The 87,799-nt window shown below is 71.5% G+C and carries 73 protein-coding genes and 1 riboswitch (1 of these 74 running past the window's edge); of the genes, 53 read left to right on the top strand and 20 right to left on the bottom strand.

Features of this window, described 5'->3' with window-relative positions:
* On the top strand, nt 1-457 hold a 457-nt coding region (locus BLR49_RS08170), incomplete at its 5' end, for an L-ribulose-5-phosphate 4-epimerase (RefSeq protein ID WP_176765750.1).
* A 111-nt stretch (nt 458-568) separates the two neighbouring features.
* Here the strand turns inward: BLR49_RS08170 and BLR49_RS08165 are convergent.
* The 5 genes from BLR49_RS08165 to BLR49_RS08145 form a co-directional block, all read right to left on the bottom strand.
* Nucleotides 569-1,960, bottom strand: coding sequence for an MFS transporter (locus BLR49_RS08165; RefSeq protein WP_092536186.1), 1,392 nt, complete (start codon nt 1,958-1,960; stop codon nt 569-571).
* A gap of 90 nt (nt 1,961-2,050) precedes the next feature.
* Nucleotides 2,051-2,998 carry a sugar kinase gene (locus BLR49_RS08160; protein WP_092536183.1) on the bottom strand — a complete coding sequence of 316 codons (948 nt, stop codon included), beginning with the start codon at nt 2,996-2,998 and terminating at the stop codon, nt 2,051-2,053.
* A gap of 154 nt (nt 2,999-3,152) precedes the next feature.
* Nucleotides 3,153-4,037 (bottom strand): L-ribulose-5-phosphate 3-epimerase, encoded by an 885-nt coding sequence (locus BLR49_RS08155; RefSeq protein WP_092536180.1) that lies wholly within the window; start codon nt 4,035-4,037, stop codon nt 3,153-3,155.
* Entirely contained in the window at nt 4,034-4,702 is a 669-nt protein-coding gene (locus BLR49_RS08150) for a 3-dehydro-L-gulonate-6-phosphate decarboxylase (RefSeq protein WP_092536177.1), read from the bottom strand. Before BLR49_RS08150 ends, BLR49_RS08155 begins: the two co-directional genes overlap by 4 nt.
* A 15-nt stretch (nt 4,703-4,717) precedes the next feature.
* On the bottom strand, nt 4,718-5,710 hold the full coding sequence (locus BLR49_RS08145; protein WP_092536174.1) for a phosphotriesterase family protein: 993 nt from the start codon (nt 5,708-5,710) through the stop codon (nt 4,718-4,720).
* 252 nt (nt 5,711-5,962) lie between these two features.
* Here BLR49_RS08145 and BLR49_RS08140 point away from each other — a divergent pair, with 252 nt between their 5' ends.
* From BLR49_RS08140 to BLR49_RS08035, 22 genes are all read left to right on the top strand, one after another.
* On the top strand, nt 5,963-6,919 hold the full coding sequence (locus BLR49_RS08140) for a sugar-binding transcriptional regulator (RefSeq protein ID WP_092536171.1): 957 nt from the start codon (nt 5,963-5,965) through the stop codon (nt 6,917-6,919).
* Nucleotides 6,920-6,968: 49 nt separating this feature from the next.
* Nucleotides 6,969-7,337 (top strand): nuclear transport factor 2 family protein, encoded by a 369-nt coding sequence (locus tag BLR49_RS08135; protein ID WP_092536168.1) that lies wholly within the window; start codon nt 6,969-6,971, stop codon nt 7,335-7,337.
* 60 nt (nt 7,338-7,397) lie between these two features.
* Nucleotides 7,398-8,288 (top strand): SDR family oxidoreductase, encoded by an 891-nt coding sequence (locus tag BLR49_RS08130; RefSeq protein ID WP_092536165.1) that lies wholly within the window; start codon nt 7,398-7,400, stop codon nt 8,286-8,288.
* 445 nt (nt 8,289-8,733) lie between these two features.
* Complete coding sequence (gene pyrR / locus BLR49_RS08125) at nt 8,734-9,318, top strand: bifunctional pyr operon transcriptional regulator/uracil phosphoribosyltransferase PyrR (protein WP_092536162.1); 585 nt, start codon at nt 8,734-8,736, stop codon at nt 9,316-9,318.
* On the top strand, nt 9,315-10,319 hold the full coding sequence (locus tag BLR49_RS08120) for an aspartate carbamoyltransferase catalytic subunit (protein ID WP_092536159.1): 1,005 nt from the start codon (nt 9,315-9,317) through the stop codon (nt 10,317-10,319). The genes pyrR and BLR49_RS08120 overlap by 4 nt, the downstream gene beginning before the upstream one ends.
* Nucleotides 10,316-11,653: a dihydroorotase gene (locus BLR49_RS08115; protein WP_092536156.1), complete on the top strand. Its 1,338-nt coding sequence runs from the start codon at nt 10,316-10,318 to the stop codon at nt 11,651-11,653. Before BLR49_RS08120 ends, BLR49_RS08115 begins: the two co-directional genes overlap by 4 nt.
* Before the next feature lie 119 nt (nt 11,654-11,772).
* On the top strand, nt 11,773-12,969 hold the full coding sequence (carA, locus tag BLR49_RS08110) for a glutamine-hydrolyzing carbamoyl-phosphate synthase small subunit (protein ID WP_245690560.1): 1,197 nt from the start codon (nt 11,773-11,775) through the stop codon (nt 12,967-12,969).
* Entirely contained in the window at nt 12,969-16,304 is a 3,336-nt protein-coding gene (gene carB / locus BLR49_RS08105) for a carbamoyl-phosphate synthase large subunit (protein ID WP_092536150.1), read from the top strand. The genes carA and carB overlap by 1 nt, the downstream gene beginning before the upstream one ends.
* The gene (pyrF, locus tag BLR49_RS08100) at nt 16,301-17,197 is read left to right on the top strand and encodes an orotidine-5'-phosphate decarboxylase (RefSeq protein ID WP_092536147.1); all 897 of its coding nucleotides are present in this window, start codon (nt 16,301-16,303) and stop codon (nt 17,195-17,197) included. Before carB ends, pyrF begins: the two co-directional genes overlap by 4 nt.
* A gap of 100 nt (nt 17,198-17,297) precedes the next feature.
* Nucleotides 17,298-17,609, top strand: a complete 312-nt coding sequence (gene mihF / locus BLR49_RS08095) for an integration host factor, actinobacterial type (protein WP_092536144.1) — start codon at nt 17,298-17,300, stop codon at nt 17,607-17,609.
* A 28-nt stretch (nt 17,610-17,637) separates the two neighbouring features.
* Nucleotides 17,638-18,213, top strand: a complete 576-nt coding sequence (gene gmk / locus BLR49_RS08090) for a guanylate kinase (RefSeq protein WP_092536141.1) — start codon at nt 17,638-17,640, stop codon at nt 18,211-18,213.
* A 97-nt stretch (nt 18,214-18,310) separates the two neighbouring features.
* A complete protein-coding gene (gene rpoZ / locus BLR49_RS08085) occupies nt 18,311-18,712 on the top strand; it encodes a DNA-directed RNA polymerase subunit omega (protein ID WP_092536138.1) in 402 nt (133 codons plus the stop codon).
* A gap of 25 nt (nt 18,713-18,737) precedes the next feature.
* On the top strand, nt 18,738-20,069 hold the full coding sequence (gene coaBC / locus BLR49_RS08080) for a bifunctional phosphopantothenoylcysteine decarboxylase/phosphopantothenate--cysteine ligase CoaBC (RefSeq protein ID WP_092536136.1): 1,332 nt from the start codon (nt 18,738-18,740) through the stop codon (nt 20,067-20,069).
* A gap of 67 nt (nt 20,070-20,136) precedes the next feature.
* The gene (metK, locus tag BLR49_RS08075; protein ID WP_176765817.1) at nt 20,137-21,339 is read left to right on the top strand and encodes a methionine adenosyltransferase; all 1,203 of its coding nucleotides are present in this window, start codon (nt 20,137-20,139) and stop codon (nt 21,337-21,339) included.
* Between the two features lie 24 nt (nt 21,340-21,363).
* On the top strand, nt 21,364-23,445 hold the full coding sequence (locus tag BLR49_RS08070; RefSeq protein WP_176765816.1) for a primosomal protein N' family DNA-binding protein: 2,082 nt from the start codon (nt 21,364-21,366) through the stop codon (nt 23,443-23,445).
* A gap of 33 nt (nt 23,446-23,478) precedes the next feature.
* Complete coding sequence (locus BLR49_RS08065) at nt 23,479-24,144, top strand: HAD family hydrolase (RefSeq protein WP_092536130.1); 666 nt, start codon at nt 23,479-23,481, stop codon at nt 24,142-24,144.
* Between the two features lie 4 nt (nt 24,145-24,148).
* Entirely contained in the window at nt 24,149-25,102 is a 954-nt protein-coding gene (gene fmt / locus BLR49_RS08060) for a methionyl-tRNA formyltransferase (RefSeq protein ID WP_092536127.1), read from the top strand.
* 8 nt (nt 25,103-25,110) lie between these two features.
* The gene (locus BLR49_RS08055) at nt 25,111-26,595 is read left to right on the top strand and encodes an RsmB/NOP family class I SAM-dependent RNA methyltransferase (RefSeq protein ID WP_245690554.1); all 1,485 of its coding nucleotides are present in this window, start codon (nt 25,111-25,113) and stop codon (nt 26,593-26,595) included.
* A 23-nt stretch (nt 26,596-26,618) separates the two neighbouring features.
* Nucleotides 26,619-27,284, top strand: coding sequence for a ribulose-phosphate 3-epimerase (gene rpe, locus BLR49_RS08050; protein ID WP_092536120.1), 666 nt, complete (start codon nt 26,619-26,621; stop codon nt 27,282-27,284).
* Between the two features lie 278 nt (nt 27,285-27,562).
* Nucleotides 27,563-29,425, top strand: a complete 1,863-nt coding sequence (locus BLR49_RS08045; protein ID WP_092536117.1) for an acetyl/propionyl/methylcrotonyl-CoA carboxylase subunit alpha — start codon at nt 27,563-27,565, stop codon at nt 29,423-29,425.
* A gap of 2 nt (nt 29,426-29,427) precedes the next feature.
* Entirely contained in the window at nt 29,428-31,041 is a 1,614-nt protein-coding gene (locus tag BLR49_RS08040) for an acyl-CoA carboxylase subunit beta (RefSeq protein ID WP_092536115.1), read from the top strand.
* A gap of 62 nt (nt 31,042-31,103) precedes the next feature.
* On the top strand, nt 31,104-40,601 hold the full coding sequence (locus tag BLR49_RS08035; RefSeq protein ID WP_092536227.1) for a type I polyketide synthase: 9,498 nt from the start codon (nt 31,104-31,106) through the stop codon (nt 40,599-40,601).
* Between the two features lie 141 nt (nt 40,602-40,742).
* On the opposite strand, the gene BLR49_RS08030 is transcribed toward BLR49_RS08035, so the two are convergent.
* Complete coding sequence (locus BLR49_RS08030; protein WP_092536112.1) at nt 40,743-41,351, bottom strand: TetR/AcrR family transcriptional regulator; 609 nt, start codon at nt 41,349-41,351, stop codon at nt 40,743-40,745.
* A gap of 90 nt (nt 41,352-41,441) precedes the next feature.
* Here BLR49_RS08030 and BLR49_RS08025 point away from each other — a divergent pair, with 90 nt between their 5' ends.
* From BLR49_RS08025 to BLR49_RS07970, 12 genes are all read left to right on the top strand, one after another.
* A complete protein-coding gene (locus BLR49_RS08025) occupies nt 41,442-42,128 on the top strand; it encodes a GAP family protein (protein WP_092536109.1) in 687 nt (228 codons plus the stop codon).
* Between the two features lie 372 nt (nt 42,129-42,500).
* Nucleotides 42,501-42,764 (top strand): type II toxin-antitoxin system Phd/YefM family antitoxin, encoded by a 264-nt coding sequence (locus tag BLR49_RS08020; RefSeq protein ID WP_092536106.1) that lies wholly within the window; start codon nt 42,501-42,503, stop codon nt 42,762-42,764.
* Between the two features lie 11 nt (nt 42,765-42,775).
* Nucleotides 42,776-43,036: a Txe/YoeB family addiction module toxin gene (locus BLR49_RS08015; protein ID WP_092536103.1), complete on the top strand. Its 261-nt coding sequence runs from the start codon at nt 42,776-42,778 to the stop codon at nt 43,034-43,036.
* On the top strand, nt 43,026-43,538 hold the full coding sequence (acpS, locus tag BLR49_RS08010; RefSeq protein ID WP_092536100.1) for a holo-ACP synthase AcpS: 513 nt from the start codon (nt 43,026-43,028) through the stop codon (nt 43,536-43,538). Before BLR49_RS08015 ends, acpS begins: the two co-directional genes overlap by 11 nt.
* Nucleotides 43,539-43,638: 100 nt before the next feature.
* Nucleotides 43,639-44,643, top strand: a complete 1,005-nt coding sequence (gene dhaK, locus BLR49_RS08005) for a dihydroxyacetone kinase subunit DhaK (RefSeq protein WP_092536097.1) — start codon at nt 43,639-43,641, stop codon at nt 44,641-44,643.
* A gap of 4 nt (nt 44,644-44,647) precedes the next feature.
* Complete coding sequence (dhaL, locus tag BLR49_RS08000) at nt 44,648-45,334, top strand: dihydroxyacetone kinase subunit DhaL (protein WP_245690553.1); 687 nt, start codon at nt 44,648-44,650, stop codon at nt 45,332-45,334.
* Nucleotides 45,331-45,750, top strand: a complete 420-nt coding sequence (dhaM, locus tag BLR49_RS07995) for a dihydroxyacetone kinase phosphoryl donor subunit DhaM (RefSeq protein ID WP_092536091.1) — start codon at nt 45,331-45,333, stop codon at nt 45,748-45,750. Before dhaL ends, dhaM begins: the two co-directional genes overlap by 4 nt.
* A 7-nt stretch (nt 45,751-45,757) precedes the next feature.
* Nucleotides 45,758-47,239, top strand: a complete 1,482-nt coding sequence (putP, locus tag BLR49_RS07990) for a sodium/proline symporter PutP (protein ID WP_092536088.1) — start codon at nt 45,758-45,760, stop codon at nt 47,237-47,239.
* An 89-nt stretch (nt 47,240-47,328) separates the two neighbouring features.
* Nucleotides 47,329-48,753 (top strand): AmmeMemoRadiSam system protein B, encoded by a 1,425-nt coding sequence (amrB, locus tag BLR49_RS13680; RefSeq protein WP_092536224.1) that lies wholly within the window; start codon nt 47,329-47,331, stop codon nt 48,751-48,753.
* Complete coding sequence (amrS, locus tag BLR49_RS07980) at nt 48,750-49,892, top strand: AmmeMemoRadiSam system radical SAM enzyme (RefSeq protein WP_092536085.1); 1,143 nt, start codon at nt 48,750-48,752, stop codon at nt 49,890-49,892. The genes amrB and amrS overlap by 4 nt, the downstream gene beginning before the upstream one ends.
* A 220-nt stretch (nt 49,893-50,112) precedes the next feature.
* A riboswitch (FMN riboswitch) is annotated at nt 50,113-50,253 on the top strand.
* A 159-nt stretch (nt 50,254-50,412) separates the two neighbouring features.
* Complete coding sequence (locus BLR49_RS07975) at nt 50,413-51,267, top strand: ABC transporter permease (protein ID WP_092536082.1); 855 nt, start codon at nt 50,413-50,415, stop codon at nt 51,265-51,267.
* A gap of 50 nt (nt 51,268-51,317) precedes the next feature.
* Complete coding sequence (locus tag BLR49_RS07970; RefSeq protein WP_092536079.1) at nt 51,318-52,355, top strand: ABC transporter substrate-binding protein; 1,038 nt, start codon at nt 51,318-51,320, stop codon at nt 52,353-52,355.
* 45 nt (nt 52,356-52,400) lie between these two features.
* Here BLR49_RS07970 and hisG read toward each other — a convergent pair whose 3' ends face one another.
* From hisG to BLR49_RS07955, 3 genes are all read right to left on the bottom strand, one after another.
* Entirely contained in the window at nt 52,401-53,246 is an 846-nt protein-coding gene (hisG, locus tag BLR49_RS07965) for an ATP phosphoribosyltransferase (protein WP_092536076.1), read from the bottom strand.
* A 78-nt stretch (nt 53,247-53,324) separates the two neighbouring features.
* A complete protein-coding gene (locus tag BLR49_RS07960; protein ID WP_092536221.1) occupies nt 53,325-53,588 on the bottom strand; it encodes a phosphoribosyl-ATP diphosphatase in 264 nt (87 codons plus the stop codon).
* Between the two features lie 43 nt (nt 53,589-53,631).
* Nucleotides 53,632-54,834, bottom strand: coding sequence for a DUF3866 family protein (locus BLR49_RS07955; RefSeq protein ID WP_092536073.1), 1,203 nt, complete (start codon nt 54,832-54,834; stop codon nt 53,632-53,634).
* 67 nt (nt 54,835-54,901) lie between these two features.
* Here BLR49_RS07955 and BLR49_RS07950 point away from each other — a divergent pair, with 67 nt between their 5' ends.
* From BLR49_RS07950 to BLR49_RS07920, 7 genes are all read left to right on the top strand, one after another.
* Complete coding sequence (locus BLR49_RS07950; protein WP_092536218.1) at nt 54,902-55,963, top strand: helix-turn-helix transcriptional regulator; 1,062 nt, start codon at nt 54,902-54,904, stop codon at nt 55,961-55,963.
* A 1-nt stretch (nt 55,964) separates the two neighbouring features.
* Complete coding sequence (locus tag BLR49_RS07945; protein WP_092536070.1) at nt 55,965-56,927, top strand: helix-turn-helix transcriptional regulator; 963 nt, start codon at nt 55,965-55,967, stop codon at nt 56,925-56,927.
* Nucleotides 56,928-57,034: 107 nt separating this feature from the next.
* The gene (tatA, locus tag BLR49_RS07940) at nt 57,035-57,349 is read left to right on the top strand and encodes a Sec-independent protein translocase subunit TatA (RefSeq protein WP_092536067.1); all 315 of its coding nucleotides are present in this window, start codon (nt 57,035-57,037) and stop codon (nt 57,347-57,349) included.
* A 135-nt stretch (nt 57,350-57,484) separates the two neighbouring features.
* On the top strand, nt 57,485-58,321 hold the full coding sequence (gene tatC / locus BLR49_RS07935) for a twin-arginine translocase subunit TatC (protein WP_425425762.1): 837 nt from the start codon (nt 57,485-57,487) through the stop codon (nt 58,319-58,321).
* 62 nt (nt 58,322-58,383) lie between these two features.
* Nucleotides 58,384-61,293 carry a DEAD/DEAH box helicase gene (locus tag BLR49_RS07930; protein ID WP_092536061.1) on the top strand — a complete coding sequence of 970 codons (2,910 nt, stop codon included), beginning with the start codon at nt 58,384-58,386 and terminating at the stop codon, nt 61,291-61,293.
* Entirely contained in the window at nt 61,290-62,864 is a 1,575-nt protein-coding gene (gene lnt / locus BLR49_RS07925) for an apolipoprotein N-acyltransferase (protein WP_092536056.1), read from the top strand. The genes BLR49_RS07930 and lnt overlap by 4 nt, the downstream gene beginning before the upstream one ends.
* A gap of 38 nt (nt 62,865-62,902) precedes the next feature.
* Entirely contained in the window at nt 62,903-63,703 is an 801-nt protein-coding gene (locus tag BLR49_RS07920; RefSeq protein ID WP_092536053.1) for a polyprenol monophosphomannose synthase, read from the top strand.
* On the opposite strand, the gene BLR49_RS07915 is transcribed toward BLR49_RS07920, so the two are convergent.
* Nucleotides 63,685-64,038 (bottom strand): RNA polymerase-binding protein RbpA, encoded by a 354-nt coding sequence (locus tag BLR49_RS07915; protein WP_092536050.1) that lies wholly within the window; start codon nt 64,036-64,038, stop codon nt 63,685-63,687. The two genes, BLR49_RS07920 and BLR49_RS07915, sit on opposite strands and share 19 nt — an antisense overlap.
* Nucleotides 64,039-64,200: 162 nt before the next feature.
* Here BLR49_RS07915 and BLR49_RS07910 point away from each other — a divergent pair, with 162 nt between their 5' ends.
* The 5 genes from BLR49_RS07910 (at nt 64,201) to BLR49_RS07890 (ending at nt 69,383) form a co-directional block, all read left to right on the top strand.
* Nucleotides 64,201-65,325, top strand: coding sequence for a 6-phosphofructokinase (locus BLR49_RS07910; RefSeq protein ID WP_092536047.1), 1,125 nt, complete (start codon nt 64,201-64,203; stop codon nt 65,323-65,325).
* A gap of 390 nt (nt 65,326-65,715) precedes the next feature.
* Nucleotides 65,716-65,910, top strand: a complete 195-nt coding sequence (locus BLR49_RS07905) for a helix-turn-helix domain-containing protein (RefSeq protein WP_218121330.1) — start codon at nt 65,716-65,718, stop codon at nt 65,908-65,910.
* Nucleotides 65,911-66,185: 275 nt separating this feature from the next.
* Nucleotides 66,186-67,316, top strand: coding sequence for an FtsX-like permease family protein (locus BLR49_RS07900; RefSeq protein ID WP_092536044.1), 1,131 nt, complete (start codon nt 66,186-66,188; stop codon nt 67,314-67,316).
* Complete coding sequence (locus BLR49_RS07895; RefSeq protein WP_245690552.1) at nt 67,313-68,032, top strand: ABC transporter ATP-binding protein; 720 nt, start codon at nt 67,313-67,315, stop codon at nt 68,030-68,032. Before BLR49_RS07900 ends, BLR49_RS07895 begins: the two co-directional genes overlap by 4 nt.
* A 346-nt stretch (nt 68,033-68,378) precedes the next feature.
* On the top strand, nt 68,379-69,383 hold the full coding sequence (locus tag BLR49_RS07890; protein WP_092536038.1) for a LacI family DNA-binding transcriptional regulator: 1,005 nt from the start codon (nt 68,379-68,381) through the stop codon (nt 69,381-69,383).
* A 131-nt stretch (nt 69,384-69,514) separates the two neighbouring features.
* On the opposite strand, the gene BLR49_RS07885 is transcribed toward BLR49_RS07890, so the two are convergent.
* From BLR49_RS07885 to BLR49_RS07870, 4 genes are all read right to left on the bottom strand, one after another.
* Complete coding sequence (locus tag BLR49_RS07885) at nt 69,515-71,521, bottom strand: sucrose-specific PTS transporter subunit IIBC (protein ID WP_176760814.1); 2,007 nt, start codon at nt 71,519-71,521, stop codon at nt 69,515-69,517.
* Nucleotides 71,522-71,735: 214 nt separating this feature from the next.
* A complete protein-coding gene (locus BLR49_RS07880; RefSeq protein WP_092536032.1) occupies nt 71,736-73,265 on the bottom strand; it encodes a glycoside hydrolase family 32 protein in 1,530 nt (509 codons plus the stop codon).
* Between the two features lie 72 nt (nt 73,266-73,337).
* Nucleotides 73,338-73,574, bottom strand: a complete 237-nt coding sequence (locus tag BLR49_RS07875; RefSeq protein ID WP_092536029.1) for a hypothetical protein — start codon at nt 73,572-73,574, stop codon at nt 73,338-73,340.
* Nucleotides 73,571-74,797 carry an inorganic phosphate transporter gene (locus BLR49_RS07870; RefSeq protein ID WP_092536024.1) on the bottom strand — a complete coding sequence of 409 codons (1,227 nt, stop codon included), beginning with the start codon at nt 74,795-74,797 and terminating at the stop codon, nt 73,571-73,573. Before BLR49_RS07870 ends, BLR49_RS07875 begins: the two co-directional genes overlap by 4 nt.
* 302 nt (nt 74,798-75,099) lie before the next feature.
* On the opposite strand from BLR49_RS07870, the gene BLR49_RS07865 reads away from it, so the two are divergent.
* The gene (locus BLR49_RS07865) at nt 75,100-76,695 is read left to right on the top strand and encodes an Hsp70 family protein (RefSeq protein WP_092536021.1); all 1,596 of its coding nucleotides are present in this window, start codon (nt 75,100-75,102) and stop codon (nt 76,693-76,695) included.
* Nucleotides 76,696-76,824: 129 nt separating this feature from the next.
* On the opposite strand, the gene BLR49_RS07860 is transcribed toward BLR49_RS07865, so the two are convergent.
* From BLR49_RS07860 to gndA, 6 genes are all read right to left on the bottom strand, one after another.
* A complete protein-coding gene (locus tag BLR49_RS07860; RefSeq protein ID WP_092536018.1) occupies nt 76,825-77,784 on the bottom strand; it encodes an aldo/keto reductase in 960 nt (319 codons plus the stop codon).
* Between the two features lie 19 nt (nt 77,785-77,803).
* Nucleotides 77,804-78,322, bottom strand: a complete 519-nt coding sequence (locus BLR49_RS07855) for a MerR family transcriptional regulator (protein WP_092536211.1) — start codon at nt 78,320-78,322, stop codon at nt 77,804-77,806.
* A gap of 328 nt (nt 78,323-78,650) precedes the next feature.
* Entirely contained in the window at nt 78,651-79,118 is a 468-nt protein-coding gene (locus BLR49_RS07850) for a DUF151 domain-containing protein (protein ID WP_092536207.1), read from the bottom strand.
* Nucleotides 79,119-79,211: 93 nt separating this feature from the next.
* Entirely contained in the window at nt 79,212-79,853 is a 642-nt protein-coding gene (ftsR, locus tag BLR49_RS07845) for a transcriptional regulator FtsR (RefSeq protein WP_092536015.1), read from the bottom strand.
* A 92-nt stretch (nt 79,854-79,945) separates the two neighbouring features.
* Complete coding sequence (locus tag BLR49_RS07840; protein ID WP_092536012.1) at nt 79,946-80,392, bottom strand: FHA domain-containing protein; 447 nt, start codon at nt 80,390-80,392, stop codon at nt 79,946-79,948.
* 128 nt (nt 80,393-80,520) lie between these two features.
* Complete coding sequence (gndA, locus tag BLR49_RS07835; protein WP_092536009.1) at nt 80,521-82,014, bottom strand: NADP-dependent phosphogluconate dehydrogenase; 1,494 nt, start codon at nt 82,012-82,014, stop codon at nt 80,521-80,523.
* A gap of 413 nt (nt 82,015-82,427) precedes the next feature.
* Between gndA and zwf the strand changes: the two genes are divergently transcribed.
* The 5 genes in view from zwf to BLR49_RS07810 are tightly spaced (at most 48 nt apart) and all read left to right on the top strand, a layout consistent with a single transcriptional unit that may run on beyond the window.
* Entirely contained in the window at nt 82,428-83,948 is a 1,521-nt protein-coding gene (gene zwf, locus BLR49_RS07830) for a glucose-6-phosphate dehydrogenase (RefSeq protein ID WP_281241808.1), read from the top strand.
* A complete protein-coding gene (locus tag BLR49_RS07825) occupies nt 83,945-84,955 on the top strand; it encodes a glucose-6-phosphate dehydrogenase assembly protein OpcA (protein WP_092536003.1) in 1,011 nt (336 codons plus the stop codon). Before zwf ends, BLR49_RS07825 begins: the two co-directional genes overlap by 4 nt.
* Nucleotides 84,952-85,821 carry a 6-phosphogluconolactonase gene (pgl, locus tag BLR49_RS07820; protein ID WP_092536000.1) on the top strand — a complete coding sequence of 290 codons (870 nt, stop codon included), beginning with the start codon at nt 84,952-84,954 and terminating at the stop codon, nt 85,819-85,821. Before BLR49_RS07825 ends, pgl begins: the two co-directional genes overlap by 4 nt.
* A 48-nt stretch (nt 85,822-85,869) precedes the next feature.
* Complete coding sequence (locus tag BLR49_RS07815; protein WP_092535997.1) at nt 85,870-86,793, top strand: aldo/keto reductase; 924 nt, start codon at nt 85,870-85,872, stop codon at nt 86,791-86,793.
* A gap of 21 nt (nt 86,794-86,814) precedes the next feature.
* Nucleotides 86,815-87,799, top strand: partial view of an HNH endonuclease family protein gene (locus BLR49_RS07810; RefSeq protein ID WP_092535994.1) — the 5' portion only. Its footprint extends 83 nt past the window's final position; the window shows 985 of its 1,068 coding nt (coding positions 1-985); its start codon is at nt 86,815-86,817; its stop codon lies beyond the right edge, outside the window.

The following is an 87,799-nucleotide window of genomic DNA, read 5'->3' as shown; positions in this document are numbered from 1 at the left end:
GACGCCGGAGGGCTTGGTGCCGTCGTCGGATACGGCGGCGCATGCGTATGTGTATCGGCATATGGATGGTGTGGGTGGGGTGGTGCATACGCATTCGACGTATGCGACGGCTTGGGCGGCGCGGCGGGAGCCGGTGCCGTGTGTTTTGACGATGATGGCTGATGAGTTTGGGGGTGAGATTCCGGTGGGTCCGTTTGCGTTGATTGGGGATGACTCGATTGGGCGGGGGATTGTTGAGACGTTTTCGGGGTCGCGGTCGCCGGCGGTGTTGATGGCGAATCATGGTCCGTTCGCGGTTGGTCGGGATGCGCGGGCTGCGGTGAAGGCTGCGGCGATGTGTGAGGAGGTGGCGCGTACGGTGCATATCGCCCGTCAGGGGGGCCAGTTGGTGCCGATCGAGCAGGAGCTGATCGATCGCCTGAACGACCGCTACCAGAACGTCTACGGCCAACACTGACAGTCTCGCGCAGGCGTTCACGCGTCGGCCGTCAGTAGCCAATACGTCGTCGCCCCCGGATCCGATGATCCGGGGGCGACGACGTTGTTGCGGGACGTGCGCTGCCGAAGGCTAGATGTCCTCCAGCGAGGCCCCCTTGGTCTCCCGGGCGAACAGGTAGACAACCCCGCCCAGGAAGAGCAGCACCGCGAAGATGACGAAGGGTACGAACACCACTTCATGACTCAACTCGGCCGAGCCCACCAGCGCTCCCACGAAGTACGGCCCCACCACCTTGGCGATAGCACCGATCCCGTAGCCCAGGCCCAGACCGGTGGAGCGGGCCTCGGTGGGGAACTGCTCGCCGCCGAAGGCATTGAGGATGCCGAAGGCTCCGTCGCCGAACATCATCACAATGAAGATGCCGGCGAAGAACACGTACCCGGCATTGCCGATCTCATCGCCGGTGACCATCCGGGTGGAGAAGGCGGCGATAAGCGCGCCGATCGCGCCGATCATGCCGCAGCCGAACATCGTCCAGCGGCGCCCGATCTTGTCCGAGATCCAGGCCGAACCCAGGCGGCCCAGCAGGTCGCCCAGCGAGACGAACATGAACAGGGTGGCCACGGTGCCGGCCTCGAACTTGAAGGACTGCCCCAGCAGCGTTTGCCCCCAGGACTGCACGGTAAAGGACCCCAGGATGAAGCAGAAGGAGCCGACCGCGACCACCAGCAGCTGCTTGGGGTACTTGGAGAAGATCACCGCGTAGGAGGCGGAGGACTTCTGGGGCAGCTCGGGCAGGTCGGCGACCTGCTCCACCGGGATCTCCATGGCCCAGGCGTAGGCCTCCTTGGCCTCGCGCTCGCGCCCGCGGGACTGCAGGAAGCGGGGGGACTCGGGGATGACCCGGGCCCAGGCGAGCAGAATGATGGGGATACAGCCGACGGCGATCAGGCCGCGCCATCCCAGGGGGCCGCCGAGGTACTTGGTGACCAGCCCGCCCAGGAAGATGCCCGCGGGAATGAACACGCTCGTGAGCCCGGAGAGCAGGCCCCGCTGCTTGGCGGGCACGAACTCCTGGACGAAGGGCACCGAGGTGATGTTCAGGCCGCCGACGCCGAAGCCCACGCCGGTGCGCAGGATGGTCAGCAGGATCCAGCCGTTGACCGGGGTGAAGGCGGAGCCTGCCGTGAAGACCACCAGGACGACGATGCACCAGACGAAGGCGTGCTTGCGGCCGAACACGTCCGCCAGCCGCCCCCAGGTGATCGAGCCCAGGACCGTACCGAGTCCGGCCCCCGCCAGGATCACGCCCGACTGGAAGCCGGTCAGATTCCAGCCGGGTGTCTCAATGAGGAGATTGATGATGAAGCCGATGAGGAACATGTCGAAGAACTCCGACACGTTGCCCACGATCGCCATGCCGATCAGGGACTTCTGGTGTCCGGTGAGGCGATGATTATCGATTTGTTCAGGGGCGGTCTTCCCCTGCGGCGCGGTAGGCGCCGTTGCCTGTGTAGTCATATCTGATCCGATCAGCTTGATGGAAGAAGTGTGTGGATGCCGGGCCCGGCGCCGAGCGATGACAAGCGCCCAGACGCCGGGCCGCCCGTGTCAGCGGACGATGTCCGAGCCCTGGAGAACCTGCAGCTCGCCGGCGCGCACGTGAGTCAGGTCCCCGTGGTGCGTCAGCGCGATCTGGGCGACCTTCGTGCCCATCTCGATGCCCTTCTCGACGTCGTCGTCGAGCCAGCCGTGCAGGGTGCCGGCCACGAAGGAGTCGCCCGCGCCCGGCCGGTCGATCACCGGCACGGAGTGGATCTCGAAGGCCCGGTCCTTCTCGGGCGTCGACAGGTAGGTGCCGGCGCGGCCGTCCGTGGAGACCACCGTGGGCACGCCCATCTCCTCCCGCAGGGCGCGGCAGGCCGCGACCCCCGGCTTGTCGATGCCGAAGACGACCCGGGCGTCGGTGCGCGAGCAGAACAGGATCGAGGACTTGCGGGCGATCGGCTCCAGGGTCTTACGGGCCTGCTCGCCGCTCCACAGCAGGGAGCGGAAGTTGACGTCCAGGGCCACGTCCACGCCCCGCTCGACGGCGGCGTCGGCAAAGTAGCGCACCACCCGGGCGGTCTCCTGGGTAAGGGCGGCGGTGATGCCGGTCAGGAACACGACGCGGGTGTCCAGCAGGGCGTCCCAGTCGAACTCCTCCGGCGTGATGGTGCGGAAGGGCGTGTGCAGGCGGTCGTAGGTGACCTTGCCCGGCAGCGGGAACTCGCCCGGCTCCAGGAAGTACAGGGCCACCCGGCCCTCCTCCGTCATCACCGTGTGGCGAATGTCCACGCCGACGGCGGAGTACTCCAGCGCGATGCGGTCGGCCAGCTCGCCCTTGGGCAGTTTGGAGGCCCAGGCGGTGGAGCGGCCCAGCTGGCTGAGCAGGCCGGCGACATTGGCCTCGGAGCCGGCGGCGGTCATGCGCAGGGAGCGGGCCGTGGCAAGCCGCTCTCCGCGTTCGCAGGTGAGGCGGATCTGCCCCTCACCAATGGTGGTCAGGTCGTACGTCATTGTTCGGATCCTTCTGGTTGGCTGTGTATGGCCGCGTGCGCGGCGTTACGGCTGCCTTTCTGGCTGCAGTCGCAGGTGTTCTCGAAGTTGGTCAGGGAGCGGCGGTTGCCGCGTGGTGCGGCTCTCGAGGCGAGAGGCGCGACAGGGCGCTTCTTCAAGGATGCTGGATGGCGATGCCGGCGCCGGCGGCCTTCGCCTCAATGAATTGGCGGGCGGCGATGCAGCGCGCCACGGAGTCGGGGGCGTCGTCATTCCACATCTCGATCATGAGTCTGCCGGTCCAGTGCTGAGCGGCCAGCAGCTGAAAGGACAGGTCCCAGTCGACGATGCCGGTGCCCATCTCCACCCGCCTCGGCTCGCCGCGGCGCACGTCCTTGGCGTGCATCGCCACCATGTGCCCGCGGCCGGCCTCCAGCTCGACCGCCGGATCGAGCCCCTGCTCGGCGATGTTGCCGAGGTCGGGGTAGACCTGCAGGTAGGGGGAGCCGACGGCGTCGACGAACTCCATGGCCTTGCGAATGGAGGTGACGTCGGTGCCGTCGACGTTCTCGATGCCCATCACCACCCCCAGGCGGGAGGCCAGCGGGACGGCGTCCGCCAGGAGCTCGCCGTACCAGCGCTCCGCGTCCGGGTGCGGGTCCTCGTAGTAGGCGTAGTAGCCCGCCACCTGTATCACCGGGGCGCCGAGCTCGTGGCACAGCTCCAGGCCGCGGGCCATGACCTCGCGGGCCCGCCGCCGCACCTCGGGATCCGCCGAGCCCGGACCGATGCGCCGGTGCACCGACAGGCACACCCCGCCGATGCTGGTGCCGACCGACTCGGCGGCCTCGCGCACCATGCGGCACTGGCGCGGCCCCCATTGAAGGCGGGCCTCGCGCTGCGGGGACTCGTCCACGGACAGGTCCAGGAAGGAGTAGCCGGACTGTGGCACCTGGGCGAGGAAGCTCGCCCAGTCGTCGGGGGTGGCCAGTGGGTTGCCGACCAGGGCCTTCTCGTAGATGCCCAGGCGGATCCCGTCGTCGAGGGAGGTCACGCTCATGACCACACCTCGTCAATCGCATCCCGCATTGAGGATGCGGCGGCGGCCGGGTCGTCGGCGGCGACGATCGAGCGTCCGGCGATCACGATGCCCACCTTCCGGCCCGCGAAGGCCGGCAGGTCCTTGACACCGATGCCGCCGGTGACGGTGACGGTGAAGCCCATGCCCGCCAGCTCGTCCACCCGGTCCATGTCCTGAGCCTTCCAGGACAGGTCCCCGGCGGCCTCGCGGTCACGGGAGCGCTTGACGATGACGTGCTGCACGCCGGCGGCGCGCCAGGCGCGGGCCCGCTCGGGGTCGTACCACTCGTCGGCCAGCTCCACCTGCACCTCGCCGTCGAACTCGGCGGCGACCTTGCAGACCTGCTCGATTGTGGTCATGGAGGCGCCGGCCACGCAGGAGACCAGGTCCGCGCCGGCCTCGAAGGCCAGGCGGGCGATCTTGGCGCCGGCCTCCGCGATGCGCACGTCGGCGAGGATCTGCTTGTCGGGGAACAGGGCGCGGATGTTGCGCACCGCGTGGTAGCCCTCGCACAGGATCAGGATGGTGCCGCACTCGATGATGTCGACGTAGGGCGCCGCCTGCTGCAGGGGACCGAGCGCACTGGGCTGGTCCAGGGTATCCAGGGCGATCTGGAGCCTGGGGGCGTTGCGGGGTTCGCTCATCTCGACTCGCCCCGCTCAGCCGGCCAGGGGCTCGAAGGCGAAGAACGTGGCGGCGTTGTTCACCAGCAGGTCCTGAACGTAGTCGGGGTCGAAGCCCTCGTCGTCGATCAGGCGCGGGCAGAAGACGGCCGGGTCGTAGTCGACGCCGGAGACCGAGCCGTAGGCCTTCTGGTAGGAGGCCTTGCCGGAGTCGGTGCCGAGCAGGATCTGCTTGCCGTAGCCCTTCTCGCCGAGCACCTTGATGAGGTTCACCCGGGCGTTGTCCGGCACGTACTTGATGCGGTTGGTGCCGTCCAGCTCCACGTAGGCCCCCAGCTTGGTGATCTGCTCCTGGATCCACGGGTCCCAGTTGCGCTGGATGTGGCCGATGGCGATCTTCTCCGGGGCGACGCCCTGCTCGATCAGGAAGCGGGCCTGCTCGGGGCCGCAGGTGCCGGCGGTGACGTGGGTGTTGACGGGGGCGCCGGTCTCCTTGGAGGCGATGGCGACGGCCTTGCCGGTCTTGACCTCCCAGTCGGTGATCTTGCCGTAGGCGGTGGCCCACTTGATGACGCCGGCGCGCACGTCGGTGCGCTTGACCAGCGGGCCCATGTAGTCGCCCGCGTCCACGCCCTCGACGATGTCGGCGATCAGCAGGTCGGCGATCTCGTTGACCGTGTACTGGTTGACCCAGGACTGGCGCCACTCGAGGTAGACCTTCTGCTGGTGGAAGCCGGTGGCCTGGATCACCTGCAGGTCGGGGACCCGGTCCACCACCCGCTTGAGCTTGAGCACCCCCCGGCCGGAGGAGGCCGGGCACATGTCCACGACGGTGGCACTGGGGGCGAAGCGCTTGGAGGCCTCGACGAAGTAGCCGGCCTCCTCGACCGCCTTGTCCTCGTCGTCCAGGAGGTGGTCGGGGTCGATGTAGACCTCGCCCGCGCCGACGCGGATGAGGTGGTCGTGGGCGTTGACGACGCCGAGGGTGGCCGGGTCGACGTCGCCGTGGATGGTGCGGACGATTGCCATGGGGGTTCTCCTTCGAACGGATGAGCGATATGCACACCGGGCGGCATCTGGGCCGGTGGGAGCCGGCTGAAACCGGTATCCGTCACCGGCCCGCACCGCCGCGGCAGTTTCACGCTAGGGAGTGACGACGTCGTCCCCAAGGGGGCGTACTGCACGTTCGTGCACACTTACCCCAGAGTAGACGGTGCTCACAATCGACTTGTCTAGGTCAATTCACAGGAAACTCTCGCGCGTCGAGCGTAGGATGCAAATATGTGCGCGAACCTGGATCGAGAGCATGCGCGGCTGCTGCTGGACATCGCCCACCTGTACTGGGACCGGGACCTGAGTCAGGAGGAGATCGCCGAGCGCCTGGGCTACTCGCGCTCCACGGTCTCACGCAAGCTGACCGAGGCGCGGCGGGTGGGGATCGTGCAGGTGCGGGTCGCCCACCCGATCGAGCGCCTGATGGCGCTGGAGGAGGAGCTCACCTCGGCCTTCGGCCTCAAGCAGGCGCGGGTCACCGAGGTCTCCCGCCCGGTCCCGCCCGGAGTAACGGCCGACATCGCCCGGACCGCGGCCGAACTGCTGGTGGAGCACTGCGGACCGCGGTCGGTGATCGCGGTGTCCAACGGGCGGGCCGTGGCCGCCGTCGTGCACCACATGCCCGAGCGCACCTGGCCCGCCACAACGGTGGTGGCAATGATCGGCTCGGCGGGGGAGTCCTGCGACCTCGGCGACGGCGGCGACGTGTGCCGCAACCTGGCCATGCGGCTCGGAGGGCGATACCGGTCGCTGACCGTGCCGCTGGTCTTCGACTCCTTGAGCCTGGCACGCGCCGTGCGTAGGGAGGATCAGGTCGCCACGACGCTGGAGCTGGCCGCCCGCAGTGACGTAGCCCTGACGGGCATCGGCGCGGTGGGGGAGTCCACCAGCCCGTTGCTGCGCAAGTGGATGACGCCGCAGGTGGTGCGCGAGTGCCGCCGGCGAGGCGCGGTTGCACACCTGTGCGGGCACCACCTGGACGCCAACGGGCGGCACGTGCCCACGGCGCTGTGCGAGCGCACCCTGTGCATGGAGCCCGAGCGGCTCAAGGAGATCCCCTTCGTGGTGGGCGTGGCCGCGGGGGAGGACAAGGTGGCCGCCATCCGTGCGGCCCTGCGCGGCGGCTTCCTCTCCGCGCTGGTGACCGACGAGGTCACCGCCCGCGCGGTGCTTGAGGCGAATTGACCACCGGGGACGAAGGCAATCCGCCGTTTGCCACCCATACAGTGGCCATATGAGCGCACTGACTGACTATATCGACGCCTGGGTGGCGCACGATGTTGATCGTATTGCCGCTGCGGTCACATCGGACTGCGTGATCATTGAGTGCTACGGCCCGGTTTACCGGGGTCGCAACTGGGTGCGCCGTTGGGCGTCGGAGTGGTTCGCCGCGGGAGGGGCCGTGCACCGGTGGGAGGTTACCGATCACTTCACCACCGGTGACAGGGAGGCAGCTCAGTGGACCTTCGAGTGCACCTGGGACGGCAGACGCAGCGCCTTCGAGGGCGCGTCTATCGCCCGATCCGTAAACGGACAGATCGTAGAACTTCGCGAGTACCAGACCACCTCGCCGCTGTACGACTGGCGCGGGGCCTGGCGCTGATACACCCGGCTCGGCGAGTTACTTGCGCCGGTCCCTGGGGGACTGGAGTAGACAGGTGCCATGAGCGCTCCCGCCCCCGTCTCAACATCCGCCACTGGTTCCAGTTCTGCTCGCCCGCTCACCATCGCCGTCACTGGCGCCACCGGCAAGGTCGGCGGCCGCGTCGCCGAGCTGCTGCACGACGCCGGCCTGCGTCAGCGCCTCCTCGTGCGTAACCCGGCCAAGGCTCCCACCTGGGCCGATGACGTCGCCGTCGCCCCGTATGGCCAGGCCGACGCCGCCGTGCGCGCCCTGGAGGGCGCCGACCTCCTGTTCATGGTCTCCGCCGCCGAGAGTGCCGACCGCCTCGAGCAGCACCAGACCTTCATCGACGCAGCTGCCGCCGCCGGGGTGCGGCACGTGGTCTACACCAGCTTCCTCGCCGCAGCCCCCGACGCCGCCTTCACCCTGGCCCGCACCCACTGGACCACCGAGGAGCACCTGCGCAGGTCCGGCATGGCTTTCACCTTCCTGCGCGACTCCTTCTACGCCGACTTCATCCCCGACCTGGCCGTCGACGGCGTCATCGCCGGGCCTGCCGGCTCCGGGCGTGTCGGCGCGGTCGCCCGCTCCGACGTCGCTCGCAGCGCTGCCGCCATCCTCACCGCCTCTGCGGCCGGCGGGGACCACCACGCGGGCGCCACCTACGAGCTCACCGGCCCTGAGGCCTTCAGCCTGGCCGAGGCGGCCGCCACCATCACCGCCGTCACCGGGCGTCCCACCGTCTACCGCGACCAGAGCCTGGAGGAGGCGTATGCCTCCCGCCGCAGCTACGACGTGCCCGACTGGCAACTGGAGGCCTGGGTGTCCACGTACACAGCCATCGCCACCGGCGTCCTCGCCACCGTCACCGACGACGTCCGTGCACTCACCGGGCGTACGCCGCTCACGCTGGCGGAGGTGCTCCGCTGAGGTCGAGCCGTCGGCACTGGCTCAGGGGTAGGAGTTCCGGCAGTGAGGAAGGTGCCGCGACGCCGATCCACCTCACCGATTGTTCGGACAGGCCCCACAGCGCGAGCAACCCGCCTTGCAGGCCCACGACCGCGAATGGTCACGGGTGCGAGCCCGACGCCACGAACACGAGTTCCCGTCATGATCACGTGTTCTTGGAGGTCTGCACGGCTCTTGACCGTGTAAACCGCCAAAACGCGTGTATCGGAGGGAAACTCGTGTGTGTGACCAACCTGCCCGCCACTTCTACCGATCTGGGAACGTGACTTCTACCGATCTCGGCGGGGGGAGTGCGGGGCTCACCGGGTGGACGCCGGCCGCGCAGGCCGAGGCGCTGCGCTAACATCGCCCCCGAACGACATCCTTGAAGCCCGTCCAGTGAGGCGGAGAAGGAGGTCCACGCACCGTGGCCGCAGCACAGTCCACCGGGAAGCAGATCCTCGGCGCCGCCGAGATCCAGCGCTCCCTCGTCCGAATCGCCCACGAGATCCTGGAGCGCAATCGCGGCAGCAGCGGTCTGGTGCTCCTCGGCATCCCCTCCGGAGGAGTCCCACTGGCACACCGGCTGGCCGCCGCCCTGGAGGTCGCCGCCAAGGAGTCCGGCGAGCCCGCCGGCGCCCCGCCGGTCGGCACCCTGGACATCACCATGTACCGCGACGACCTGGGCCGCCACCCCATCCGCGTGCCCCAGCCCACCCGCATCCCGGGGGAGAGCCTGGAGGGTCGCACCGTCATCCTGGTGGACGACGTGCTCTACTCCGGCCGCACCATCCGCGCCGCCCTGGACGCCCTGGGCGCCATCGGCCGCGCCGACGCCGTACAGCTGGCCGTCCTGGTGGATCGTGGCCACCGCGAGCTGCCCATCCGCGCCGACTACGTGGGCAAGAACCTGCCCACCTCGCGCAGCGAGAAGGTGGTCGTCTCCCTGACCGAGCTCGGCGCCGACGCCGACGCCGTCACCATCGTCGACGCCGAGGAGGCCACCCGATGAAGCACCTGCTGTCCGCCAAGGACCTGTCCCGTGACGAGGCGGTAATGATCCTGGACACCGCCGAGGCCATGGCCGCCACCCAGCGCCACGCCGTCAAGAAGCTCCCCACCCTGCGCGGCAAGACCGTGGTGAACCTCTTCTTCGAGGACTCCACCCGCACCCGGCTGTCCTTCGAGGCCGCCGCCAAGCGGCTGAGCGCCGATGTCATCAACTTCTCCGCCAAGGGCTCCTCGGTCTCCAAGGGGGAGTCCCTGAAGGACACCGCGCAGACCATCATGGCCATGGGCGCCGACGCCGTGGTGGTGCGCCACTCCGCGTGCGGCGCCGCCCACCTGCTGGCCCACGCCGGCTGGATCGACGTGCCCGTGCTCAACGCCGGCGACGGCACCCACCAGCACCCCACCCAGGCGCTGCTGGACGCCATGACCCTGCGCCGCTGGTACACCCCCGGCGGGCCGGACGTCGGCCCCGCCCGCGCCGGGGACGGCAGCCCCGCCCCACAGGGCCGCGACCTGGAGGGCGCCCGGGTGATCATCGTCGGCGACGTACTGCACTCCCGGGTGGCCCGCTCCAACGTGGACCTGCTGACCACCCTGGGCGCGCGCGTCACCCTGGTCGCCCCACCCACCCTGCTGCCGGTGGGCATGGAGGACTGGCCCTGCGAGGTCGCCTACGACTTCGACGCCGCCATCGCCGCCGTCCAGCCCGACGCGGTGATGATGCTGCGCGTGCAGCGCGAGCGCATGAGCGCCGCCGGCGGCGGCTACTTCCCCAGCCCCGGGGAGTACTCCCGCGGCTACGGGCTCGGGGCGGTGCGGCGAGCCGCCATGCCCGAGCACGCCATCGTCATGCACCCCGGACCCATGAACCGCGGCCTGGAGATCACCGCCGACGCCGCCGACGACCCGCGCTCACGCGTGGTGGAACAGGTCGGCAACGGGGTCTCCGTGCGCATGGCCGCCCTCTACCTGCTCCTCGCCGACGAAGGGAACCAGCTGTGACCGCCCACCTGCTCACCGGGGTCCGCCCCTACGGCGAGGACGCCACCGACGTCCTCATCGTCGACGAGACCATCGCCGCCATCGGCCCCGACGCCGCCGCCCAGGCCCCGGCCGAAGTCACCCGCCACGACGACCTGGCCGGCCTGGTGCTGCTGCCCGGGCTCGTGGACATTCACACCCACCTGCGCCAGCCCGGCGGCGAGAGCGCAGAGACCGTTTACACCGGCACCCGCGCCGCCGCCGTCGGCGGCTACACCGCCGTGTTCGCCATGGCCAACACCACCCCCGTGCAGGACAACGCCGGCGTGGTCGAGCAGGTGCTGCGCCTGGGCAATGAGGCCGGCTGGGTGGACGTCCACCCGGTCGGCGCCGTCTCGGAGGGGCTTAAGGGCGAGCACCTGTCCCAGATGGGCGCCATGGCGCACAGCGCCGCCCGGGTGCGCGTGTTCTCCGACGACGGGCACTGCGTGTCCGACCCGGTGCTCATGCGCCGCGCCCTGGAGTACGCCAAGTCCTTCGACGGCGTCATCGCCCAGCACTCCCAGGACCCGCGCCTGACGGAGGGCTCCCAGATGCACGAGGGCCGCGTCTCCGCCGAGCTCGGCCTGGCCGGCTGGCCCGCCGTCGCCGAGGAGTCGATCATCGCCCGCGACGTCCTGCTCGCCGGGCACGTCGGCTCCCGCCTGCACGTGTGCCACCTGTCCACCGCCGGCAGCGTGGAGATCATCCGCTGGGCCAAGGCCCGCGGCATCGACGTCACCGCCGAGGCCACCCCCCACCACCTGCTGCTGACCGACGAGAGGGCCCGCACCTACTCGCCCCTGTACAAGGTCAACCCGCCCCTACGGACCGCCGCCGACGTAGAGGCGGTGCGGGAGGCGCTCGCCGACGGCACCATCGATGTGGTCGGCACCGACCACGCCCCCCACCCGCGCGAGGCCAAGGACTGCGAGTGGCAGGCCGGCGCCTTCGGCATGACCGGCCTGGAGACAGCCCTGCCGATCGTCATCGCCACCATGGTCGAGCCCGGCCGCATGACCTGGCGGGACGTCGCCCGCGTCCTGTCCGAGGCGCCCGCCCGCATCGGCCGCCTGAGCGACCAGGGTCGGCCACTGGCCGTCGGGGAGAGCGCCAACCTGGCGGTGGTCGACCCGGACGTGCGCCGCGTGGTCGATCCCGCCGCCCAGTGGACCCGCTCCACCAACACCCCCTACGCCGGCATGGAACTGCCCGGACAGGTGATGGCAACTTTCCTGCACGGCCGCCCCACCGTACTTGCGGGCCTTCCCGTCGAGCAGAACGTCGAGGACACCGACAAGAAGGAGCACGCATGAGCGCCCCCAGCCCCACGGCCCCGGCCGCCTACGGCGGCTTCACCAGCCCTGCCCTGCCCGCGGGAGCGCCGAGCGAGCGCACCCCGGCACTGCTGGTCCTGGAGGACGGCTACACGCTGATGGGCCGCTCCTACGGCGCCACCGGCTCCACCGTCGCCGAGATCGTCTTCAACACCGGCATGACCGGCTACCAGGAGACCCTCACCGACCCCTCCTACCACCGGCAGATCGTGGTGATGACCTCCCCACACATCGGCAACACGGGAGTCAACGACGAGGACGGCGAGTCCGACCGCATCTGGGTGGCGGGCTTCGTGGTGCGCGACCCCGCCCGCCGCGCCTCCTCCTGGCGGGCCCGCCGTGAGCTGGAGTCCGAGCTGGCCACCCACGGGGTGGTCGGCATCTGCGACATCGACACGCGCGCCCTCACCCGTCACCTGCGGGAGCGGGGCGCCATGCGCGCCGGGATCTTCTCCGGCAGCGCCCTGCCCGACGGCGTCGGCGAGCCCCCGCGTTCCGCGGCCTCCCAGGCGGCCCTGGCAGCCTGCCTGGACGCCGTACGCGCCGAGCCGGCGATGGCGGGGCAGGCGCTCGCCGCCGAGGTGACCACCACCGAGGCCTATGTGGTCGAGCCCAGCGGCCACTTCGCGGGCAAGGAGCCCGTCGCCGTCGTGGCCGCCATCGACCTGGGCATCAAGGCCCGCACCCCCTGGCAGCTGGCCGAGCGGGGCGTGCGCGTGCACGTGCTGCCCCAGTCCACCAACCTGGATGAGGTGCTCGCCCTGCACCCCGACGGCGTCTTCTTCTCCAACGGTCCCGGCGACCCCGGCACGGCCGACGCCGAGGTGGAGCTGCTGCGCGGCGTCCTGGACGCCCGCATCCCCTTCTTCGGCATCTGCCTGGGCAACCAGATCTTCGGCCGCGCACTGGGGTACGGCACCTACAAGCTCGGCTACGGGCACCGCGGCGTGAACCAGCCGGTGCTGGACCGGGCCACCGGCCGGGTCGAGATCACCTCCCACAACCACGGCTTCGCCGTCGACGCCCCCGTGGACGGCCCCAGCACGGCGCCCTTCGACTCCGGGCGCTACGGGCGCGTCGAAGTCAGCTACCTGGGGCTGAACGACGGCGTGGTCGAGGGCCTGCGCGCCCTGGACCTGCCGGCCTTCTCCGTCCAGTTCCACCCCGAGGCCGCCGCCGGCCCGCACGACGGCGAGCACCTGTTCGACCGCTTCATCCGCATGATGCACGAGCACCGCGTCGCCTCCGCCGAAACCGACTCCGCCCCCACCGCAACCCCCGAGGAGAACGCCTGATGCCCCGCCGTACCGACATCTCCTCCGTCCTGGTCATCGGCTCCGGCCCCATCGTCATCGGTCAGGCCTGCGAGTTCGACTACTCCGGCACCCAGGCCTGCCGGGTGCTGCGCGCCGAGGGCATTCGCGTCATCCTGGTCAACTCCAACCCGGCGACCATCATGACCGACCCGGACATGGCCGACGCCACCTACGTCGAGCCCATTACTCCCGAAGTGGTCGAGGCGATCATCGCCAAGGAGCGCCCGGACGCACTCCTGCCCACCCTCGGCGGGCAGACCGCCCTGAACACCGCCATGAGCCTGGTGGAGGCGGGGGTGCTGGACAGGTACGGCGTGGAGCTCATCGGCGCCCGTGCCGAGGCCATCAATGCCGGTGAGGACCGCGATGAGTTCAAGCGGGTGGTTGAGCGCTGCGGCGCCGAGGTGGCCCGCAGCGTCATCGCCCACACCATGGCCGAGTGCCATGCGGGCGTCGAGGCTCTCGGCGGCTACCCCGTGGTGGTGCGCCCCTCCTTCACCATGGGCGGGCTCGGCTCCGGCTTCGCCTACAACGCCGAGGACCTCGAGCGCATCGCCGGGCAGGGCCTGGCCGACTCCCGCACCACCGAGGTGCTCCTGGAGGAGTCCATCCTAGGCTGGAAGGAGATCGAGCTGGAGGTCATGCGCGACCGGGTCGACAACTGCGTGATGGTCTGCTCCATCGAGAACGTCGATCCGGTGGGCGTGCACACCGGAGACTCAATCACCATCGCCCCGGCCCTGACCCTCACCGACCGGGAGCTGCAGAACCTGCGCGACATCGCCATTGCCGTCATCCGTGAGGTGGGTGTGGACACCGGCGGCTGCAACATCCAGTTCGCGGTGCACCCGAATACCGGGCGCGTCATCGTCATCGAGATGAACCCGCGCGTGTCCCGCTCCTCGGCCCTGGCCTCCAAGGCCACCGGCTTCCCGATCGCCAAGATCGCCGCCCGCCTGGCCATCGGCTACACCCTCGATGAGATCCCCAACGACATCACCGGCTCCACCCCCGCCTCCTTCGAGCCGGCCGTCGACTACGTGGTGGTAAAGGTGCCGCGCTTCGCCTTCGAGAAGTTCCGCGGCGCCGACCCGACGCTCACCACCACGATGAAGTCGGTCGGCGAGGCCATGGCCCTGGGCCGCTGCTACACCGAGGCCCTGCAGAAGGCCATGCGCTCCATCGACAAGTCCGGCTCCGTGTTCCACTGGGACGGGCCGGCCCCGACACCGGAGCAGCTGCCTGACCTGGTCGAATCACTGCGCACCCCCACCGAGCACCGCCTGGTCGACCTGCAGCAGGCCATCCGCGGCGGCGCCACCCTGGAGCAGCTGTTCGACGCCACCGCGATCGACCCGTGGTTCCTGGACCAGATGTTCCTGCTGCAGGAGATCGCCGAGGCCGTCCAGGCGGCCCCCGCACTGACCGCCGAGCTGCTTCGGCGCGCCAAGCGGCACGGCTTCTCCGACGCCCAGATCGCCTCCCTGCGCGGGATCGGCGAGGACACGGTCCGCCAGGTGCGCCACGCCTTCGGCCTGCGCCCGGTCTACAAGACGGTGGATACCTGTGCCGCCGAGTTCGCCGCCGACACCCCCTACCTGTACTCCACCTACGAACGGGAGACCGAGGTCGCCCCCCGCGAGCGGGAGGCCGTCATCATCCTGGGAGCGGGCCCCAACCGGATCGGCCAGGGCATCGAGTTCGACTACTCCTGCGTGCACGCCACGATGGCCCTGTCCGAGCGCTACGACACGGTCATGGTGAACTGCAACCCGGAGACCGTGTCCACCGACTACGACATCTCCGACCGGCTGTACTTCGAGCCCCTGACCTTCGAGGACGTGATGGAGGTCTACGAGGCGGAGCTGGCGGCCGGCCCGGTGGCGGGCATGATCGTCCAGCTCGGCGGGCAGACGCCCCTGTCCCTGGCCGCCCGGCTCAAGGCCGCGGGTGTGCCCATCCTGGGCACCACCCCGGAGGCCATCGACGCCGCCGAGGACCGGGAGGTGTTCGGCGTCGTCCTGGAGCGGGCCGGGCTGCCGGCCCCGGCGCACGGCACCACCCTGAGCGACGAGCAGACCCTCGCCGTCGCCGCCGATATCGGCTTCCCGGTGCTGGTCCGCCCCAGCTACGTGCTGGGCGGGCGCGGCATGGAGATCGTCTACGACCGCGACGGCCTGGTCGACTACCTCGCCCGCGCCTCCGCAGAGGCCGGCGGCGCCTACGCCAACGGCCCGCTGCTGATCGACCGCTTCCTCGACGACGCCATCGAGATCGACGTCGACGCCCTCTACGACGGCACCGAACTGTTCCTGGGCGGCGTCATGGAGCACATCGAGGAGGCCGGTATCCACTCTGGCGACTCCGCCTGCGTGCTGCCGCCCATGACCCTGTCCGACACGGAGATCGCCCGCATCCGCCGCTCCACCGAGGCCATTGCCGCCGGGGTGGGCGTGCGCGGGCTGATCAACATCCAGTACGCGCTGGTCTCCGACACCCTGTACGTCATTGAGGCCAACCCGCGCGCCTCGCGCACCGTGCCCTTCGTCTCCAAGGCGACCGGGGTGCAGCTGGCCAAGGCGGCCGCCCTGCTCATGGCCGGCGAGAGCATTGCCGGCCTGAAGGCCTCCGGGCACCTGCCGGCCCACGACGCCTCCGTCACTGATGCGCTGGACCCCATCGCCGTGAAGGAGGCGGTGCTGCCCTTCAAGCGGTTCCGCACGCCCTCCGGGCGGGTGGTGGACACCGTGCTCGGCCCGGAGATGCGCTCCACCGGCGAGGTCATGGGCTACGACGTCGACTTCCCAAGGGCCTTCGCCAAGTCTCAGGCCGGCGCCTACGGCGGGCTGCCCAGCGAGGGCGCCTTGTTCGTGTCCGTCGCCGACCGCGACAAGCGCGCCATCGTGCTGCCCGTCGCCCGCCTGGCGGAACTGGGGTTCACTATCTACGCCACCGCCGGCACCGCCCAGGTGCTGCGGCGCAACGGCATCCCCGCCACCCCGGTCCGCAAGGTCAGCGAGGGCCGGGGCGCTCACGGCGAGCAGACGATCGTCGGGCTGATCGAGTCCGGTGCTATCGACATGGTCATCAACACCCCCAAGGGTCAGGGGGCCCGTGCCGACGGCTACTCGATCCGTGCCGCCACTACCGGCGCCGACAAGCCGATCATCACCACTGTGCAGGAGCTGCAGGCCGCCGTGCAGGCGCTGGAGGCGCAGCTGGCCGCCCCGATGCGAGTGCGCAGTCTGCAACAGCACGACGCCGACCGGCGCTCCCGCCGCAGTGCCGCCGCCTCCGAGGAGGCCTTCGCATGAGCCCCGCTCCGGCGCGCGAGGACAGCTCCCACCGGGTGGATCCACCCTTCGGGGCACGCCTGGCGGCAGCCATGGACACCCACGGCCCGCTGTGCGTGGGCATCGACCCGCATGCGGCCCTCCTGGACGCCTGGGGCCTGCCGGACACGGCAGCCGGGCTGCGGGAGTTCTCCCTGCGCGTGGTCGACGCGCTGGGAGGACGGGTGGCGGGCGTCAAGCCCCAGTCCGCCTTCTTCGAGCGCCACGGCTCCGCCGGCGTCGCCGTGTTGGAGGAGACGCTGGCGGCCCTGCGCCAGGCGGGCACGCTCGCGATCCTGGACGTCAAGCGCGGAGACATCGGCTCCACCATGGATGGCTACGCCCAGGCCTACCTGGCCGACGGCGCCCCACTGGCAGCCGACGCCATCACCGTCTCCCCGTACCTGGGCTATGGCTCACTGCTGCCGGCGCTGGAACTGGCCGCGGACACCGGCCGGGGCGTGTTCGTGCTGGCACTGACCTCCAACCCGGAGGGGGCGGGCGTGCAGCACGCCCGCGGCCCGGCCGGGCGGGCGGTCGCCGCCGACATCGTCGCCGGGGCGGCTGCCTCCAATGCAGCCGCCCGCGCCGCGGGCGAGCTCGGCAGCGTCGGGCTGGTCGTCGGCGCCACCGTCGGCGCGGCCGTGGACGCCCTGGGCATTGACCTGCTGGCGGCCAATGCCCCCCTGCTGGCTCCCGGCGTGGGGGCGCAGGGGGCCGGGGCGGCCGAGTTGCAGAAGGTGTTCGGTCCCGCACGCGGCAACGTGCTCGCCTCCACCTCCCGCGGCGTGCTGCAAGCGGGCCCCGGCGCCGCGGATCTGCGGGAGGCCGCCGACCGGGCCGTCGCCCAGGCCACTGCCGCCCTGCGTCCCTGACGGGCTCTCACCCCGGCGCGCCACGCGGGGCGTGCGCACGGGCCCCGGCGGGGCATAACCTGGCCACGGCAGATGTCCCTACTGCCGATGGAGGCATATCATGGCGATCCCTGAACTCAGTCCCAGGCAACGGGCAGATGCGCTGTGCAAGGCGGCAGCCGCCCGAGACCGGCGCGCCCGGGCCAAGGCCCAGCTCAAACGCGGCGCCCTGACCGTCTCCGGCCTGCTGGAGGCCGCCCAGAGCGACGAGGCACTGGCCAAGATGCGGGCGCTGGACCTGCTGCGGTCCTTGCCGCGCGTGGGCAGCGTGGGCGCGCGGGCCGTGCTGGAGGAGGTCGGCATTGCCGCCAGCCGACGGGTGCGGGGGCTAGGCCCCCGGCAGCGCGCCGAGCTCGTGCGTCGCTTCGGCTGAGCCGCAGGTCACGGGGCATTATGTCCCCATGACCGCAGCCCAGGTGCCGCCCGCCCGCCTCACCGTGATCGCCGGGCCGACCGCCGTGGGGAAGGGCACCCTCGTCGCCGAGCTGCGACGCCGCCACCCCGACCTGTTCGTATCCGTCTCGGCAACCACGCGCGCGCCCCGCCCCGGTGAGCGCGACGGCGTCCACTACCACTTCGTCTCCGACGCCGAGTTCGACCGGCTGGTCGAGGCCGGAGACATGCTGGAGTGGGCGCTCGTGCACGGCACGCATCGCTACGGCACCCCCCGGCGTCCCGTGCAGGAGCAACTGGATGCCGGCCGCCCGGCCCTGCTTGAGATCGACCTGGCGGGTGCGCGCCAGGTGCGCGCCGCCATGCCCGACGCCCAGCTGGTCTTCATCGCGCCGCCCAGCTGGGAGGAACTGGTCTCCCGGCTGCTGGGGCGCGGCACCGAGTCGGACGCCGAGCGCACCCGCCGCCTGGCCACTGCTCGAGTGGAGCTCGACGCCGCAGACGAGTTCGACCGCGTCATCGTCAACGACTCCGTGGCACGTGCCACGGATGAGCTGGAAGACGTGCTCGGCCTGAGCCGCTAGACTCGGGTGCTTGCAGTGCGGTGGCGCCAGCGCGCGCCCGCACCCTGCCAGACCATCACCGCGAATCAGGTAGCAGAACACATTGGGAGACAAGCACATGCTCGGAACCTCCGCCGACCCCGAGGGAATCACCAACCCTCCCATTGACGACCTCCTGGAGAAGGTCGACTCCAAGTACGGGCTGGTGGTGGAGGCCGCCAAGCGCGCCCGGCAGATCAACAGCTACATCCAGCAGCTGGAGGACAACCAGTTCGAGTACTTCGGCCCCCTGGTGGAGGCCGACACCGAGGAGAAGGCCCTGAGCATCGCCCTGCGCGAGGTCGCCGAGGGCAAGCTCCAGGTCATCCCCGGGGATGAGGCCCGCGCCCGCCGCGCCGAGGCCGAGGAGGCCCGCCGCGCCGCCGAGGCCGACATGTTCTCCGACATCTCCCTGGACACTCCGCTGGACCTCGGCGACCAGGGCGAGTCCGCCACCGGCCTGGACGACATCCAGTTCTGATGGTCCAGCGCCTGTACGAGCCGTCGTGAACACTGACAGCACCCGTGCCCGGGACGCGCGCGCGTCCCGGGCACGTCGCATCGTCGTGGGCGTATCCGGTTCCATCGCCGCCTACAAGGCGCCCTCCGTGATCCGGCTGCTGCGCGCGGCCGGGCACGAGGTGCGCACCGTGCCCACGGCGGCTGCCCTGCGCTTCATCGGCGCTCCCGCACTGGCCGCAGTCACCGGCTCCCCGGTTCAGAGCGGGGTCTTCGACGACGCCGCCGCCGTGGCGCACGTGGACGTGGGGGAGTGGGCCGAGCTGGTCCTGGTGGCGCCCGCCTCCGCGGACCTGCTGGCCCGGGCCGCCGCCGGCCGGGCCGATGACCTGCTGACCGCGACGCTGCTGACCACTACGGCGCCCGTGGTGATGGCGCCGGCGATGCACACCCAGATGTGGAACCACCCGGCCACCCGCGCGAACGTGGCCACGCTGCGCCGTCGCGGGGTGGCCATCATCGATCCGGACAGTGGCCCGCTCACCGGATCCGGTTACGGGTCCGGGCGTCTGCCCGCGCCTGAGAAGATCGTGGCCCGCGCGCTGGCCGTGCTCGACTCCGCCGAGGTGAGCGACCACCGCGACCTGGTGGGCCGCCACGTCGTCGTCTCCGCGGGAGGCACCCGCGAGCCACTCGACCCCGTGCGCTATCTCGGAAATCGCTCCTCCGGCCGGCAGGGCGCAGCCATCGCCCGCGCCGCCGCCGCTCGCGGCGCGCGCGTGACCCTGGTGTCCGCGCACGTAGACGCCCAGGTGCTCGCCGACCTGCCGCCCCGGATCGAGGTCGTGCCCGTCACCACCGCCCTCGACCTGCGCGCCGCAGTACGCGCGGCCGCGACGGACGCCGACGCCGTAGTCATGGCCGCCGCCGTAGCCGACTTCCGCCCCGCCACCGTCGCGGCCGCCAAGCTTAAGAAGCACCCGCTCGCCCCGTCCGACGCACAGGGCGGGCCGGATGGATCCACCGGCCCCGTCATCGCCCTGGTGGAGAACCCGGATGTGCTGGCCGAGCTCGTCACCGACCCGCCGCGCACGGACGGCGGACGCACCCTGGTGGTCGGCTTCGCCGCCGAGACCGGTGACGCCGACGGCGACGTGCTGGACCACGGCGCCGCCAAGGCTCGGCGCAAGGGCGCCGACCTGCTGGCGGTCAACGCCGTCGGCCGCTCCCAGGGGTTCGGGGATGTGCCCAACGCCGTCGTGGTGCTGGACGCGGGCGGGCGCGAGGTCACCCGTGCCAGTGGCTCCAAGCAGGAGGTCGCCGACGCCCTGGTGGAGCTGATTGCAGACAGACTCGAGGCACTCCCGGATCGGCAGTAAGGCTTGCCACATGTGCCGGCACCGGGCCGAAGCGGATTGTGCAGGTGTCCGCCGGTACCCTTGGGGGGTGAGTTCCCGCCTACGTCCGTTCACGTCCGAGTCCGTCACCGAGGGGCACCCGGACAAGATCTGCGACCGAGTGTCCGACGCCATCCTCGACGCCATCCTCACGCAAGACCCTGCCGCGCATGTCGCGGTGGAGACCATGGTCACCACCGGCCTCGTACACGTCGCCGGTGAGGTGACCACCAGCGCCTATGTGGAGATCCCCGACATCGTCCGTCGCGAGATCGTCTCCATCGGCTACACCTCGTCCGAGGTGTGCTTCGACGGCGCCTCCTGCGGGGTGTCGATCTCGATCGGCCAGCAGTCCCCGGACATCGCCGCCGGCGTGGACAAGGCCCTGGAGGTACGCGACGACGGCTCCGACCTGGACCCGCTGGACTTCCAGGGCGCGGGCGACCAGGGGCTCATGTTCGGCTACGCCTGCACGGACACCGCGGAGCTCATGCCGCTGCCCATTCACCTGGCGCACCGCCTGGCGGAGCGCCTGGCCCGGGTGCGCAAGCTGGGCATCGTCGAGGGCCTACGTCCCGACGGCAAGACCCAGGTCACCATTGGCTACGACGGCGACAAGCCCGTGTCGCTTTCCGGGGTGGTCGTCTCCACGCAGCACGACCCCGACCGCACCCGGCCGTGGCTCACCGACGCGATCACTCGGGAGGTAATCCGCCCGGTGCTCGAGGCGGAGGAGGACAAGGGGCTGAGGCTGGCCGTCGCCGACGCCGAGATCCTGATCAACCCCTCCGGGCAGTTCGTGATCGGCGGCCCCGCCGGCGATGCCGGCCTGACCGGACGCAAGATCATTGTGGACACCTACGGGGGCATGGCCCGTCACGGCGGCGGCGCCTTCTCCGGCAAGGATCCCTCCAAGGTCGACCGCTCCGGCACCTACGCCATGCGCTGGGTGGCCAAGAACGTGGTTGCCGCCGGGCTGGCCGACCGCTGCGAGGTGCAGATCGCCTACGCGATCGGCTCCGCCCGCCCGGTGGGTCTGTACGTGGAGACCTTCGGCACCGAGAAGGTACCCGTGGAGCGGATCAGCGCCGCCATCAGCACGGTCTTCGACCTGCGCCCGGCCGCGATCGTGCGCGACCTGGACCTACTGCGTCCGATCTACCGGAGCACCAGCGCCTACGGTCACTTCGGCCGGCCGGGCTTCACCTGGGAGAGCACCGACCGGGCGGCGGCGCTGCGCGAGGCCTGCTGACGGCGCCGGGTGGGGGAGGAGGTCATGGTGTCGGCGGCCGCCGCCCCGGGGGCAGCTCCCGAACAGGGTGTACTGCTTGACGCCCCCACGACCTCCGCGCGCCGGGTCGACGGCCCGGGCGTGGCGCAGCCCGTTGCGCGGATCCTGCTGGAGACCGCGGTACCGCACCTGGACCGGCTCTTCGACTACCTGGTGCCGCCCGAGCTCGATGTCGCCGCGGCCGTAGGCACCCGTGTGGTCGTCCGCTTCGGCGGCCAGGATCTGCACGGATGGATCTGGGAACGCGCGGACACCACCACCCACCCCGGTCGGCTGGCCTCCATTCGCCGGGTCGTCTCAGACCTGCCGGTGCTCACCCCGCAGACCATGCGTCTGGTCGAGGCGGTAGCCGCCCGCACCGCCGGGGTGCGCTCCGACGTCGTCCGGCTGGCCGTGCCCGCCCGCCACGCCACCACCGAGCGCGAGGAGCGCGACCGGCCCGCCTCGGCGGTACCGCGCTGGTCGCCCCCGCCGGCGGACGCCTGGGCGACCTACGACGGCGGTCCCGGCTTCTTGGACCGGCTCGCCGCCGGCGAGGCGCCGCGCGCGGTTTGGACCGCTCTGCCGGGGCGTCCCGGCCTGGTGCCGCACTGGACCCGTCTGGTCGCCGACGCCGCCCGGGCCGCCCTGGCCGGTGGGCGCGGCGTGCTCGTCGTCGTTGCCACCACCGAGCGTGCGGAGGCTGTTGCCGCCGAGCTGACCACCGCCCTGGACGGGGAGGGCGTGGCGGTTCTCTCCGCCGAGCACGGTCCCGCCCGCCGTTACCGGGCGTTCCTGCGGGCGCTGACCGGCCGCACCCGGGTCGTGGTGGGCACCAGAGCCGCCGCCTTCGCCCCCGTGCGCAACCTGGGCCTGGCCGTCATCTGGGACGACGGCGATGACCGGCTCGACGAGCCCCACGCCCCCTACATCCACGCTCGCACCGTACTGGCCCTGCGCAGCGGCCTGGCCGGGACCGGCCTGCTGATCGCCGGCTACACCCGTTCCGTTGAGGCGCAGGCGTACGTGGAGCAGGGCTGGGCCACCGAGCTGAGCGCCCGCCGTGAAACCGTGCGCGCCGCGACCGCGCGAGTGCAGGTGCCCGGAGCCCCGGAGCTCGAGGCGGAGGGGCCCTCCGGCGGCGCCCGCATTCCCTCCCTGGCTCACCGCGCCGTGCGCGCGGCCCTGAAGCGCGGCCCCGTGCTGGTGCAGGTGCCGCGAGGCGGTTACGCACCACTGGTGGCCTGCGCCCGCTGCCGCGCCGTCGCCCGCTGCACGGCCTGCTCCGGTCCGCTCGCCATGGGGCGGGAGGGAGCCGTCACCTGCCGCTGGTGCGCCCGTACGGTCGCCAACTGGATCTGCTCGGAGTGCGGGTGCCCGCGGCTGCGCATGGTGCAGGTGGGTACTACCCGCACGGCGGAGGAACTCGGGCGGGCCTTCCCCGGCGTTCCGGTCGTCGCCTCCGGGGCGCGGGAGGACCACGGCGTCATCACCACCGTCGACGCCCGCCCCCGGCTGGTGGTCGCCACGCCGGGGGCGGAGCCCGAGGCCGACGGCGGTTACTGGGCGGTGCTGCTGCTGGACGGGGCCGCCCTGTCCGCTCGCGCCGAACTGGGCGCGGCCAGCGAGGCCCTGCGCCACTGGACCAACGCCGCCGTCCTCGCCCACCCGGACGCGCGGGTGATCCTCCTGGGCGGCCCCAATCCGGTGGTGGCGCAGGCGCTGGTGCGCTGGGACCACGCGGGCTTCGCCCGCCGTGAGCTGACCGAGCGGGCCGAACTGCACCTGCCGCCGGCCTGGCGGGCCGCCCGCGTCGACGGGCCGCGCCCCCGCCTGGAGGACCTGTTCCAGCGAGCCCGGACGGCCGACTTCGAAGTGCTCGGTCCCGTCGCCGTCCCCCGACAGGCCGCAGGTTCGCCCAGCGCTCCTGCAGCACCCGCGGAGCCGAAGGCCATGCGCGGGCTCATCCGGGCGCCCCTGGGCAGGGGCCGCGAGCTGGCCGCCTTCCTGCGCCTACAGCTGCGGGACGGCTCCGTGCGCCGGGAGGAACCCGTGCGCGTCGAGCTCGATCCGACCGTTCTGTGGTAGAAACCCGGGACGCGCTGTGGTAGAGGTCAGGTCATGAGTTCCGCCCCACATCCCTGCACCGGTGCCGTCGCCGACGGCATCGACGCCGTCGTATTCGACTACGGCAATGTCATCTACACCTGGGAGGCGGTCGGCGCGGTCGCCGGCCGCGTAAAGCTCGCGGCCTGGCAGGAGTTCGTGGAACAGGGCGATTTCCCCCGTTGGAACGCCATGCTGGATGCCGGCGTGCCCCTGGAGCAGATCCTCGACGCGCTGGCCGCCGCCCACCCCGACCGCCCCGACTGGCCCCGCATCCTGCGCACCTACTGGGACCACTTCATCGACACCAAGACCGGCCCCGTACCCGGCACTGCCGCCATCATTGAGGCGCTGGCGGACGCCGGCGTGCCCCTGTACGCCTTGACCAACTTCAACGACGTGCTGTTCGCGGCCACTCGCCACCTCTCACCCCTGCTGGAGCGCTTCGGCGGCATCGTGGTCTCCGGGCGGGAGCACCTGGTCAAGCCCGATCCCGCCATCTACCGTCTGCTGCTGGACCGCTACCACCTGTGCGCCGAGCACACCCTGTTCATTGACGACTCGCCGGTGAACGTGGATGCCGCTCGGGCCGTGGGCATGCGCGCCCACCGCTTCACCGGTGCCGGGATGCTGCGCGCCGTCCTGATTGAGCAGGGCCTGCTGCCCGCGCCCCTAGACTGACCCCATGCGTGTTCTCTTCGCCGGAACCCCCGAGACGGCCCTGCCCGCGCTGCGGGCGCTGATCGCGGCGCCCGAGCACGAGGTGGTCGGAGTGCTGACCCGGGCAGACGCCCGCCGCGGCCGCGGCCGCACCCTGCACCCCTCGCCGGTGGCCGCCGCCGCCCGTGCAGCCGGGCTGGAGGTGCACACCCCGGCCACCCTCCGCGACGAGGACACCCAGGCGTGGGTGCGTGGTCTGCATGCCGACGTCGCCGTCGTCGTCGCCTACGGTCGGCTCGTGCCCACCGAGCTGCTGGACGTGCCCGCGCACGGTTGGATCAACCTGCACTTCTCCCTGCTGCCGGCCTGGCGCGGCGCCGCCCCCGTGCAGCGGGCCCTGATCGCCGGAGACACCGTCACCGGAGCCAGCGTGTTCCGCCTCGAGGAGGGGCTGGACACCGGACCCGTCTACGCCCGCATCACCGAGCCCATTCGTCCCGACGACACGGCCGGCGAGCTGCTCGCCCGCCTGGCCGACGCCGGCGCCCCCCTGCTCCTGGACGTCCTGTCCGGCCTGCAGTCCGCAGCCGTGGTCCCGCAGGCGCAGGACGCCGCACGGGCCACCCACGCCCCGGTGCTGACGCCCGCCGACGGGCGCATCGACTTCCGCGACAGCGCCGTGGACATCGACCGCCGCATCCGCGGCGTCACCCCGGCCCCGGGCGCCCACACCACCTACCAGGGCACCCGGCTGCGCCTGGGTCCGGTAACGCCCCTCCCGGAGGTCACCGACCTGGCGCCCGGCGCCCTGCATGCCACCAAGCACGAGGTGCGCGTCGGCACCGGGCGGGGCGCGGTCCGCCTGGGCCGAGTGGCACCCGCCGGCAAGCACTGGATGGACGCCGACGCCTGGGCGCGCGGTGCCCGTCCGGCGGCAGGCACGGTGCTCGGACAGGCAGCAGAGGACACCAACGAATGAGAGACGAGATGACCCTCCCGGACCACCCCGCCCCCTCCCCGGACACCGGGCCGGACCGCCGCCGCCCCGCCCGCGCCTCCGCTCCGGACGTCGACCCCGCCCGCCTGGCCTGTCTGCACACCCTGACCAAGGTGCGGGAGGACGACGCCTACGCCAACCTGGTGCTGCCGACCATCCTCGACCAGGCGCGCCTGGGACGGCGCGACGCCGGCTTCGCCACCGCGCTCACCTACGGCACCCTGCGTCTGCAAGGCCGCTACGACGCCATCATCGCCGAGTGCATCGACCGGCCGCTGCCGCAGGTCGACGCCGTCGTCCTGGACGTGCTGCGGCTCGGCGCCCACCAGTTGCTGGCCATGCGCGTGCCCACGCACGCCGCCGTGTCCACCACCGTCGACCTGGCCGCCTACAGCGCCGGGCGCGGCGCCTCCGGCTTCGTGAACGCCGTGATGCGCCGCATCAGCGAGCACGACCTGGAGGACTGGCTCGCCCGGCTGCGCGCGGACGCCTCCGACACCACCGCCGCCCTGGCGCGCGCGCAGTCGCACCCCGCCTGGGTGGTCAAGGCCCTGCGCCAGGCGCTGAAGGTCAACGGGCGGGACGCCGACGGGGAGCTGGAGGCGCTGCTGGAGGCGGACAACACCGACCCGCAGGTCACCCTGTGCGCCCGCCCCGGACTGATCACCGTGGACGAGCTGTCCGCGCAGGTCCGGGCGGCCACCGGCGAGGAACCCCGGCCCGGCCGCTTGAGCCCGTATGCGCTGGTCCTGTCCGGCGGCGACCCCGGACGCATCGAGGCCGTGCGCGACTCCCGCGCCGGCGTCGAGGACGAGGCCAGCCAGCTCGTGGCCCTCATGCTCGCCCAGGCGCCGCTGGAGGGCCACGACGAGCGCTGGCTCGATCTGTGCGCCGGGCCCGGCGGCAAGGCGGCCCTGCTGGGGGCGCTGGCCGCCGACCGCGGCGCCACGCTGGTGGCCAACGAGGTCGCCGTCCACCGCGCCCGGCTGGTGGAGGCCGCCGTGCGCGCCCTGCCCGACGGCGTCGTCACCGTGCGCGCCGAGGACGGCCGCAAGGTCGGATCGCAGGAGCCCGGAGCCTACGACCGCATCCTGGTGGACGCCCCCTGCTCCGGCCTGGGCTCCTTGCGACGACGCCCCGAGGCCCGCTGGCGCCGCACGCCCCAGGACGTGGCCGCGCTGGCCGAGCTGCAGCGGGAACTGCTCGCCGGCGCGGCCGCAGCGGCGCGGCCCGGCGGCTTGATCGCCTATGTCACCTGCTCGCCCCATGTACTGGAGACGAGCCTGGTGGTGCGCGACGTGACCCGGCAGCTGGCCCGCGCAGGCATCGAGCTGGAGCCGCTGCACGCCGGCCGCCTGGCCGCCGACCTGGCCCCGCAGGCACCGGCCGGCGCCGATCGGCAGATGCTGCAGACCTGGCCGCACCTGGACGACTCCGACGCCATGTTCTGTGCGCTGCTGCGGCGTACCGTGTAACCACCCTCGAGAAGGAGCCCTCCGTGCCACAGCCGGCCATCCACCCCTCCATCCTCAACGCCGATCAGGCCCACCTCGCCGCCGAGTTGGAGCGCGTGCGCACCGCGGATGGCCTGCACGTGGACATCATGGACAACCACTTCGTCCCCAACCAGTTCGGCGGCCCCAGCCTGGTGCAGGCAGTGCTCGCCCACACCTCGCTGCCGGTCGACGCCCACCTGATGGTCACCGACGCCGACCGCTGGGCGCCCGCGTACGCGGAGGCCGGCTGTGCCATTGTCACCAGTCACCTGGAGGCCACCGCCGCGCCGTTCCGCCTGGCGAGGCAGCTGCGCCGCCTCGGCGCCGGCGTTGGTTTCGCACTGCGACCGGCCACGCCACTGACCGCCGTGGAGCCACTGCTGACGGAGATCGATCTGCTGCTGCTGATGACCGTCGAGCCCGGGTTCGGAGGACAGTCCTTCCTGGACCCGATGCTGGACAAGATCGCGGCTGCCCGCCGCCTGGTGGGGGAGCGGGGCCAGGAGCTGCGTATCCAGATCGATGGCGGGGTCACCGAGCAGACCATCGTGCGTGCCGCCGAGGCCGGGGCGGATGTGTTCGTCGCCGGCTCCGCCGTCTATCGGGCCGACGACGCCGTCGCCGCGATCGCCACGCTGCGGGAGCGCGCCGCCGTCCACCGCCACTGAGCCGGCGGCCGGGGGCGGCGCGCGACGACATGCCGAGCCGGCCCCGTGATACCGCCGACACTCCGGCAGGCATATTCAAGGTAACGGACACGATTTGTGGTGTTTCCACAATAGGCTTGCGATGAAGGGTGGCCGTATCGTTGCGGTGCGGCGGGAATCGCGCGTCTCATCCCATTGGGTACCCCAAAGGACTTGTAGGCAAACGCGAGTCATGCCTGTTCGAGACCAGTTCCCGGACGGGTCCGCCTCCACCGACCATCCACCCCAGGAGCCGCCCAGTGAGCGCTGACGCGAGCCACGACTGTCCTCCCAATCGCATCCTGATCGCCAACCGCGGTGAGATCGCCCTGCGCGTGGCACGCACCGTCAGAGATCTCGGCGGCACGTCGATCCTGCCGTACACGCCGGAGGATCTGATGAGCCCGGCGGCGGAGTTCGTCGATGAGGCCTACGCCCTGCCCGAGGGCTCCGGCTACACCGACGCCGCCGCCATCCTCGACCTCGCCCACCGCACCGGCGCCGAGGCGATTCACCCCGGTTACGGCTTCCTGGCCGAGGACGCCGACTTCGCCCAGGCGGTCGGAGACGCCGGCATCACCTGGGTGGGCCCCTCGCCGTCGGCCATGCGCACCCTGGGGGACAAGCTCAGCGCCCGCGCCGCCGCGGTGGCCGCCGGCGTCGATCCCGTACCCGGCATCACCGACTCGGTCACCGATCCGGAGTCAGTGGTCGCCTTCGCGGCCGTCCACGGCTACCCGGTCGCCCTCAAGCGGACCGACGGCGGCGGCGGGCGGGGCATCACCGTGCTGGAGGACGATGCCGCCGTCCGCGCCACCCCCGCCTTCGACTCCGCGGCCGGCGTCGGCACGCTCATTCTGGAGAAGTACGTAACCGCCGCCCGCCACGTGGAGACCCAGTGCGCGCGCGACGCCCACGGCGCCTTCGCCGTGGTCTCGACCCGCGACTGCACCCTGCAGCGCCGCAACCAGAAGCTCCTGGAGGAGGCCCCCGCACCCTACCTGCCCGACGCCGTTCAGGAACGGCTGCACGAGGCCTCCCGGCGGCTGCTCGAGGCCGTCGACTACGTAGGCGTGGCCACCTGCGAGTTCCTGCTGACGCCCGCCGGTGAGCTGTGGTTCCTGGAGGTCAACCCGCGCCTGCAGGTCGAGCACTGCGTCTCCGAGGAGGTCACCGGCGTCGACTTGGTCGAGACGCAGCTGCGCATCGCCGCCGGCGGGCGGCTCGGCCCCGTCCCCGCCCCCCGCGGCCACTCCCTGGAACTGCGCATCACCTGTGAGGACCCCGCGCAGGGGCTCGCCCCCTCCACCGGCACCATCACCAGGCTGCGCTGGCCCGCCGGCCCCGGCATCCGCATCGACTCCGGCGTGGTTGAGGGAGACACCGTCACCCCCGCCTTCGATCCCATGCTCGCCAAGATCGTGGTCACCGGAGCCGACCGCGACCAGGCCATCCGCCGGGCGCGCCGCGCCTTGAGGGAGACCGTCGTCGAGGGCGTGACCGTGTGCACCTCCCTGCACGCCCATGTGCTGGGCCGGGAGGAGTTCACCCGGCCCGACGCCGACTCCCGGCTGAGCGTGACCACCCGTTGGCTTGAGGACGCGGTGCTGCCGGACCTGGCCGCCCCCGCCGTCGGCACCGGGGCAGCCGCGGGCGAGCCCCTGCCGGATAGCCACCGCACCCGCTCCACCTACGTGGTCGAGATCAACGGCCATCGCCTGCAAGTCACCGTGCCCGACGGCATCCTCGGCGGTCACAGCCGGCGCCTGGGCGGGAGCTACCCCGGCGGCTCCCACCTGGCCCAGCAGCCGCTGCGCGGACGGGGCTCGGGCCGTGGCCGCTCCGCCGCCAGCGGCAGCGCCCAGGGCGGAGACCCGGGTGCCATCGCCGCCCCCATGCAGGCGATCGTCACCCGCATCTGCGTCTCCCCGGGGCAGCGTGTGCGCGCCGGCGACCTGCTGGTGGTGCTGGAGTCCATGAAGATGGAGAACTACGTGCACGCCCCGGCGGACGCCACCGTCGCCGACATCCCCGTCAGCGCCGGCCGCACCGTCTCCGCGGGCGAGATTCTGGTCCGCATGCGGGACATCCGCGACGACTCCCAGCCCCAGCAGGAGGCCTGACCATGACCGAAGCCACCGCGACCTCCGCCGCCGCGAGCGCAGCCACCATGGCCACCTCGCCGGCGACCACCGCCTTCCGCGAGCGCATCGCCCGCGTCGACGCCGAGGCCGAGGAACGGGCCGCCGCGCGCCAGCACGCCAAGGGCAAGCACACCGCCCGCGAGCGCATCGACATGCTGCTGGACGCCGACAGCTTCCTGGAGATCGGCCGCTACTCGGGCTCCGGGGCCGGCGAGCGGGCCCGCCCCTCCGGCGTGGTCACCGGCTTCGGCCAGATCGGCGGCCGCCAGGTGGCCGTCTACTCCCAGGACTTCTCCGTGTCCGGCGGCGCCCTGGGCAGGGTGGAGGGCGACAAGATCGTCCGGCTGCTGGACGATGCCCTGCGCCTGTCCATCCCGGTGATCGGACTGATCGACTCCGGCGGCGCCAAGATCCAGGAGGGCGTGGCCGCCCTGCGCCAGTACGGCCGCATCTTCAACCGCACCTGCGCCGCCTCCGGGCTGGTGCCCCAGATCAGCGTGATCATGGGCCCGTGCGCCGGCGGTGCCGTCTACAGCCCCGCGCTGACCGACTTCGTGATCGCCACCCGCGAGGCCTCCCACATGTTCGTGACCGGCCCCGATGTGGTGCGCGCGGTCACCGGTGAGCGCATCAGCGCCGAGGAGCTGGGCGGGGCCGACATCCACGGCTCGGTCAGCGGAGTGGTCCACTACGTGGCCGAGGACGAGGAGGACGCCCTGGACCAGGTGCGCACGCTGCTGGCCTACCTGCCGTCCTCCTCCGAGCAGGAGGCCCCCCGCTACGCCTACGAGGATGCCGACCGGGCCGCGGACCGGGACGCCGCAACCGAGGTCGGCACCCTGGTGCCCGCCTCGCCCCGCCAGCCCTACGACGTGACCGCCGTGGTCACCGCGCTCGTGGACCACGGGGAGCTGGTGCAGGTGCAGGAGGACTTCGCCGCCAACGTCGTGGTCGGCTTCGCCTGCTTCGAGGGGCGCCCCGTCGGTGTGGTCGCCAACCAGCCGCTGGTCGACGCCGGCACCCTGGACGTGGACGCCTCCGAGAAGCTGGCCCGCTTCGTGCGCTTCTGCGACGCCTTCGGCCTGCCCGTGGTCACCTTCGTGGATGTGCCCGGCTACCGGCCCGGCGCCGAGCAGGAGCACGCCGGCATCATCCGCCGCGGCGCCAAGGTCATCAACGCCTACGCCTCGGCCACCGTCCCGCTGGTGACCGTGGTGCTGCGCAAGGCCTACGGCGGCGCCTACATCGTGATGGGCTCCAAGGCCATCGGCGCCGACCTGAACTTCTGCTGGCCCGGCGCCGAGATCGCCGTCCTCGGAGCCCAGGGCGCGGTGGGCATCATCCACCGCCGCGACCTGCGCAAGGTGCGCGAGGAGTCCGGTGAGCAGGCCGCCGCGGCCGAGCAGCAGCGCCTGGTCGAGGAGTACACCGACACCGTCATCAACCCCGACAAGGCAGTCGCCATCGGGGAGATCGACGCCGTCATCGCCCCCGAGGACACGCGCACCGTCATCGTTGACTCCCTGGCCGCCCTGGCGGACAAGCGCGACGGACGCCGCGCCCCCGCCAAGAAGCACGACAACGGCCCGCTATGACCATCAGCCCGACCAGCCCGACCCCAAAGACCACCCCGATCGACCCGACAACCGAGGACCGCATGACCACTCAGCCAAGCACCCCCGAAACCATCGCCGAGCGGCTTAACGCGGGCGAGCCCTACGTACTCGCCTTCGGCGGACAGGCGACCCCCTGGCGCAGCACCCTGGAGGAGCTGGCCGGCCTGGACCGCGACCTAGCCGCGGAGCTGGCCGCCGTCGACGCCGCCGTCGCCGACCGCCTGGCCCCGGTCGCCACCGACCTGCTGACCGTGACGCCGCGCGGGGCGCGGTTCTTCACCGACGCCGGCGCCCCGGTGGCCCCGGCCCCGCAGGGAACCGCCGGAGCCGCCGACACCGCCGACGTGTCCGTGCCCGGCATCCTGTTCGCCCAGCACGCAGCCCTGGCCTGCCTGCCCGGCTCCGGCATCGACCCGGCCGGCGAGCATGCCCCGGGCGCCGTCATCGGCCACTCCCAGGGCGTGCTCGGCGTCGCCCTGCTGGATGCCCTGCACCGGGCCCGCAGCGACGGCGGCGAGGCGGTCACCGACGCGGTGGTGCAGGTGCACGCCATCGCCCGCCTGATCGGCGCCGCCGCGGCGCGCACCACCGGCCGACTCGACCTGGGCACCGTGGGGGAGACCACCCCTATGCTCTCGGTGCGCGGGGTCACGCGCGACGTGCTCGACGGCGTGCTGGCTCAGGTGCCGGGCTCGGAGCGGATCGCCGTCGGCGTGGTCAACGGGCGTCAGGCACACATCCTGTCCGGCCGCCCCGGCGACCTGGAGCGGGTCATCACCGCCCTGGAGGCCGCCGCCCGCCGCAGCGCGCGCGACCGCAAGGAGCGGCGCCGCGGAGGCGCCGTGCTGAACCCGATCACCGAGTTCCTGACCACCTCGGTCCCCTTCCACACGCCGCTGCTGGCCGGCGCCGTCGACGACGTGGTGGCCTGGGCCGAGCGCGCCGGGCTGGACGCCGAGCTCGCCCGCGACCTGGCCGTCGCCGTGCTCATCGACCCGGTCGACTGGCCCGCGATCGTCGCCTCCGCCCTCGGGGAGGGGGAGTCCGCCCGCCGGCTGATCCTCGACGTCGGCCCGGGCGCCGTGCTGTCCCGCCTGACCGAGCCGGTGGTCGCCGGCACCGGCACCACGGTGGTGCCCGCGGGCACCGCTAGCCGCATCGACGACCTGGACCGGCCCGGCGCCGCCCCCGCCCCCACCGTGGACCGGGCTCGCTTCGCGCCCCGTCTGACCCAGCTGCCCGACGGGCGCATCACCCTCGACACCGCCTTCACCCGCCTGACCGGCCGCTCCGCCATCCTGCTGGCGGGCATGACGCCCACCACCGTGGACCCGGAGATCGTCGCCGCCGCCGCGAACGCCGGCTACTGGGCGGAGCTGGCCGGTGGCGGCCAGACCACCGCGAAGGTGCTGGCCGACAACCTGGCCGGCCTGGAGCAGGCCCTGGAGCCGGGGCGCACCGCCGCCTTCAACGCCATGTTCATGGACCGCTACCTGTGGAACCTGCACCTGGGCTCCCAGCGGCTGCTGTCCAAGGCGCGCGCCGCCGGCACCCCCGTGGACGGCGTGGTCATCTCCGCCGGCATCCCCGAGCTGGACGAGGCCGTCTCCCTGATCACCCGCCTGCGCGCCGAGGGCTTCCCCTACGTCGCCTTCAAGCCCGGCACCGTCGACCAGATCCGCCAGGTCATCGCCATCGCCAGGGCCGTCCCCGACGTGCCCGTGATCATGCAGATCGAGGACGGCCACGCCGGCGGCCACCACTCGTGGGAGGACCTGGACACCATGCTCCTGGCCACCTACGACGCCATCCGCGCCGTGGACAACCTGGTGCTGTGCGTCGGCGGCGGCATCGGCGCCCCCGAGCGGGCCGCCGACTACATCACCGGGCGCTGGGCGCTGGCCTACGGCACCGCGGCCGCGCCGGTGGACGGCGTCTGCGTGGGCACCGCCGCCATGACCTGCCTGGAGGCCAAGACCAACGAGGACGTCAAGCAGCTGCTGGTGGACACCCCCGGCATCGACCCCGCCCACGAGGGCGGCTGGGTCGCCTCCGGCGCCTCCGCCGGCGGCATGACCTCGGGCCTGTCCCACCTGCGCGCCGACCTGTACGAGATCGACAACTCCTCGGCCCGTGCCTCCCGACTCATCCAGGAGCTCGCCGGCGACGACGCCGCCATGACGGCGCGCCGCGAGGAGATGATCGCCGCCCTTGCCAAGACCGCCAAGCCCTACTTCGGCGACGTCGAGGAGATGAGCTACCTGGAGTGGGCGACCCGGTACGCGCAGCTGTGCGTGGCCCCGCACGACGGGCGCGCCGCCACCCGCGAGGACTGGGCGGACGAGGGCTGGTACGACCGCTTCCTGGACCTGCTGCACCGCGTCGAGGCGCGCCTGAGCGACGCCGACCACGGTGAGATCCCCACCCTGTTCGCCGGCGAGGACGACGTCCTGGACGCCGACGCCGCCCTCGCCGCCCTGGCCGAGCGCTACCCGCAGTCCGCCACCACCCGGGTGGAGCCGGCGGACGCCGCCTGGTTCGTCGACCTGTGCCGCAAGCACCCCAAGCCGGTTCCCTTCGTGCCCGTGCTCGACGCCGACATCCTGCGCTGGTGGGGCACCGACTCCCTGTGGCAGTCACAGGACCCCCGCTACACCGCCGACCAGGTGCGTATCATCCCCGGCCCGGTCTCCGTGGCCGGCATCACCACCATCAACGAGCCGGTCGGCCACCTGCTGGGCCGTTTCGAGTCCGCCGTCATCGAGGCGCTGGAGGCCGACGGCACCCCGGCCGCCCCAGCCGCCGGGCGCATCGGCACCACCCTCACCGCCGAGGCCCGTCCCGTGGCCGACGCCACCGAACTGGTGCGCGCCACCCCCCACGTGCTGTGGAACGGGCACCTGACCGTCAACCCCGCCCGCGTGCTGGCCGACGACGCCTACCGGGTGGTGGCCCGCCCCGACGTCGCCGCGGACGCCTACGACTTGGACATCCACCTCGATACCCATTGGGACGACACCCCCGGTGGCGAGGCGATTCACGCCGTGCGCCGGCTGGTGGTGCCCCTGCGGCTGGCACGCGCCTGGGACGGGGCCGCCCCCTTCGTGGACCCGGGCCGGATCAGCGAGACCATGAACGACCTGTTGCGCAACACCGCGGGCGTCGGCGCCGTGTCCGTCACCGGCGACCTGGTCGACCACCTGCCCGAGGTAATGGCCCCGGAGGCGGGCGCCACGGATGCCCTGGGGCGCCCGGCCGACCAGCCCTTCGGGACCGTGCACGCCCGCTTCACGCTGGCCGACACCCTGGGCGCCGACCACGCCGCGGTCACCGCGGACGCCCTGCCCACCACGCTGGCCGCTGCACCGCTCGTCCCCGACGCCCTGCTCGGCCCGTGCTGGCCGGTGGTCTACGCCGCCCTGGGCAGCGTCGTCGAGGACGGCATGCCGCTGATCGAGGGCCTGCTCGGCGCCGTGCACCTCGACCACACCATCGATCTGCGCCGCCCGCTGGCCGACCTGGCTCGTGACGCCGGCCCCGACTGCGTCATTCAGGCCGACGGCTGGGTCGCGGCTCTGGAGGAGTCCAGCGCCGGACGGGTGGTCGACGTGCGCCTGCAGCTGACCGACGCCGCCGACGGCAGCCTGATCGCCCTCATGCGCGAGCGCTTCGCCATCCGCGGCCGCGCCTCCGGCACCGCCGTGCCCAGCGCCCCCGAGGCCGCCGGCGGCACCGGCCGGGCCACCGCGCCCGCCGCCCGCCGCCTGCTGCGCCGCATCACCGTCAGCGCCCCCAGCGACATGACCGCCTTCGCCCGCGTCACCGGCGACTTCAACCCGATCCACACCAGCTACCACGCCGCGAAGGTGGCCGGCATGAACGCCCCGCTCGTGCACGGCATGTGGCTGTCGGCCACCGCCCAGCAGGCGGCCGCCGCCACCGGCACCGACGGCACCCACCACGTGCTCGCGGGCTGGACCTACACCATGCTCGGCCCGGTGGAGCTGAACGACCGGGTGCAGATCAGCGTCGAGCGCACCGGCCTGGTGGTCGGCGGCGGCCAGGTCCTGGAGGTCACCTGCCGCGTGGGCGATGAGGTGGTCTCCCGCGGCACCGCCGTCACCGAGCCGGAGCCGACCGCCTACGTCTACCCCGGCCAGGGCATCCAGGCCCGCGGCATGGGCCTGGACGAGATGCGCACTTCCAGGGCCGCCCGTGCGGTCTGGGAGCGGGCCGACGCCCACACCCGCGCCGAACTGGGCTTCTCCGTGATCGCGCTGGTGCGGGACAACCCCACCGAGATGACGGCCCGCGGCGTGACCTACCGGCACCCGGACGGCCTGCTCAACCTCACCCAGTTCACCCAGGTGGCCCTGGCCACCGTCGCCATGGCCACCACCGCCCGCCTCGCCGAGGCCGGAGCCCTGGTGGAGTCTGCCGCCTTCGCCGGCCACTCCCTGGGCGAGTACACGGCCCTGAGCGCCTACGGGCGGGTGATGTCCGTGGAGACCACGATCTCGATCGTCTTCCAGCGCGGCTCGACCATGCACTCACTGGTGCCGCGCGACGACACCGGCGCCTCCAACTACCGGATGGGCGCCCTGCGTCCCAACCAGGCGGGCATCTCCGCCGCCGAGGTGGAGGACTACATCCGCGGGGTCTCCGAGGCCTCCGGGGAGTTCCTGCAGATCGTCAACTACAACCTCGCCGGTGTGCAGTACGCCGTCGCGGGCACCATCAAGGGCCTGGAGGCGCTGGCCGCCGACGCCCGCGCCAAGGCCGCGGCCCGGGGCGGGAAGAACCCCTTCATGTACGTCCCCGGGATCGACGTGCCCTTCCACTCCGAGGTGCTGCGCCCCGGTGTGCCGGAGTTCCGCGAGCGGCTGCTCGCACTGATCCCCACGGACCTGGATGTGGAACGCCTCGTGGGTCGCTACGTGCCCAACCTGGTGGCCCGTCCCTTCGCGCTCACGCAGGACTTCGCCCGCGCCATCCTGGAGGTGGTCCCCTCCGAGCCGGTGCGCGAGATCGTGGACGACTGGGAGCAGTGGGCCTCACGGCCCGGTGACCTCGGCCGTCAGCTGCTGGTGGAGCTGCTGGCCTGGCAGTTCGCCTCCCCGGTGCGGTGGATCGAGACACAGGATGTGCTGCTGTCCGCCCCCGAGCAGGGCGGGCTGGGCGTGGAGCACATCGTCGAGGTGGGCCTGGCCGCCTCCCCGACGCTGGCCAACCTCGCCTCCCGCACGCTGGCGCTGCCCCAGCACGCCGGCCGCCACGTGGTGGTGCACAACGCCCGCCGCGACGAGGCCCGCGTACTGGCCACCGACACCGACCCGGCCGCCGGGATCGAGGAGGAGGCCGCGGCGCAGACCACCGTCGAGGTCTCCGAGCCGACCACGTCCGCGCCGTCCGCGCCCACCCCCGCTGCCGCGGTGGAGGCCGCGCCCGCCGAGGCGGCGCCGGCGGCGGTGTCTGCTCCGGCAGCCTCCGGCCCGGTCGCGGACCTGCCCTTCGGCGCGACCGACGCCCTGACGGTGCTGCTGGCGCACGCCGCCCGCATCCGCCCGGAGCAGATCGCTCCCACCGACACCACCGAGACGCTCACCAACGGCGTGTCCTCGCGCCGCAACCAGCTGCTCATGGACCTGGGCACCGAGCTGCAGCTGGCCAGCATCGACGGCGCCGCCGACGCCGATATGAGCACCCTGGCCGGCATCGTCGCCAAGGGAGCCCCCGGCTACAAGCCCTTCGGTCCGGTGCTGGCAGACGCCACCCGCACCGGCCTGGGCCGTATCCTCGGCCCCTCCGGGGTCCGTGCCGGCCGCATCGCCGACCGGGTCACGGGCACCTGGGGCCTGGGCGACGGCTGGGTCTCCCACGTGACCGCCGAGATCTTCCTGGGCACCCGTGAGGGATCCTCCATGCGCGGCGAGGACCTGGCCTCGCTCGGCTCCGCCGAGCCGCTCACCAGTGCGGGCGCGGTGGACGCACTCATCGACGCCGCCGTGCAGGCGGTCGCCGGCGCCCACGGGGTGACCGTGTCCATGCCGAGCGCCGGTGGCGGGGCCGGGGCGGTGGTCGACTCCGCGGCCCTGGATGCCTTCGCCGCGCAGGTCACCGGCGCCGACGGCGTGCTCGCCACCACCGCGCGCACGCTCCTGGACGCCTTGGGCCTGGCCGACAAGGCCGGCGTGCCGGCCGACGCCGGCGACGAGGCGACCGCCACCCGCGCCGCCGTCGCCGCCATCGACGCCGAGCTGGGCACCGGCTGGGTCAAGTCCGTGACCCCCGCCTTCTCCGCCGAGCGCGCCGTCCTCATTGACGACCGGTGGGCCTCCGCCCGCGACGACCTGGCCCGCCTGGGCAACGGCGAGACGGACCTCGAGACGGCCGCCGCGCTGCTGGAGCCGCAGCGCTTCACCGGCCTGGGCACCGCGGTGGCCGACCAGGCCGCCTGGTGGGGGCGGCAGCTGCGGGCCGCCGCGGCCGCCGAGGGTGCCGCAGACCTGACCCGTCGGGCCGAGATCGCCGAGGCCATTGCCGCGGCCGCGGCCCAGGCGCCGGTCGCCGGCGCGGACTCGGTCCGCTGGGCGGACGACGTCGCCGTGGTCACCGGGGTGGCCCCCGGGTCCATCGCCGCGGCCGTCGTCGGCGAGCTGCTGGCCGGCGGGGCCACCGTGGTGGCCACCAGCTCCCGGCTCACCCACGAGCGGCTGGCCTTCGCCACTGGCCTGTACCGCGAGCACGCCTCCGCCGGCGCCCGCCTGTGGATGGTGCCCGCCAACCTGGCCTCCTACCGGGACGTGGACGCCCTGGCCGACTGGATCGGCAACGACCAGGTGGTCACCTCCGGTGGCTCCACCAAGCTGGTCAAGGAGGCGCTGGTCCCGACGCTGCTGTTCCCCTTCGCGGCCCCGCGCGTGGTCGGCACCCTCGCCGACGCCGGCCCGGCCGCCGAGTCCCAGACCCGGCTGCTGCTGTGGAGCGTGGAGCGCACCATCGCCGCGCTGGCCGCCATCGGCACCGACACGCATGTGGACCACCGTCTGCACGTGGTCCTGCCGGGCTCGCCCAACCGCGGCACCTTCGGCGGCGACGGCGCCTACGGCGAGGTCAAGTCCGCACTGGACGCCGTGGTGAACCGGTGGCGCGCGGAGAAGAACTGGTCCGGGCGCGTCACCCTCGCCCACCCGCGCATCGGGTGGGTGCGGGGCACCGGCCTGATGGGCGGCAACGACCCGCTGGTGCAGGCCGTTGAGGCCGCCGGCGTGCGCACCTGGTCCACCCAGGAGATCGCCGTGGAGCTGGTGGAGCTGTGCACCGCGCCGGTGCGCGAGCGCGCCGCCGACGCCCCCGTGTCCGCGGACCTGACCGGCGGGCTCGGCGACGACGTGGACCTGGTGGCCCTGCGCGAGAGCGCCCGGGCCGCGGCCCCCGCGCCGCAGCCGGAGCCCGAGCCGCAGGCGACTGTCAAGGCCCTGCCCACCCCGCAGGTGCCCACGCAGCCCACCGCCCCCGACTGGGGAGAGGTGGACGCCGACCTGGACGACCTGGTCGTGGTGGTGTCCACCGGTGAGGTCTCCACCTGGGGCTCGGGCCGTACCCGCCGCGAGGCGGAACTGGGCATGACCGCGGGCGACGACGTCGAGCTGACCGCCGCCGGCGTCCTGGAGCTCGCCTGGGGCATGGGCCTGCTGACCTGGCAGGACAGCCCCAAGGCCGGCTGGTACGACACCGAAGGGGAGTTCGTCGACGAGTCCGACATCTACACCCGCTACCGCGACGAGGTCGTGGCCCGCTGCGGCATCCGCGAGTTCGTCGACGACGGTGTGATCGCCACCGAGGGGCCGGAGGAGGTCGCGGTCTACCTCGACCACGACATCACCCTGACCGTGGCCGACGAGGCCACTGCCCGCACCATCGAGGTCACCGACCCCGAGCACACGCTGGTGGCCCCGGAGTTGGCCGACGGCGCGCCCACGGGGGAGTGGACCGTCACCCGCCTGGCCGGCTCGCTGGCCCGGGTGCCGCGCCGCGCCACGCTCTCGCGCACGGTCGGCGGCCAGTTCCCGGTCGACTTCGACCCGGAGCGCTGGGGCATCCCCGCCTCCATGGTGCAGGGCATGGACACCATCGCCTCCTGGAACCTGGTCACCGCGGTGGACGCCTTCCTGTCTGCCGGATTCTCCCCGGCCGAGCTGCTGGCGGCGGTGCACCCCTCCGACGTGGCCTCCACGCAGGGCACCGGATTCGGCGGCATGGAGTCCATGCGCAAGATGTTCGTGGGCCGCTTCCTCGGCGAGGAGCGTCCCAGCGACATCCTGCAGGAGGCCCTGCCCAACGTGGTGGCGGCGCACGTGATGCAGTCCTACGTCGGCGGCTACGGCTCCATGGTGCAGCCGGTATCGGCCTGCGCCACCGCCGCCGTGTCCATCGAGGAGGGCTGGGACAAGATCGCCCTGGGCAAGGCCGACGTGGTGGTGGCCGGCGCCATCGACGACATCTCCATCGAGTCGGTGGTCGGCTTCGGCAACATGAACGCCACCGCCGAGGCGGAGGCCATGTACGCCAAGGGCATCTCCGCCCGCCACTTCTCCCGCGCCAACGACCGCCGCCGCGGCGGCTTCGTGGAGGCCGAGGGCGGCGGCACGGTGATCCTGGCGCGCGGCTCCGTGGCGGCCCGCCTGGGCCTGCCGGTGGCCGGCGTGATCGGATTCGTCTCCTCCTACGCCGACGGCGCCCACACCTCCATCCCCGCCCCCGGGCTGGGAGCGCTCGGTGCGGGACGCGGCGGCAAGGACTCCCGCCTGGCCAAGGCCCTGGCAAGGCTGGGCGTGGAGGCCGACGACATCGCCGTGGTCTCCAAGCACGACACCTCCACCGGTGCCAACGACCCCAACGAGTCGGAGCTGCACACCCGCCTGGCCCGTGCCCTCGGGCGCAGCGAGGGCAACCCCCTGGTGGCCGTCTCCCAGAAGACGATCACCGGGCACGCCAAGGGCGGTGCCGCGCTGTTCCAGGTGGCCGGGCTGGCCGAGATCCTGGCCACCGGCATCGCGCCGGGCAACGCCAGCCTGGACGTGGTGGACGCGCCGCTGGAGAAGGACGCCTTCTGGGTGTGGCCGCGCACCGCGATCCGCCTGGCGGGCCGCGGCGGTGCGGGCGGCCGGGTGCCGGGCGCAGGCCCGGTGCGCGCCGGCCTGCTGACCAGCCTCGGCTTCGGGCACGTGTCCGGCCTGATCGCCCTGGTGCACCCCGGTGCCTTCGAGGCGGCCCTGCGGGCGCAGGGCGGCCAGGAGGCCGTGGACGCCTGGGTGGCCTCCGCCAACCGACGCCTGGCCGCGGGCACGCGTCGCCGCCGTGCCGGCATGATCGGGCGGGCGCCGTTGTTCGAGCAGATCGACGGCCGGCGCCTGGGCGAGGAGCGCAAGGGCCGCGACCCGCACGAGGTCGAGGCGGCCATGCTGCTGGATCCGCAGGCCCGGCTCGGCGCCGACGGCGTCTACCACACTGGGGAGGCCACCGGTCGGCACGCCTGAGTCCCTCGGGCGCGATCCGGCTTCTTACGCAGCGCCTGTGCGGCGGCTCCCCTCCGGGGAGCCGCCGCACAGGCGTAGTCACGGCAACGGGCACAGGGGAGGGGCCGACCGTCTTCCGGTCCGTCCCCGGTCGGCAGGCGCTCAGCAGACGATGTGCGCCAGGCCGTGCCGCAGATCCTGGGAGATATTTCCCCGCTCGGCTTCGGGCGCGTTGAGGTGGTCGATCGTCAGCCCGTTGACGAGGGCGGTGACCAGACGCGCCCCCGTGGATGGGGAGACTCCCGGACGCAGGTGACCGGAGTCCCGTACGACCTCCAGTGCCGACTCGAGCCGGCTGCGGAAGAGGACGATCGCCTCCCAGTAGAGCTCAGCGAGCCAGGGTCGGGTGGAGGCTGCCGCGCCGTAGGCAACCCAGAGTGAGGCGTCCTCCCGGCGCACATCCGCCGTGGGCAGGAGCTCGCTGAGGGCGAGGTGCAGGGCCTCCAGCGGATCGTCGGTGGAAGACAGTGACAGGACCCGCTCGTTCTGTCGCTGGACTGAGCGGATGAAGGCGTTGGTGAGAAGGGCCTGGCGGGTTCGTGCGTGGTACTGGACCGTCCCGGGCGCCAGGCGGGACTGAGCCGCCACGGTGCGCACGCTGACGCGGTCAAAGCCGTCACGGGCGATGACCGTGATCGTCGCGTCCGCGATCGCGGCCTCGGTGGCCGAGAAGCCCCTAGTGAAAGGCGAGACTGAGCCGGTCGTAGGCATGCGTACCTCCTGACGTGGACATCCTCACCATAGTCGTCGTACGATCGTACGACGATAGGCCCGCACGCCGATGTTTACGAAGGGACGCTCATGGGGGATCTTCTCGCTCTCGTCGGGCTGGCGCTCCTGGACTCGACGAGCCTAGGGACGCTGGTAATCCCTCTCGGCCTGGTCGTACGACGCCGCCGCGTCGATCCCGGGCCCATGAGCGTCTACTTCCTGACCGTGTGCACCGTCTACGCTGCGCTCGGCCTGGCGCTGATGGCGGGGATCGACGTCGCCGCCGGGGTCATCCTGCCGCTCACCCGCACCGATGCCGTACGTTGGCTGGGCCTGGTACTGGGAGCAGGGCTGGCTCTGTTCGGGATCCTCGCCCCGAACCCGAAGAAGCCGAGCGCCTCCGATCCCGAGCGCTCGACGGCCCGCCCGGCGCCCATCGGCCTCGGCTCGACGATAGCACTGGGCCTGGGAGCCGCTTTGACCGAAGCAGCCACAATGGTGCCGTATATCGCCGCCACCGGGATCATCGCCGGCATGGATCTTGGATGGGGCGGCAGGCTCGTCGTCCTGGTGGGCTACTGCCTTGTCATGATCATGCCGGCGGGCGTTCTCATCGGTGTCGCTGCCCTGTACGGCGAGCGCCTCTTCGGGCGGCTGGAGAGGATGGTCCCCAGACTCGAGTACGAGGCGAAGGTGACGCTGCTGTGGATCGCAGCCATTATCGGGCTGCGCATGGCTGCTATCAACGCCTCCGCCCTCGGTCTGCTCGGCGATTGAGAGCGCCTTGGAGGCCCGTGACATCTCGCTGACGCCTCACAGCGCCGCGTCGCCGAGCCATGACGTCGTGAGGGGCTCGGCTCCGCCGGGCCGACGCCACTGGCTCAGCACTTGGCCGGGCGCTTCCTCCACGGCCGGCGTCGGAGGCGGTCGACTCGTGCGAGATCGAACTGGTCACCAATCGACGTCGCCGCCGTCACCGACTCCCTGGGCATGTTCGGTGGGCGATGATGGTCGTGGACGACCGGTTCGCGTAACTCCTCGCGATGATCCCGCGGTCGCGCTGGCCCCCGATGGCCAAATTCGGTCGGCGACGCTCCGTTGCAGCGAAGAATGAACGTGACGTACAGTTTTCTGCACAGGAGGTGAGTTATGAGGACCATGACCTACACGGAGTCCCGCGCGCGCTACGCCCAAGTGCTCAACGACGTCGTCGACGACCGCGAGGAGGTCGTCATCACACGAGCCGGGCACGATCCCGCTGTCATCGTCTCCCTAGCGGAGTACGAGGCGCTCAAGGAGACCGCCTATCTCCTGCGCAACCCCGCCAACGCCAGACGGCTCCTGGAGTCGATCACCGAGCTCGAGGGCGGGCGCGGCAGGGCCCACGAGCTAGTGAACACCCGCGAGGACTGACCGGGCCCGCCATGAGGCTGATCTGGTCTACCCATGCCCGGCAGGACTACCTGTGGTGGCAGACTGAGGATCGTCGAGTCCTCGAACGCGTTAATCTCCTCCTCCAGGACACTCAACGGCACGGCAACGAGGGCCTCGGCAAGCCCGAGGCCCTCCGCGGCAATCTCAGCGGCTACTGGTCGCGTCGCATCACGGCCGAGCACAGGCTTGTCTACCGGGTCGATGGGGACGACATCCTCATCGTTGCGTGCAGGCTCCACTATGGGCGTTGAGCCGCGGTTGCCCGACATCCCCGAACGTCAAGACGGTGAGATCCTCGGCGTCGGAGTCGACCTGGTGCACATCCCCGGCCTGGCCCACCAGCTCACGATCCCGGGGACCGTCTTCGCCGAACGGGCCTTCACCGCCCGCGAGCTGCGGGACGCCGCCCGCCGGGCCGACGCCACCGGCTCCCTCCGGGCCGAGCACCTGGCCGGACGCTGGGCCGCGAAGGAGGCCTTCATCAAGGCCTGGTCGGCCGCCGCCAATACCCGTGCCGGGCATGCCGTCGCCCCGCAGCTACCGCCGGAGGCGGTCGACTGGCGTGAGATCGAGCTGGTCGGTGACCGCTGGGGACGCCCGTCGCTGCGCCTGACCGGCACCGTTGCCGAAGCCGTGGCCGCGGCCCTGGGTGAGGGCGGCGACGCCTCGAAGTGCTGGCCCGTCTCTCTGACCCACGACGGGGACTGGGCCGCCGCCATCGTGCTGTACGTCGGCCCCTCACCAGGCCGCTGAGCAGGCCCGACACGCCCCGGCCAGCGGCTGTCCGTATCAAACCGGCCGCCGAATCCCGCGCAGGCAGTGATCGGCGCCTCATTAGCGGTACAGTTCTGCCATGAAAAAGTTAATCAACTCCGTCGACGAGGTCGTGACCGATGCGCTGGCAGGGATGGCCGCGGCGCACCCCGGCAGCCTCCGGGTCGACGTCGCACAGCACATCGTCTATCGCGCCACCCCCAAGGACGAGGGCAAGGTCGCCATTGTCTCGGGAGGCGGCAGTGGTCACGAGCCGCTCCACGGCGGCTTCGTCGGCACCGGCATGCTCGACGCCGCCTGCGCCGGCGAGATCTTCACCTCGCCCGTGCCCGACCAGGTGTCCGCCGCCACCGCCGCCGTCGATCGCGGTGCGGGCGTGCTGCACATCGTCAAGAACTACACCGGCGACGTGATGAACTTCGACATGGCCGCAGAGATGGTCGCCGCCGAGTCCGGCATCGAGGTCGCCACCGTCGTCACCGCCGACGACGTCGCCGTTGAGGACTCCCTCTACACCGCGGGCCGCCGCGGCGTGGGCGTGACCGTGATCGTGGAGAAGATCGCCGGCGCAGCCGCCGAGGAGGGGCGCTCGCTCGCCGAGGTGGCCGCCGTCGCGGAGCGCACCTCACAGGCCGGCCGCTCCATGGGCGTGGCTCTGACCTCCTGCACCGTCCCCGCCAACGGCAAGCCCTCCTTCGACCTGCCCGAGGACGAGATCGAGATCGGCATCGGCATCCACGGCGAGCCCGGACGGCACCGCGAGAAGATTGCGCCGGCCTCCGAGATCGCCGCCCGTCTGGCCGAGCCCATCCTGGCGGAGCTGCCCGCCGGAGACGGACACGGCGTGATCGCCTTCCTCAACGGCATGGGCGCCAGCCCCCTGCTCGAGCTCTACCTCATGTACGGCGAGGTCGCCAAGATCCTCGACCGCGCCGGCGTCAAGGTCGAGCGCTCCCTGGTGGGCAACTACATCACCAGCCTCGACATGGCCGGCTGCTCCCTCACGCTCGTGCGTGCCGACGAGGAGATGCTGCGCCTGTGGGACGCCCCGGTGAACACGCCCGGCCTGCGTTGGGGAGTCTGAGAACGTGGCAGCGAGCACTACGAGCACACCTGCCCCGTTGACCGTCCTGACCACAGCGGACGTGACCGCCTGGATCCGCCGCGCCGACGAGTTGATCTCCGATCACGCCGATGAGCTCACCGCCCTGGACGCGGCCATCGGCGACGCCGACCACGGCGCCAATATGAAGCGCGGACTCGCCGCGGCGGTAGAGGCGCTGGCGGCACAGCCGGAAACACCAGCGGCGGTGCTGAAGAAGACCGCCATGGCGCTGATCTCGAAGGTCGGCGGCGCCGCCGGCCCGTTGTACGGCACTTTCTTCCTGCGCATGTCCACCGCCTGTGCCGGCAAGGAGAGCATTGACGCCGCCGCCCTGGCCGAGGCCGTCGGGGCGGGCATAGGCGGGATCGTCCAGCGCGGCAACGCCGAGGCCGGGGACAAGACCATGATCGACGCCTGGAACCCCGCTCTGGAGGCGCTGCGTGCCGGGGCGGCGGCGCCCGGCTCCGCGCTGGCGGCCGCGGTCGACGCGGCGGCGGCCGCCGCGGACGCGGGCCGTGCGGCCACCGAGCCCATGCTGGCGAAGAAGGGCCGCGCCTCCTACCTGGGGGAGCGGTCCATCGGCCACATCGACCCCGGCGCGTCCTCCACCGCCCTGATCGTGCTGGCGCTGGCGGATGTCGTCTCCGGCCGGGTGGCGGGTGACGCATGACGGGCCTCGTCGTCGTCTCCCACTCACGTCCGCTCGCCGACGCCCTCGTGGCCCTCGCCAAGGGCCTGATCCCCGGCCTGGATGCGCCGCTGGAGGTGGCGGCCGGCCTGCCCGACGGCGGTCTGGGCACCGACGCCACCGAGATCATGGCGGCCATTGAGCGGGCGGACGACGGCAGCGGGGTGGTGATCCTGGCCGACCTGGGCAGTGGCGTCCTGTCCGCCCAAACGGCCCTGGAGCTGCTGGAGCCGGAGCTGGCCGAGCGCGTGCACCTGTCCGGCGGCGCGCTCGTGGAGGGACTGGTCGCCGCATATGCCGCGGCCGGCACCGGTAAGGCACCGGATGCGGTACTCGCCGACGCCGAGGCCGCGGCTTCGCTTAAACTGCGGCAGGTTGCAGGCCCCCCGCCCCCGTAGGAGAACCATGACCGAGACGACCTTCCAAGCCATCTCCATGATCATCTACTTCGTTGGAATGGTGGCGATCGGCTGGTGGGCCTACGGTCATAACGACTCCCTGGACGACTACATGCTGGCGGACCGCGGGCTCGGGCCCGCGGTCACCGCCCTTTCTGCGGGCGCCTCCGACATGTCCGGCTGGCTGCTGATGGGACTGCCCGGGGCGCTGTACGCCAGCGGTCTGGTCGAGGCGTGGATCGCCGTCGGACTCACGGTCGGCGCCTGGCTGAACTGGCGCTACGTCGCCCCCAGGCTGCGCTCGTACACGGAGGTCGCCCAGGACTCCATTACGATTCCCAGCTTCCTGGACAACCGCCTGCACGACGACCGGCACCTGCTGCGCTGGGCCAGCGGCGGCGTGATCGTCATCTTCTTCACCTTCTACGTCTCCTCCGGCATGGTCTCCGGCGGCACCTTCTTCGAGTCCTCCTTCGGGCTGGACTACCGGCTGGGGCTCACGCTGGTTGCCGGCATCACCGTGATGTACACGCTGGTGGGCGGTTTCCTGGCGGTGTCCTACACGGACCTGGTGCAGGGGATCATGATGGTGACCGCACTGATCGCAGTGCCGGTCGTGGGCGTTATCCGGCTCGGCGGGCTGGGGGAGACCCTGCAGGCGGTCAGCGAGGTGGATCCGCACTACTGGGCGGTGCTCGGGCCCACCACCTCCCTGATCGGCATCGTCTCCTCCCTGGCCTGGGGCCTGGGCTACTTCGGGCAGCCGCACATCATCGTCCGCTTCATGGCGCTGCGCAGCCCCCAGGAGGCCGTCACCGGGCGTCGCATCGGCATCGGCTGGATGCTGTTCGCCGTCGCCGGCGCGGCCGCCACCGCCATCGTCGGGGTGGCCGTCTTCCAGCGCGACGGCGCCGCCCTGGCCAATCCCGAGACCGTGTTCATCGGCCTGGGCCAGTTGCTGTTCCACCCCTTCGTGGCCGGTTTCATGCTGGCCGCCATCCTCGCCGCGATCATGTCCACCATCTCCAGCCAGCTGCTGGTGACCTCCTCCGCCCTGATCGAGGACCTGTACCGGCACGTATTCCACCGGCAGGTCTCCCAACGCCGCCTGGTGATGTACTCGCGCTTCGCCGTGCTGGCCGTGGCCGTGGTCGCCGCCGCCATGGCCTGGACCCCCAATGACACGATCCTGGCGCTGGTCGCCTTCGCCTGGGCCGGCTTCGGCGCATCCTTCGGCCCCACCATCCTGCTGTGCCTGTACTGGAAGCGGCTGACCGCCACCGGCGCCTTCACCGGCATTGTCGCGGGCGCCGCGGTGGTGATGATCTGGGGCAATGTCTCCGGGGGACCGGGCGGGATCTTCGACCTCTACGAGCTCGCCCCCGGCTTCGCCGCCAACCTCCTGGCGGCCTGGTCCGTGTCGCGGGCGGGCCACCCCGACCAGGCCGTCGCCGAGGAGTTCGAGGCCGCGGTCGCCGCCGCCCGCTGACCGGCTCCCCGGGGCGGCCCGCCCGCACCTGGGAGGGCCACCCCGGCGCCCGGCGGAGTATCCTGGTGGTGCTCAAGGGAGAGACCACCATGAAGACCGTCCGCCGCCCCGCTGTCGCCGGAACCTTCTACCCGGGGGATGCGCACAAGCTGAGGCGCATGCTCGAAGAACTGCTCGCGCCTGCACGCGCCGCACGTGCGGCCGACGACCCCGCGCCCAAGGCCGTCGTGGTTCCGCACGCGGGCTACGTCTACTCCGGGCCGATGGCGGCCCGCGCCTACGCCCGCCTCGAAGCCGGCCGGGGGCGGATCAGCCGCGTCGTCCTGCTGGGCCCCACCCACCGGGTGCCGGTGCGCGGGCTGGCCCTGCCGGGCGCCGACCAGCTGGCCACACCCCTGGGCACGCTGGACGTCGACGCCGCCGCCGGCGCACTGGCCGCCGCACTGCCCGGCGTGACCACGGCGCCGGAGGTGCACGCCTGGGAGCACTCCCTGGAGGTGCAGCTGCCCTTCATCCAGACGGTCCTCGGTGACGTGACGGTGGTGCCCCTGGCGGTCGGCACCGCCTCGGCGCGTACGGTCGCCGACGTGATCGCGGCCCTGTGGGGCGGTCCCGAGACCGTTATCGTCATCTCCTCCGACCTGTCCCACTACCTGCCGCAGGAGCTCGCCGTCGCCGTCGATGAGGAGACCGTGTCCCGGATCCTCTCCCTCGACTCCACCATCACCCACGACCACGCCTGCGGAGCGACCCCGTTGGACGGCATGCTGCTGGCCGCCCGCGAGCACGGCATGCGCGCCGAGCTGCTGGGCCGGTGCACGTCGGCGGACACCGCCGGAGACCCCGACCGCGTGGTCGGCTACTGCGCCGTCGCCCTTCACGAGCAGTCCGCTGAGGCCGACCCCGCAGTCGCCTCGGCTGCCGGTGCGGCCGGGGAGGCGACCGAGCCGCCCGACGACGCCGGTGAGGTCCTGCTGCCGCTGGCCCGCCGGGCGATCGCCCGCGCCGTTGGCGCCGAGCCAGGCGCGCCGGCGGACCTGCTGACTGGGGACCAGCCCGCCTGGCTCGAGCGCGCGGGCGCCGCCTTCGTCACCCTGCGCAGTGCCGACGGGTCCCTGCGCGGCTGCATCGGCTCGCTTGAGCCGCACCGCCCGCTCGGGCGCGACGTGGTCGACAATGCCGTCGCCGCCGCCCTGCGCGACCCCCGCTTCCCGCCGGTGTCGGCCACCGAGCTGCCCGCCCTCAGCCTGGAGGTGTCGGTGCTGACGGCGCCCGAGCGCATGGATGCGCGCGACGAGCAGGCGGTGCGCCGTCGTCTGCGCCCGGGTGTCGACGGCGTGGTGCTGCGGCTGGGCGCCCGGCGTGCCACCTTCCTGCCGCAGGTATGGCAGGAGCTGCCCGATCCGGCCGACTTCCTGCGGCACCTCAAGCGCAAGGCCGGCTGGCCGCCAGGGTTCTGGGACCCGGAGATGGTGGTCGAGACCTACCGCGTGCGCGCCTGGGAGGAGCCGTGAGCGCCGCGGCCGCCGCCGAGGCTGCGGCGGCGGAGCCCGCCCGCCCGGCTGGGGGGCGCGCCGAGCTCTACCCGGCCCGCTGGTGGCGGCCGCTGCCGGACGGACGGTTGCAGTGCGACCTGTGCCCGCGGCACTGCCGCCTGCGGGAGGGGCAGCGCGGCTTCTGCTTCGTGCGCCGTCGCACCGGTGACCTGATCGAGCTCACCGCCTACGGCCGCTCCACCGGCGTGTGCCTGGACCCGGTGGAGAAGAAGCCGCTGAACCACGTCCACCCCGGAAGCTCGGTGCTGTCCTTCGGCACCGCCGGCTGCAACCTGTCGTGCAAGTTCTGCCAGAACTGGGAGATCTCCACCGCCCGCTCCGTGGAGGTGCTCTCCGTGGACGCCCCGCCGGAGCGGATCGCCGCACAGGCGGTGGCCGTGGGAGCCCGCGCCGTCGCCTTCACCTACAACGACCCGGTGGTGTTCGCCGAGTACGCCATTGACACCGCCCGGGCCTGCCACGAGCGGGGGCTGCTGGCCTACGCGGTCAGCGCGGGCTGGATCTGCGAGCAGCCGGCGCTGGAGCTGTTCGGCGCCGTCGACGCCGCCAACATCGACCTGAAGGGCTTCACCGAGGAGTTCTACCGAAAGATCACCGGGGCGCGGCTGAAGGACGTGCAGGACACGCTGGTGCGGGTGCGGGAGCGCACCTCGACCTGGCTGGAGCTGACCACGCTGCTCATCCCCGGCCTGAACGACTCGCCCGCAGAGATCGGCCGCCTCGCCGCCTGGGTGGCGGGCGAGCTCGGCGCGGACACACCGCTGCACCTGACCGCCTTCCACCCCGCCCACCGCATGCTCGACCGGCCGCCGACCCCGCTGACCACGCTCAGGCGGGCCCGCCGGGCGGCGCTCGAGGCCGGGCTGCACTTCGTGTACCTGGGCAACGTGCGCGATGAGGAGGGTGCGACGACACTGTGCCCGGGCTGTGGGGAACCGGTCATCGTCCGCCGCGGCTACACGGTGGAGACCTACGCCCTGGATGAAAGCGGATGCTGCCGCCACTGCGGGCGGCGCCTCCCGGGCCTGTTCGACGCCGACGACCCAGGCGGATCCGAAGCCGCCCTTCCCTGGCGCCTGGCCCCGACAGGCTGGTGACCGGCGCTCCCTCATGCACGTGCTCCTGCGGCGTACCGGGCTGATCTCCCGGGTGCTCTTGCCCCTGTCCGCCGTACTTGCGCCTGGCGCGCCCCGGGCGCACTCGACCTTAGGGACCGCGTCACGGCCGGCATCCGCCGCGGCTGACCGAAGATCGCCCCGCGCGCCGGGTCGGGGTTGTCACCACGTCCGGCAGGCACTAATGTCGGCCTTGCATAACACGTGCTCCGGGGTCGGTGAAAGTCCGAACCGGCGGTGACAGTCCGCGACCCGGTTGCGTCGGCCCGCAGGGCAGGCACAACCGGCTGAGCCGGTGGAATTCCGGCACCGACGGTGAGAGTCCGGATGGGAGGAGACACGTGGCACGCGTCCGGCGCGGTCGGCTCGTGGCGCGCCCCAGGTGGCGTGCCGCAGGGGCGGGCAGCAGGGCGTAGTGTCGTGCGGCGCAATATGCGTACCGCCCGTCGCCCCGGAGTGCCCCGGGGCGGGTGCTCCGGGGGAACCGGAGAGGACGCCGCACATGACCAGTGCCACCGTCGGCAGGGCCGGCCTGGGCACCGCTCACTGTGAGACTGCCCGCACGCCGCTTCCCGCGCTTCCCAGCGCGTTTCACCTACGGCTCCATCCGCCGGCCGTATTGGGCGCCGCGCTGCTGCTGGCCTGGTGGGCCATCACGCGCGTCGGGGCGATCCCGCCGGTCTTCCTGCCCTCTCCATCCGCCGTGGCCCGCCGCCTGGTGCTCGCATTCGCCCAAGGGGGAATGGCCGGGTACACCTGGGTGACACTGCGAGAGGCGCTGCTCGGCTGCCTGGCCGCCGCGGCGCTGTCTCTGCCCCTGGCCTGGACTCTGTACCGCTCCCGGCGCTTCTCCCGCGCCGTGCTGCCGTACGTGGCCGCCTCCCAGGCCGTGCCCGCCATCGCCATCGCGCCGCTGCTGGTGGTGTGGATCGGCTACGGGACTGTGCCCACGGTGGTGCTGTGCGTGCTCATGGTCTTCTTCCCGATCACCGTGACCGTGCTGCTCGGACTGCGCGGCCTGGACACGGACGTGATCGATGCCGCCCGGCTCGACGGCGCCCACGGGGTGTCCATGCTGCTCTACATGGAGCTGCCGATGGCCCTGCCCTCCATCCTGTCCGGCCTGCGCACCGGCTTCACCCTGTCCGTGACGGGCGCCGTGATCGGCGAGATGACCATGGGCGGGGAGGGCCTGGGCATGGTGCTCGCCTCCCAGCGTCAAGCCGTCGACACCACCGGCCTGTTCTCAACCATCGTGGTGCTGTGTGTCATTGCCACCACCATTCACTGGGTGTTGCACGAATTGGAGCGGCGCAGCCGCGTCGTCGCCTCCATGCGGGGCCGAAGCGCCACCTGAGCCCGTCATCCCCCGATTTCCCAGCCGCCGCACAGCACCGAGAGGAACCTATGACCGCCCCCGCCCCCCGTCCGGGAATGACCCGCCGCACGCTGCTGACCGCCCTGGGAGCCGGTGCCGCCGGCCTGCTCGCCGCCTGCGCGTCGGGCACCGGCGCCCGGTCCCAGACCGCCTCGGCCTCCGCCGCGGCCTCTGGCCTCGTGATCGGCATGACCTACACCCCGAACGTCCAGTTCGCCCCGTTCTACCTTGCCCTGGCCGACGGCGAGTACGCGGATAACGTCACTCTGCGCCACCACGGAGAGCAGGAGGGACAGTTCGACGCGCTGCTGGCCGGAACCGAGCACATCGTCGTCGCCGGCGGCGACGAGGCGATCGTGGCCGCCTCCAACGGCAACGAGCTGGTGATCATCGGCGGCTACTACCAGCGCTACCCCGGCTGCATTATCGTCCCCGAGGAGTCCGACATCACCCAGCCGGCAGACCTCAGGGGCAAGCGGATCGGCACACCCGGCAAGACCGGGGAGACCTGGTACTCGGTGCTGGTGGCGCTGTCCTCGGCCGGGCTGACCGAGGACGACGTCGAGGTGCAGGAGATCGGTTACACCCAGCAGGCCGCCCTGGCCGGCGGCAAGGTGGATGCGATCGCGGGATTCTCCAACAATGACGCCGTCCAGATCGCCCGGAACGGCATGCCGGTACGCGTCATCGAGATCGGCGAGAAGGTGCCGCTGCTGGGCGCCTCCCTGGTCACCACCGCCCAGGTACTCGCCGACAGGCGCGGTGAGCTGGAGGCGGCCGTGGCGGCCTCCGCCGTCGGCATGACCGCCTTCGTGAACGACCCCGACGCGGCCGTGAGCGCCACCAAGGCGTACGTGCCGGACCTGGTGGATACCACCCAGGCCGAAAACGCTCGCGAGGTGGCCGTGGCCACGGGCGAGCTGGTGCGGCCCAGCGAGGACGCCGTGGTGGGCGCGCTCGTGCCCGAGCAGGTGGGGGAGACCATCGACTTCCTGTCCGGCCACGGGCTGCTGGGCGAGAGCACCGTTACCTCCGACGCCGTCTGCGAACCGCTGCTGACCGTCTGACGCGCACGCCCGGGAGGGCCGGGCGAAGGCCCGGCGGGGTCGGCCCTACAGCCGGCAGGCCACCAGGGAGGAGACCAGGATGGCGCGCGCGCCGATGGCGTAGAGCTCATCCATGATGCGGTTGGCGTCCTTGCGGGGGACCATCGCCCGCACGGCCACCCAGTCGGGGTTCTGCAGCGGGGAGACCGTGGGGGACTCAATACCCGGGGTGATCTCGCTGGCCAGGTGCAGGCGGTTCATGGGGATGTCGTAGTCCACCAGCACGTAGGAGCGGGCCCGCAGCACCCCCTCCAGGCGGCGCACGAGCGTGGCCAGGCCGGGCTCGTCGCGGTACTGCTCGGTGGTGATCAGCACCGCCTCACTGGCCAGAATCGGCTCCCCGAAGGTCTCCAGACCGGCGGCCCGCAGCGTCGAGCCGGTCTCCACGACGTCGGCGATCAGGTCCGCCACCCCCAGCTGCACCGAGGACTCCACGGCGCCGTCCAGGTGGACGGTCTGCGCGCTGACTCCCTGCGCGGCCAGGTAGTTGCGCACCAGCACGTCGTAGGACGTGGCCACCCGCTTGCCCTCGACGTCGGCCAGCGAACTCATAGTGCCGGAGGGGGCGGCGAAGCGGAAGGTGGAGCGGGCGAAGCCGAGCGGGAGGTGCTCGATCGCCTCCACGCCCGAGTCCAGCAGCAGGTCGCGGCCGGTCACGCCGGCGTGCACGGTGCCCTGACCGACATACACGGCGATGTCACGCGGACGCAGGAAGAACAGCTCCACCTGGTTGGCGTCGTCGACGAGGACGAGCTCCCGGCCGGAGCGGCGAGTGCGGTATCCCGCCTCGGAGAGCATGGTGGTCGCGGGCTCGGACAGGGAGCCCTTGTTGGGGACGGCGATGCGCAGCACGGTGGTCCTGACTGTGTTATGGGTGGTGGGTGAATTCGGGCCGGAGCGGAGTCCGGCGGTGAGGGAAGGCTCGGCGCCTCACAGGTAGCGGTAGACGTCTTCCAGCGTGTAGCCCTTGGCCAGCATCATCACCTGGGTGTGGTAGAGCAGCTGGCTGATCTCCTCGCAGGCGGCCGCATCCGACTCGTGCTCGCAGGCCATCCAGGTCTCGGCCGCCTCTTCGACCAGCTTCTTCCCGATGAAGTGTACGCCGCGGTCAAGCTCATCAACCGTCCCGGAACCCGCGGGGCGGTTGACGGCCTTGTCCTGCAGCTCGGCGAAAAGGTCCTCGAAGGTCTTCATGGGCACAGCGTAGTGCAGCACCGGGGCCGGTCGGCTCCTCCGCTCAGATACCCGGGAGGGTGCGGACCAGGCGGGCGGCATGGCGGCCGGCCGCCGCCGCGGCCAGGAAGGCGGCGGGGTCCTGTTCGAGCCCGCGTCCCATGGTGTTCAGCCGCACACCGGTGTCTTGTTCCACGGCGGCCAGTGCCTCGGGCAGTCCCGTGACGGATACGTCCACCCGGCGGTGCGTGGCTCCCCGGGGGCGCGGGGCGCACAGCGCCTCGGCCTGCTGGTCGACCTGTTCCCCGATGATTCCGGGCAGGCGCGGGACTACGACGTCTGCGGCCGCCAGGGCCACGCGCCCGTAGGCCGTCAGGGAGTGGTGGGAGATGCCGCGGTGGCGCGCCCGGGCGTCCGCCTCGGAGACGCGCAGGCAGGCGACCGGGCGGCCCCCGAGTGCGGCGACGGCGTTGACGGCGTCGCCGCAGGCCACCCCGGAGAACCCCCAGGGGGTGTCGGTGCCGAGGTTGCCGGGCCCCTGGGCGACGACGATCACGTCGGCGCCCAGCACGTGCCGGGCGGCCAGCAGCCCGTTGTGGATGCTGACGGCCTCCAGGTCCCCGCCCCAGGCCTGCCCCACGCTGACCGTGCCGGCCAGCGCACCGGAGTGCTGCAGCGCGGCCACGGTTCTCGAGTAGGGCAGTGGCAGGGCGCCCCCGTCGGTCATGACGTAGACGACGCGCAGCTCCCGCGGCTCCGTCGCCGTAGAGCCGGGCCTCGTGGACGTGGGCTCCGGGGCGCGCAAGCCGGCGAGCACGGCGGGAAGCGCGGAATGCAGATCGGCGATGACCACCGGCGCGTCCGCAAGCGTCAGGGTCTCAATAGGCGCGGACAGCAGCGCGTGGGCGGGCGTGTCCTGCTCATCAACCCCGGTCACCATGACCTGGTCGGGCATGTAGCGGGCCTTGACCAGGTGCCCGCCCGGCGCCGGATCGGCCGGCAGCAGGCTCGGCCGGGCGGTGACCATGGCGTGGCCGCCGGTGCCCAGGCCGCGGGCCAGTGCCGAGACCTCCAGCCGCACCCATTCTCCGGGCTCCGGCAGGCCGGTCAGCGACTCGTAGGCGATGGCCCGGCACGGCTCGCCGTCACCGAGCACGGTGGCTCCCGGGGGAGCGGAGACTATGCGCACCTCGACCTCGGCGCAGCGCCGGCCCGAAGGTCCCCAGATACTCCGCACCTTGAGCACGTCCCCGTCACGCCACATCATGGGACCAGCCTAAGCCACCCGGGTGTTCCGCCCGCTGCTACGCAGCCGCAGCGCCTACGCTGGCACCGTGCCCCAGTCCGTGCCTCACCCCGACCCGGCGGCCCTTCCCGCCGAGGAGCGTCAGGTCAACCTGCTGCTGGCGCTGCGCAACACCGCCACCGGCCTGACGAAGACGCAGATCATCCAGACGGTCGCCGGCTACCACCCCGACGCCGGCGCCTCCGCCGACCGCATGTTTGAACGAGACAAGGGCGTGCTGCGGGAGCTGGGCATCGAGCTCACCACCACGGGGCAGGGGGAGGAGACCCGCTACCGCATCACCGACGCCGACTACGCGCTGCCCGACCTGTCCCTTACCGCCGAGCAGGCCGCCGCCGTCGAGCTGGCGGCCTCCGCCTGGCGCTCCGGGGCACTGACCCCGGCCGCCCGCCGCGCTCTGACCAAGATTCGGGCCGTGGCCGGTGCCGACGCCGACGCCGGCGCGCTGCCGGACCTCAGCATCGACCTGGGCAGCGACGTCTCCGGCGGGCAGGTCCCCGCCGAGCTCGCCGCCGCCGTCCAGGAGCGTCGGCGCGTGAGCTTCGACTATGCGTCGGCCGGCTCCGGGCGGGTGGGTGCCCGCGTCGTCGAGCCCCACCGGCTGCGCATGAGCGAGGGCGCCTGGTACCTGGATGGCCTGGATCGCGCCTCCGGGCAGCAGCGCACCTTCCGCCTGGCCCGTGTGGTCGGACCGGTATCCCCGGTCTCCGAGGCCGGCGCCTTCCCGATTCCCGAAGCACCCGCCCCCGTGCCTACGGGGGCGCTGATCGCGGTCGCGCCCGACCGGGCCCTGCAGCTGCGCTCGCGCGCTCTGGCCACCTACGGCGCCGCCGAGCTGGCCGCGCGCCCCGCACCACACGGCCTGCCGGAGCCGGCGGGGGAGCTGCTGCCGGAACTGGCAGGGCGACTGCCCGCACACTGGGACGTGATACACGTTGCATTCTCCGATCGCTTCGCCTTCGCCGGAGCGCTGGCCGCGCTGGCGGATGCCGTGGTCGTGCTGGCCCCGCAGGCACTGCGTGACGACGTGCTCGCACATCTGCACGCCGTCGCCGCCCTCACCGCCTCCCCGCAGCCCCAGGAGGTGTGAAGTGGCCCGCCCCAGTTCCACCGACCGGCTCGTGCGGCTGCTCGCCCTGCCCGCCTGGGTGGCCGAGCACGACGGCGCCACCCTCGCGCAGGCGGCCGCGCACTTCGGCGTCACCCCGGAGACGATCCGCAAGGACGTGGACACCCTGTGGGTCTCGGGCCTGCCCGGCGGCATGCCCGACGACCTGGTGGACTTCTCCGCCTCCGCCTTCGAGGCGGGCCGACTCAGCCTGACCGCGCCACTGGGCCTAGACCGCCCCGTGCGTCTGTCTCACCGGGAGGCGGTCGCCCTGCTGCTGTCCCTGGGCGTACTCGCCGATGTTCTGGCCGACGACCCCGACGCCGTGGAGACACTGCGGCGTACCCACCGGGCACTGCGGCAGGCCCTGGGCGCCGTGGACGTGGAGGCCCCCGCCGGACCGCACGCCCCGGCCTCCGGCGTGCTGCGGACCGTCCGCCGCGCGCTGGCCGAGCGCCGACGCCTGCACCTGGCCTATGTCTCAGCCACCGACACCCGCTCCGAACGCGACGTCGACCCCCTCCAGCTGGGCAGCGACGGCACTCACCTGACGCTGCGAGCCTGGTGCCTGACCGCGCGGGCGGAGCGCTCCTTCCGGCTCGACCGCATCCTGAGTGCCGAGGTGCTGCCGGATCCGGCAACGGCCCACCGCACCCAGCGGAGCGAGGCGGCGGCCGAGCCGGAGGCCACGCTCGTCCTGAGGCCGTCGGGCCGCTGGCTCGCAGAGCAGATCCCCTGCGAGCAGGTGCGCACCGACCGTGATGGCGCGCTGCACGTACGTGTGCGCGGGCGCGACCGGGCCTGGCTGGTGGGCCTGCTGCTATCCGCCGGCAGGCACCTGCGGGCCGTCGCGCCCGCGGACCTGGCCGCCACCGCCGGCGCGGCGGCGCGGCGCGCCCTGGCGCTGGACGCCGAGGTGCACGCCAAACCGGGCCGATACGCCTAGGGTGGAACACCGCCGCCTGGTGTACGGGCCCCCACCGGCGAAACGCTAGACTCGTGGCGTACCATGCGGGCTCATTCAGTTGTGAGCCCCACGAAAGGAGCAGCGTCGTGATCAAGCCCACGCACATTGTCGTCCTGCTTGTCCTCGTCCTTCTCATCTTCGGCGCCAACAAGCTTCCCGAGATCGCCGGAAGCATCGGCAAGTCGATGAAGGTGTTCAAGAAGGAGGTCAAGGAGCTGCGCGAGGATGAAGACGCCCCCGCCGTCCAGCAGCCCCCGGCCCAGATTCCGCAGCAGCCGCAGCAGGGCACCTACTACACGCAGCCCACGCAGCCGGGCCAGGCCGCTCCGCAGGCGGTTCCCCCGCAGCAGGGGCAGGCCCCCCAGCCGCAGCAGTACACGGACGGCACCGTCCAGCAGTGACGCGGGTGTCGGCTGCGCCGCGCCACCGCTTCGCAGCCGACACAACACCAGCAGGCCGGCGGGGACCCGGAGCATGGCCCCGTATCCGGCCCGGAACCGCCGTGATATCCGGGAGGAGTAGTAACCGTGCCGCATATGCCGAAGCTGCCCGGTAGCAGGCGCAGGGAGAACCCCGAGGCGATCATGTCCATCGGGGAGCACCTGCGCGAGTTGCGCAACCGGCTGTTCATCTCGGCGATCGGCATCACCGTCATGGCCGTCGTCGGCTACTTCCTCTATGACGAGGCCTATCGGTTCATCACCCACCCCGTTGAGGTCGCCAATGCCCGCGGCGCCAACCTCAACATCAACTTCTCCACCATGCTGTCCTCCTTCGACATGCGCCTGCGGGTCTCCATCTGGCTGGGCGTGCTGCTGTCATCGCCGCTGTGGATCTACGAGTTCTTCGCCTACGTCGGCCCCGGCATGACCCGCAAGGAGAAGGCCTACACCTGGGCCTTCGGCGTGGTCGGACTGCTGCTGTTCGCAGCCGGCTGTGCCCTGGGCATGTGGATCATGCCGCACGCGGCGGTGATCCTCACCGGCTTCATCCCGAAGACCGCCTCCTCCACCGGCATCATGGATGCCTCGGTATACCTGTCCTTCGTGCTGCGGCTGGTGCTGGCCTTCGGCGCCGCCTTCCTGCTGCCGGAGATCATGGTGGCGCTGAACCGGCTCGGCGTGATGAAGGGACGCACCATGCTCAAGGGCTGGCGCTGGGCGGTGGTCGGCATCTTCACCTTCATGGCCTTCGCCAACCCGCTGCCGGACCCCTGGTCGATGATCTTCATGGCCATCCCGATCACCGGCCTGTACTTCCTGGCCTGCTACATCTCCATCCGGCACGACAAGCACGTCGCCAAGCGCCGCGCCGAGGAGGATGCGGCCCTGGACGCCGCCCTGGCAGAGACCTCCGCCGACACCGGCGCCTGAATCGCTTCGCCGCCCGCTTGTCACTGCGCGAATAGGTCCTGGGCCGCGCATAGGGTTGACCCATGAGCTCACCCGCACAACGCTATGCCGCCGCACGCCGTCGTCAGGCGGAGGCGCGCACCGAGCTCTCCCGCTTCGCGGCCACCTACGACTTCCCCTTCGACGACTTCCAGAACGACGCCTGCCGGGCCCTGGAGGCCGGCGAGGGCGTGCTGGTGGCCGCACCCACCGGCGCCGGCAAGACCGTGGTGGGCGAGTTCGCGGTCCACCTGGCGCTGGCCAAGGGCCTGAAGGCCTTCTACACCGCCCCGATCAAGGCGCTTTCCAACCAGAAGTACCTCGACCTGGTTGCCCGTCACGGCGCCGAGCGGGTCGGCCTGCTCACCGGCGACACCTCCGTCAACCCCCATGCCGACGTGATCGTCATGACCACCGAGGTGCTGCGCAACATGCTCTACTCCGGGGCCCGCGACCTGGATCGGCTCGGCTACGTGGTCATGGACGAGGTCCACTACCTTGCCGACCGCTTCCGCGGCCCGGTCTGGGAGGAGGTAATCATCCACCTGGCTCCTCAGGTGCAGGTGGTCTCGCTGTCCGCCACGGTCTCCAACGCCGAGGAGTTCGGGGACTGGCTCGGGCAGGTACGGGGCCGCACCGCGGTGGTGGTCTCCGAGCACCGTCCGGTCCCGCTCACTCAGCACATGCTCGTAGGACGTCGGCTGCTGCCCCTGTACTCGCTGCCGGTGGTCCCCGAGTCGGCCGCCGAGGAGGCGCGCCTGGCCGCCCAGCCGCCGCTGAACCCGGACCTGCTGCGCGCCGTCCGAGACGCGCGTCGCGCCGCCGCGGGAGAGGGACCGGCTGCTGGCCACACCGGGGGAGTGGCGGGACGGCGCAGCTCCCCGGGACGCGGCGGCCGCTGGCGCAGCTCCGCCGGCCGCCCCCCGCGCCGCGGCGACGGCGGCGCGCGCACCGCCCGCCTGCGCCCGCCCTCGCGCCTGGCCGTCATCAAGGCACTGGACCGCGCCGACCTGCTGCCCGCCATAGTGTTCGTGTTCTCCCGCGCCGGCTGCGAGAACGCGGTCCGCGAGGCGGTCACCCGCGGCGTGGACCTGACCACCGCGGAGGAGGCCCGCCGGATCCGCGAGATCATCGACCGGCGCACCGCGGAGATCCCCGCCGGGGACCTGGGGGTGCTGGGCTTCCACGCCTGGGCCAACGCGCTCACCCGGGGCGTGGCCGCCCACCACGCCGGCCTGCTGCCGGTGTTCAAGGAGACCGTGGAGGAGCTTTTCGCGGCCAACCTCGTCAAGGTCGTGTACGCCACCGAGACGCTGTCGCTGGGCATCAACATGCCCGCCCGCACGGTGGTGCTGGAATCGCTGCGCAAGTGGAACGGCTCGGCGCACGTGAACCTGACCCCCGGCGAGTACACCCAGTTGACCGGTCGCGCCGGCAGGCGCGGCATCGACGTCGAGGGGCACGCCGTCGTTCTGGCCACCGACGACGCCGAGCCCGCCTTCGTCTCCTCGCTCGCCTCCCGCCGCACCTACCCACTGGTGTCCGCCTTCCACCCCACCTACAACATGGCGGTCAATCTCCTGGCCCGGATGCCGCGTGCCCGCGCCCGGGAGGTGCTGGAGTCCTCCTTCGCCCAGTTCCAGGCCGACCGGGGTGTGGTTGAGCTGGCCGCGGAGATCCGCCGCAAGCGCCGCCGCTTGGAGGCGCTTGAGCAGCAGATGGCCTGCCGCCTGGGGGACTTCGGCGAGTACGCCCTGCTGCGTCAACGCATCAGTGACGCCGAGGCCGATCAGTCCCGCGGTAACCGGGCGGCGCGCCGCAACGAGGCGGGCCGCTCCATCGGAGCGCTCACCCGCGGCGACGTCATCCTGTACCGCACCGGTCGGCGGCACCGGCACGGCGTCGTCGTCGCCCAGCACAGCGAGCACACCGGCGAGCCACGCCTGACCGTGGTCGGCGAGGACAGGCGGGTGCACACCCTCACCCCCGAGAACGCTCCCGAGGGCGTCACCCGGGTCGGCTCGCTGCCGGTGGCCGAAACGGTCGACGTGCAGCGCCCACGGGAGCGGGACCGTCTGGCGGACCGGCTTCTGGATGCGCTGCGCGCCGGGAACCTCGATGCCTCCACCGAGCGCGGCTCCCGCCGCGGCCACCGCCGGGACGAGGACACGGCACAGCGCCTGGAGCGGCTGCGCCACGAGTTGCGCGCGCACCCGTGCCACGCCTGCCCCCACCGGGAGGAGCACGCCCGCGTCGGACGCCGGTGGGTGCGCGTGCAAGCGGAGCTCGACCGCCTCCAGGCCCGGGTCGACAGGCGTACCGGCACGATCGCCCGCCAGTTCGACGCGGTGTGCAGGGTGCTGCTCGAGCTCGGCTACCTGGTTCCCGCCGACCGGGCTCGCCCCGAGGGCGAGCTGCGGGTGACCCCTGCCGGAAGGATGCTGGCACGCGTATACGCCGAGCGCGACCTGCTGGTCGCCGAGTGCCTGCGCCAGGGGCTGTGGGACGGCCTCGGACCAGCGGATCTGGCGGCGGCAGTGTCCGCCTGCGTGTATGAGCCGCGCCTGGCGGCGGCGTCGCTCGGCCTGTCGGCTGCGCCCGGTTCCCGGCTGGGGGACGTGCTGCGCCGCGAGTTGGTCCTCTCCCGCCGCATCAGCGACCTGGAGGCGCTTGAGCGAGTGGAGCCCTCCACCGGTGCCGAGCCCGCCCTGGCCGGGGCGGTGCGGGCCTGGGCCGACGGCGCCGACCTGGCCGGCGTTCTGGAGGACACGGACCTGACCGCCGGGGACTTCGTGCGCTGGTGCAAGCAGCTCCTCGACGTGCTCGGCCAGCTCGCCACCATCACCTCCGGAGCGCGAGCGGGGGAGCGAGTCGGCCTGGCCCGGCTGGCCGCAACCGCCGCCGAGGCCTGCCTGGACGTCAACAGGGGAGTGGTCAGTTGGTCCTCCGTATGAAACCGCGCCCGCGCCGCCTGGCCCCGCTGCTCGCCGCCGGCTGCGCCGGAGCGGCCGTGTGGGCGGCGTTCCCGCCAGTTGGGGCGTGGTGGGCGGCCCCTCTCGGGCTGGCGGTGTTGGCCTCGGTGCTGCGCGCACGCGGCCCCTGGGCGGGGGCGGGGCTCGGGCTGGTGTTCGGTCTCGCCCTGTTCACGCCGCTGCTGCACTTCACGGCGGTGGCCATGGGCAATCCGGTCGGCTGGGCGGCCCTGACCGCGGTTGAGTCGTTCTATCTCGCTGCCTTCGGTGCGGCCTGGGCACTCGTCGGCCGGATTCGCCGCCTGGAGCGGCCCGGGGGCGCGGCCGTGCTGGCGCGCATACTGGCGTTCACCGTGCTTTGGTGCGGGGTGGAGGAGGTGCGCTCGTCCTGGCCGTGGGGAGGCTTCCCCTTCGGCAGGCTCGCCTTCGCCATGGCGGACGCGCCCATGCTGCCCTTCGCCGCCTACGGGGGAGCGGCCGGGCTCACCGCCCTGGTCGCGTGCGCGGGTGGGGCCCTGGCGGAGACCGCACATGCACTGCGCCGACGGCGCGGTCTGGATGCGCTGCTGGCGGCATCCCTGGCCGGCCTGGTCGTCTTCGCGCCCGTGCTGGCACCGGTGGATGGCAGTGCCCAGGACGGCACCCTGCGCGTCGGCGCAGTGCAGGGCAATGTCGCCGAGGAGTTCGAGGACGCCTTCAACCGGGCGCTGGAGGTGACCGGCAACCACGCCGAGGCGACCCTGGTCCTGGCCGATGACGTCGGCTGGGGCACCCTTGATGTCGTCATCTGGCCGGAGAACGCCGCCGACCTGGATCCGCGGGACTTTTCCGCCTCGGCCGCGCTCGTCGATTCCGCCGCCCGGGCCGTCGGGGCACCGGTGCTGGTGGGAGCCATCTCCTACGCAGACAACGTGCGCTACAACGACATGCTGGTGTGGTCCCCGGGCCAGGGCGCGGGGGAGTACTACCGCAAGCACCGCCCGGTTCCCTTCGCCGAGTACGTGCCGCTGCGCGAGCAGCTGCGCCACCTGAGCGGCCAGGTCGACCGCATCGGCACCGACTTGGAGCCCGGCACGGGCCCGCAGACGCTCACCGTCCACGCCGCCGTGCAGGACCGGGACGTCAAGCTCGCCATGGGAATCTGCTTCGAGGTCGCCTACGAGGACACCCTGCGCGACGGCGTCGAGCAGGGTGGCGAGCTCATTGTCATCCCGACCAATAACGCCAGCTTCCTGCACTCCTCCGAGGCCGAGCAGCAGCTCGCGCAGGGACGCGTCCAGGCGGTGATTCACGGGCGCGCGCTGGTGCAGGTCTCCACCGTCGGGGTGACCGCGGTGATCAATCCTCGGGGCGTCGTCGAACAGCGCACCCAGCCCTACACGCAGGCGGCCCTGGTCGCCGACGTGCCGCTGCGCACCTCTGTCACCGTCGCCGACCGCCTCGGCGCCCTGCCCGGACTCGCCCTGGAGGGGAGTGCCGCGCTGCTGGCCGTGGCCGGTATGGTGTCCGGTGTGTCACGTCTGCGGCGCCGGCGTCGTCTGCGGCGGGCGTGAGCGGACTCGAAGCCCCAGCAAAGGACAGGAGCAGGATCGTGAAGACGCTGGTGGTCATTCCCACATACAACGAGATCGAGAGCCTGGCGGGGGCGCTGGACGGGGTGCGACACGCAGCGCCCGAGGCGCACATCCTGGTAGTGGACGACAACTCACCCGACGGCACCGGTCGGCTGGCCGACGCCCGTGCCCAGGCCGATGACCACATCCACGTGCTGCACCGCACCGAGAAGAATGGGCTTGGTCCGGCCTACCTGGCGGGATTCTCCTGGGCGCTGGCCTCCGGCTATGAGCTCATCTGCGAGATGGATGCCGACGGCTCGCACCGCCCGGAGGATCTGGCACTGCTGATTCAGCGCGCCGAGATGGCCGATGCGCCCGACCTGGTGATCGGCTCGCGCTGGGTGTCCGGTGGCGCTACCGCCGGCTGGGATGCCCGCCGCGTGGCCCTTTCTCGCGGCGGCAACCTGTACATCAATGCCATGCTGGGACTGCGGGTCAAGGACGCGACCGCCGGCTTCCGGGTGTACCGCGCCAGCATGCTGCGGCGGCTCAACCTGGGCGAGGTAGAGGCACTCGGCTACGGCTTCCAGGTAAACATGACCAAGCTGGTGGCGGACGCCGGCGGACGCATAGTGGAGATGCCCATCACGTTCCGTGAGCGGGAGGCCGGCCGGTCCAAGCTCTCGGGCGGAATCTTCTCCGAGGAGCTGGTCCTGGTCACCAAGTGGGGGATCGCCAAGCGTGGCGCGCAGTTGGCCGGCTGGGCGGCCTCCGCGGGCGAGGCCGCCCGTGGCGCCTACAAGCGGGTGCGTACCGCTCAGAAGCGCTCGCGGTAGATCTCGCCGGAGCGCAGCATCTCCAGGCGCTCGTCGAGCAGTACCTTCAGGTCCTCGATGTCGCGGCGCTCCAGCAGCATGTCCCAGTGCGTGCGCGGCGCCTTCTTCGGCTCCTCGGACTCGGGCTCGTCCTCTCCGCGCAGCGCCGCGGCCTGGCCGCACTCCGGGCACTCCCAGGTCTGGGGAATCTCCGCCTCCATGGACATGGGCACGGTGGTGACGTGGCCGAGCGGGCACTCATAGGTGATGTTCTGCCTGGCGGCGAACTCCACGCCCTCCTCGGACTCCATCGACTTCGCGCCGATCGTCATGCCTCGCAGTGCGCGGTCCGCCATGCTTGTGCCCTTCCTATTCGATGTAATCGATGTGCTTCAACTGCCGAGAGGATAACGCGTGGGCGCCCCGACGCATTCCCGCCGCGACGCACCGGCGTCCCCGGTTGATCGGCGACGCCGGAACGCCCTTGCCGCGTGGCGCACTGCGGCATACTTGGCGCCATGACAACCAAGCGTATCGGAATCCTCACGGCCGGCGGCGACGCCCCCGGACTCAACGCCGCGATCCGCGGCTTCGGCAAGGCGGCGATCGCCGAGCACGGCTGGAAGCTGATCGGCTTCCGCGACGGCATGCGCGGCCTGGCCGAGAACCGGTACACCGAGCTGGACGCGAAGGCCCTGTCCGGCATCCTGACCACCGGCGGCACCATGCTGGGCACCAGCCGGGACAAGGTTCACCGCATGGTGGTGGACGGCGAGGTGCGGGACATGATCCCCACCATCGTGGAGAACGTCGAGAAGGACAAGCTGGACGCGCTCGTGTGCCTGGGCGGGGGAGGCACCGCCAAGAACGCCCGTCGGCTGATGGATGCCGGCATCAATGTGCTGCACCTGCCCAAGACCATTGACAACGACATCGTGCGCACCGACACCTCCTTCGGCTTCGCCACCGCCCTGGAGATCGCCACCGAGGCGGTGGACCGGCTGCACTCGACGGCGCACTCCCACCACCGCATCATCCTCACCGAGATCATGGGCCACCGCGCCGGCTGGCTGGCCCTGGGGGCGGGCGTGGCCGGAGGCGCGGACGTGATCCTGCTGCCGGAGGTGCCCTACTCGGTGGAGGCGATCGCGGAGCGGATCGAGCGGCGCCGCAAGCACGGATCCACCTTCTCCGTGGTGGCCGTGGCGGAGGGCGCCCGCAGCGTGAAGGACGCCGAGGAGCTCGCCCACGCCCAGGCACTGGTGAAGGACGCCTCCAGCCCGGAGCTGAAGGCCATGGCCAAGAAGGGGGTCAAGGCGCTGGAGTCCTCGCACCGCGCCAACACCTTCACCCTGGCCGAGCAGCTGGAGGCCGCCACCGGCCTGGAGGCACGGGTGTCCATCCTGGGCTACGTGCAGCGCGGCGGCACCCCCAATGCCGCCGACCGGCTGCTGGGCACCCGCCTAGGGGTGGCCGGGGCGAATGCGATCGCAGCCGGCAAGTACGGAGTGATGGTCGCAGACCGCGGGCACGACACCGCGCTGGTCCCGCTGAAGGAGGTCGCCGGCAAGGTCAAGTACGTGCCGCGCGACCACGAGTGGATCAAGGCCGCCCGCGCGGTGGGCACGGCGCTGGGGGACTGACCTGGATGGAGCCTGGAGGCGCCGTCGCCGCGCGCGCCTCCAGCAGACGCGTGCCGAGCCCCCGCCCACGGGCGGCCTCGGTCAGGTAGCCTGCCGAACCGAACTGCTCAGGTCGGCGGCGAAGGAGGAGACTGCGGCGGTCCGGGTGTGCAGCAGTCCTAGCTCCTCGCGCCAGTCGCCACGCCCAGCCGCGAGGAGGGCAGGCGCCTCAGCCCTACTTATGTCATTCGCGCATTCTTCGTCGCACAGCAGCGGGGTGAGCCACACAGCCGGAACCGCATTGTCGGCCGCCCGGCCCGCGGCCAAAGTACCCAGCGATTTCGCCAGAATCAGACGCTTGCCGTAGAACAACGATTGCCACCGGCAGGGCAGTCAACTAAAATTGACGCCATGAAGACTCTGATAGGCGCAGCCGACGACTCGCCCCTGAAGGAACTCGGACGTATCGTGCGCGCCCGCCGGGAGCTCGACGCCGCTGAGGAGCTCGCCGTACGCCGAGCCCGCAACGCCGGCCACAGCTGGACGGCGATCGGAGCCGCGCTCGGCATCAGCAAGCAGGCCGTCCACCGCCGCTACGGCAAGTAGGCGCCCCCAGTAATCGCCGATAATGTACATTATGTCATTCCGGTGCTGGTGAAGTAGCCGGGCGCCGGCGCGCCCGCGGTCGCGAGTCGCCCGGTCTTGGGCGAGCGCTCCTCTCCCATTCCGACGGGGCTCACATGGAGCTCATACGGAAAGCCCTGCCAAAGGGGGCAACGTGTACCGCGGTTGGCGGACCGTCACCTGGTCCGGCCGTGCCGAGCCGGGCCGGTCCGGCAGCGCCTCGGTACGAACTACTAAGGGAGCCCAAAGGAGTCTCGGTGTTTCTTGCTCTGCGTGAGATAAGGCATGAGCCCGGCCGCTTCGCGCTGGTCGCCTCGGTAATCACATTGATCACCTACCTCACCTTCTTCCTCGCCTCGCTCGCATCCGGCCTGGCCGGCTCCTACCGGGCCGTTGTGGACAGCTGGAGCGCCGGCAGCGTCATCGTCACCGAGGCATCCAACGAGAGCATCTCGGCCTCACGAATGACCGACGCCCAAGTTGCCTCCGCCATGGCCATCGCCGAGGATGCAGACACGCCTGCAGCGACGCTCGTCTCTGTTCCGGCAGTGGCGCAGCTCTCCGCGGAGGCGGACCCGGAAACCGGGCCGGACGCCCCGGAGAACGGCTCCAAGACCGACGTCTTCGCGTTCGGCATCGACCTGGACGGGCGGCTCTCCCCCGCCGTCGTCTCCGGATCCAGGATTACCGATCCCACCAGGGAAGTCCTTGCCGACGAGAGTCTGCAGGCGGAGGGGCTGGCCGTCGGCGACACGGTGAGGCTCCTGGGCTCGGATCATGAGTGGACCGTCACCGGCCTGACTCGGGCCACTACCTTCCAGGCCGCCCCAATCCTTACCATGGATGCGAAGGCCCTGAGGGACAACGGGCCGGCCGCCTTGTCCCCCGCGACCAGCGCCGTCGTGCTCGACCGCGACATTACCGCGGATTCCAAGGCGGCCGCGGCGGCTCCGGCAGCTGGGCTATCGCTTTTGACGAGCGAGGAGCTGATTCAGACGCTGCCCGGATACTCCGCGCAGGTGCTGACCTTCACCCTCATGATCGGCGCTCTCGTCCTGGTGGCCTCACTCGTACTCGGGATCTTCCTCTACGTGCTCACCCTCCAGAAGCGCCCGGTGCTGGGCATTCTGCGTGCGCGCGGGGTCCCGACCGGCTACCTGATCCGCTCCGGAGGCGCCCAGACCGCGGTCCTTGCGGCAGCAGGCGTCCTGGTAGGGCTGCTGCTGACCCTGCTGACCTCGGTCATCCTCCCGGATGCCGTTCCATTCAGGCTGTCTCCGGGGCTCAACGCCATGATCGCTCTCGCCTTCATCCTGGTGTCGGTCCTGGGAGGACTGGCGTCGGTACGCGTAATCGCCCGCATTGACCCGGTGGAGGCGATCTCATGAAGGACGACGCCATCCGGCGCGCACCAGGAGCAGCGGCGATGCGGCTGACCGGGGTGTCTCGTGACTACCACCAGGGCAAGGAGATCGTGCACGCACTCAGGGCCACCGACCTGGAGGTCCGCGGCGGTGAGCTCATAGGCATTCTGGGGCCCTCTGGCTCGGGCAAGTCGACTCTGTTGACCGTCATGGGTGGACTGCGCACACCGACCACGGGCAGCGTGGAGATCGGCGGGCAGCCGTTCTCCACGCTGCCGGAGAAGAAACGGGCGCAACTGCGTCGGCAGTACCTCGGGTTCGTACTCCAGACTTCGGGCTTGGTTCCATTCCTGACCCTGGCCGACCAGTTCGCCCTGCATGACCGAGTGCTTCGGCGTACCACCGCGGCGGAGCGTCGCGACCAGTTGCTGGACGCCCTCGGCATCAGTGAGCGTGTGCACGCATACCCGTCCCAGATGTCGGGAGGCGAGAAGCAGCGCGCCGCTATCGCCGTCGCCGTGTACCACGACCCCAAGGTGATCCTCGCCGACGAGCCCACGGCGGCACTGGACTCCCACCGAGCCCACGACGTGGCACGGCTACTTGCGCAGCAGACGCACGAGCTGGGCAAGGCCACGGTAATGGTCACCCATGACGAACGGATTCTGCCGGTATGCGACCGAGTCATGGTCATGCACGACGGCGCGCTCAGTGACCAGGAACACATCGAGTTGCCGTAGCACCTGGCGCTCCCCCGCACGTCCGTGCAGGTCATGTACACCGAAGCCGCCAGTGCGACATATGCTTGCCCAGTACGGACCATCTGTTGCGAGGAGACGCCGGACCCGCTCATCGCGAGCCGACTGCACGAAACGTACCGATGTTCCTCCGGGACGGATCCGCACCCCCACAATTTGGTCTAGAATGTCATGACATAGCCATGGCCACGGCGGCCAGCGGGCCGCCGGGCACACACAGTCGGCCCGCCCGGGCTAGGCTTGAGCCGGATTTGTCGGGCAACCGCACAAATCCTTAAGGCCGGGCGCACAGGTTCATGAAGTCCACAGTCTCACAAAGGAGTTGCCGTTGGTCGTACGTCGCGAACCCACGCTTGCCGACGTCGCCGAAGTCGCGGGCGTCTCCTTGACCACCGTCTCCCGGGTGCTCAACAACCGGGGATACCTCAGCCAGGCGACCAAGGATCGGGTCGCCAAGGCCATCACCCAGCTCAACTACCGGCCCAACCAGGTCGCCCGTGCGCTGCACGGCAAGTCGACCAACATCATCGGCGTGATCGTTCCGACGGTGGCACTCCCCTTCTTCGGAGAGCTGGCCGCGGAGATCGAGAACGCACTGGCCGACCACCACTACCGCATGCTCGTGTGCAACTCGATGGGACGCGCAGACCGGGAGCGCGAGTACCTGGACCTGCTTGTCTCCCACCGCGTTGACGGCATCATCTCCGGCGCCCACAACGAGAACCTCGAGGAGTACCAGACGGTCCGCATGCCGCTGGTGACGATCGATCGGGACCTCTCCCCCAAGATCCCCAATATTCGCTGCGCCAACGAGCCGGCCGCACGGGACGCCACCCGCCTACTGCTGGACCGCGGCGCCCGCCGACCCGCGCTGCTCACCTCGCGCACAGGCCGACACAACCGCCGTGAAGCGGGCTACCGAACCGTGCTGCGTGAGGCCGGCATCGAGCCGCTGATCTTCACGGTCGACTTCCACACCCCCGACGCCGAGCGGGCCAGGCTGATCGACGGTCATCTGGATGCGGCCGCTGAGGACATCGACGCCGTCTTCGCCACCGACGACCTGTCCGCCGCGGCGGTGCTGGACTGGGCCGAGCGCCATGGGCGGCGCGTGCCGCAGGACTTCAAGGTGATCGGCTTCGATGGCACTGCCGCCGTTAGGCGCGCCCTGCCCGGCCTGGCCACGGTCCGTCAGCCCCTGACCGACATCGCACACACCGCCGTCGAGGTGCTGCTGGCCCAAATTCAGGCCCAGGCCAATAATGAGGATGCCGCTCCGGTGGACTTCCCCATCGAGTTGCCCGGCGAGCTGCTTCCCGGCAAGACGACGTAGCCGTCGCTTTCTCCCGCCACTTCCCCACGCCGCGGCGTGGGGGGGGGATGCGAAGGCCGGTGGCCGCCCCAGTTTCCCGGGGCGGCCACCGGCCTTCGCTTACACGACTCGGTAGGTCCTACACGCGCGGCTTAGGCGCCCACCGGCTCGGTGACGGGAGCGACGGCGTACAGCGCGTCGCCGCGCGCCACCGCGCCAGTGTGCTCGTCGATGACGCCGGCGAAAGCGGTCGCATTTGACACCACGATCGGAGTGACGGTCTGGTAGCCGGCAGCAGTCACACCGGCCCAGTCCACCTCAACCAGCGGCTGGCCGCGCAGCACCTTGTCACCGGCGGAGACCTTCGGGGTGAAGTGCTTTCCACCCAGCTCAACGGTGTCCATGCCGACGTGGATCAGCAGCTCGACGCCGCTGGCCGAGCGCAGGCCGTAGGCGTGACCGGTCGGGAAGGCCACGAGCACCTCGCCGTCGACCGGGGAGACCACCGGACCGGAGTCCGGCACCACCGCCAGGCCGGGGCCGAGCATGCCGGAGGCGAAGGTCTGGTCCTGCACCTCGGACAGCGGCACGGCGCGGCCCTGAATGGGCGAGGCGATGGTGAAGTCGGTGGCAGCCTCGGCCGGCAGCTCGACGGTCGCCGCGTGGGCCTTGGTGGCCTCGGCCTCGAGAGCGGCCTCGTCCACCTCGTCGTCAGCCGCGAAGGAGGCCTGGCCCTTGGGCGTGCGGCCGTAGATGAAGGCGGCCGCGAAGGCGATCGCAAAGGTGACCAGTTCCAGAATCACGTAAATCGGGATCTTTTCGGTGATGATCGAGACGAAGCCGACGAACCCGGCCGCGCCCAGCGCGGCGCCGCGCACGTTGAACAGGGCCACGCCGGCGCCGCCGATGGCGGCCGCACCCATACCGATGAAGAAGGGCCAGCGCAGCCGCAGGTTCACACCGAAGATGGCCGGCTCGGTAATGCCGAAGACGGCGGAGACACCACCGGCACCGGCAAGACCCTTCATCTTGGCGTCCTTCGTGAGCGCGAAGACCGCCAGCGCCACGGCGCCCTGGGCCACGTTGGCCATGGAGGCGATCGGGAAGATGAAGTCGCCGACGCCGCCGTTGACGGGCAGCAGCGGGATCTCAACGGCCGGGAAGGACTGGTGCAGACCGGTGACGACGATCGGCGAGTAGACCAGGCCGAAGAGGAAGCCGCCGACGGGGCCGAGCGTGTTGTAGGTCCAGTCCAGGCCCTCGGTGATCCAGATGGACAGCTGCCGGGTGATCGGGCCGACGATCACGAAGGTGAGGAAGCCAGTCACCAGCATCGTGATCAGGGGCGTCAGCAGGAAGTCCGCGGTGCCGGACAGGCGCTTGTGCAGCCACTTCTCAATGGTGGACAGGATCCACGCGACGCACAGCACCGGGATGACCATCGCCTGGTAGCCGATCTTGTCCACGGTCAGGCCGAACAGGCTCCAGGTGTCGGAGGCGCCCATGTACTCCCAGAAGGACTGGGCGGCGGCCTCGTCGGCCATGTTGTAGGCGGAAAGCAGCGAGGTGGAGACCATGGCCGCGCCCATGGCCGCGCCGAGGTAGACGTTGCCCCCGAAGCGCTTGGTGGCCGAGTAGCCGACCAGCACGGGCAGGAAGGCGAATGCCGCGGAGGAGATCATGTTGATCAGCTCGGCGTAGTCGGCCAACCAGGTGAAGCGCCCGACCAGGGAGTCGCCCTTGAAGAAGAGGTCGTTCGCGGTCAGTACGTTGTTGATCGCCATCATCAGACCGCCGGCGATCAGGGCGGGCAGGATCGGGACGAAGATGTCCGCGATCATCTTGATGAAGCGGGAGACGATGTTGCCGCTCTTGGCGGCCTCCTGCTTCGCCTCATCCTTGGACACTTCCTTGACGCCGGCCTTGACCATCTGCTCGAAGACGATGTCGACGTCTCCGGGACCGACGATGATCTGGAACATGCCACCGGCAACGAAAGTGCCCTTGAGATCAGGGTCCTTGTCCAGCGCCTTCTGGTCCACCTTGTCCATGTCATTCAGGACGAGGCGCAGGCGGGTCGCACAGTGTGCGGCCGCGTTGATGTTATCGACGCCACCGACGTACGTCAGGACGTCATTCGCCACGCGGGCGTGATCCATTGCCACCCGGGCTTCCTTTCTGTGGGAACTGATGACTCTGCATTGAGCTCGACGGAGGGTTCCGGTGCGCGGAGGTCGGTGACCGATCTCAGCGCGTAGACCTGTGTCAAACGTTGGTCAGGCTACCTGGCCTCCCCGGAGTCCGCAACTGTTCTCGCCATACAATTCACCGGTACAGCGCGGCTTGTGGACTCAAGGCAGACCCGGCCCGGCGTCAGTCATAGACGACGGCGCTACCCCCCTTCGGCACCAACCGGTCGTCGGCGATGAGGCCGGCGCCCGAGGCTCCTGGGGCTACGAAGCTGCGCAGGGTGAAGGCGATCTCCCCGTCGCCCACGAACACCTCTGTGAGGGAGCGATCGTGCAGGACCTCCAGCCGCGGCTGCGTCCCCGTCGGCAGGGTAACGGTGCGGATATCCCCGTGCTGGGTGTAGCGCGAGTGGGAACGGTCCACAACCAGCCGCGTCGAGTCGCCGTCCGAAACCAGTTCAACGGTCACGTAGCACGTTTCGTCGCCGATGCGCAGACCCCACCGCGCGGCGGCGGGATCAGCCTCCAGGCGCAGCCGCCACGAGCGGTGCCCCTCCAGCTCCCGGATGGCGGTGGTGGTCTCCAGCTGCTGTCCCACAACGCTCAGCGCGGGGGCGTCCTCGGGCAGCGCCACCGCCGGCTGCTGCAGCAGGCGCCCGCCGCGCAGGGTGAGCACGCGTGGCACGGTGAGAGCATGCACCCAGCCGCCGGTATCGATCGACGGCTGGTCGTCCTCGGAGGCGTTGCCGGCCCAACCCACCAGAGTGGCGGGACCGGGCTCGCCGGGGCGCCGGGCGAAGGCCTGGGGGGCGTAGAACTCGAAGCCGCGGTCGACCTCGGCGAAGGTGCCGTCGCACTCGCGCAGCTCTGTTCCCACCAGGCGGCCAACGGTGTAGACGCAGGGGAAGATGTTCTCGTAGCCCTCGGCTGCGGGCTCGATGCCCTGCGGGCACCAGATCAGCACGTCCCGCACCTGGCCGGTCAGCTCATCCGTCAGCCGCACCAGACCGGGGCACTCCCACATGTACCCGAAGCGGTCGAAGGCACCTCCGGCGTCGGGAAAGGTCAGCTCGCCCTCCAGCTGCCAGGAGAGCAGGTCGCTGGAGCGGTACAGCAGCGCGGCTCCGGTCAGGTCCTCGCGCTGCACACCCAGGAGCATGCGGAAGCTGCCCGGGGAGTCGGGATCGCGCCACACCTGGGGGTCGCGGAAGTGGGCCGTGTAGCCGGCAGGATGGTCGGGCAGCAGCGGGTTGTCCGGCCACTTGTCGAAGCGCTCCAGGTCTGGGCTGGTGACCAGGCACTGGCTGGCGGTGCGCTCGTCGGTGACGGGGTCCTTGAGGTTACCGGTGTAGAAGAACTGGTAGGGCGCCTCAGCGGGGGCCGCGTGCAGCTCATCGCCCTCCAGTACGACGGCGCCGCCGGAGTAGGCGCCGGAGCGGTCGTAGAAGGAGTCCGGGATGATTGCCGGGTCGTGGTGGGTCCAGTGGAGCAGGTCGCGGGAGGAGGCGTGTCCCCAGTACACCAGCTTGCGGTGTGGATGGAAGGGGCTGAACTGGTAGAAGGCGTGGTAGGTGCCGGAGTCGACCAGCAGGCCGTTGGGGTCGTTGAGCCGACCGATCGGCGGTGCCAGGTGCACCAAAGGGTAGTCGGGGTCGGCGAGTGCGTGCGAGCGGGTGATTGCCTCCAGGGCGGCCGCCCTCAGATCCTCGGTCATGCGGTGACCCTAACAGCCGCCGCCTGGGTGCAGGAGCCGATTGGGACGACGTCCCTCAAGGCCCGGTGGAAGTCAGTGGAAGTACGGGATCAGCAGCCACAGCCCGAACACGGCGATCCCCACCACGCAGGCGATGAAGAAGCCGGCAGCCACCTCGGCGGCGTGCAGGCCCTTGACCTCACCGGCCTGCCGCTTGATCCGAACGGCGGCGAGCATGCGCACCGCCGCGGAGGTCACCGCCAGGATGAAGGCCGCCCCGGCTACGGTGACGACTGTGACCAGGGCGAGCGAGGACCAGTCGATGCTCATACCAGCGCCCCTGTCCCCCGGTCGCCGGAGCCGGCTCCCACCAGCTCACGCTTGACCTGCTCCAGGCTCCTTGGGGGCCGCCCCAGCTCCGGGTCGGTCTGCTTGGCCACTACCACCTTGTCGGCGTCGTTGACGTTGGAGAAGTCCACCTTGTTGTGGTTGGCCTGGCGGATGATGAGCAGGGCGCTGAGCAGCAGCAGCACAATCACGGCGATGGTGCCGATGACCCCGCCCTTGACGGCGATGAAGGAGGTGACGGCGCCAACCACGGCGGCGCATGGCAGCGTAATGAGCCAGGCGGCGCCCATCTTGCCGAAGGTGCCCCAAGAGACCTTGGCGCCTCGGCCGATACCTGTGCCGAGGATCGATCCAGTGCAGATGTGCGTGGTGGACAGGGCGAAGCCGAGGTGGGAGGAGGCCAGGATGGCGACGGTGGACGTCGTCTCCGCGGCGAATCCCTGCTGCTGGTCGATGTGGACCAGGCCCTTGCCCATCGTCCGCATGATGCGCCACCCGCCGGAGTAGGTGCCCAGCCCGATGGCCGCGCCGGCGGCGAGTATGACCCACCAGTACGGTGCGGATCCCGCCTCCTGGTATCCGGCGGCGATGAGCACGAGAGTGATCACCCCCATGGTCTTCTGCCCGTCGGAGGTGCCATGGGCCAGGGCCACCATGGAGGCGGAAATGCGCTGGCCGTTGCGGAACATCTTGTCACCGAACTTGTCCGTGGGCCCGGTGATCCGGTAGCTGACCCAGGTGGCGAGAGCCGACGCCGCTGCGGCCACAGCCGGGGCGATCAGGGCGGGCAGCATGATCTTGGACAGGACGGTGCCCCAGTGCACTCCCTGAAATCCGGCGGCGACTACCACGGCGCCGATCAGCCCCCCGAAAAGCGCGTGGGAGGAGGAGGACGGCAGGCCCAGCAGCCAGGTGGCCAGGTTCCACAGGATCGCGCCGGCCAAGCCGGCGAACACCATTGCAGGCGCTGCCTGAATCAGCGAGTCGTCGAACATACCGTGGGAGATCGTCTTGGCCACCTCGGTGGACAGTGTGGCGCCCACCACGTTGAGGATGGCGGCTACCAGCACGGCGCGCCTGGGGGTGAAGGCGCCCGTGGCTACGGAGGTCGCCATGGCGTTGGACGAATCGTGGAAGCCGTTGGTGAAGTCGAAGATCAACGCTGTGACGATGACCACGACCACGATGAAAAGGGTTGTACTCATGCCATTTCCGGTCCGATACGTGGGCCTGCGCCCATGCCGGAGTCCTCCGAGCACTGCTTCGGCCCGGGCCGCGGTAACGCGACCCGCTGTCATTCTTACCCCCGGGGTAAGTGCGGCTGTAGCTCAGACGACTGGAATTCACCAACTGTTCACTCGGGGTGTGGCCTCGACGACGCCCGCCGAGCTCGTCCGGTGCGCCTGCTCACACCCGCGTCCGGGCCGGGCGCGAAGAGGCCCACACCTCACCGGCACCCCGTCGAGCCACCGGGCGCGCGACGGGCTTGAGCGATAGGGTCACTCCCATGGCAGCCCGAAGTGGTAGCAACAGTACGCGGCAGACCCGCAAGCGTCGGCGCGCTCCGTCCGCGCCCCTGGACCTCGGCATCGATCTCGGCACGACGCGCACCGTCGTGGCCCGCGCGGACCGGGGCAACTATCCCGTCATCGGCTTCACGGATACCGAGGGCGACATCCATGAGTTCTTCCCGTCGCTGACCGCGCTGACCGCCGACGGGCTGGTGCACGGCTTCGAGGCGCGTGCGGCCGCCCGCCGCGGTGCGCCGCTGCTGCGCAGCCTCAAACGAGTGCTGTCCTCCCCCACCGTGACCGCGCAGACACCGGTCCGAATCGGCGACGCCACCTTCACCGTCTTCGAGCTGCTGACCGACTACCTGGCCACCGTGCGCTCCCAGCTGCTGACGTCCTATGAGCTCGACGGGGCGGACCCGGCGGGCGAGGACGCCAATATCGTCGTCGCGGTGCCTGCCCACGCCTACGGCGCCCAGCGGTTGATCACGCTGGACGCCTTCCGCGAGGCCGGCTTCCACGTCACCGCCATGCTGAACGAGCCCAGCGCCGCCGGCTTCGAGTACACCCACCGCAAGTCGGCGACCGTTTCCTCCCGCCGCACCCGAGTGCTCGTCTACGACCTGGGCGGCGGCACCTTCGACACCTCGCTGGTGGACGTGCGCGGCCAGCTGCACGAGGTACTGGCCTCACGGGGTGCCGGCGACCTGGGCGGGGACGACCTGGACCTGCTGCTCGCACAGCTCTCGCTCCAATGCGGCGGCGTCGCCGAGGAGGAGCTGACTACGAGGGAGCTGGACGACCTGCTCGATCAGTGCCGCGACGCCAAGGAGGCGATGGCGCCGCAGACACGGCGGCTGGTCATCACCCTGCGGGGAAGGGATCTGGTGCTCCCGGCGGCCGACTTCTATGCGGCTGCGACTCCCCTGATTCAGCGCAGCCTGGACACCATGGCTCCGTTGATCGGCCGCCTGGACGATGGCGGGCCGGATCTGGCGGATATCGCCGGCATCTACCTGGTCGGCGGCGCCTCCGCCTTCCCGTTGGTCCCGCGGCTGCTGCGGGAGCGCTTCGGTAGGCGTGTGCACCGCTCCCCCTACCCGGGCGCCTCCACCGCAATCGGTCTGGCGATCGCCGCCGACCGCACGGCCACGGTGGCGCTGACCGACCGCCTCTCCCGCGGCTTCGGCGTGTTCCGAGAGGCCGATGGCGGCGCCCGCACCGTCTTCGACGCGCTCCTGACCCAGGAGTCGGTGCAGGAGCGGGCCGACGGCGCCAGCGGCACGGTCATCACCCGCCGCTACCCCGCGGTTCACAATGTCGGGCGTTACCGCTTCGTCGAGTGCGCCGGGGTGGACGAGGCCGGTGAGCCACGCGGACAGCTCGCCCCCTATGAGGACGTGCTGTTCCCCTTTGACCGCGGCCTGCGGGACGTCGACGAGCTCAAAACCGTGCCGGTGCACCGCCTCGGCGGAGGTCCGCTGATCGAGGAGCGCTACGACATCGACGGCGCCGGGCTCATTCACGTGACGCTGACGGACCTTTCGGACGGCTACTCCCGCACCTACGTGCTGGGGCGCCGCACCGCGTGACGCCTGACGGGTGCCGCCCGCCCCGAAACCCTGCGTGGGCCGGGCGGCACCCGTCAGGCCGTAGGCGCGTCTATGGCGGACTCGGGAGTACTCAGGAACTCAGCGCCCGGAGCACGGCTGCGACCCGACTCAGACCTGAGCCAGGTCCGAGGCCCGTGTCAGCGCCGCGGCCTCCTCCGCAGCGAGTTCCAGCGAGAGCGCATCGAGGATGGGGCCGAGCTGCGCATCCGTGCGGGCCGAGGCGAGCGGTGAGATGACACCCGGGCGGTCGCGCAGCCACGCCAGGGCGACCGCGGCGGGGGCGACCGCATGGGCGTCGGCGATCTGGCGCAGCAGGTCAACGACGGCGAAGCACTCCGGGCGCAGATAGTCCTTCACCCAGCCGCTGCGCGCCGAGGCGGAGTCGGTGCCGGGCAGGTACTTGCCGGTCAGGAAGCCGGAGGCCAGGGAGAAGTATGGGACCAGGCCCAGGTGATGGGCCGCCGCCACCTCCCCGCGATTCCCGGGGCCCTCGACGTCCTGGCGATGCAGCAGGTTGTAATGGGGCTGGAGCGCCACCGGAGGAGCGAAGTCGTTGGCGGCGGCAATGGCGCACCACTCCTCGATCCGGTCGGGCATGTAGTTCGACAGGCCCACGTAGCGGGTCTTGCCGGCGGCACGCACCGCCTCGAATGCCGCGACGGTCTCCTCCAGTGGGGTATCCGGATCATCGAAGTGGGCGTAGTAGAGGTCCACGTGATCGGTCTGCAGCCGGTCCAGGGACTCGTCGATGGCCGTGTGAATATTGTCGACCGCGAGGCCCCTGCGGTCGGGCTTGGTGGAGACCTTGGTGGCGATGACGACGTCGTCGCGCTGCCCGCGGGAGCGCAACCAGGAGCCGATGACGGCCTCGGACTCGCCGCCGACGTGTCCCTGGGCCCAGTGGGAGTAGCCGTCGGCGGTGTCGATGAAGTTGCCGCCGGCGTCCACGTAAGCATCCAGGATGCGGTGCGAAGCAGGCTCGTCCGCGGTCCAGCCGAAGACGTTACCGCCAAGCCCGATAGGGCTGACGGCCAGGTCGGAGCTGCCGAGTGTCCTGGTGGCTGCCATCGTCTGCCTCCCGGTCCCCTTACACCGCCTGCTGTCGGGCCGCCCGCCGCTTGGCCAGCTCGTCCTCGACGACGGGGACGTCGGCGGCGTGCTCGACCGGCAGCTCGGCGAGCGAGCCCTCGATCTCATGCCAGACCCGTCCGACGGCGATACCGAAAACACCCTGGCCGCCCTGTACCAGGTCGACCACCTCGTCCGCACTGGTGCACTCGTACACCGAGGCGCCGTCGCTCATCAGGGTGATGGAGGTCAGGTCCTCCACGCCGCGCTCATGCAGAGCGTTGACCGCCACGCGGATCTGCTGCAGCGAGACCCCGGTGTCGAGCAGCCGCTTGACGATCTTCAGCAGCAGGATGTCCCGGAAGGCGTACAGACGCTGGGAGCCGGAGCCCTTGGCGCTGCGGATGGAGGGCTCGACCAGCCCGGTACGCGCCCAGTAGTCCAGCTGCCGGTAGGTGATGCCGGCGGCCCGGCACGCCACGGGACCGCGGTAGCCGGTGTTGACGTCCAGCTGCGGCAGCGGGTCGCCGAAGAGCATCCCCTGCGTGTGCTGGGGTGCGGTTGCGTGAAGACTCGCTTCGTTGGCGCTCACTTGCCGGCTCCTGTCAACATCGGGGCATGCGCGGGGACGCACGCGCAGGCCGGTCCTCCCGGCCACGGACCCACGATAGAACCCGATGTGGGTTCACTCAATGACAGGCGCGCCGGGGAAGCAGGTTCGAGTTCAGGTTGAGGTTCACGGTGGCGCCCCCTCGTCCGGCGGGCTGGCGAGATGACGCCGATTAGGGGGCCAGCATCGCGAGTACGCTGTGACGCAATACACATCAACATTCCCATTAGTCACATTTGTACCGCGTGTCGCAGCGCTAGAGGGACGAGGCGTCTTCAGGGACGACGTCGTCCAGCGCCCGGCGCCACTGCCGCAGGCGGCGCTGCAGCGCCTCCTCCCCCAGGTCGATGCCGCGCAGCCGCAGCAACGCACTGGTGGCGAGAATGGGGACAGACAGGGCGCCGGCGAGGACGAGCCCATCGCTGGGCGTGCAGGGAACCGCCGTGGACAGAGCGGGCGTATCGGCGTCGAGTACGGCGGCGGCGCACATTCCCCCGTCAGCGTCGACGTCGAGTACCACGTGCAGCACGGTCGAGCCGAATGCCTCAACGCAGGCGGATAGGAAGGGCGCCCAGCTCGGGCCGCGAGACCAGTCGGGAGCGCTGAGCAGCAGGCCGTCCCTGGCGCCGACAGGAACGGCAAGCATGCCCGGGCCCCCGTCCTCCATCAGAACGGCGACCAGGCCCGAGTCCGGGGCGGTGGAACGCACTCCCATGAGCGTCATGGTCCGCACGCGGCATAATCTATGCGGCCGATGACCGTGCTGTCCCGAGAACCGCGCCACGAGTATGTTTTGCGACTCGGGCGGCGTTAGCGCTCAGCGCAGCGCCTCGACGGCGTGGTGCAGCAGGCTGGTGTGCAGGTCCGCCAGCACGCCGGCGAGTTCCGCGGCCGCATCCTCCCCCGCCGTCGCCGAACGGTTCCGCTTGTGCTGGGTGGCCAGCTCGATGGCATCGGCCTCGCGTTCGGCCGCGCTGCGCACGGCCCGCAGATTGCGCAGGGGCAGGCCCAGGCGTCCGGCCTTAAGCGCCAGCGAGACCATGGTCAGGGCGCGCGAGTCGAAGCGGCCATGCGCATCCGGCGTGATCACGCCGATCGTTACGAGCTCCTCGATCTGTTCCAGTGAAGCTCCCGAATGATGCACCAAGTCGGCGGCGTTGAAGGCGCCACTGACCGTGTGTCCGCCCGAGGCCACTACTCGGGCCACGGGCGCGGGCGCGTCCGGGGTGCCGTCCAGTTCCAGCAGGCGCTCCCGGATGACCGACAGGGGCAGGTACTCGTCCCGCTGCGCGGTGAGGGCGTAGCGCAGTCGCTCCACATCCGCGGTGGAGTAGCGCCGGTAGCCATTGCCGACCCGGTGCGGGGAGATTAGTCCCTCGGCCTCCAGGTAGCGGACCTTCGACACGGACAGGGCGGGGAACTCGCCCCTGAGGCTATCTACGACCTCACCGATCTTCATCACCGGCTCCCGGGAGACTCCTCGGGGCCAAGGGGCGAGCTGCTCGCCGCGCGCCGGCTCGCCCGCTGCGGCGCGTCGGGCGGCGGCGCCGGTCACTGGGCGGCCCGCTGGGGGGCGGGGTGATAGGTCATGCGGTATTTGCCGATCTGGACCTCGTCGCCCGCGCGCAGAGCCGCTTGCTCCACCCGCTGCCGGTTGACGTAGGTGCCGTTCAGGGAGCCCTGGTCGCGCACGGCGAAGCCGGCGCCGGGAAGCGCGGTGAACACCGCGTGCTTGCGGGAGACGGTGACGTCGTCGAGGAAGATGTCGGCACGCGGGTGCCGACCCACTGTGGTCTCGGCCGAGTCGAGCAGAAAACGGGCGCCGGTGGTAGGCCCCTGCTGCACCAGCAGGAGTGCGGTTCCCGGCGGCAGCGCCGCGATGGCGGCACGGTCCTGCGGGGAAATGGCCACCGACGGGACCTCTGGCTCCGCGGGGACACCGACGGCGCCAAAGGCCTGGGTCGAGGTGGGATCCGGTTCTATCGGCGTGCTCGACATCTGTTCCCCTCCGGTCGGGCGGCGCCCGTCGCACCGCTGTGGTCCCACCATACCGTTGCCGTGATGGGCCTCCGCAATGCGCGGGCTCGGAAAACCGCGAACTTCGCGGGCGCCGGATCTGCCGACGCTCAACTCCACTTCTCCTCGGCCCGGCCGGGCTCCGCCCACAGCACGTGGTAGACGCCGACGGGGTCGTCCACGCGGTGGTAGGTGTGTGAGCCGAAGAAGTCGCGCTGCCCCTGGATGAGGGCCGCGGGGAGGCGCCGTGCGCGCAGCTGGTCGACATAGGCCAGCGATGCGGCGAAGGCCGGTGCGGGCACACCCCCGAGGGCGGCGGCCGACACCACCTGCCGCCAGGCGGGCAGGGCCTCGTTCAGCGCACGGGAGAACACGGGCGCGGTCAGCAGGGTGGGCAGCTGCGGGTCCTCGCCGTAGGCGCGGGTGATGTCGTCCAGGAAGCGGGCGCGGATGATGCAGCCGGCGCGCCAGATCCGGGCCATGGCACCCAGGTCCACGTTCCATCCGCGCTGCGCGGAGGCAGTAGCGATCTCGTCGAAGCCCTGCGCGTAGGCGGCGATCTTGGAGCCGTACAGCGCCTGCCGCACGGCGTCGACGAAGGCGTCGCGCTCCGCGGCAGTGGCGAATCCGGGCCGGGTGGTTCCGGCGTTGATGCCCGCGGCGCGCACGGCGGCGCGCTGGGCAGTCGCGGACGAGGCGGCCCGGGCGAAGGTCGCCTCGGCGATGGCGGGCACCGCCACCCCGAGCTCCAGCGCCGTGCGGGTGGTCCAGGCACCGGTGCCCTTCTGACCTGCGGCATCGACGATCACGTCGACGAAGGGCTCGCCGGTGGCGGGGTCGATGCGGTCGAGTACCTCCGCGGTGATGTCGATGAGGTAGGAGTCCAGCTCGGAGCGCTTCCAGTCGCGGAAGACATCGGCGATCTCGGGCACGCTCATTCCGGCAACGCGCCGCAGAAGGTCATAGGCCTCGGCAATCAGCTGCATGTCCGCGTACTCGATGCCGTTGTGCACCATCTTCACGAAGTGCCCCGCCCCGCCGGGACCCACATGGGTGCAGCAGGGCACGCCGTCGACATGGGCGGAGATGGACTCCAGCAGGGGGCCGAGTCGCGCGTAGGAGGCCTCGGTGCCGCCCGGCATGATCGACGGGCCGAGCAGCGCCCCCTCCTCGCCGCCGGAAACGCCCATGCCGACGAAGTGAATGCCCTGCTCGCGCAGGGAAGCCTCGCGGCGCTCGGTGTCCGCGTAGTAGGTGTTGCCGGCGTCGACAATGATGTCACCGGGCTCGAGCAGTGGGCTCAGCTGCTCGATCACCGCCTCCGTGCCCGCGCCGGCCTGCACCATGATGATCACTGCGCGCGGGCGCCGCAGGGAGGCCACGAAGTGCGCCGGATCAGCGGCGGGTACGAAGTCCCCCTCGCCGCCGTGCAGATCGATGAGCCTCTCGGTGCGCGCCGGCGTGCGGTTGAACACGGCCACCGAGTGGCCGTGACGCGCCAGATTGCGGGCCAGGTTGGCACCCATCACCCCCAGGCCGTACACCCCGATGTCCGCGGAGGCGGCTGCCGGAACGAAGTCGCCGGCTGAACGCTCAGAGCTCATAGAAGACCCTTCCTGCCCAGCGAATGCGGGCTGCTTGTGCGCGGGTGCGTGCGAGGAGGCGTCGACGGGCGCAGGTCGACGGTGTCGCCGACACGATCGCGCGCAACCGCTCGCCGAACGCCGGGCGCCCGAGTGGGTCTCCCCTTCCAACCGGCCCCGACAGTACCCCGAAACACCGCCTCACACACCGGGCAGTCACTCAGGCGCACCGCCTACAGTGGGCACTGGTGGCGGCCCGCGGCGGCACGGCGACCGTTCGGCCCCGTACACGCCCGCCGGCAGTCTCGGCCCCACCCGTCAACGGACTACAGGAAGGCCGCAACACACTCGTGCAAGTCTCCGAAAGCCCCCGTACGCCCCCGCCCGCGGGCACCGCTCCCGCCGCTGCGAGCCGGCCGGTGACGGGCAACCCGCTGCTAGACCCGCGGGACCTGCGCCTGCCCCGGATCGCCGAGCCGTGCGTGCTCGTCATGTTCGGTATCACCGGCGACCTGGCCCGCCGCAAGCTCCTGCCGGCCATCTACGACCTGGCCAACCGCGGTCTGCTCTCCCCCAGCTTCTCGCTGGTGGGCGTGGGCAGACGTCCCTGGTCCGACGATGACATGCGCGGCTACGTCGCCGAGGCGGTCAGAGGCGGTGCCCGCACCCGGTGGCGGCAGGCCATCTGGGATCAGCTGGCGGCCGGCATGCGCTTCGTGGAACTGGCCTCCTTCGAGGACGACGACGCCTACGACCGCCTCACCCGCACCGTCGCCGACCTGGACGCCACGCGTGGTACCGCCGGCAACCGCGCCTTCTACCTCTCGGTCCCTCCATCCTGGTTCGCCACCGTCACCGAGCACGTGGCCGCCTCCGGGCTGGTGGACGAGGTACCGGGCTCGTGGCGCCGGGTCATAATCGAGAAGCCCTTCGGCCACGACCGGGCCAGCGCCCGCGAGCTGGACGCGATGGTCTCTCGGATTGTGCGGGGCGATGACGTCTTCCGCGTCGACCACTACCTGGGCAAGGAGACGGTGCAGAACATCCTGGCGCTGCGCTTCGCCAACACCATCTTCGAGCCGTTGTGGAACCAGCGCTACGTGGACCACGTGCAGATCACCATGGCCGAGGACATCGGCATCGGCACCCGCGCCGGGTACTACGACACCATCGGCTCGGCCCGAGACATCATCCAGAACCACCTGCTGCAGCTGCTTGCCCTCACCGCCATGGAGGAGCCCACCAGCATGCGCGCCTCCGCCGTGCGTGCGGAGAAGGAGAAGGTGCTGGCCGCGGTCAGGCTGGAGCGCTCCGGAATCCTCGATCTGGACGCCACCACCGCCCGCGGCCGCTACGAGGCCGGCTTCCAGGGGGGTGTGCCCGTGCGCGGCTACCTGGAGGAGGACGGCGTGGCCGCCGACTCCGGCACGGAGACCTTCGCCGCGATACGCCTGGAGATCGCCAACCGCCGTTGGGCGGGCGTCCCCTTCTACCTGCGCACCGGCAAGCGGCTCGCGCGCCGCGTGACCGAGGTGGCGGTGGTGTTCAAGCGCCCACCGTTCCTGCCCTTCGCCGACGCGGCCACGGCCGGCGTGGGTGCCAACACGATCGTGCTGCGCATCCAGCCCGACGAGGGCATCACCATGCGCATGGCCTCGAAGGTTCCCGGCACGCAGATGGAACTGCGCGACGTCACCATGAACTTCGGCTACGGCGCCTCCTTCAACGAGGAGTCTCCCGAGGCCTACGAGCGGCTCATCCTGGACGCGCTCCTCGGCGACGCCCCGCTGTTCCCCCACCAGCGGGAGGTCGACCTGTCCTGGCGGATCCTCGATCCGGTGATCGAGCACTGGGCCGCGAACGGCGTCCCGGAGGGGTACCGGCCGGGTTCCTGGGGACCGCCGTCGGCACACGACCTGCTCGCCCGTGACGGCCGCTCATGGAGGCGCTCATGATCATCAACCTCACCGAGACCACCACCGATCAGATCGTCTCCGCACTGCTGGCGGAAGGCGTCTCCAGCGGCTCACGGGTACTCACCCTCGTCATAGACACCGACCGCGACGGCCTGGAGGCGGCCCTGGTCGCCGCGCACGGGGCCAGCCGCGACCATCCCTGCCGGGTGGTGGCCGTGGTCGCTCCGGCGCCGGACGGTGCTCATGCCGCCGACGAGGACCGCCGGCACCACGGCAGTCGGCCCGACGGCGCCGGGCACCTCGATGCCCAGATCCGTCTCGGCCACGACGCCGGCGCCGGGGAGACCCTGGTCCTGCTTCCCGAGGGGGAGGCGGCCCGCCACGCGGACACTCTGGTGGTTCCCTTCCTCCTGCCGGACGTGCCCGTGGTCGCCTGGTGGCCGGACGCCCCGCCCGCGCGGCCCGCCACCAGTCCGCTCGGAGCGCTGGCGACCGCCCGCATCACGAACACGCCCTCGCAGCCAGACCCGTCGGCGGCGCTGGCGGCCCTGGCGCCGGAGTACACGCGCGGCGACATTGATCTGGCCTGGACACGCATCACCCTGTGGCGGGCGATGGTCGCCTCCACGCTGGACTCGTTGGTGCGCACCGGCACGGTGCACGGGATCGTCGTCGCCGGCGAGCCGCGAAACGCCTCCGTCTCCCTGATGATCCGGTGGCTGCAGCTGCGCCTGGGAGTCCCGGTGGAGCGCGAGGACGCGCCGGGCATCCCCGGCATTGCCACCATCACCGTGCGCACCGACACCGGCGAGCTGGTCATCAGCCGCAAGGACCATGAGCGGGTAATGATCACCCGGCCCGGCTCGGCCCGCCCGCAAGTGGTCACCATGGCCCGCCGCGAGCCCGTGGCCACCATGAGGGAGGAGCTGCGCCGGCTCGCCCCGGACCTCGTCTACGAGGAGGTTCTGGCCACGTTCGTCGCCGACGCCGAGCCTGTCGCCGCACCGCCCACCCACACCGTTGCGAAGTTAGGAGATCACCAATGACCGCCGTAGACGCCGGCTCCGTCAACGCTGCCGCCGCCGCTCTTCCCGCCCCGACCGCCGTCGTCCATGACACCCTGGCCGAGGCCGCTGCCGTCGCCGCCGCGCAGACTGCCCGGCTGCTGGCCGACGCCGTCGCGGATCGCGGGGCCGCCCACCTGTCCCTGACGGGCGGGTCCGGTGGTGAGGCGCTCGCTGCGGCGCTGCCCGGCGCCCTCGCCGCTGCGGGGCTCATCCCCGGAGCGGGTCTGGACCGGCTGCACCTGTGGGAGGGGGACGAGCGCTTCGTCGCCGCCGACGACGCCGACCGCAACGACCTGCTGGCCGCCGGGCTGGTGTCGGCGGGCGTACCCGAGGCGAATGTGCACCGGTTGCGCGGGCCCGAGCAGATCGAGTCCGTGGACGCCTCCGCCGCGGCGCTGGCCGAGGAGCTGCGCGAGCACGGCCCCGCAGACGGGCGCTTCGATGTCATTCACCTGGGGCTCGGCCCGGACGCACACGTGTGCTCGCTGTTTCCCGCTCACCCGGCCGCGCCCACCACCGGGACGGATGTCATCGCCGTGCACGACTCCCCCAAGCCGCCGCCCGAGCGGGTCTCCTTCAGCTTCGACGTTCTGCACCGGGCGCGCCACGTAATGGTGGTGGCCGGCGGGGCAGGCAAGGCCACAGCGGTCGCCATGGGCCTGGGCGCCCCCGACGTCGTGGCCGCCCCCGCCTCCTGCGCCCGCGGTGAGGTCACCGTCTGGCACCTGGACCGCGCGGCCGCCGCCGGGATGCCCTCCTGCGCCGGCGCGCGGCGAGTCGGCTCGGCCTGCCGGCGTCCACAGTCGCCGCCGCCGACAGGCGTTACGGCGACGCCTGTGGATTAGGCGACCGCTCCCCTAGTCAGGCGCGCAACCGCCGGGTACGGTATTTGTATGAGAATCCAACCAATTGGTTCGTCCGACCTGACCGCCTCCAACGTCATTCTCGGCCTGATGCGCATCAAGGACCTGAGCGACGCGCAGATCCGCACCCTGGTGTCCACCGCCCGCGAGGCCGGCGTCACCATGTTCGACCACGCCGACATCTACGGGCGCGACCACGCCTGCGAGGAACGCTTCGGCGCTGCCTTGAACTGGTCTGCCGCCGAGCGCGAGCAGGTGGTGCTGCAGACCAAGTGCGGTATCCGCTGGGGCTGGTTCGACTTCTCCACCGAGCACATCCTGCGTTCCGTCGACGCCTCGCTCGCGGCCCTGCGCACCGACTACCTGGACGTGCTGCTGCTGCACCGCCCCGATGCGCTGGTCGAGCCCGAGGAGGTCGCCGCCGCCTTCGACTCCCTGGCCGCCTCCGGGAAGGTGCGTCACTTCGGCGTCTCCAACCACACTCGTGGCCAGCTCGAGTTGCTGCGCGCCACGGTCGACCAGCCGCTGATCGCCAACCAGCTGCAACTGTCCCTCACCCACGCCGACATGATCGCCGAGGGGGTCGCGCTGAACATGCGCCATGACCAGTCCGTGGTACGTACCGACGGCATTCTCGACTACTGCCGCCTGACGAGCACCACCATTCAGGCCTGGTCCCCCTTCCAGTCCGGTGACGGCTCCGGCCCGTACCTGGGTAACCGGGAGCGCTACGCCGAGCTCAACGATGTTGTCGACCGGCTCGCCGCCGAGTACGGCGTGGCCCCGGAGGCCATCGCCACCGCTTGGATCACCCGCCACCCGGCGCACATGCAGGTGGTGCTGGGAACCACCCGGCCCGAGCGGGTGACGGCCGCCGCCGCGGGCTCCGAGCTGCCGCTGACGCGTGAGCAGTGGTACGAGGTCTTCCGCGCCGCCGGGTACATCGTTCCCTGAGGCCGGCGCGGCGGGCTTGTCATGTCGCGCTCATCACCTCGGGGCGCCCTACGCCTGCCGACCGCCTGCGCGCTTTCCGCCCTGCTCGCCCTGCTGCCAGCAGCCGCCGCGCCGGTGGCGCAGGCGGGCACGGCGGGGGCTGCGCATGTGGTGGGTGCGACGGAGGTGCCCTGGCATGAGCGCGGGCAGCTGGTACTGGGCGCCGCAGACGCGCTCGATGCGCTCAATGCGCTTCCGGAGGACTCCCCCGCCACCGTCTCCTGGGGCGAGGGCGGTTCGCGCACCGGCTGGTTCGGCCAGGCCTGGACCGACGTGGACGGGGACGGCTGCGACACGCGCAACGAGATTCTGGCACGAGACCTGACCGACACGGACTTCTCGCGCGAGGACGGTGTCCAGGACGCCGCTGCCGGACGTGGCCAGGGGGCGGCCGTCTGCCCCGACGCCACCGTCTGGTCAGGCACCCTGCACGACCCCTACACCGGGGCCACGGTCCACTTCCGGCGCGGGCAGGACACCTCCGACGCCGTTCAGATCGACCATGTCGTCCCCCTGAACTACTTGTACGCGCACGGCGCCTGGGCGTGGGAGGAGCGCAAGCGCCTGCTGGTGGCCAACGACCCGCTGAACCTGCTGGCCGTGGACGGGCGGGCGAACCAGGACAAGTCCAACTGCGGACCGGCCACCTGCCCGGCCGGATCCACGGAGACGGGCACCTGGACCACCGCCACCGGACCGGGCTGGTGGCCACCGGACTCCGGCTATCGGTGCGAGTACGCCCGCCGCTTCGTCAGCGTCGCGGCGGCCTACGAGCTCGGCCTGCCCGACGCCGACGCGGCCGCCTTGCGCACGGTGCTGGCCGACTGCGCCGCCGGCGGCGACGGCGCCCTGTCGGTCGGTGCGCGGATTCGCAGCGTGGGCGGCCGGGTGACCTGCACGCTCGCGGACAACCGCGCCTATGCGCTGCTGTGCGCGGTCGGCGCCCTGCTGCTGGGGACGGGGCTGA

It is taken from the genome of Actinomyces ruminicola, from assembly GCF_900103885.1.
GTDB classification, from domain to species: Bacteria; Actinomycetota; Actinomycetes; order Actinomycetales; family Actinomycetaceae; genus Actinomyces; species Actinomyces ruminicola.
The sequence above is the reverse complement of the archived record's forward strand: the minus strand, read 5'-3'. Positions and strand labels throughout refer to the sequence as shown.

What these genes read in the sequence shown, in the direction of transcription:
- BLR49_RS08165 (WP_092536186.1), bottom strand. Translation starts at nt 1,960, where the DNA reads ATGACTACACAGGCAACGGCGCCTACCGCGCCGCAGGGGAAGACCGCC.
- BLR49_RS08160 (WP_092536183.1), bottom strand. Translation starts at nt 2,998, where the DNA reads ATGACGTACGACCTGACCACCATTGGTGAGGGGCAGATCCGCCTCACC.
- BLR49_RS08155 (WP_092536180.1), bottom strand. Translation starts at nt 4,037, where the DNA reads ATGAGCGTGACCTCCCTCGACGACGGGATCCGCCTGGGCATCTACGAG.
- BLR49_RS08150 (WP_092536177.1), bottom strand. Translation starts at nt 4,702, where the DNA reads ATGAGCGAACCCCGCAACGCCCCCAGGCTCCAGATCGCCCTGGATACC.
- BLR49_RS08145 (WP_092536174.1), bottom strand. Translation starts at nt 5,710, where the DNA reads ATGGCAATCGTCCGCACCATCCACGGCGACGTCGACCCGGCCACCCTC.
- BLR49_RS08140 (WP_092536171.1), top strand. Translation starts at nt 5,963, where the DNA reads ATGTGCGCGAACCTGGATCGAGAGCATGCGCGGCTGCTGCTGGACATC.
- BLR49_RS08135 (WP_092536168.1), top strand. Translation starts at nt 6,969, where the DNA reads ATGAGCGCACTGACTGACTATATCGACGCCTGGGTGGCGCACGATGTT.
- BLR49_RS08130 (WP_092536165.1), top strand. Translation starts at nt 7,398, where the DNA reads ATGAGCGCTCCCGCCCCCGTCTCAACATCCGCCACTGGTTCCAGTTCT.
- BLR49_RS08120 (WP_092536159.1), top strand. Translation starts at nt 9,315, where the DNA reads ATGAAGCACCTGCTGTCCGCCAAGGACCTGTCCCGTGACGAGGCGGTA.
- carA (WP_245690560.1), top strand. Translation starts at nt 11,773, where the DNA reads ATGGGCCGCTCCTACGGCGCCACCGGCTCCACCGTCGCCGAGATCGTC.
- carB (WP_092536150.1), top strand. Translation starts at nt 12,969, where the DNA reads ATGCCCCGCCGTACCGACATCTCCTCCGTCCTGGTCATCGGCTCCGGC.
- pyrF (WP_092536147.1), top strand. Translation starts at nt 16,301, where the DNA reads ATGAGCCCCGCTCCGGCGCGCGAGGACAGCTCCCACCGGGTGGATCCA.
- mihF (WP_092536144.1), top strand. Translation starts at nt 17,298, where the DNA reads ATGGCGATCCCTGAACTCAGTCCCAGGCAACGGGCAGATGCGCTGTGC.
- gmk (WP_092536141.1), top strand. Translation starts at nt 17,638, where the DNA reads ATGACCGCAGCCCAGGTGCCGCCCGCCCGCCTCACCGTGATCGCCGGG.
- rpoZ (WP_092536138.1), top strand. Translation starts at nt 18,311, where the DNA reads ATGCTCGGAACCTCCGCCGACCCCGAGGGAATCACCAACCCTCCCATT.
- BLR49_RS08070 (WP_176765816.1), top strand. Translation starts at nt 21,364, where the DNA reads ATGGTGTCGGCGGCCGCCGCCCCGGGGGCAGCTCCCGAACAGGGTGTA.
- BLR49_RS08065 (WP_092536130.1), top strand. Translation starts at nt 23,479, where the DNA reads ATGAGTTCCGCCCCACATCCCTGCACCGGTGCCGTCGCCGACGGCATC.
- fmt (WP_092536127.1), top strand. Translation starts at nt 24,149, where the DNA reads ATGCGTGTTCTCTTCGCCGGAACCCCCGAGACGGCCCTGCCCGCGCTG.
- BLR49_RS08055 (WP_245690554.1), top strand. Translation starts at nt 25,111, where the DNA reads ATGACCCTCCCGGACCACCCCGCCCCCTCCCCGGACACCGGGCCGGAC.
- BLR49_RS08040 (WP_092536115.1), top strand. Translation starts at nt 29,428, where the DNA reads ATGACCGAAGCCACCGCGACCTCCGCCGCCGCGAGCGCAGCCACCATG.
- BLR49_RS08035 (WP_092536227.1), top strand. Translation starts at nt 31,104, where the DNA reads ATGACCACTCAGCCAAGCACCCCCGAAACCATCGCCGAGCGGCTTAAC.
- BLR49_RS08030 (WP_092536112.1), bottom strand. Translation starts at nt 41,351, where the DNA reads ATGCCTACGACCGGCTCAGTCTCGCCTTTCACTAGGGGCTTCTCGGCC.
- BLR49_RS08025 (WP_092536109.1), top strand. Translation starts at nt 41,442, where the DNA reads ATGGGGGATCTTCTCGCTCTCGTCGGGCTGGCGCTCCTGGACTCGACG.
- BLR49_RS08020 (WP_092536106.1), top strand. Translation starts at nt 42,501, where the DNA reads ATGAGGACCATGACCTACACGGAGTCCCGCGCGCGCTACGCCCAAGTG.
- BLR49_RS08015 (WP_092536103.1), top strand. Translation starts at nt 42,776, where the DNA reads ATGAGGCTGATCTGGTCTACCCATGCCCGGCAGGACTACCTGTGGTGG.
- acpS (WP_092536100.1), top strand. Translation starts at nt 43,026, where the DNA reads ATGGGCGTTGAGCCGCGGTTGCCCGACATCCCCGAACGTCAAGACGGT.
- dhaK (WP_092536097.1), top strand. Translation starts at nt 43,639, where the DNA reads ATGAAAAAGTTAATCAACTCCGTCGACGAGGTCGTGACCGATGCGCTG.
- dhaM (WP_092536091.1), top strand. Translation starts at nt 45,331, where the DNA reads ATGACGGGCCTCGTCGTCGTCTCCCACTCACGTCCGCTCGCCGACGCC.
- putP (WP_092536088.1), top strand. Translation starts at nt 45,758, where the DNA reads ATGACCGAGACGACCTTCCAAGCCATCTCCATGATCATCTACTTCGTT.
- amrB (WP_092536224.1), top strand. Translation starts at nt 47,329, where the DNA reads ATGAAGACCGTCCGCCGCCCCGCTGTCGCCGGAACCTTCTACCCGGGG.
- BLR49_RS07975 (WP_092536082.1), top strand. Translation starts at nt 50,413, where the DNA reads ATGACCAGTGCCACCGTCGGCAGGGCCGGCCTGGGCACCGCTCACTGT.
- BLR49_RS07970 (WP_092536079.1), top strand. Translation starts at nt 51,318, where the DNA reads ATGACCGCCCCCGCCCCCCGTCCGGGAATGACCCGCCGCACGCTGCTG.
- BLR49_RS07960 (WP_092536221.1), bottom strand. Translation starts at nt 53,588, where the DNA reads ATGAAGACCTTCGAGGACCTTTTCGCCGAGCTGCAGGACAAGGCCGTC.
- BLR49_RS07955 (WP_092536073.1), bottom strand. Translation starts at nt 54,834, where the DNA reads ATGATGTGGCGTGACGGGGACGTGCTCAAGGTGCGGAGTATCTGGGGA.
- tatC (WP_425425762.1), top strand. Translation starts at nt 57,485, where the DNA reads ATGCCGAAGCTGCCCGGTAGCAGGCGCAGGGAGAACCCCGAGGCGATC.
- BLR49_RS07930 (WP_092536061.1), top strand. Translation starts at nt 58,384, where the DNA reads ATGAGCTCACCCGCACAACGCTATGCCGCCGCACGCCGTCGTCAGGCG.
- lnt (WP_092536056.1), top strand. Translation starts at nt 61,290, where the DNA reads ATGAAACCGCGCCCGCGCCGCCTGGCCCCGCTGCTCGCCGCCGGCTGC.
- BLR49_RS07915 (WP_092536050.1), bottom strand. Translation starts at nt 64,038, where the DNA reads ATGGCGGACCGCGCACTGCGAGGCATGACGATCGGCGCGAAGTCGATG.
- BLR49_RS07910 (WP_092536047.1), top strand. Translation starts at nt 64,201, where the DNA reads ATGACAACCAAGCGTATCGGAATCCTCACGGCCGGCGGCGACGCCCCC.
- BLR49_RS07905 (WP_218121330.1), top strand. Translation starts at nt 65,716, where the DNA reads ATGAAGACTCTGATAGGCGCAGCCGACGACTCGCCCCTGAAGGAACTC.
- BLR49_RS07895 (WP_245690552.1), top strand. Translation starts at nt 67,313, where the DNA reads ATGAAGGACGACGCCATCCGGCGCGCACCAGGAGCAGCGGCGATGCGG.
- BLR49_RS07885 (WP_176760814.1), bottom strand. Translation starts at nt 71,521, where the DNA reads ATGGATCACGCCCGCGTGGCGAATGACGTCCTGACGTACGTCGGTGGC.
- BLR49_RS07880 (WP_092536032.1), bottom strand. Translation starts at nt 73,265, where the DNA reads ATGACCGAGGATCTGAGGGCGGCCGCCCTGGAGGCAATCACCCGCTCG.
- BLR49_RS07875 (WP_092536029.1), bottom strand. Translation starts at nt 73,574, where the DNA reads ATGAGCATCGACTGGTCCTCGCTCGCCCTGGTCACAGTCGTCACCGTA.
- BLR49_RS07870 (WP_092536024.1), bottom strand. Translation starts at nt 74,797, where the DNA reads ATGAGTACAACCCTTTTCATCGTGGTCGTGGTCATCGTCACAGCGTTG.
- BLR49_RS07865 (WP_092536021.1), top strand. Translation starts at nt 75,100, where the DNA reads ATGGCAGCCCGAAGTGGTAGCAACAGTACGCGGCAGACCCGCAAGCGT.
- BLR49_RS07860 (WP_092536018.1), bottom strand. Translation starts at nt 77,784, where the DNA reads ATGGCAGCCACCAGGACACTCGGCAGCTCCGACCTGGCCGTCAGCCCT.
- BLR49_RS07855 (WP_092536211.1), bottom strand. Translation starts at nt 78,322, where the DNA reads ATGCTCTTCGGCGACCCGCTGCCGCAGCTGGACGTCAACACCGGCTAC.
- BLR49_RS07850 (WP_092536207.1), bottom strand. Translation starts at nt 79,118, where the DNA reads ATGACGCTCATGGGAGTGCGTTCCACCGCCCCGGACTCGGGCCTGGTC.
- ftsR (WP_092536015.1), bottom strand. Translation starts at nt 79,853, where the DNA reads ATGAAGATCGGTGAGGTCGTAGATAGCCTCAGGGGCGAGTTCCCCGCC.
- BLR49_RS07840 (WP_092536012.1), bottom strand. Translation starts at nt 80,392, where the DNA reads ATGTCGAGCACGCCGATAGAACCGGATCCCACCTCGACCCAGGCCTTT.
- gndA (WP_092536009.1), bottom strand. Translation starts at nt 82,014, where the DNA reads ATGAGCTCTGAGCGTTCAGCCGGCGACTTCGTTCCGGCAGCCGCCTCC.
- BLR49_RS07825 (WP_092536003.1), top strand. Translation starts at nt 83,945, where the DNA reads ATGATCATCAACCTCACCGAGACCACCACCGATCAGATCGTCTCCGCA.
- pgl (WP_092536000.1), top strand. Translation starts at nt 84,952, where the DNA reads ATGACCGCCGTAGACGCCGGCTCCGTCAACGCTGCCGCCGCCGCTCTT.
- BLR49_RS07815 (WP_092535997.1), top strand. Translation starts at nt 85,870, where the DNA reads ATGAGAATCCAACCAATTGGTTCGTCCGACCTGACCGCCTCCAACGTC.